General features: G+C 40.4%; 121 protein-coding genes and 2 tRNA genes (2 of these 123 running past the window's edge). 69 read left to right on the forward strand and 54 right to left on the reverse strand.

The annotated features are described in order from the left end of the window. The 4 genes in view from NMS_RS03510 to NMS_RS03525 are tightly spaced (at most 52 nt apart) and all read left to right on the forward strand, a layout consistent with a single transcriptional unit that may run on beyond the window. Positions 1-805 carry the 3' portion of a lysylphosphatidylglycerol synthase transmembrane domain-containing protein gene (locus NMS_RS03510; protein ID WP_041495439.1) on the forward strand. The gene continues 167 nt to the left of window position 1, outside the view, so only the last 805 of its 972 coding nucleotides appear in the window; its start codon lies off the left edge, out of view; it ends in the stop codon at positions 803-805. Between the two features lie 51 nt (positions 806-856). Further along, entirely contained in the window at positions 857-2,230 is a 1,374-nt protein-coding gene (gene radA, locus NMS_RS03515) for a DNA repair protein RadA (RefSeq protein WP_041495440.1), read from the forward strand. Between the two features lie 3 nt (positions 2,231-2,233). Then, positions 2,234-2,749 carry a TlpA family protein disulfide reductase gene (locus NMS_RS03520; protein WP_041495441.1) on the forward strand — a complete coding sequence of 172 codons (516 nt, stop codon included), beginning with the start codon at positions 2,234-2,236 and terminating at the stop codon, positions 2,747-2,749. A gap of 52 nt (positions 2,750-2,801) precedes the next feature. Next, entirely contained in the window at positions 2,802-3,902 is a 1,101-nt protein-coding gene (locus NMS_RS03525; RefSeq protein ID WP_052476681.1) for a M23 family metallopeptidase, read from the forward strand. Positions 3,903-3,970: 68 nt separating this feature from the next. Here NMS_RS03525 and NMS_RS03530 read toward each other — a convergent pair whose 3' ends face one another. From NMS_RS03530 to NMS_RS03540, 3 genes are all read right to left on the reverse strand, one after another. After that, complete coding sequence (locus NMS_RS03530) at positions 3,971-4,732, reverse strand: exodeoxyribonuclease III (RefSeq protein ID WP_041495442.1); 762 nt, start codon at positions 4,730-4,732, stop codon at positions 3,971-3,973. A gap of 54 nt (positions 4,733-4,786) precedes the next feature. Then, positions 4,787-5,365 (reverse strand): hypothetical protein, encoded by a 579-nt coding sequence (locus NMS_RS03535; RefSeq protein ID WP_041495443.1) that lies wholly within the window; start codon positions 5,363-5,365, stop codon positions 4,787-4,789. A gap of 173 nt (positions 5,366-5,538) precedes the next feature. After that, a complete protein-coding gene (locus tag NMS_RS03540; protein ID WP_041495444.1) occupies positions 5,539-6,636 on the reverse strand; it encodes an isoaspartyl peptidase/L-asparaginase family protein in 1,098 nt (365 codons plus the stop codon). A gap of 102 nt (positions 6,637-6,738) precedes the next feature. Here NMS_RS03540 and NMS_RS03545 point away from each other — a divergent pair, with 102 nt between their 5' ends. Then, positions 6,739-7,272 carry a 3-hydroxyanthranilate 3,4-dioxygenase gene (locus tag NMS_RS03545; protein ID WP_041495445.1) on the forward strand — a complete coding sequence of 178 codons (534 nt, stop codon included), beginning with the start codon at positions 6,739-6,741 and terminating at the stop codon, positions 7,270-7,272. 72 nt (positions 7,273-7,344) lie between these two features. On the opposite strand, the gene NMS_RS03550 is transcribed toward NMS_RS03545, so the two are convergent. From NMS_RS03550 to NMS_RS03575, 7 genes are all read right to left on the reverse strand, one after another. After that, positions 7,345-7,875 carry a fasciclin domain-containing protein gene (locus tag NMS_RS03550; protein ID WP_041495446.1) on the reverse strand — a complete coding sequence of 177 codons (531 nt, stop codon included), beginning with the start codon at positions 7,873-7,875 and terminating at the stop codon, positions 7,345-7,347. Between the two features lie 184 nt (positions 7,876-8,059). Further along, positions 8,060-8,635: a fasciclin domain-containing protein gene (locus tag NMS_RS03555; protein ID WP_041495447.1), complete on the reverse strand. Its 576-nt coding sequence runs from the start codon at positions 8,633-8,635 to the stop codon at positions 8,060-8,062. A 122-nt stretch (positions 8,636-8,757) separates the two neighbouring features. Next, the gene (locus NMS_RS03560; protein ID WP_041495448.1) at positions 8,758-9,156 is read right to left on the reverse strand and encodes a hypothetical protein; all 399 of its coding nucleotides are present in this window, start codon (positions 9,154-9,156) and stop codon (positions 8,758-8,760) included. 1 nt (position 9,157) lies between these two features. Continuing rightward, positions 9,158-9,319 carry a hypothetical protein gene (locus tag NMS_RS13870; protein ID WP_158448954.1) on the reverse strand — a complete coding sequence of 54 codons (162 nt, stop codon included), beginning with the start codon at positions 9,317-9,319 and terminating at the stop codon, positions 9,158-9,160. Continuing rightward, the gene (locus NMS_RS03565; protein ID WP_041495449.1) at positions 9,316-9,750 is read right to left on the reverse strand and encodes a hypothetical protein; all 435 of its coding nucleotides are present in this window, start codon (positions 9,748-9,750) and stop codon (positions 9,316-9,318) included. The genes NMS_RS13870 and NMS_RS03565 overlap by 4 nt, the downstream gene beginning before the upstream one ends. Next, positions 9,750-10,769 (reverse strand): phenylalanine--tRNA ligase subunit alpha, encoded by a 1,020-nt coding sequence (locus NMS_RS03570; RefSeq protein ID WP_041495450.1) that lies wholly within the window; start codon positions 10,767-10,769, stop codon positions 9,750-9,752. The genes NMS_RS03565 and NMS_RS03570 overlap by 1 nt, the downstream gene beginning before the upstream one ends. A 29-nt stretch (positions 10,770-10,798) precedes the next feature. After that, positions 10,799-11,503, reverse strand: coding sequence for a membrane protein (locus tag NMS_RS03575; protein WP_041495451.1), 705 nt, complete (start codon positions 11,501-11,503; stop codon positions 10,799-10,801). A 193-nt stretch (positions 11,504-11,696) separates the two neighbouring features. Here NMS_RS03575 and NMS_RS03580 point away from each other — a divergent pair, with 193 nt between their 5' ends. The 4 genes from NMS_RS03580 to NMS_RS03595 all read left to right on the forward strand — a co-directional run bounded on the left by NMS_RS03580 (position 11,697) and on the right by NMS_RS03595 (position 14,314). Further along, positions 11,697-12,641, forward strand: coding sequence for an HU domain-containing protein (locus tag NMS_RS03580; protein ID WP_041495452.1), 945 nt, complete (start codon positions 11,697-11,699; stop codon positions 12,639-12,641). Positions 12,642-12,747: 106 nt separating this feature from the next. Next, positions 12,748-13,146 carry a hypothetical protein gene (locus tag NMS_RS13390; RefSeq protein ID WP_052476683.1) on the forward strand — a complete coding sequence of 133 codons (399 nt, stop codon included), beginning with the start codon at positions 12,748-12,750 and terminating at the stop codon, positions 13,144-13,146. Between the two features lie 30 nt (positions 13,147-13,176). Continuing rightward, positions 13,177-13,737, forward strand: a complete 561-nt coding sequence (locus NMS_RS03590) for a GNAT family N-acetyltransferase (protein ID WP_052476685.1) — start codon at positions 13,177-13,179, stop codon at positions 13,735-13,737. A gap of 67 nt (positions 13,738-13,804) precedes the next feature. Then, positions 13,805-14,314 (forward strand): acyl-CoA thioesterase, encoded by a 510-nt coding sequence (locus NMS_RS03595; RefSeq protein WP_041495453.1) that lies wholly within the window; start codon positions 13,805-13,807, stop codon positions 14,312-14,314. Between the two features lie 2 nt (positions 14,315-14,316). On the opposite strand, the gene NMS_RS03600 is transcribed toward NMS_RS03595, so the two are convergent. From NMS_RS03600 to NMS_RS03640, 9 genes are all read right to left on the reverse strand, one after another. Beyond that, positions 14,317-15,522, reverse strand: coding sequence for a murein hydrolase activator EnvC family protein (locus NMS_RS03600; protein ID WP_041495454.1), 1,206 nt, complete (start codon positions 15,520-15,522; stop codon positions 14,317-14,319). Continuing rightward, positions 15,522-16,274 carry a DUF4292 domain-containing protein gene (locus NMS_RS03605; protein WP_231862356.1) on the reverse strand — a complete coding sequence of 251 codons (753 nt, stop codon included), beginning with the start codon at positions 16,272-16,274 and terminating at the stop codon, positions 15,522-15,524. Before NMS_RS03605 ends, NMS_RS03600 begins: the two co-directional genes overlap by 1 nt. Positions 16,275-16,283: 9 nt before the next feature. Beyond that, entirely contained in the window at positions 16,284-17,642 is a 1,359-nt protein-coding gene (locus tag NMS_RS03610) for a tetratricopeptide repeat protein (protein WP_041495455.1), read from the reverse strand. A 21-nt stretch (positions 17,643-17,663) separates the two neighbouring features. Continuing rightward, positions 17,664-18,680, reverse strand: a complete 1,017-nt coding sequence (locus NMS_RS03615) for a sugar phosphate nucleotidyltransferase (RefSeq protein ID WP_041495456.1) — start codon at positions 18,678-18,680, stop codon at positions 17,664-17,666. A gap of 156 nt (positions 18,681-18,836) precedes the next feature. Continuing rightward, positions 18,837-19,757 (reverse strand): tetratricopeptide repeat protein, encoded by a 921-nt coding sequence (locus NMS_RS03620; protein ID WP_041495457.1) that lies wholly within the window; start codon positions 19,755-19,757, stop codon positions 18,837-18,839. Positions 19,758-19,820: 63 nt separating this feature from the next. Further along, positions 19,821-20,261 carry a hypothetical protein gene (locus NMS_RS03625; protein WP_148311327.1) on the reverse strand — a complete coding sequence of 147 codons (441 nt, stop codon included), beginning with the start codon at positions 20,259-20,261 and terminating at the stop codon, positions 19,821-19,823. Positions 20,262-20,311: 50 nt separating this feature from the next. Then, positions 20,312-20,746: a dUTP diphosphatase gene (gene dut / locus NMS_RS03630; protein ID WP_041495460.1), complete on the reverse strand. Its 435-nt coding sequence runs from the start codon at positions 20,744-20,746 to the stop codon at positions 20,312-20,314. Next, a complete protein-coding gene (locus NMS_RS03635) occupies positions 20,743-22,197 on the reverse strand; it encodes a lipopolysaccharide biosynthesis protein (RefSeq protein ID WP_041495461.1) in 1,455 nt (484 codons plus the stop codon). The genes dut and NMS_RS03635 overlap by 4 nt, the downstream gene beginning before the upstream one ends. A gap of 89 nt (positions 22,198-22,286) precedes the next feature. Next, positions 22,287-22,775, reverse strand: coding sequence for a hypothetical protein (locus NMS_RS03640; RefSeq protein WP_041495462.1), 489 nt, complete (start codon positions 22,773-22,775; stop codon positions 22,287-22,289). Positions 22,776-22,858: 83 nt separating this feature from the next. On the opposite strand from NMS_RS03640, the gene rsmI reads away from it, so the two are divergent. Continuing rightward, positions 22,859-23,533, forward strand: a complete 675-nt coding sequence (gene rsmI / locus NMS_RS03645) for a 16S rRNA (cytidine(1402)-2'-O)-methyltransferase (protein ID WP_041495463.1) — start codon at positions 22,859-22,861, stop codon at positions 23,531-23,533. On the opposite strand, the gene NMS_RS03650 is transcribed toward rsmI, so the two are convergent. Together NMS_RS03650 and trhO are read right to left on the reverse strand one after the other, a co-directional pair. Beyond that, entirely contained in the window at positions 23,526-24,338 is an 813-nt protein-coding gene (locus NMS_RS03650; RefSeq protein ID WP_197539475.1) for a PhzF family phenazine biosynthesis protein, read from the reverse strand. The genes rsmI and NMS_RS03650 overlap by 8 nt on opposite strands. Then, positions 24,331-25,374: an oxygen-dependent tRNA uridine(34) hydroxylase TrhO gene (gene trhO, locus NMS_RS03655; protein WP_041495464.1), complete on the reverse strand. Its 1,044-nt coding sequence runs from the start codon at positions 25,372-25,374 to the stop codon at positions 24,331-24,333. Before trhO ends, NMS_RS03650 begins: the two co-directional genes overlap by 8 nt. A 334-nt stretch (positions 25,375-25,708) precedes the next feature. On the opposite strand from trhO, the gene recA reads away from it, so the two are divergent. The 4 genes from recA (at position 25,709) to NMS_RS03675 (ending at position 29,296) form a co-directional block, all read left to right on the forward strand. After that, positions 25,709-26,722 (forward strand): recombinase RecA, encoded by a 1,014-nt coding sequence (gene recA / locus NMS_RS03660; RefSeq protein ID WP_041497434.1) that lies wholly within the window; start codon positions 25,709-25,711, stop codon positions 26,720-26,722. 115 nt (positions 26,723-26,837) lie between these two features. After that, positions 26,838-27,257, forward strand: a complete 420-nt coding sequence (locus NMS_RS03665; RefSeq protein ID WP_041495465.1) for a hypothetical protein — start codon at positions 26,838-26,840, stop codon at positions 27,255-27,257. A gap of 13 nt (positions 27,258-27,270) precedes the next feature. After that, positions 27,271-27,816: an RNA polymerase sigma factor gene (locus tag NMS_RS03670; protein ID WP_041495466.1), complete on the forward strand. Its 546-nt coding sequence runs from the start codon at positions 27,271-27,273 to the stop codon at positions 27,814-27,816. A gap of 1 nt (position 27,817) precedes the next feature. Beyond that, on the forward strand, positions 27,818-29,296 hold the full coding sequence (locus NMS_RS03675; RefSeq protein ID WP_041495467.1) for an outer membrane beta-barrel protein: 1,479 nt from the start codon (positions 27,818-27,820) through the stop codon (positions 29,294-29,296). A 129-nt stretch (positions 29,297-29,425) separates the two neighbouring features. Here the strand turns inward: NMS_RS03675 and NMS_RS03680 are convergent, their stop codons facing one another. After that, on the reverse strand, positions 29,426-30,166 hold the full coding sequence (locus NMS_RS03680) for a lysophospholipid acyltransferase family protein (protein ID WP_041495468.1): 741 nt from the start codon (positions 30,164-30,166) through the stop codon (positions 29,426-29,428). Between the two features lie 101 nt (positions 30,167-30,267). Here NMS_RS03680 and trpS point away from each other — a divergent pair, with 101 nt between their 5' ends. Continuing rightward, entirely contained in the window at positions 30,268-31,236 is a 969-nt protein-coding gene (gene trpS / locus NMS_RS03685; RefSeq protein ID WP_041495469.1) for a tryptophan--tRNA ligase, read from the forward strand. A gap of 9 nt (positions 31,237-31,245) precedes the next feature. On the opposite strand, the gene NMS_RS03690 is transcribed toward trpS, so the two are convergent. The 6 genes from NMS_RS03690 to NMS_RS03715 all read right to left on the reverse strand — a co-directional run bounded on the left by NMS_RS03690 (position 31,246) and on the right by NMS_RS03715 (position 36,148). Further along, positions 31,246-32,340 carry a DNA-processing protein DprA gene (locus NMS_RS03690; RefSeq protein WP_041495470.1) on the reverse strand — a complete coding sequence of 365 codons (1,095 nt, stop codon included), beginning with the start codon at positions 32,338-32,340 and terminating at the stop codon, positions 31,246-31,248. Then, positions 32,340-32,978 carry a peptidoglycan DD-metalloendopeptidase family protein gene (locus tag NMS_RS03695; protein WP_041495471.1) on the reverse strand — a complete coding sequence of 213 codons (639 nt, stop codon included), beginning with the start codon at positions 32,976-32,978 and terminating at the stop codon, positions 32,340-32,342. The genes NMS_RS03690 and NMS_RS03695 overlap by 1 nt, the downstream gene beginning before the upstream one ends. Next, a complete protein-coding gene (locus NMS_RS03700; protein ID WP_041495472.1) occupies positions 32,978-33,631 on the reverse strand; it encodes a CoA transferase subunit B in 654 nt (217 codons plus the stop codon). The genes NMS_RS03695 and NMS_RS03700 overlap by 1 nt, the downstream gene beginning before the upstream one ends. A 54-nt stretch (positions 33,632-33,685) precedes the next feature. Then, positions 33,686-34,048, reverse strand: coding sequence for a four helix bundle protein (locus NMS_RS03705; RefSeq protein WP_041495473.1), 363 nt, complete (start codon positions 34,046-34,048; stop codon positions 33,686-33,688). A 72-nt stretch (positions 34,049-34,120) separates the two neighbouring features. Further along, positions 34,121-34,822 carry a CoA transferase subunit A gene (locus tag NMS_RS03710; protein WP_041495474.1) on the reverse strand — a complete coding sequence of 234 codons (702 nt, stop codon included), beginning with the start codon at positions 34,820-34,822 and terminating at the stop codon, positions 34,121-34,123. Between the two features lie 285 nt (positions 34,823-35,107). Next, positions 35,108-36,148, reverse strand: coding sequence for a ferredoxin--NADP reductase (locus NMS_RS03715; RefSeq protein WP_041495475.1), 1,041 nt, complete (start codon positions 36,146-36,148; stop codon positions 35,108-35,110). A 95-nt stretch (positions 36,149-36,243) separates the two neighbouring features. Here NMS_RS03715 and NMS_RS03720 point away from each other — a divergent pair, with 95 nt between their 5' ends. From NMS_RS03720 to atpG, 14 genes are all read left to right on the forward strand, one after another. Continuing rightward, positions 36,244-37,722 carry a DUF5687 family protein gene (locus NMS_RS03720; protein WP_041495476.1) on the forward strand — a complete coding sequence of 493 codons (1,479 nt, stop codon included), beginning with the start codon at positions 36,244-36,246 and terminating at the stop codon, positions 37,720-37,722. 69 nt (positions 37,723-37,791) lie between these two features. Beyond that, positions 37,792-38,550: an ABC transporter ATP-binding protein gene (locus NMS_RS03725; protein ID WP_041495477.1), complete on the forward strand. Its 759-nt coding sequence runs from the start codon at positions 37,792-37,794 to the stop codon at positions 38,548-38,550. A gap of 2 nt (positions 38,551-38,552) precedes the next feature. Continuing rightward, complete coding sequence (locus tag NMS_RS03730) at positions 38,553-38,786, forward strand: hypothetical protein (protein WP_041495478.1); 234 nt, start codon at positions 38,553-38,555, stop codon at positions 38,784-38,786. 36 nt (positions 38,787-38,822) lie between these two features. After that, positions 38,823-39,182 carry a DUF2200 domain-containing protein gene (locus tag NMS_RS03735; protein WP_041495480.1) on the forward strand — a complete coding sequence of 120 codons (360 nt, stop codon included), beginning with the start codon at positions 38,823-38,825 and terminating at the stop codon, positions 39,180-39,182. A gap of 197 nt (positions 39,183-39,379) precedes the next feature. Beyond that, the gene (gene porW / locus NMS_RS03740) at positions 39,380-42,001 is read left to right on the forward strand and encodes a type IX secretion system periplasmic lipoprotein PorW/SprE (RefSeq protein WP_231862357.1); all 2,622 of its coding nucleotides are present in this window, start codon (positions 39,380-39,382) and stop codon (positions 41,999-42,001) included. 10 nt (positions 42,002-42,011) lie between these two features. Continuing rightward, a complete protein-coding gene (locus NMS_RS03745; RefSeq protein WP_041497437.1) occupies positions 42,012-42,401 on the forward strand; it encodes a bactofilin family protein in 390 nt (129 codons plus the stop codon). Positions 42,402-42,498: 97 nt separating this feature from the next. Continuing rightward, entirely contained in the window at positions 42,499-42,864 is a 366-nt protein-coding gene (locus NMS_RS03750) for a hypothetical protein (protein WP_041495481.1), read from the forward strand. A 134-nt stretch (positions 42,865-42,998) separates the two neighbouring features. Continuing rightward, entirely contained in the window at positions 42,999-44,192 is a 1,194-nt protein-coding gene (gene atpB / locus NMS_RS03755; RefSeq protein ID WP_041495482.1) for a F0F1 ATP synthase subunit A, read from the forward strand. A gap of 18 nt (positions 44,193-44,210) precedes the next feature. Then, positions 44,211-44,399: an ATP synthase F0 subunit C gene (gene atpE / locus NMS_RS03760; protein ID WP_041495483.1), complete on the forward strand. Its 189-nt coding sequence runs from the start codon at positions 44,211-44,213 to the stop codon at positions 44,397-44,399. Between the two features lie 91 nt (positions 44,400-44,490). After that, a complete protein-coding gene (locus NMS_RS03765; protein WP_041495484.1) occupies positions 44,491-44,985 on the forward strand; it encodes a F0F1 ATP synthase subunit B in 495 nt (164 codons plus the stop codon). A gap of 9 nt (positions 44,986-44,994) precedes the next feature. Next, a complete protein-coding gene (atpH, locus tag NMS_RS03770) occupies positions 44,995-45,543 on the forward strand; it encodes an ATP synthase F1 subunit delta (RefSeq protein ID WP_041495485.1) in 549 nt (182 codons plus the stop codon). Positions 45,544-45,636: 93 nt separating this feature from the next. Further along, positions 45,637-47,211, forward strand: a complete 1,575-nt coding sequence (gene atpA / locus NMS_RS03775) for a F0F1 ATP synthase subunit alpha (RefSeq protein ID WP_041495486.1) — start codon at positions 45,637-45,639, stop codon at positions 47,209-47,211. An 81-nt stretch (positions 47,212-47,292) separates the two neighbouring features. Continuing rightward, positions 47,293-47,628, forward strand: coding sequence for a four helix bundle protein (locus NMS_RS03780; protein WP_041495487.1), 336 nt, complete (start codon positions 47,293-47,295; stop codon positions 47,626-47,628). Positions 47,629-47,671: 43 nt separating this feature from the next. Next, the gene (atpG, locus tag NMS_RS03785) at positions 47,672-48,544 is read left to right on the forward strand and encodes an ATP synthase F1 subunit gamma (protein WP_041495488.1); all 873 of its coding nucleotides are present in this window, start codon (positions 47,672-47,674) and stop codon (positions 48,542-48,544) included. A 166-nt stretch (positions 48,545-48,710) separates the two neighbouring features. Here the strand turns inward: atpG and NMS_RS03790 are convergent, their stop codons facing one another. Both NMS_RS03790 and NMS_RS03795 read right to left on the reverse strand, forming a co-directional pair. Beyond that, positions 48,711-49,064 (reverse strand): DoxX family protein, encoded by a 354-nt coding sequence (locus NMS_RS03790; protein WP_041495489.1) that lies wholly within the window; start codon positions 49,062-49,064, stop codon positions 48,711-48,713. 6 nt (positions 49,065-49,070) lie between these two features. Continuing rightward, positions 49,071-50,030: a hypothetical protein gene (locus NMS_RS03795; protein ID WP_041497438.1), complete on the reverse strand. Its 960-nt coding sequence runs from the start codon at positions 50,028-50,030 to the stop codon at positions 49,071-49,073. An 87-nt stretch (positions 50,031-50,117) separates the two neighbouring features. Between NMS_RS03795 and NMS_RS03800 the strand changes: the two genes are divergently transcribed. The 7 genes from NMS_RS03800 to NMS_RS03830 all read left to right on the forward strand — a co-directional run bounded on the left by NMS_RS03800 (position 50,118) and on the right by NMS_RS03830 (position 58,093). Continuing rightward, on the forward strand, positions 50,118-50,756 hold the full coding sequence (locus NMS_RS03800) for a thymidine kinase (RefSeq protein ID WP_041497440.1): 639 nt from the start codon (positions 50,118-50,120) through the stop codon (positions 50,754-50,756). Next, positions 50,757-51,863: an alanine racemase gene (gene alr / locus NMS_RS03805; protein WP_041495490.1), complete on the forward strand. Its 1,107-nt coding sequence runs from the start codon at positions 50,757-50,759 to the stop codon at positions 51,861-51,863. An 82-nt stretch (positions 51,864-51,945) separates the two neighbouring features. Next, positions 51,946-52,365 (forward strand): large conductance mechanosensitive channel protein MscL, encoded by a 420-nt coding sequence (gene mscL, locus NMS_RS03810; RefSeq protein WP_041495491.1) that lies wholly within the window; start codon positions 51,946-51,948, stop codon positions 52,363-52,365. 126 nt (positions 52,366-52,491) lie between these two features. After that, positions 52,492-53,487, forward strand: a complete 996-nt coding sequence (locus NMS_RS03815; RefSeq protein WP_041495492.1) for an aspartate-semialdehyde dehydrogenase — start codon at positions 52,492-52,494, stop codon at positions 53,485-53,487. A gap of 57 nt (positions 53,488-53,544) precedes the next feature. Next, entirely contained in the window at positions 53,545-54,852 is a 1,308-nt protein-coding gene (locus NMS_RS03820) for a T9SS type A sorting domain-containing protein (protein WP_041495493.1), read from the forward strand. 2 nt (positions 54,853-54,854) lie between these two features. Beyond that, on the forward strand, positions 54,855-57,026 hold the full coding sequence (locus NMS_RS03825) for a prolyl oligopeptidase family serine peptidase (protein ID WP_041495494.1): 2,172 nt from the start codon (positions 54,855-54,857) through the stop codon (positions 57,024-57,026). 92 nt (positions 57,027-57,118) lie between these two features. Continuing rightward, the gene (locus NMS_RS03830; protein WP_084217599.1) at positions 57,119-58,093 is read left to right on the forward strand and encodes an ABC transporter ATP-binding protein; all 975 of its coding nucleotides are present in this window, start codon (positions 57,119-57,121) and stop codon (positions 58,091-58,093) included. A gap of 125 nt (positions 58,094-58,218) precedes the next feature. Here the strand turns inward: NMS_RS03830 and accC are convergent, their stop codons facing one another. The 6 genes from accC to pdxA all read right to left on the reverse strand — a co-directional run bounded on the left by accC (position 58,219) and on the right by pdxA (position 63,154). Next, positions 58,219-59,568: an acetyl-CoA carboxylase biotin carboxylase subunit gene (gene accC / locus NMS_RS03835; protein WP_041495496.1), complete on the reverse strand. Its 1,350-nt coding sequence runs from the start codon at positions 59,566-59,568 to the stop codon at positions 58,219-58,221. Between the two features lie 86 nt (positions 59,569-59,654). Then, complete coding sequence (gene accB, locus NMS_RS03840; RefSeq protein WP_041495497.1) at positions 59,655-60,140, reverse strand: acetyl-CoA carboxylase biotin carboxyl carrier protein; 486 nt, start codon at positions 60,138-60,140, stop codon at positions 59,655-59,657. A gap of 20 nt (positions 60,141-60,160) precedes the next feature. Continuing rightward, on the reverse strand, positions 60,161-61,156 hold the full coding sequence (locus tag NMS_RS03845; protein ID WP_041497443.1) for a beta-ketoacyl-ACP synthase III: 996 nt from the start codon (positions 61,154-61,156) through the stop codon (positions 60,161-60,163). A gap of 143 nt (positions 61,157-61,299) precedes the next feature. Continuing rightward, positions 61,300-61,497, reverse strand: coding sequence for a 50S ribosomal protein L32 (gene rpmF, locus NMS_RS03850; RefSeq protein WP_041495498.1), 198 nt, complete (start codon positions 61,495-61,497; stop codon positions 61,300-61,302). A 2-nt stretch (positions 61,498-61,499) separates the two neighbouring features. Then, positions 61,500-62,042, reverse strand: coding sequence for a YceD family protein (locus NMS_RS03855; RefSeq protein ID WP_041495499.1), 543 nt, complete (start codon positions 62,040-62,042; stop codon positions 61,500-61,502). A gap of 56 nt (positions 62,043-62,098) precedes the next feature. Further along, positions 62,099-63,154, reverse strand: coding sequence for a 4-hydroxythreonine-4-phosphate dehydrogenase PdxA (gene pdxA, locus NMS_RS03860; protein ID WP_041495500.1), 1,056 nt, complete (start codon positions 63,152-63,154; stop codon positions 62,099-62,101). Between the two features lie 60 nt (positions 63,155-63,214). On the opposite strand from pdxA, the gene NMS_RS03865 reads away from it, so the two are divergent. Continuing rightward, positions 63,215-63,799 (forward strand): riboflavin synthase, encoded by a 585-nt coding sequence (locus NMS_RS03865; RefSeq protein WP_041495501.1) that lies wholly within the window; start codon positions 63,215-63,217, stop codon positions 63,797-63,799. Here NMS_RS03865 and NMS_RS03870 read toward each other — a convergent pair. The 3 genes from NMS_RS03870 to NMS_RS03880 form a co-directional block, all read right to left on the reverse strand. Further along, on the reverse strand, positions 63,796-64,002 hold the full coding sequence (locus NMS_RS03870) for a hypothetical protein (RefSeq protein ID WP_148311328.1): 207 nt from the start codon (positions 64,000-64,002) through the stop codon (positions 63,796-63,798). The two genes, NMS_RS03865 and NMS_RS03870, sit on opposite strands and share 4 nt — an antisense overlap. 236 nt (positions 64,003-64,238) lie before the next feature. Further along, positions 64,239-65,891, reverse strand: a complete 1,653-nt coding sequence (locus NMS_RS03875; protein WP_041495503.1) for a S8 family peptidase — start codon at positions 65,889-65,891, stop codon at positions 64,239-64,241. A gap of 12 nt (positions 65,892-65,903) precedes the next feature. Beyond that, on the reverse strand, positions 65,904-66,761 hold the full coding sequence (locus NMS_RS03880) for an MBL fold metallo-hydrolase (RefSeq protein ID WP_041495505.1): 858 nt from the start codon (positions 66,759-66,761) through the stop codon (positions 65,904-65,906). 323 nt (positions 66,762-67,084) lie between these two features. On the opposite strand from NMS_RS03880, the gene NMS_RS03885 reads away from it, so the two are divergent. Continuing rightward, on the forward strand, positions 67,085-68,938 hold the full coding sequence (locus NMS_RS03885) for a cation:proton antiporter (RefSeq protein ID WP_041495507.1): 1,854 nt from the start codon (positions 67,085-67,087) through the stop codon (positions 68,936-68,938). 89 nt (positions 68,939-69,027) lie between these two features. Here the strand turns inward: NMS_RS03885 and lepA are convergent, their stop codons facing one another. After that, entirely contained in the window at positions 69,028-70,827 is a 1,800-nt protein-coding gene (gene lepA, locus NMS_RS03890) for a translation elongation factor 4 (RefSeq protein WP_041495508.1), read from the reverse strand. Positions 70,828-70,919: 92 nt separating this feature from the next. On the opposite strand from lepA, the gene NMS_RS03895 reads away from it, so the two are divergent. Next, positions 70,920-73,334, forward strand: coding sequence for an outer membrane beta-barrel protein (locus NMS_RS03895; RefSeq protein WP_041495509.1), 2,415 nt, complete (start codon positions 70,920-70,922; stop codon positions 73,332-73,334). 5 nt (positions 73,335-73,339) lie between these two features. Here the strand turns inward: NMS_RS03895 and NMS_RS03900 are convergent, their stop codons facing one another. Beyond that, on the reverse strand, positions 73,340-73,645 hold the full coding sequence (locus NMS_RS03900; protein ID WP_041495510.1) for a hypothetical protein: 306 nt from the start codon (positions 73,643-73,645) through the stop codon (positions 73,340-73,342). Positions 73,646-73,703: 58 nt separating this feature from the next. Between NMS_RS03900 and dusB the strand changes: the two genes are divergently transcribed. Further along, positions 73,704-74,696, forward strand: a complete 993-nt coding sequence (gene dusB / locus NMS_RS03905) for a tRNA dihydrouridine synthase DusB (RefSeq protein WP_041495511.1) — start codon at positions 73,704-73,706, stop codon at positions 74,694-74,696. Positions 74,697-74,734: 38 nt separating this feature from the next. Then, positions 74,735-75,106, forward strand: coding sequence for a hypothetical protein (locus tag NMS_RS03910; RefSeq protein WP_041495512.1), 372 nt, complete (start codon positions 74,735-74,737; stop codon positions 75,104-75,106). Between the two features lie 4 nt (positions 75,107-75,110). On the opposite strand, the gene NMS_RS03915 is transcribed toward NMS_RS03910, so the two are convergent. After that, entirely contained in the window at positions 75,111-76,328 is a 1,218-nt protein-coding gene (locus tag NMS_RS03915; protein WP_041495513.1) for an ABC transporter permease, read from the reverse strand. After that, positions 76,329-76,724, reverse strand: a complete 396-nt coding sequence (rbfA, locus tag NMS_RS03920; protein WP_041495514.1) for a 30S ribosome-binding factor RbfA — start codon at positions 76,722-76,724, stop codon at positions 76,329-76,331. 232 nt (positions 76,725-76,956) lie between these two features. Here rbfA and mce point away from each other — a divergent pair, with 232 nt between their 5' ends. The 10 genes from mce (at position 76,957) to arsB (ending at position 85,779) form a co-directional block, all read left to right on the forward strand. Further along, the gene (gene mce / locus NMS_RS03925; protein ID WP_041495515.1) at positions 76,957-77,364 is read left to right on the forward strand and encodes a methylmalonyl-CoA epimerase; all 408 of its coding nucleotides are present in this window, start codon (positions 76,957-76,959) and stop codon (positions 77,362-77,364) included. Between the two features lie 279 nt (positions 77,365-77,643). After that, positions 77,644-77,717: transfer RNA gene (locus NMS_RS03930), tRNA-Ile, on the forward strand. Positions 77,718-78,197: 480 nt separating this feature from the next. After that, positions 78,198-80,057 carry a M1 family metallopeptidase gene (locus NMS_RS03935; RefSeq protein ID WP_041495516.1) on the forward strand — a complete coding sequence of 620 codons (1,860 nt, stop codon included), beginning with the start codon at positions 78,198-78,200 and terminating at the stop codon, positions 80,055-80,057. Positions 80,058-80,151: 94 nt separating this feature from the next. Continuing rightward, on the forward strand, positions 80,152-80,532 hold the full coding sequence (gene rnpA / locus NMS_RS03940; protein WP_041495517.1) for a ribonuclease P protein component: 381 nt from the start codon (positions 80,152-80,154) through the stop codon (positions 80,530-80,532). A gap of 70 nt (positions 80,533-80,602) precedes the next feature. Then, a complete protein-coding gene (locus tag NMS_RS03945) occupies positions 80,603-82,249 on the forward strand; it encodes a S41 family peptidase (RefSeq protein WP_041495519.1) in 1,647 nt (548 codons plus the stop codon). After that, entirely contained in the window at positions 82,249-83,262 is a 1,014-nt protein-coding gene (locus NMS_RS03950; RefSeq protein WP_041495520.1) for an OmpA family protein, read from the forward strand. Before NMS_RS03945 ends, NMS_RS03950 begins: the two co-directional genes overlap by 1 nt. Positions 83,263-83,304: 42 nt before the next feature. Continuing rightward, positions 83,305-83,637, forward strand: coding sequence for an ArsR/SmtB family transcription factor (locus NMS_RS03955; RefSeq protein ID WP_041495521.1), 333 nt, complete (start codon positions 83,305-83,307; stop codon positions 83,635-83,637). 9 nt (positions 83,638-83,646) lie between these two features. Continuing rightward, on the forward strand, positions 83,647-84,114 hold the full coding sequence (locus NMS_RS03960; RefSeq protein WP_041495523.1) for a DUF6428 family protein: 468 nt from the start codon (positions 83,647-83,649) through the stop codon (positions 84,112-84,114). Positions 84,115-84,124: 10 nt separating this feature from the next. Further along, positions 84,125-84,733, forward strand: a complete 609-nt coding sequence (locus tag NMS_RS03965; protein WP_041495524.1) for a low molecular weight phosphatase family protein — start codon at positions 84,125-84,127, stop codon at positions 84,731-84,733. Further along, entirely contained in the window at positions 84,733-85,779 is a 1,047-nt protein-coding gene (gene arsB, locus NMS_RS03970; protein WP_041495525.1) for an ACR3 family arsenite efflux transporter, read from the forward strand. The genes NMS_RS03965 and arsB overlap by 1 nt, the downstream gene beginning before the upstream one ends. 126 nt (positions 85,780-85,905) lie before the next feature. On the opposite strand, the gene NMS_RS03975 is transcribed toward arsB, so the two are convergent. The 3 genes from NMS_RS03975 to rpiB all read right to left on the reverse strand — a co-directional run bounded on the left by NMS_RS03975 (position 85,906) and on the right by rpiB (position 87,359). Continuing rightward, positions 85,906-86,349, reverse strand: coding sequence for a GNAT family N-acetyltransferase (locus tag NMS_RS03975; protein WP_041495526.1), 444 nt, complete (start codon positions 86,347-86,349; stop codon positions 85,906-85,908). 3 nt (positions 86,350-86,352) lie between these two features. Next, entirely contained in the window at positions 86,353-86,613 is a 261-nt protein-coding gene (locus tag NMS_RS03980; RefSeq protein ID WP_041495527.1) for a hypothetical protein, read from the reverse strand. A 314-nt stretch (positions 86,614-86,927) separates the two neighbouring features. Continuing rightward, a complete protein-coding gene (gene rpiB / locus NMS_RS03985) occupies positions 86,928-87,359 on the reverse strand; it encodes a ribose 5-phosphate isomerase B (protein WP_041495529.1) in 432 nt (143 codons plus the stop codon). Between the two features lie 832 nt (positions 87,360-88,191). On the opposite strand from rpiB, the gene rnr reads away from it, so the two are divergent. From rnr to NMS_RS04005, 4 genes are all read left to right on the forward strand, one after another. After that, complete coding sequence (gene rnr / locus NMS_RS03990) at positions 88,192-90,393, forward strand: ribonuclease R (protein ID WP_041495531.1); 2,202 nt, start codon at positions 88,192-88,194, stop codon at positions 90,391-90,393. A 177-nt stretch (positions 90,394-90,570) separates the two neighbouring features. Next, complete coding sequence (locus NMS_RS03995) at positions 90,571-91,008, forward strand: DUF6265 family protein (RefSeq protein ID WP_052476690.1); 438 nt, start codon at positions 90,571-90,573, stop codon at positions 91,006-91,008. A gap of 92 nt (positions 91,009-91,100) precedes the next feature. Next, entirely contained in the window at positions 91,101-91,772 is a 672-nt protein-coding gene (locus NMS_RS04000; protein WP_041495532.1) for a head GIN domain-containing protein, read from the forward strand. A 77-nt stretch (positions 91,773-91,849) separates the two neighbouring features. Next, entirely contained in the window at positions 91,850-92,743 is an 894-nt protein-coding gene (locus tag NMS_RS04005) for a LysE family translocator (RefSeq protein ID WP_084217601.1), read from the forward strand. Between the two features lie 18 nt (positions 92,744-92,761). Here the strand turns inward: NMS_RS04005 and NMS_RS04010 are convergent. Both NMS_RS04010 and folB read right to left on the reverse strand, forming a co-directional pair. Next, positions 92,762-92,832 (reverse strand) — tRNA-Cys (locus NMS_RS04010). Between the two features lie 82 nt (positions 92,833-92,914). Next, a complete protein-coding gene (folB, locus tag NMS_RS04015) occupies positions 92,915-93,271 on the reverse strand; it encodes a dihydroneopterin aldolase (protein ID WP_041495534.1) in 357 nt (118 codons plus the stop codon). 71 nt (positions 93,272-93,342) lie between these two features. Here folB and NMS_RS04020 point away from each other — a divergent pair, with 71 nt between their 5' ends. The 4 genes from NMS_RS04020 (at position 93,343) to NMS_RS13815 (ending at position 96,303) form a co-directional block, all read left to right on the forward strand. Further along, the gene (locus NMS_RS04020) at positions 93,343-95,028 is read left to right on the forward strand and encodes a glutamine--tRNA ligase/YqeY domain fusion protein (protein ID WP_041495535.1); all 1,686 of its coding nucleotides are present in this window, start codon (positions 93,343-93,345) and stop codon (positions 95,026-95,028) included. Between the two features lie 272 nt (positions 95,029-95,300). Further along, a complete protein-coding gene (locus NMS_RS04025; protein WP_041495536.1) occupies positions 95,301-95,678 on the forward strand; it encodes a YtxH domain-containing protein in 378 nt (125 codons plus the stop codon). 9 nt (positions 95,679-95,687) lie between these two features. After that, positions 95,688-96,122 carry a phage holin family protein gene (locus NMS_RS04030; protein WP_070097865.1) on the forward strand — a complete coding sequence of 145 codons (435 nt, stop codon included), beginning with the start codon at positions 95,688-95,690 and terminating at the stop codon, positions 96,120-96,122. Beyond that, positions 96,097-96,303 carry a DUF6327 family protein gene (locus NMS_RS13815; RefSeq protein WP_148311329.1) on the forward strand — a complete coding sequence of 69 codons (207 nt, stop codon included), beginning with the start codon at positions 96,097-96,099 and terminating at the stop codon, positions 96,301-96,303. Before NMS_RS04030 ends, NMS_RS13815 begins: the two co-directional genes overlap by 26 nt. Positions 96,304-96,380: 77 nt before the next feature. Here NMS_RS13815 and NMS_RS04035 read toward each other — a convergent pair whose 3' ends face one another. After that, positions 96,381-97,367 (reverse strand): SPFH domain-containing protein, encoded by a 987-nt coding sequence (locus tag NMS_RS04035; protein WP_041495537.1) that lies wholly within the window; start codon positions 97,365-97,367, stop codon positions 96,381-96,383. Positions 97,368-97,436: 69 nt separating this feature from the next. On the opposite strand from NMS_RS04035, the gene NMS_RS04040 reads away from it, so the two are divergent. Next, complete coding sequence (locus NMS_RS04040; RefSeq protein ID WP_041495538.1) at positions 97,437-98,069, forward strand: hypothetical protein; 633 nt, start codon at positions 97,437-97,439, stop codon at positions 98,067-98,069. On the opposite strand, the gene gltX is transcribed toward NMS_RS04040, so the two are convergent. Together gltX and NMS_RS04050 are read right to left on the reverse strand one after the other, a co-directional pair. Beyond that, positions 98,066-99,580, reverse strand: a complete 1,515-nt coding sequence (gltX, locus tag NMS_RS04045) for a glutamate--tRNA ligase (protein ID WP_041495539.1) — start codon at positions 99,578-99,580, stop codon at positions 98,066-98,068. The two genes, NMS_RS04040 and gltX, sit on opposite strands and share 4 nt — an antisense overlap. A 66-nt stretch (positions 99,581-99,646) precedes the next feature. Further along, on the reverse strand, positions 99,647-100,702 hold the full coding sequence (locus NMS_RS04050) for an alkane 1-monooxygenase (protein WP_041495540.1): 1,056 nt from the start codon (positions 100,700-100,702) through the stop codon (positions 99,647-99,649). 181 nt (positions 100,703-100,883) lie between these two features. Here NMS_RS04050 and NMS_RS04055 point away from each other — a divergent pair, with 181 nt between their 5' ends. Genes NMS_RS04055 through NMS_RS04070 form a run of 4 tightly spaced genes read left to right on the forward strand, consistent with a single transcriptional unit; the run spans position 100,884 to position 107,462 of the window. Next, a complete protein-coding gene (locus NMS_RS04055; protein ID WP_041495541.1) occupies positions 100,884-104,324 on the forward strand; it encodes a DUF4175 family protein in 3,441 nt (1,146 codons plus the stop codon). Next, complete coding sequence (gene ybeY, locus NMS_RS04060) at positions 104,317-104,736, forward strand: rRNA maturation RNase YbeY (RefSeq protein WP_041495542.1); 420 nt, start codon at positions 104,317-104,319, stop codon at positions 104,734-104,736. Before NMS_RS04055 ends, ybeY begins: the two co-directional genes overlap by 8 nt. A gap of 3 nt (positions 104,737-104,739) precedes the next feature. Continuing rightward, positions 104,740-106,611, forward strand: coding sequence for a tRNA uridine-5-carboxymethylaminomethyl(34) synthesis enzyme MnmG (gene mnmG, locus NMS_RS04065; RefSeq protein WP_041495543.1), 1,872 nt, complete (start codon positions 104,740-104,742; stop codon positions 106,609-106,611). Between the two features lie 14 nt (positions 106,612-106,625). Next, entirely contained in the window at positions 106,626-107,462 is an 837-nt protein-coding gene (locus NMS_RS04070) for a class I SAM-dependent methyltransferase (protein WP_041495545.1), read from the forward strand. A 113-nt stretch (positions 107,463-107,575) separates the two neighbouring features. Here the strand turns inward: NMS_RS04070 and NMS_RS04075 are convergent, their stop codons facing one another. After that, positions 107,576-107,986 carry a hypothetical protein gene (locus tag NMS_RS04075; protein ID WP_041495546.1) on the reverse strand — a complete coding sequence of 137 codons (411 nt, stop codon included), beginning with the start codon at positions 107,984-107,986 and terminating at the stop codon, positions 107,576-107,578. An 84-nt stretch (positions 107,987-108,070) separates the two neighbouring features. Further along, on the reverse strand, positions 108,071-109,198 hold the full coding sequence (locus NMS_RS04080; protein ID WP_041495547.1) for a DNA polymerase III subunit: 1,128 nt from the start codon (positions 109,196-109,198) through the stop codon (positions 108,071-108,073). 77 nt (positions 109,199-109,275) lie between these two features. Here NMS_RS04080 and NMS_RS04085 point away from each other — a divergent pair, with 77 nt between their 5' ends. Genes NMS_RS04085 through NMS_RS04095 form a run of 3 tightly spaced genes read left to right on the forward strand, consistent with a single transcriptional unit; the run spans position 109,276 to position 112,964 of the window. Next, positions 109,276-110,460: a phosphoglycerate kinase gene (locus tag NMS_RS04085; protein ID WP_041495548.1), complete on the forward strand. Its 1,185-nt coding sequence runs from the start codon at positions 109,276-109,278 to the stop codon at positions 110,458-110,460. A gap of 31 nt (positions 110,461-110,491) precedes the next feature. Then, complete coding sequence (locus tag NMS_RS04090; protein ID WP_084217735.1) at positions 110,492-111,991, forward strand: LysM peptidoglycan-binding domain-containing protein; 1,500 nt, start codon at positions 110,492-110,494, stop codon at positions 111,989-111,991. A gap of 4 nt (positions 111,992-111,995) precedes the next feature. After that, the gene (locus tag NMS_RS04095; RefSeq protein ID WP_041495550.1) at positions 111,996-112,964 is read left to right on the forward strand and encodes a DUF4837 family protein; all 969 of its coding nucleotides are present in this window, start codon (positions 111,996-111,998) and stop codon (positions 112,962-112,964) included. Between the two features lie 74 nt (positions 112,965-113,038). Here NMS_RS04095 and tatA read toward each other — a convergent pair whose 3' ends face one another. Then, positions 113,039-113,236, reverse strand: coding sequence for a twin-arginine translocase TatA/TatE family subunit (gene tatA, locus NMS_RS04100; protein ID WP_041495551.1), 198 nt, complete (start codon positions 113,234-113,236; stop codon positions 113,039-113,041). A 138-nt stretch (positions 113,237-113,374) separates the two neighbouring features. On the opposite strand from tatA, the gene NMS_RS04105 reads away from it, so the two are divergent. Continuing rightward, positions 113,375-114,235 (forward strand): M23 family metallopeptidase, encoded by an 861-nt coding sequence (locus NMS_RS04105; RefSeq protein ID WP_041495552.1) that lies wholly within the window; start codon positions 113,375-113,377, stop codon positions 114,233-114,235. Further along, positions 114,235-115,343 carry the 5' portion of a GH3 auxin-responsive promoter family protein gene (locus NMS_RS04110; protein ID WP_041495553.1) on the forward strand. 388 nt of this gene lie beyond the right edge of the window, so the window shows 1,109 of its 1,497 coding nt (coding positions 1-1,109); the start codon lies at positions 114,235-114,237; its stop codon lies off the right edge, out of view. Before NMS_RS04105 ends, NMS_RS04110 begins: the two co-directional genes overlap by 1 nt.

Here is a 115,343-nt window from a genome sequence, read left to right on the forward strand (position 1 = left end):
CATGTTGAGCCACCTTTCTAGAGCCTGGCGGTGGAATTATATGCTCGCCGCACTGGACAAAAAACCCACATTTCTAAATAACATTATCGCTATAGGTTCTGGATATGCCATGAACCTCATCATCCCGCGCAGCGGCGAGGTGACGCGAGCAGTCATCGTGAAACGTACAGATGATATTCCTATCGATCAAGGCCTTGGAACCATCATTGCAGAGCGCGTGCTAGATTTTATATTGTTACTGGCCATTACCGCCACCGCGTTGCTCACAGCTAGCAGTGAAATACTAGATTTTTTCAGAGATGGTTTAAATTCCGCTTTCGCGAAAGCGAACCCTATCAAAATTACCGTGTACCTCAGTATCCTTGCTGTTTTAACAGTTGCTGGTATTTTCTTGCTCAAAAAACTGAAGCTCATGAAAAAAGTGCGCAGTTTTCTAGTAGGTATTCAGGATGGATTTACAACCATCTGGACCATGAAACATAAATGGTGGTATCTAGCGCACACGCTATTTATTTGGGGCATGTACCTCGCCATGTTTTATGTGTGCATTTTTGCCATTCCAGATACAGATTCCATGCCGTTAAGTGCAGTGCTTTGTGCGTTTGTAGCAGGAAGTTTTGCAGTAGCCTTTACAAATGGGGGCTTTGGCGCATATCCTTATTTGATCAGTCAGGTGCTGCTCCTTTTCGGGTATGGGGCTACCGTGGGCACTGCATTTGGATGGATCATCTGGTTGTCGCAAACATCTCTGGTCATCGTTTTCGGTTTGTTGTGTTTTCTATTGTTCTCCATCAGGAAAACCTAGAATTTTTAGCAACTGTAGCTGCATCCTTTTTATCTTTCCAAAAAATCACCGATGGCTAAAGTCAAGACTACTTTCTATTGTCAAAATTGTGGTGCACAGCACGCCCGCTGGCAAGGGCAATGTACCACGTGTAAGGAGTGGAATACTTTAGTAGAAGAAGTCGTCGAGAAAAAAACGGTTCCCAGCTGGGAACAAACTGGTGATGGAGAAAGTTCGCTTTCGCGAAAGCGAACTCAAAAACCACAGCAAATTTCCCAAATTGACGCCACAGAAAGTCCAAGAATGGACACCACAAATGCCGAATTCAATCGGGTTCTGGGCGGTGGTTTAGTGCCAGGATCGGTCACCCTTCTAGGTGGAGAACCGGGAATAGGAAAATCCACCTTATTGCTCCAATTGTGCTTGAATTTGCCTTTTAAAACGCTCTACGTCTCCGGCGAAGAAAGTGCTCAACAAATCAAAATGCGGGCCGAGCGCATTAAAAAAGAAGCGGAGAACTGCTACATCCTGACTGAAACAAAGACACAAAATATCTTCCGCCAGATCACAGAGAATCAACCACAAGCGTTGATTATTGATTCCATTCAAACCCTGCAAACGGATCATATTGAAAGTACTGCTGGGAGTGTTTCTCAAATTAGGGAATGCACCAGCGAACTTATAAAGTTTGCTAAAGAAACTAATACACCGGTTATTCTCATAGGTCACATCACTAAAGACGGAAATATTGCAGGTCCTAAAGTGCTGGAACACATGGTCGATACCGTACTTCAATTTGAAGGAGAGCGCAATCATACCTATAGGATTTTACGAGCACTTAAAAACCGATTTGGTTCTACGCACGAGATAGGTATTTACGAAATGCTGGGTCACGGTTTACGAGAGGTCACTAACCCTAGTGAGCTGTTGATTTCACAGCGTGGCACCACCTTAAGCGGTACCGCCATCGCAGCGACCATGGAAGGAATGCGCCCATTGATTATCGAGGTTCAAGCCTTAGTAAGTACTGCAGTGTATGGAACACCGCAACGCAGCGCTACAGGCTATAACTTAAAACGCCTGAACATGATTCTTGCGGTACTGGAAAAACGAGCCGGTTTTAAACTAGGACAAAAAGACGTGTTTTTGAACATCACGGGCGGTATTAATGTAGACGATCCAGCCATTGATCTTGCTGTGGTGGTTGCGGTACTTTCGTCAAATTTTGACATTGAGATTTCCTCGCAACACTGTTTTAGTGCAGAGGTAGGTCTGGGAGGTGAAATACGCCCTGTAAGCCGTATGGAGCAACGTGTCAATGAAGCTGAAAAACTAGGCTTTGAGAAAGTGTTTATCGCGCCTTCCAAATCTGCCCCTAAAAACAAAGGAATCCACGTACATACCGTTTCCAAAATTGAAGAATTAGTCAAATATTTATTCTCTTAACCCATGAAAAACTCCCTTATTCTTGTCTTTTTATTCATTTTACTTTCTTGTAAAGAAGAATCAAAACAGCCGTTGCGATTTGCAGATGTGGATACCTCTTCTAATGAGATCATCCATCTTACGGATGGCGAGGATATCTACTATTCTATGGAAGATTTATTGGCTATGCACGAGGGAAAAGTGGTCTATGTCCACTTTTGGAACAGTTTCACGTCGAAGGATAAAATGCGATCCGTAGAATTATTGGAGAAGAAATATGCAGATAAGGACTTTGTTATTTTAAACATTGGTACAGATACCGCTATGATGCCATTTGAGATGCATCTTGAAATTACCACTTTAGAAAATAATTATTTAGCTCGCAATTTTGAACAAGCAGCATTTTTTAAAGAACGTGAATTTTATGTGATCCCTAGATACATGCTGTATGACAAGCAAGGAAACTTACTGGATGATAACGCCATGAGTCCTGATAATCCTGATCTTGACACAACTCTGCAAACCCTACTTGATCAGTAGTTAGATGTCATTTTTTCGTAAAAATAGTGTTGGTCTTTTGGTAATTATTCTCATGGTAATTGCAGTGCTGACCTATTTTTTGAAACCTGAATATTTTGATTTCATAGTAAAGCCGTCAGCGCGCCAAGTATATGAACGTGAGCTTAAAAAAACTCCACAGGACTTAGAGCAATGGAAGAGTTTGAAACAGCTGGCATTAAAAGACAGCATTACTACAAGTGAATCTTATAGCGAGTTTGTACAAACAAGAATAGAGAGCCCATTTGCTGCCGGATATTGGGTCAATGTCGCTCAAGGCGAAAGCGTGTTCGCCACCATTGCCATCGATACGATCAAGCCTTCTTGGATACTAGAAGCTTATGATATTCAAGGCAAATTGATTCAAACAGCGCGTGTCACTGACAGTTCACTTGCACTTCAAATCATCAACGATAAGCACCAACGCCTACAAATTGTACTGCAGTCCTTCTTAGAAAAACGGGATAGCACACAGCTCAAAATATACAAACAGCCCTTATTAGACTTTCCTCTTCCTGGAAAGAGCAATAATGCTATTAAATCATTTTGGGGAGTAGCTCGAGATGGTGGCCGCAGATCCCATGAAGGAAACGACATTTTTGCAGACCGTGGTCATCCAGTAGTTGCCGCTGCAGATGGTAGGATAAGCGCAGTAAGAGATCGTGGGCTGGGCGGGAAACAAATCTGGCTGCAGGATGCGCTTACCTCATCCAGTCATTATTACGCGCATTTAGATTCTCAACTGGTCACCACCGGTCAACGAGTGAGTCGAGGAGATACGATAGGATTAGTTGGAAATACAGGAAACGCTAGAACCACAGCGTCACACTTGCATTTTGGAATTTACAAATCAGGTGGTGCTGTTGATCCAAAACCCTACATCTGGCAAATACCAATACCTGAAAACAGTACCGAAATGCCATTCAAAAGCCGTGGCGTCGGGTTTGGTCTCAGTGCTTTTATGCACCAGCAACCAAGCGCTAGCTCTGTTTCATTGCGCACTATTTATGAAGACACCCTACAAATTATAGGCAATAGCAATGACTGGTATCACGTACGCACTGCTGATAGTCTAGCAGGTTTTGCGCATAAGTCGGTAGTTAGATTGATTGAAATTAATAGTTCAACTCACTGATAGCCGTTGAGCAATCCTCACATAATTTTCTAAAACGGGCTTGCCGAATATTCTAGAATCAAATTGTATTACTCTACCTCAATCAAAACAGGACAGTGATCACTATGAACTGCACTACTCAAAATAACTGATCTTTTGATACGGTTTTTGAGTGGTGGAGTCACCATATGGTAATCTAATCTCCAGCCTTTATTCCTAGCTCGAGAACCACCTCTATAACTCCACCAAGTGTATTGGTCTGGTTCATCACTGAACATCCTGAAAGAATCCATAAAACCACTTTCCACGAAACGATCAAACCACTCACGCTCTTCTGGCAAAAATCCCGAAGTGTTCTTAAGGCGTACTGGGTCGTGAATGTCAATAGCTTTATGGCAAATGTTATAATCGCCACAAACGATTAGGTTTGGAATCTCCTTTCTTAGGTCTGTGATGTATTCTAAAAACTCATCCATATACTGAAACTTAAAGCTGAGCCTTGCGTCATTAGTACCGCTAGGCAAGTACATGCTCATTACAGATAGGTCATCGAAATCTGCTCTCAAATTGCGGCCTTCATTGTCCATGGTTTCGATTCCCGTGCCGTACTCCACATGGTTGGGTTTGATCTTAGAAATAATCGCTGTACCAGAATAGCCTTTTTTCTGAGCGCTGTAATAATATTGGTATTCGTATCCGGCTTCTTTGAACGCTTCGGTATCAATTTGATCTTCCATGGCTTTTATTTCTTGCAAGCACAACACATCTGGATTTGCTGCGGTAAGCCATTCTATAAAATCCTTTTTCATGGCGGCACGTATGCCGTTGACGTTGTAGGATATGATTTTCATTTACTAATATGTTGATTTGTTAATGTGGTGATGTGATTATATTGTTTTATTAAGCTATGAGATCCAAACAACTTCTCGTTTAACAAATTCCCAAACACCAAATACCTTCTTGAATTGGATAAATCCACCACTAGCACAAAGACTTCCACAAACATTTGAAAAGTAGACGATAGCCTTTTTTTCATCGGAGGTGATTATCGGATAGGAAATTCTGGCTATTGGTAGTTTTCTGTTTCTTTTTAAGTTCTTGTCAGTGTATCGTTCAATTCTTTTATTTTGAGTTTTATTAAGTTGCTGAATATTTACTTCAGAATAAAAATTTAATTTTTGAAATGCAACGGTAACCGTATCACCAAACATTGCAGCCGAAGTTATTTTCCAATAGGCATCAGTATCAATAGAATCGAGATTCTTCCTGTATTTCTTAACTACACTGATGTGTTTCTCTCCGATTAACAAATTTAAATCTTGCAGAATTGTTTTATTGTCGAATCGTTTGAAAATAAGAGTTGAATCTTTACCAAAACTTGTTATCGCTAAATCTATTAATTCTCTATAATCATCGTCTGATTGAGAAAATGACTGCAAAGAAAAAGCAACAAGAAAAACAACGGTCATTATTTTGGAAGTCATGGCTAAGTTTTTTGAACACCAAATCTCGACTTTCTCTCGATTCTAGATACAAAGATTTTCTGAATACAAGCCGCTTCGAGCGGCAGTCGAGAAGGAGCGCGATGGAATTCTAAATCATCTCTCTCCGACGCTCGATACTGACTGCAAATTCTGAAAAAAACTGAGACTAAAAATCACTCCTTATACATCCCAACCACCAGCTCGTCTTTGTCATTCATCATGGCACGATACATTCCTGCGGTGTTGAAATCCATAGAAACGTTACCGTAATGGTCCAGTGCAACAACACCACCAGTACCGCCTAATTTCACGAGTTTATCTTGGATGACTTTATTTGTAGCCTCTTTCAAGGTCAAACCGCTATATTCCATAAGTGCACTGATGTCATATGCTACTTGTGCTCTAATAAAGTACTCGCCGTGTCCGGTGCTGCTTACACCGCAAGTCGCGTTGTTTGCATACGTTCCACTTCCTATAATAGGCGCATCACCTATGCGGCCGTATTTTTTATTAGTCATCCCGCCAGTACTGGTTCCTGCGGCAATGTTTCCGTTTTTATCTAGGGCAACACAACCCACGGTACCGTATTTAGAATCGTTGAAAAAAGGATCTTTTAATTCTAACTTTCTCAAGGCTGTTCTTTGTGGCTCGGTTGCTTTTGATTCGGCTTCCATTTCTGCTTCTCTTTCTAGGACGCGCTGCAAACCCTTGAATCGATTCTCCGTATAGAAATAAGAGTTGGATACAATCTCGATGTTTGGATCTTGTAACGCTTTCGCGAAAGCGTCTGCCCCATCACCACTCAACAGCACGTGCTCTGAGTCGGTCATCACCTTACGCGCCAGCGAAATAGGGTTTTTAACGGTTGTTACTCCAGCAACCGCTCCTGCATTTAATGTGGCACCGTCCATAAAACTGGCGTCAAGCGAATTGATCCCATCGTGCGTAAAAACAGCTCCTTTACCACTATTGAATAACGGAGAGTCCTCCATGACACGAATCGTAGCTTCTACAGCATCCTGACTGCTACCGCCATTTTTGAGGATCTCATGACCTGTTTTGATGGCTTCGGTAAGCTTTGCATTATAGGCGGCCTCCAACTCTGGCGTCATGTTTTTCCTTTCAATGGTTCCTGCTCCACCATGAATAACAATGGCAAATTCACTCGTTTGTTGTGGTTCATCTGCCACCGGTGTTGCAGTAGGTTCGGTCTGTTTCTCTTGACAAGAAAGGAGTAGAGCGAAAGAGGCAAGAAATAGTAGTTTTTTCATGGATAAATTATTTGTCCACAATTTACAATAAATCAACAAAAGCAACCAGCAGTAAATTGTAGGGATTACCCTGAATTTGCTACCTTTAAAATAAAAATTGCCATGCCTATACCAGCTCCTTTTAATCTCAATAAATGGATCGATGAAAACCGGGACAGCCTGAAGCCTCCTGTAGGAAATAAAAACTTATATAAAGATGCTGGTGATTATATTGTGATGGTGGTTGCCGGTCCTAACGCCCGTAAGGACTATCACTACAATGAAACAGAGGAATTGTTCTATCAACTAGAAGGAACGATAGAGATTCATGTGCAAGACAATGGTGAGAAGCGCACTATGAAATTAGGACCGGGCGATATGTATTTGCATCCAGGCAAAACACCGCATTCTCCGGTACGTCATGAGAATTCCATAGGATTAGTCATTGAATTGAAACGGGTAAGTGAAGACGCAGTAGATGGGTTACTGTGGTATTGTGACAATTGCAATAACAAACTGCACGAGACCTACTTTAAACTCGAGGATATTGAAAAGGACTTCTTGCCTCGATTTAAAGAGTTTTATGTAAGTAAAGAATTACGCACTTGTAATGTTTGCAATACTGTTATGGAGGCAGACTCTAGATTTACTGAGTAATCATAAAAATCCCGAAATTCTATTAATAGAATTTCGGGACTAACATTAGGTTTATAGGGGTCACCTTATGTTTTATTTTTTAGGAAGTAGTACGCTGTTGATCACATGTACAGTTCCATTGGAGGTTGCCACATTAGGCATGATGATTTCTGCGCTATTCTCATTTTCATCTTGTACATAAGCTTTACCATCCTTAGTCCAGAAGGTCAATGTACCACCTGCTAATGTTTCCACTGTAGCGTTTCCATTTTCAATCAGCTGCAATACATCTGCTGCTTTTACATCTCCAGATACCACGTGGTAGGTTAATATTCCCGCTAAAGCACTTTTATTTTCCGGCTTTAAAAGTGTTGTTACAGTTCCTTCTGGAAGAGCTTCGAATGCTGTATTAGTGGGTGCAAATACAGTAAATGGTCCCTCACTGGATAAAGCATCTACAAGGTCTGCTGCTTTTACTGCTGCTACAAGGGTAGAAAGGTCTTCCGTCGCGATAGCAGTTTCAACGATTGTTTTCTCTGCTTTGTCGTATTGGGCAAAAGTAGCTTGTCCAATAAATAGTGCTACAGCAGTAAATGCTACGCCTACATAATTTTTAATTTTCATAATAAAGTGTTTAGGTTATTGTTCTGATTCTTAAGTAGAGAAGTTCACCATAACCTGACTTGAGTTAACTACACTTTAACGGTATCAAGAAATTATTGACAACATTTAGCTTTTTAAACTAAAAAATCCCCAAACTCAATGGTCGTAGAGTTTAGGGATAAAAATCAGATCTAGGGAAATCTGATTATTTTTTTGGTGTCAATACGGCATCAATCACATGAATTACTCCATTAGATTGATTCACATCTGCTATGGTTACAGCAGCATTTTTACCTTTTTCATCTTTCAAATATACATCTCCATCTTCCATATAGAAAGTAAGTTTCCCACCTTCAATAGTAGCAATGGACGCTCTTCCATTGTTTTTGTCCATTAGTGCTATTAAATCTGTAGAATTGATTTTTCCAGGAATTACATGGAATGTCAAAAGTTGAATTAGCTGCTCTTTATTCTCTGGCTTTAAAAGCGTTTCAAGGGTACCGTCAGGTAATGCGCTAAATGCGGTATTTGTAGGTGCGAAAACAGTAAACGGACCTGCTCCTGAAAGGGTTTCTACTAACCCTGCTGCTTTAATTGCAGCAACTAAGGTTTTGTGAGCCTTTGATTTTGAGGCATTTTCTATGATGTTTTTAGCAGGATTCATTTCTTCACCGCCTACCATAACAGGTTTTCCAATAGTTTCTACTTGAGCTGAAACTTGGCTTCCTACTAGCAGGAACATCGACATGACTAGAAGGAGAACATTATTTTTTAAGTTCATTTTTTATTGATTTAATTGCTTTATAAGACACCAATCTTATGTCTATAATTTGAAAAATAGAGACCTATATGGCGTAATTAACGCATATTTAACTAGCTTATAATATACTTATTATCAGCTTATTAATCCAACAGAATTCCTGGAACTTCCATCACAGGAAGATCTCCTAAATTACTTTCTTTAATGGTGTGGGGAGCCGCCATAAATGTCTTGTCGTAAAGAGTGGTTCCCTTGAAGTATGTGAGTACAAACTCATTTAAAAAAGGAAACACATTTTCCATGATCAGCTCTACTTTGATAAAGCTTTTTGCCGGCACGACCTTAAAGGCATGACGAAAGGTGGATGTCTTGCGACCATCGCGGTGTTTCCCGCGACTCATAATCATGACAGACTCCATAGGTTCCTTCATGTCATTTATCAAATAGATGATCCAATCGTGTGAGGAAAAATCTGCATTCCACTCTTTTACAACTGCTAGATGTACATCTTTTACAACAGGTATAACGATGTCTTTCTTCATACTACTTTTTTACTTTCACATAAATCCACAACCCTAATAGGGCTAGCAAGCCAATGCCTGTTAGAGCGACACCTGCCACAAATTCCAATAGCTCACCTATGATTGAGATGATTCCTGCAATAATCAGCAGGATAAAAATAACGAAGGCCCAAACGTATTTCATTGCGCATTTAATTTAGTAGTTATTGCTTGTATCAAACGATCTGTAGTAGGTAATTGTTGCAGCTCTTTATCGCTCATAAATAGTTCCAAACCGTTTGATGTGACCTCTAGTATTACCGGATAGTCGTACTTCGGTAACCATTTAGATCGGTATTGTTTTTCAAACTCGTTTTTATGTAAAAAATCCAATTCTTTTACTAGGTAGTTTGAGATTACGCTTTCGTACCGTGTCGAGCACGGCATAAACTTCTCGTTCACAAGACTCTCTCGAAAGCGAACCCATTCTTTATTTTCCTTCAATGTACCATAAGTCAACTCACACAATCTACACTGGTAAGTGGACGGACTTACTATTTTATGGGCGCTGTCTAGGAGAGCATTGACTTTTCCAGAATTTGCATTGTATACAAAAATGAGTTTTTCCACTGGCATTACAGCGCGCTGGAAAACTGTTTTAAGAAACGCACATCGTTCTCAAAAAACATGCGGATGTCGCCTATTTGATACAGCAACATCGCTATACGTTCTATTCCCATCCCAAAGGCAAATCCACTGTATTCTTCTGGATCGATACCACAATTAGTCAAAACTGCTGGGTCTACCATACCACAGCCCATGATTTCTAACCATCCGGTACCTTTGGTTATTCTATAATCGGTTTCTGTTTCCAGACCCCAATAAATGTCCACCTCAGCACTAGGTTCTGTAAATGGGAAATAAGAAGGTCGCAAACGGATTTTACTTTTCCCGAACATCTCTTGAGTAAAGTATAACAACGTTTGTTTCAAGTCTGCAAAACTGACGTCCTTGTCAATGTATAATCCTTCTACCTGGTGAAAAATACAGTGTGCCCGGGCACTGATCGCTTCATTTCTAAAAACACGGCCTGGAGAAATGGTGCGGATAGGCGGCTGGTTATTTTCCATATAACGCACTTGTACACTAGAAGTGTGTGTGCGCAACAATACATCTGGATCTGTTTGAATAAAGAAGGTGTCCTGCATGTCCCGTGCTGGATGGTGTTCTGGCAGGTTCAATGCGGTAAAGTTGTGCCAGTCGTCCTCGATTTCTGGACCTTCACTCACGTTAAAACCTATGCGAGAAAACACTTCTATAATTTGGTTTTTAACAAGTGAAATAGGATGCCTAGACCCTATGGGCATAGGGTACCCTGGACGAGTTAAGTCTCCCAAAGTACCTGCTTCTTCTTGCTGTGATTCTAATAGGTCCTTGAGTTGCTGTACTTTGTCAGTAGCCAGTTGCTTGAGTTGGTTGATCGCCTGACCAAATTCTTTTTTCTGGTCGTTAGGCACTTCTTTAAAAGCTGCAAACAGCTCCTTCAACAATCCTTTAGTTCCTAAATATTCGATACGGAATTTCTCCACCGCTTCTGCAGTTTGTGCTTCAAATCCTTCAACTCTAGCAATATGTTCCTTAACCTTCTCCAGCATGATAGTCAACTTAAAATAAGAGTGCAAATTTAAGATATTCTCGTCATCCTGAGGTGTTGCTGACGCTCGATATCTTCATAGATAAACCTTACCAACCAAAACACTGCTATTGCACCGAAGGTGTGCCACAACCAATGCGTACCCATCCACAGCCATTCCATCTCATACTTTTTGTCTAGGGTTCTAAGAATAACGGCTATTGTAAAAGATCCTACTGCAAGTCCTAAGTATATGGCTCTAGCCCATCCCGTCTGATATAGGTAAACTACAACTGGTAAAATCACCGCAACGGCAGACCCTATATAACCTACCGAAGTACCATAGCCCTTAGGCAGCGGCAAGGTCGCAGGAATAATGTTAAGCCCAACAATGATTGCTATTAACAATAGCCGGTACCTCCAGCTTCTTGCAGATTTGAACACGAAATAAATACTGCAAGCAAAGCATAGCAGAACAATTGGAACCCAGTCCAGCAACAGCCAAAACTCTGCACTGCGAGTCGCGTGATAGACTGTACCGCCTATATAGCCCAAAAAGAAAATAGGCATGATCGCCTTCAAGAAATAATGAGAATGTGTGGACTTCCAGATCTTAATAGAAAAATAAATAATTACAGCGAGAAACACCAGATTACTTGCCGTATTGAAAGGTTCTACAGGAAATCTGCCCATCACCGTTTCCTTATAAATGGGTCCACTGTCGTTGACTGTTTGCAATAGTACTGTTAGAAGCATTTCATTCTTTAGATCATGGCTAAAATAGCATGCATTCTAAATTATGGTTATAAAAAAATGTTAGCCTTTTAAGTTCGCTTTCGCGAAAGCAAACTGCATTGAAAATCAGTACCCCTCCTAGAAATATAGATATTCTTGATAACTATTGGACAACTGGGCTTTGTCGTTTTGCCAAAATATTTAAGTTTGCTGTATGCAAATGTCCAGCTACATATCTGAATTGTTATACCGCCATGAGTGCGTTGTGATACCAGGCTTCGGAGCCTTTATATCTAGACGTGTTCCTGCGCAACATTTCGCCAGTACGCATACATTGTACCCGCCTAAAAAAGGATTGAGCTTTAACGAGCAAATCCAGCAAAACGATGGGTTGCTAGTCAATTATGTATCCACTGTAGAGCAAATTCCTTATGCAGATGCCTTACAAGAAATACGCAATTATGTGCGTTTTCTGGATCATGAAATTGATGAAAAAGGGGAAATTACCATTCATAAAGTAGGACGTTTTACAAGAACTGCAGAAAGTGCACTTTCCTTCACGCCTATGTATCTGGTCAATTACTTGCCAGAAGCCTTCGGTCTTACAAAGCATGAGACTTATGCCATTAACCGCACACCAGTTACCGCTCCAGTTGAGGAGGAAATAGCAGCCGAAACTTCAGTAATTGCCCTTGAAACTCCTAAGTCTGGAAGTGCCGCCTGGGTGCGCGCTGCAGCAGCCGTGGCCATCCTAGTAGCAGGAAGTTATGCTGGATTACACAGCTATCAAATGGAAACGGTGAATGAAGCCATTGCTATTGAAGAAATGGCAAACGAGCAATTCAAGTCTAAAGTTCAAGAAGCAAGTTTCCTCATTTCTACACCACTGCCCAGCGTGACCATGGAAGTAGCTCCTATTGTTAAGGATTTTCATGTAGTTGCCGGAGCCTTCCGCGATCCAGCGAATGCAGACAAAAAGGTTGCTCTTTTAAAAGAACAAGGTTTTGCGGCAGAACGTATAGGTGTGAATAAATATGGGTTGCATAATGTAGCCTTTGGCAGTTTTGTGGAACGCAATGATGCGATCAACGAATTGTACCGTATACGCAAACAAGGCTTTGAAGGTGCCTGGTTGCTGAGTGGGAGCTTCAACAAGTAAGGTTTATTTTTATCTTGGACCCCATATTTTGAACGAGAAATTCAAAATTGGGTGTATTATTACGCAACTCTGACAAACTTTATGCATCTTCATTAAAACGCGTAGTATGAAAAAGTTATTTGTGCTTTCTATTATTTTAGGCTTCTTTCTCTCCTGTGATGAAACAGATGATGTTAATCGTGACACTGAATTAATAGGCACTTGGAAATTAGTTGAACTCTATTCAGATCCAGGAGATGGTAGCGGAAGATTTAATAGAGTGAACAGTGAAAAGGTTATCATTTTCAAGGAAGATGGTGCCTTAACATCTAATGGTTCTATTTGTGAGATAGATAATGTAACTACGAACCCGACTTCAGGAACCTATTCCATTACTGATTCTACCTTTAGATCTGATGATTGTAACAATCCTGATTATGATTATGAATTCATTAAAACTGAAGGAACAATTACCGTCTACTATCCCTGTATTGAAGGCTGTGCAGCTAGATACCGGAAGCAATAATCTATTTGATAACTAAAGACCGGCACATTTATGAAATACTTAATGAACGGTCAAGAAACCGAACGTTTGCGATTTCGTTTACTGGAGCCATCGGACTATGATTCTTGGTTTCCCTTTTTTGCTGATCAAGACATTTACCGTTTTCTGTTTTTAGATTTTAAAAAGTCTGAGGATGAATTGTGCCAATTTTGGATGGATAAAGTCTTTGCTCGCTATGCGGAAGATCGAGGCGGCATGAATGTCATTGAAGATAAGCACACTGGAGACTTCATAGGTCAGTGTGGTTTATTAGTGCAACATATGGATGGTGACGCCAGGTTAGAGGTAGGCTACTCCTTATTGCCCAATCATCGTGGAAAGGGTTATGCCCTTGAAGCTGCACAATTTGCAAGGAATTACGCTTTCGCGAAAGCGTATGACAAAGACTTTGACAACCTCATCGTCTCTATGATACATGTTGATAATGAGCCCTCCATTAAAGTGGCTAAAAACAATCAAATGAAATGGCTCAAAACCTTTGCAGATTTTAATGAAGAGAATTTTCATGTTTATGGGCAAACCCGTGCCTCTTGGGAGGCTAGCGTTAAATAAAACTTAGGATAGCAATAGAAAGGCTTGAGATCGCAGATCTAGGACTACCTTTGCAAAAAAATTACCCATGGAGAATCGCACACCCAGACAATCTTTTACCACAGTAACAGACCTGGTTCTTCCCAGTGAAACAAACCCATTGAATAATCTTTTTGGTGGAGAATTACTGGCGCGTATGGATCGTGCGGCAAGTATAGCTGCAAGGAGACATTGTCGCCGTGTGGTGGTAACAGCATCTGTAAATCATGTGGCATTTAGCCGTATGATTCCGTTAGGAAGCGTGGTAACTATTGAAGCCCAGGTTTCCAGGGCTTTTAAATCGTCCATGGAAGTTTATATGGATGTTTATATTGAAGACCGTGAAAGTGGCGAGCGTACTAAGGCAAATGAGGCTATCTATTCATTTGTTGCGGTAGACGACACTGGCAGACCTGTACAAATACCAGCCATCCATCCAGAAACTGAGGACGAAAAAAATCGTTATGACGCTGCACTGAGACGCAAACAATTGAGTCTGGTTCTCGCTGGCAAAATGAAAGCTGCGGAAGCTACTGAGCTTAAAGCTTTATTTGAGTAGTTCTAATTTCTCAGAATCCATCGCGCGGGATCTTGTGTAGAGGCCTCCTCAAGAATCGCAAATTGTAACTCTGTTACCCCAGCATAATCTGTAAAGATCTCTCCCAGAGTGGTCAAGGTATTTACCTTTTGACCTTTCTGTACGTTCACGCTCCTTAAGTTCCCATAGACCGTTGTATAGTTACCGTGACGCACGTGTACCGCTAGGATTCCATCTCTAGATTTGACAATTTGCACCACCTCACCATCAAAAACAGCTCTGGCACTGGTTCCATTAGGTGCTTGAATACGCAATCCATTAGATGGTATTTCAATCCCTGGCAATACTGGATGCGGCTGATTTCCATAACGCCTGGTGATCACACCTTCGGGTACCGGCCATGGGAGTTTTCCACGGTTATTGGTAAAGTTTCTAGCCAGTTCTTTAGCCTCTGGAGTTAGGAAGAACTTGCCTTTTGTAGCTCCTACTTTTCCTTTATTAGATGCAGCGATATCTGCTTCAATAATCTTGCGTATTTCTCGGTCGATTTTAGCTCGCTCTCTCGCCTTTTGCTGGATTTCAGCCGCGTATTGCTTCTCGTTCTTCTTAACGTCTTCCAGCAGTACTACTTGCTCTGCTTTATCATCCTTCAATGCTGCTCGTTGTTTCTCGTTAGCAGCAAGTATTTCTTTTTTCTGAATTTTTTCTAGTTCCAGCTGTGCGTTCTTCTCTTCTAGCAAATTACTTTTAACAGTGATCTCATCTGCTTGTTTCTTACGGTAATCGGCATAGGCCTGAAGGTATTGTACTCGTTTGTAGGCTTGTAAAAAATCTTCCGAGGAAAGTAAAAACATCAAACGGCTTTGATCATTTTTAGACTTGTAAGCCTTCACGATCATCTCACCGTATTCCTTTTTCAATTCTTTGATCTCTGCATTCAGCTTTTTGATTTCCTCTGCATTTGTATTGATGCTGCGGGTAATCAGGTTGGCTTGCTTGTTGGTAATATTGATAATCTCCTGTGTTTTGGAGATTTTGGAATCAATGGTTTGCACTTGGGACAACACAGATCGTTTGTCCTTCTTAGCGCTGGATAGTAATTTATCGTATTGGTTGATTTCTGCTTGAATCGCGGCACGGCGCTGCTCCAGCTTGGCTCGTTCAGATTGTGCTTGAGCACTGAAGATTCCTGCTAGAAAAAATAAAGAAATGTAAAGAAGTGACTTCATTAAAAGGTCATGCGTTTATAATTGTCTGGCATCTCAAATGGAAAGCTTAGGTCTTGATCAAACTCTACATTATTCATTTGTAGCTCTACTTGCACAAGGTTACCATTACTATTAGCATTGATAGTAATATCTTCTGGCAAAACTTTTCCAGAAACCGTCTGATACTGTAAATACTGAACATCCAGAGTAGTGTTTTCTGATTTCTTACTAATGGATTGTTGTGCCACCTTAAAATCAGAAGGACGTAGCGCAAAAAGTTTCTCTATCACGCCTGATTGACGAAATTCATAACGGTTATTATCCACCCTATAATCCATAGAATTTAGAGGTTCGATGACCTGACCCAGCAGTAAATTTTCCAATTGTTCAAAATTCAATTCTTCACCCAGAAAGTCAGATACTAACTGGAAGTCGCCATCGAAGGATCGCTTTTGTAACTTCTCGTAAAATTGAACACGGTCGGGAGTGATATATACCTTAGCCATGGTGATACCCAACACCCTAACACTCATCCAGATTTGTTTGCCCTTTTCCATCCGCAAATCCACCGTAAGGGAGTGTGATCTATTTGCATCCTGATACTTGACTCCTAGCCGGGATTGTATGGTATTGAAATCAATTACCGCAAGATTGTGAGCCTTTATAATTTTTGTTTTAGCTGCTGTGGTAACTGCTTTTTCAGCTGCTTTTTGAGATCCTCCACAAGAAATTAATACAAGTGCTAATACTAGTCCAAATACTCTTTTTGTCATCATCATATTTTAGTTACCCATGGAATTCATTTTTAATTGCGCCTCTTTTGCTTTGGCAGCATCTCCTAATTTTTCATAAGCCACAACCAGTTGACCGTAGATATCCTTTTCTAGTTGGGGCTCATCTAATAAAAAGGATAAACCAGTTTCCAACTGATTTATTGCCTTTTTAAAATCTCCTAATTTGTTTAAAGCAGCCCCATTGATCAAATATAATAAGGGTTGGGTGGGAAAACTTTCTAGTGCTGCTGTGGATAGAGTTTCCGCTTTCGCGAAAGCGCCTGTATCTAAATACAACAGTGCCGTAGTTTTTATCAATTCAAAATCCTGATTATTCAATTCCATAGCTGTCTCGTAAAATGAAACTGCGGCTTGCAGCTGTTTTTCTTCCTTGTAGTGATCACCTAGAGCGAGATATGCATCAATACTCTCGACATTATCTTTAAAATCTTCAATCGCAGGCTGGATGTAAGCACTTAAAGCAGGATTATTTTTTGCAGTAGCCAGAAAATCCTTTAAAACTTCTACTTTCAGAGACTCCTCTAGTCCCGCAGACTCAAAGATGCGTTTCATACTTTGCAATCCTGTCTCAAGCTCTCCAGATTCTAGATAAATCTTATACAGTGCTACTTGTGCACTATCACTATCTGGTAAGGCATCGCTGAGTTTCTCGGCAAATTCTTGGGTTTTATCCATGTTGTTGATGCGGCTGTAACCGTAAATAAGCTGGATGTACAACTGCTCATTATCAGGGTCTACGGCTAGCTTTTCCTCCAGTTCTTCCAGATTGCCCGTGATGCGTTCTTCCTGTTGCTGGTTGTTTTGCAAAGAGCGTCGCAACACACTGCGGCGTTCATTAAGCCCTAATTTTTGGTCTAAATCTTCAATTACCGCTAGAGCTTTTTCTTTATTGCTGATGCGTAGGTACGCTACCGGCAATAGCTCTTGGTAATTGACATTGTCTTTAGCGAGCTTTTCCAGCACATTCACTGCCTTGGAATATTCCTGCTGCTGATTGTACACTTCAAGCAAATTGTCCAGAAGCCACTCGCGTTCTCCAGAGATGTTGATGGCAGCAAGTAGATGGGTTTCCGCTTTCGCGAAAGCGTTACTCGCCATATAATTCTTTGCAAGCTCAAACTGTACCGCCCCATTGTCAGGCTCTAGGCGCTCACAAATTAAAAGTTTCTCGATGGCGCGATCGTGGTTCTCCCGAGCCTTAAGCGACAGGGCATCAAAAAAATTCTCCTTAAATGCATCTGAAACCACGCCTAAATCGTCCTCACTAACCTCCACAGCCGCAACTTCCTCTTGTGCGTGAGCAGCAAGGAATGTGAAGAATAGAACTGAAAACAAGAGTTTTTTCATAGGAGGCAATTAACTCAACAATTATTCCATGGTGGAATAATCACCGATGCTGATGTACTTAAAATCACCATTGTATTTAACATGGTTCCCTATCATTGCCTCGTCAAGGGTTGCATTTTTTATAACCGAATTGTTTTGTATCAAGCTATTGCTGATTTTGCAATTAGTAATGGTAGTTCCAGCACCTACACTCACGTGAGGTCCTACGGTTGAATTTTTGATCACGACGTCATCTGCAATAACACAAGGTTCAATAATCTTTGAATTTTCTAGAGTTGCCTTAGTTTTTATTTCTTCACTGCCATCCGTGACCATGAATTTCATGATGCGCGTGTTAGTATCGATCGCAACCTCCTTATTCCCACAATCCATCCATTCATCAACGGTTCCGGTCTTGAATATATTTCCTTTAGACATCAATCTTTTGATACCATCATTGATCTGGTACTCACCACCATTGATGATATCGTTATCGATCACGTATTGAAGTTCTTTTTTAAGGTCTGCGATTTCTTTGAAATAATAGATCCCAATTACCGCTTGATTGCTGACAAATTCCTTAGGCTTCTCGACCAATTCTGTAATCTCTTCTTTCTCGTTGAGTTTCACCACACCATAGGCTTCTGGATGGTCGACCTCTTTAGTCCATATCACAGCATCTGCCGCTGGGTCCAGTTCAAAACTCGCACGTATCAGCGTATCTGCATAAGCGACAACCGCTGGGCCAGAAAGAGAAGGCTCTGCACACATGATGGCATGGCCAGTTCCCAATGGTTCGAGCTGACGGTAGATACTCGCTTTAGCACCAAGGCTTTCTGCAAGTTCCTCCAAACTCTTGACAACATCATCACCAAAAAAAGCGGGATCACCCAAGATAAAAGCAATCTCTTCAACTGGTTCGCTCAGGATATTTGCAATATCACGCACCAATCTATGAACGATGGGTTTGTTTGCTATCGGGATTAATGGTTTAGGAACGGTTAATGAATGAGGTCTTAATCTGGAGCCGCGACCGGCCATGGGGACAATTATTTTCATAGGCGTGTGACAATTTCCGCAAAGGCGGAAATCTTTATATGGTTTATTCCAATATTATTTTGAAATCTTTTTGACTTGTTTTCTAATGCGCTAAGGTAAAAACTTTAGTTCTTAAAGGTTTGTTTAAATATGACACAAGCCTAGAGCATGCTATAATTATTCATTCAAGGTAATTTCATGTTTAGCGGCAATTTCTCTGAATCTCTCCAGATTGTCATTTTCTTTCATTCCTTTATAAACGGCGCTTAAGACGGCCTCAGCGTCCTGCTTGTAAGGAGAATTGACTTCCGCGTACATTTTGTAGGCTGGGAAAATATTATTTGCAGCCAATTCATAATTCTTAGTAAGTAAACCGCATTGTGATAGTCCAAAATATCCTTCAGGATCTTCTGGGTAGCGCTCAATATATTCTTCATATGCTTTGATCGCTTTCTTGTAGTCTTTCTCCAGTCTATAGGCGATGGGCAGGTTTTGAAGTGGCATTTTACCATAAGGATCAATCTTCAGTGATTTTCTGTAGGCGTTAATCGCTTCTTTATAATTGTCCAACCTTCTATGAGAAACACCCAACATGTCCCATGCAAAGGCAAAGTATTCGTCTTCTTTTACTGCTTTCCCGTATAGTTCTACGGCTTTTTTGAAATCTCCAGCGTTATAGACTTGATAGCCCTGATTGTAATATTCCATGGCTTTTTCATTATCACTGTAAGAATTTGTGCTTGATGGCTTAGCATTATTGAGTAGGATGTTGAGTGCCTTGCAATTGTCGATTAATTCTCGCTCGATTTTTTCATAACCTTCGCTCGCATTGATGGTAATGTTAATGTCTTTTTCTGTTCTGGTCGTATCCTTTGATTTTTCTAGAGCGCCAAACAACTTAGTAGAGATCTGTTGTGCCATGATGGCGTCTTTGATGCACTCTTCTACCTGTTCATTTTGATCCTTTTTGTTTTCATTGATATCAATCTTCGCAATACACTCACAGGCTTCTTCAGCAGGTGACTTGGTAACCTCATCTTGAGCCTGACAGCAGTAACCAATTAATATCAAAACAATAATCGACAATGTGTTTTTCATAGAAATTTGATTTTAAGAATAGAAAAGATACGAACTACGCTTTCGCTCAAGCGTAGTTCGCTACTAGATCTTTTTCATGGGCATCCACATTCTCTTATCATTTGAAATTGCATGGAATGAGGCCATAAGATAATTATCGGTGATTTTGTATTTGAAGAAGCCGTCGGGTATGTTTTCAGCATGTTCTTGCTCGGTGTCATTGCATCTATGATCTCGAACATGGTAAGAGGAGTACTTTAAAAAAATAGAATCACCTTTTCTCGACCAGTCACCCTCATAAGTTGTCCCACAAGTATCTAAAATAAATTTATTTTCAGGCATTAGATTTAAAGCTGGTCCCATGGCTTGGCCTTGGGGTCTTATCTCTTTTTTCTCCTTTCTCAGCTCCCACTTTTTGATGATGGACGCTTTGTAACACCCTAACAGATTGTCATCTTCTTTCAAAGATGGTGAGCAACTTGCAAGCAAGAGCATAACGCAAATAAAAAAGAATTTTTGTTTCATGAAAAAATTATTGATTCTAATCTAATAGATTTCCACCTGAGCGGTAATCTTTACTTTACTCCCGTACTCCCAAAACCGCCAGAACCGCGATCAGTTTCTCCAAGAACCTCAACTTCTTCCCATTGTGGTTGCTCGTGTTTTGCAATGACCAGTTGGGCGATGCGCTCGCCGTTTTCTATCGTAAAATCTTCATTGGAAAGATTGACTAATATCACGCCTATCTCGCCGCGATAGTCGGCATCAATAGTTCCTGGAGCGTTGAGGACAGTAATTCCTTTTTTTGCAGCTAGACCGCTGCGTGGTCTTACTTGCGCCTCGGTGCCAACGGGCAATTCTATAAATAATCCTGTTTTTACAATGGCTCGTTCCAGCGGTTTTAAAATAACGGATTCTGTTATTGAGGCTCTTATATCCATTCCTGCGCTGCCAACGGTTTCATAAGCTGGTAAATCGTGGGCGGATTTATTAATAATTTTTACGGTCATGTTTTTTTGAGTAATGTTTTAATAAAATTTCTTTCTCGGCCTAGAATGAACAGGGAAACAATCGCAGCAAGCGTGATTCCAGAAAGGTACATTTGCCAAGTATTAGCGCCAAAATACTCTCGTATTCCGTAAAAGAAAAACACAGTGGAACCAATGGAAATCGCCAAATACAACAACATATTCCCAACTTCATACGGGATGTGGTAATGTTTTCTCCCTAACAAATAGGAAACTATCATCATCAAACCGTAAGCCGCGCAGGTCGTCAATGCACTTGCCATGTACCCAATTATCGGAATGAGCCAGATGTTGAGTCCTATCGTTATTGCTGCTCCCAAAACAGAAATCCACGCGCCATAACTCGTGCGATCCGTTACTTTATACCAGACAGATAGCGTTTGGTAAATACCAAAAAACAGATAGGCCACCAATATTACCGGAACAATATTCAACGCCTCCCAATATTCCTCAGCAATTATGGCTCGCTTAATGACATCCACAAAGACCGTATAGGTTATCAATGCTATAGATCCCAGCACCACAAACATCTTGGTAATCATCGCATAGGTGGCGGTGGCATTTTTACTTTTGGACTCGCTAAAAAAGAAAGGTTCGATACCCAATTTAAAGGCTGTGGCAAACAAAGTCATCCCAACAGCAACTCGATAACAAGCTGTGTAAACACCAACTTGTGCTGTCGCATCATCAATAAGCAGCCATTCCAGCAGGATCTTGTCAAAAGTTTCATTGATCGCAAAGGCTATTCCCGCAATCAAAATGGGAAATCCGTAGCGTAGCATTTTCTTCCATAAACGAGCGTCAAATTCCCATTTGCGCAAGTAGATTTTACAAACTACCAGCAAAGTGAATGCACTTGCTGCCATCAATGCAATAAAGTAAAGCTCAACTTTATCGGCTGGAAGGTATTGGGCGAGTGCCGGCAAATCTGGCAGCCAAATTAAAAATATCGCCGTCATACCAACGGATATAATCACATTCACCATCTTGATCACCGCATATTTCATCGCTTTTCCCTGAGCACGCATCCATGCAAACGGGATGACCATCAAAGTATCAAAAGCTAGAATCCCGATCACCCATTTCCAATAATCAGCGGACTTGCCCGACCATTCCGCAATTTGATCCAAGCCTAGAAACGCCAGCACAACAAATGCAATCGTGGTAGCTAGCAGCGAAATAAGTCCTGTACTAATGACTTTGTTGTCGTTCTCGCTTTCGCGAAAGCGGAAAAACGCCGTCTCCATACCATAAGTCAACACCACGTTTGCTAAAATAATCCATGAAAAAATGATGGAAACCTCGCCAAAAGCGGTTTTGCTAGGCAAGTATTCAGTCAACAATAGCGTAAGGAGAACCGTCAGTAATCTGGGCAGGACCGTTGCCAGACCATACACAAAGGTGTGTTTAAAAAGACGGTTGATGGAACTCAAAGACAGTTGGTTTAGAGGCTCAAAGGTACAATTAAGGCTGCATTTCCAAGATGGAAATGCAGCCCGGTATTTTTTATGAAAGATTGTACTTATTGAGGTTTTGACGGCAAGTCCATTGCCGATTTCCTGGCAACACCTATAAATTTAGTATGATACGTTTTGCCGTTCCTAATAAACTTGACCACCATCTCATCATCCTTTAATTTAAAAGGGAAATCCTTTCTTACAGTTGGCGCCTGATTCCCATATTCCTTTTTAGGATCTAGGTTCATGTTGGCATCTGGTGTGCTGTTGAAATCCGTTTTGAATCGGGCCACCAGATCATTCGTCGTTGAGTCAATCACCTCAATATCATCCGTAATCATTCCTTGAAAATAGATCCTATCAATATTGTCGGCTTTGATATCCAGTCCAGGCATAAAAAGATTCACGCCACTACCAGAACCAGGAATACCACCAGTCCATGACTGTGCATATGGCTGTCGGCCATTTTCAAAAGGTCCAACCGTGCTATCGATTTTTTGAGAACAACAACTCGAGGTAAGAACGACAAAAGCAAATAAACTCAAGAATTTCATAGGGCAATTTTTGTGATAGGATTCAACGACTGTGCCGTTCTATAAAGGTAGCGCATTCTCCTATCTTTGTATAAAACGCTCCCATGAAACTTTATCTGGTCCCAACGCCCATTGGTAACCTTGCAGACATGACCTATCGTGCGGTCGAGGTGTTGAACAGCGTAGACCTCATCCTTGCAGAGGATACTAGAACCAGCGGGAAATTACTGAACCACTACGGCATCAAAACACCCATGTTGTCTTACCATATGCACAACGAGCACAAGATATCAGACAGCATAGTTTCTAGAATTCAAGGTGGAGAAACCATGGCACTCATCACAGACGCTGGAACACCTGGAATAAGTGATCCTGGGTTTTTACTTTCGCGAAAGCTGATTGCCGCAAATCTAGAGCTCGAATCCTTGCCTGGTGCGACTGCCTTTGTTCCGGCACTGGTCTGTTCTGGCTTGCCCAGTGATAAATTTGTTTTTGAAGGGTTCCTACCCGTCAAAAAAGGACGTCAGACCAGACTAAAAGAAATCGCCGAAGAAACCAGAACCATCATTTTCTATGAGTCACCGCACAAGCTCCTCAAAACCCTAACCGATTTCCAAACCCATTACGGCGCCGATCGACAGATCTCGGTTTCGAGAGAAATTACCAAAATGTTTGAAGAACACTACCGCGGCAGTGTTGTAGATGCGATTCAATACTTTACCGATAACAAGCCTAGAGGTGAGTTTGTGGTAGTTTTAGGTGGGGCCGATTCTAAATAGTCATCTCACCTTTGAGAACAATTCTTGCATTACCAGTAATCAAAATCTGCTGATCATTCAAAACCTCAACCTCTAAAATCCCAGTTCTAGCCGAGCATTGAAAGGCACGCAATTTTGTTTTGCCGAATTTCTTACTCCAATAACCAGTCAAAAAAGTATGTGTCGCTCCAGTCACTGGATCCTCATCGCCGCCACTCCATGGCCAGAAATACCTGGACTCAAAATCTAAATCGGGTTGATTTGATTTTGCTGTGACAACAACTCCACTTATATCGTCAATGGAGGCTTTCATGACTGCAAAATCTGGTTTGAGATTTCTAAGCTCATTTGCATCTTCAAGCTCAATCATCAATTCCAGATTCTCATGATTGTAGCCGCTGTTGTTGATTTTCTTGATTCCCATAGCGTCCAACAAAGATTTTGGTACTTCTCGATCTATTATGCCGTAGTTTGGGAATTTCAAACTGACTTTTTCTCCATTTCTTAATGCCCGTAGCTCCAAACCAGAACTGGTTTGGAATTTGATCTCGTTCAAATCAGCATCTTGCTGAAATAAGATCTTTGCACTTGCTAATGTCGCATGACCACATAGCGGAATTTCCATAATCGGAGAAAAATACCTAATGCTATAAGAATCGCCTTGATCTTGTACAAACGCCGTTTCTGAAAGATTGACTTCAACCGCGATGGATTGCATCAAATCATTGGACAAACTTTCATCCAACAAACAAACACCTGCTGGGTTTCCTTTAAACGGCTCTCTGGCGAACGAGTCCACCATAAAATAGGGAATTGGCTTAGTCAACTTTATGCTCTTTAAATTTCAACTTCTCAGACCTTCCCTTTTTGAAAATATTGTTGCTGTTGTATTTACCAGCGCGCAATGCCTTTTGCTCTTCGTAGGGCAATTGAATGATCTCATGACATTCTGTGCTGCAGGTGTTCTCGTATCTGGATTTGCAATCTTCGCACTGGATAAATAGCAAATGACAAGCTTCATTGGCACAATTGGTATGCGTGTCACAAGGATTACCGCATTGATGGCAATTTGAAATGACCTCATCACTTATCTTCTCAGAAAGTCTGTGATCAAAAACAAAATTCTTCCCACGGAATTTGTTTTCCAATCCTTGCTCGGTTACCTGACGGTGATACTCAATGATTCCACCTTCCAGCTGATACACGTCTTCAAAACCTCGATGCTTGTAATAAGCACTCGCTTTCTCACAACGTATGCCGCCGGTACAATACATAACCAGCTTCTTATCTTTTTTATGCTCTTTGATTTCTTCCTCGATAATGTCTAGACTATCTCTAAAGGTATCCACATCTGGAGTCCAGGCATTTTCAAAATGCCCTATCTCACTCTCGTAATGATTGCGCATGTCCACCAGAATAGTATCTGGATCTGCGATGAGTTCATTGAATTTTGTAGCGTCGACGTGAACACCTTTATTGGTAACGTCAAAGGTCTCATCTTCCAATCCGTCAGCAACGATCTTGTTGCGCACCTTAACTTTAAGCTTTAAGAAACTCTCATTATCATGCTCGCGGGCAATGTTCAAACGAACATTTTCTAAGAAGTAAATTCCATCGAGGAACTCCTTGAATTCGTCAAATCGGTCGGCAGGAATGGAAAGCTGCGCATTAATACCCTCATGGGCGACGTAAATACGCCCAAGAACTTCTTGCGTATCAAACGCTACAAATAAATGGTTTCTAAATAATTGTGGATTCCCTATGCGGGCATACTGATAGAAAGAAATGGTGAGTCGCTCCTTGCCGGCCTCACGTATCAATTCGCGTCTTTCTTCAGCACTTAATTTGTTATACAGTTGCATGCTATAAACAGTCTTGTGTTGAATGTGCAAAGGTAAAAATAGTATTTAGATCGCTATGCTTTTAGTAGTTAGATCTTAGACGGGAAAGATTTGCGTTAGGGATTGCAGTGTAAATCCTTTTGAAGCTTTTTCTGCTTCAAAAGATTGTAGCGTAAAGCCCGACCACAATCTTGAGCATTAGCGAGAGTTTGTGGGAACGCCCGAATCATTATCATAATCATATTTTTTCTCACTTTCGCGAAAGCTCAACATATTACTTTCAATAGTTAATAACCATTATGTTATGGTATTGGAAAAGGTAGCGTCAACGCCTATTTTTGAGAAAAATTTGAAAATGGCAGACGATAAAGAAAAAGCAGCAAAGGAGAAAGCGCTCAAATTGACGCTGGACAAGCTGGATAAAGCATATGGTAAAGGAACGGTAATGAAGATGGGTGACCGTCAGGTGGTCGATGTAGAGGCAATTTCTACTGGATCGTTGGCACTCAATGCAGCCCTAGGTGTGGGTGGATATCCACGTGGTCGCGTGATTGAAATTTACGGACCAGAATCTTCTGGTAAAACAACACTGACCTTACACGCAATCGCAGAGGCTCAAAAAGCAGGCGGTATCGCCGCGTTTATTGATGCAGAGCATGCCTTTGATCGATTTTATGCAGAGAAACTAGGTGTAGATCTTGAAAACTTGATCATTTCCCAACCGGATCATGGTGAGCAAGCATTGGAAATTACAGAGAACTTAATTCGTTCTGGAGCTATTGACATTATAGTCATTGACTCGGTTGCTGCACTGACGCCTAAGAGTGAAATCGAAGGTGAGATGGGTGATTCTAAAATGGGATTGCACGCTCGTTTGATGTCTCAAGCTTTGAGAAAATTGACAGGAACGATTTCTAAAACGAACTGTACGGTGATTTTCATTAACCAATTGCGTGAAAAAATTGGTGTGATGTTCGGTAATCCAGAGACGACCACAGGTGGTAATGCTCTAAAGTTCTATGCGTCTGTACGTTTAGATATCAGAAGATCTACTCAAATTAAAGGCAGCGCTGGAGATGTTCAAGGAAACAAAACTAGAGTGAAAGTGGTGAAGAACAAAGTGGCACCACCATTCCGCACAGCAGAATTTGACATTTTGTACGGTGAAGGAATTTCTAAAATAGGCGAAGTAATCGATCTAGGTGTGGAATATGAAATCATCAACAAGGCTGGGTCTTGGTTCTCTTATGAAGACACTAAGCTAGGTCAAGGCCGTGATTCCGTAAAAGCTATACTTCAAGACAATCCAGATTTAATGGATGAATTGGAACACAAAATCATGGCTTCTATTAAGGCATTGAATGTCTAATTGAGCTTTTTAATTTTATAGTAAAAACCGTTTGGCGATGCTAGGCGGTTTTTTTGTTTATTGACGCAACCTTTTGGAATTTAATGCATCTTATCATTGTAATAATTGATTGAATATGAAATGGAAATTAATTTTAATGCTGGGATTGGTGGCAGCCTCTTTTTCCTCTTGTGACATTGGAGAAAGCGAATTTGATACGAATATTCAGTATGAAATCGCTGCAGTCACAAATGTTGAAATGCCTGCGACTTTCAAATTTGGGGAGGTAAATGATATTGTGGTTCGATTTAACAACCCTTCCTCATGTCATTTTTTCTCAGGTTTTGATGTGCGACCCAATTTGAATCAGCGTGAAGTAAGGGTGATTTTAGAAAATAGGAATAGTGCAGAATGTGACCGCCTTGCAGTACCACAAGAAGAGACCTTAGCCTTTACAGCTACCAGTAACGGTAGTTATGTTTTTAAGTTTTTCTCTGGTCTGGATGCTAACGGTCAACCTGAGTATCTAGAATATACGGTAGATGTAGTAGAATAGGATACCTTTAAATGTGGTTCAAGAACAACTTATTCAGCAGTGCAAGAAGGGTGATCGTAAAGCTCAAAAAGAGCTTTACGATAGGTATTCTAATGCCTTGTTTGGATGTTGTTTGAAATATGCGCCTAATTACCAAGAAGCACAGGATGTGCTCCAAGATAGTTTTATAACCATCTTTAAAAAAGTAGGGCAGTTTAAAGGAGAAGGTTCTTTTGAAGGATGGTTAAAAAGAATAGCTATTAATACGGCTTTACAGCAATATAGAGGAAAGAAAGTGTATCAGCTAGAAGACCATAGTTTAATTGCTGATGAAGTGATGGAAGTAGAAGATGCAGATGCCCTAGGGATGCAGGATCTTTTAGAAATGATTCATCAACTACCTGACCGGTATAGACTGGTTTTTTCATTATACACTTTAGACGGTTACGGACACAAAGAGATAGCAGAAATGATGGAGATAAGCGAGGGAACTTCTAAGTCTAACCTATCGCGGGCACGGCAGAATTTGCAGCAAATGATTACAGAATGGCGAGAGAAGAACGCTTCAAACGCAGGGTAACATGAAAGAAAAGAAAAACATAGACCGTATTTTCCAGGAGCGTTTCAAAGATTTTGAAGCGCCCGCGCCTTCTGGGGCGTGGGAAAATATTGAGTCTCAACTTGATGAAAACGACGCTCCTGTTGTTCTACCACTATGGTGGAAAATTGCGGGTGTAGCGGCGGTTGTTTTATTTATTTTCTCTGCAGTCCTTTGGAATTCTGATGATACTATTGCTAGTGAGAATTTTGTAGTGGAAGAGCCAAAAGAGGATGATGGTATAAAAGTCAATCCGGTCGATCGAGCAATCCCCAATTCTGATGCTATTGTGGCTGGTGAACCAGATAATACGATTGCTGATCAAGCTGAAAATAAAACTACGGATTCTAAAAAGGGAACTCGCAGCACCCGTACAAAGGCCAATGATAGAAATGACCGCTTGACCACGAATAGAAAAAAATCAGATGTCGAGGATGCAATCTATCCTTCAAGAACTGATTTTACTACAACCAATCCTTCAACAACAAGAGATAAAGAAAATAACGATCCTACTACCAATTCCTCTTCAAACCCATCACTTATTCAAGAAGGTCTAGCCAGCAGCCAAAGCACTAAACCTACAAATGCGGGAAAAGAAACTCATACTCCACAAGATGCCATCGCTGGTGTTTCTGAAAAGAATGACTCGCCCGAGACTATAAACACTTCAGAGACATCCCTAGAAGACATTGCCGCAGCTGGAAAAGAAGCGGCTACAAAGTTACCAGAAGAGGATCTGTTTAAGAAAAACTGGAGTGCCTCCACCATGGTCGCACCCGTCTACGCAAATACAATGGGGGGTTCTTCTATTAATAGCCAAGTATCCGATAATTCTAAAAATGCTGAAGTTAATTTGAGCTATGGTGTCGCAGTCGCTTATGAATTTGCGCCACGATGGAGTGTCAGGACAGGAGTGAATCAGGTGTCGATGAACTATAATACGCAAGACATTAGCTATGGTTTGAATGCCCAAACACTTACCGTAAACAATACCACTGCTGCAGTAATGTATAATCCAGACGCCGTAAATAATCAAAGCACTTCCGCATTTAATGACTCTTTTTCACAAGAACTGGTCAGTGCAGCGACTTTTTCCAGTTTTAAAGGGGAGCTCTCCCAGCAATTAGGGTATTTAGAAGTGCCGCTAGAAATAAAATATAGGTTAGTAGACAGCAAACTAGGCGTTAGTGTCCTGGGTGGTATGAGTGCCCTTTTCCTGACTGACAATGAAGTTGCGGTCACCAATGATGGGCGTAAACTCTCTTTGGGCGAGGATAATAATTTTCAAGAGTTCAATCAAAGCGCCAACTTTGGCTTAGGGATTGACTATAGGTTTACGAATAAACTAGGTATCACAGTGGAGCCTACATTTAAATATCAATTGAATGCATTGCGCAACGATAGCGCAGATTTCAGACCTTATACGGTAGGCGTTTATACGGGTTTGATGTATAGATTTTAACCATAGGATCGCTGTCATTGCAGGCACTTATGGGAATATGAAAAAGAAGGTTGAGGTTGGTTAATCATTGAACTCAATTCATGCAATGATCTAGAAAGCCGCTCTGTTGCTATGCAGGGCGGTTTTTATTTACTTATTTTTTAATAGATCGTTGAGCATGATAGCTCTTACGCTTTCGCGAAAGCGAACTTTATCACCCGATAACTGCATGCCTTTAGTTTCTAGAATTTCATGAGTTTTGACACGCATGATTCCTGGAGATCCATGGAAAAAGGAAAAAGGAAATCGCTTCTTGTTATCATAAAAACTCATGGGTACTACCGGTATCTGGTGCTCAATAGCCAGCCGGAAAGCTCCATCCTTAAAGTTATCCAATACTATCGAGCGATCTACAGGCACACCGCCCTCGGGAAAAATGCAAATACCCACACCAGAGGCTAATCTAGCGCTAGCGCTCTTAAAAACGGCTAGACGGCTATTCGCGTCCTTGCGGTCGACCAGTATACAAGTGCGCTTATAAAAGAAACCAAAAATGGGGATTTTTGCCAGTTCTGCCTTTCCTACAAACACAAAAGGGTTTCTTGCGACCATCAACATTAACATGATATCTGTCATACTCGTATGATTAGCCACCAGCATATAGCTGACACCTTTTTTCATCTGCGCGCCTCTATCAATGACTGGCCACCAAAACATGCCATAGATAACAATTACAGCCCACAATTGCGCCACCCTGAAAAATTGAGCATAGGTCTTTTCTGAAATGGTCAATACAAGAAGGACTGGAAACAAGAGGATAATAGGTGCCCCTAAAAGGAAGTAGAACCAGATCCTGTACAAAGGCATTAAAATAAATCGCATCCATTTCATGAATGCCAAAAATAGCAGAATTAAAACAGCGCACAACACCTAGGGTCAGGTCTTGCGTTTTCAGGTGGTAAGGAATTACCTTTGCAGCTCAATAATTAGTCATGTCTAGAGTACTTACTGGAATACAATCTACTGGAATACCTCACTTAGGAAACTTACTGGGTGCTATCCTGCCTGCCATTGAAATGTCGCAACAATCAGATAATGATTCTTTCCTATTTATAGCAGACCTACACTCCCTTACTCAAATCAAGGATGGTGAAACCTTAAGAGAAAACACCTATGCCACTGCTGCAACCTGGTTAGCTTGTGGTCTGGATACCACTCGTTCCACGTTTTACAGACAAAGCGATGTTCCCCAAGTAACGGAATTGAATTGGTACCTCAACTGTTTTTATCCCTATCAGCGATTGACTTTGGCGCACAGTTTTAAAGATAAGTCTGACCGTTTGAGTGATGTGAATGCCGGATTATTCACCTATCCCATGTTGATGGCAGCAGATATCTTATTGTACGATGCTGAAGTTGTTCCTGTAGGTAAAGATCAGTTACAACACCTTGAAATGGCTCGCGATGTCGCTGGTCGTTTTAATAATCAAATGGGAGATACCTTGATTGAACCTGATGCTAGAATTCAAGAAGAAACCATGTATGTTCCTGGAACTGATGGTGAAAAAATGAGTAAATCAAGAGGGAATCTGATCAACATCTTTCTTCCAGAAAAACAACTGAAAAAGCAAGTCATGGCTATTGAAACAGATAGCACACCATTAGAAGAGCCTAAGGACCCTGATACTTGTAATGTGTTTGCCATATATAAATTACTAGCCACTCCTGAGCAAGTCCTAGAAATGCGAGCCAATTATGAAGGAGGGAACTATGGTTATGGTCATGCAAAGAAAGCTTTGCTAGAAGTAATCCTGGTGAAATTTGCTAGCGCCAGAGAGCGATTCAATCACTTTATGTCTAACAAACATGAGATTGATGCGGCACTGGAAGAAGGTGCTGCTAAAGCCGCTCGCGTTGCGAATGAAGTTTTGAATAGAGTACGAGTGAAATTAGGATACTAAAGTTCACGTTTAAGCCAGCATAAACAATTTGCCAGGTAGTGGTTTTACCACGCCCTTCAATTCCATCGACATAAGGATGGAGGCAAGTTTATGAACAGGCATTTTTAAGTTGAGAGCGATAATGTCCAGCATTTCTTTCTCGTTGTCTTTCAAGAAGGCATAGATCATCTTTTCATCCTCGTTCAGTTCAACAAACAACTGTTTCTGGACGGCTACCTTACTTTCTTGCCAGCCTAGGATGTAAGGGATATCGGCTGTTTTAGTAAGCATGTGCGCTTTAGACTGTTTGATCAGATCGTTGCAGCCAGCGGCATATTTATCATTGAGCCTTCCAGGAACGGCAAAAACTTCCCGATTGTAATCGCCTGCAAGACCTGCAGTTACTAAAGAACCCCCTTTATCCGCACTTTCAATGACCACGGTCGCTTCGCTTAAACCAGCGATGATGCGATTGCGGCCTAAAAAGTTTTTGCGATCAAAAGTGTCTGTACTCCAGAAATCAGTCACAAAACCACCATTGTTTTTAACGTCCTTATTGTGAGCCACATGATTGCGTGGGTAGGTTTGATTGAGCCCATGAGCCATCACAGCAATAGTTTGCAAGCCGTGTTCTATCGCTAGTTTATGTGCAAGAATATCTACCCCATAAGCATAACCGCTAATGATCATAGGTTTCAGCGGTGCGATTTCAGCTATGAATTTTTCTAAGAAAGCGCTCCCTTGACTGGTGATTTGCCGGGTTCCTACAATACTTAAGGTATATGGATTGCTCCAATCGATTTTTCCATTCTCAAAGAAAATGATAGGTCCATCCACGCAGTATTGCAAGCGCTCTGGATAATCATCGTTGTAATAAACACGATACTTAAGATTGTTTTCCTCAATGAATTTGAGCTCTTTCTCTGCTTTAGAGAAAAGATCTTTCACCTTGATAAACTCGGCTTTCTTATCGCCGATTCCTTCAATGGCAGCAATCTGCCGGTATGGTTGCTCAAAAACTGCGGTCGCACTACCAAAAGTGCGGATCAGTTTTTTAGCCATGATATCGCCTATAAGCGGCGCCTTTTTCAAAGCAAGTAATGCTAGTAATTCCTGCTGGTCCATTAACCGAAGATAAACGGATTAGGATCTAAAATAACGCCTGAATAATTTTGTAAATCGTCTTCTGCCAAGACACCTGGGAAATCTCCCTTGTGACCTTGCATATCAGTCATCAGCTGAAAGTGCAAGTGTGGTGAATAACCGCCATTTTCTAGTGGCGTGCCTAGAGTTGCTATTTGTTCGCTTTCGCGAAAGCGAACTCCCACTTCCCAATCCTGCATATTTGATTTGGATAAATGACCATAGAGACTATACAGTTTTTTATCTTGGTAATCATGCTCTAGAATAAGGGTCGGGCCATAATTGCCTGTGTCATCATTGTCTGCAAACGAATGGATGGTACCGTCCATGATGGCGTGAACGCTAGCTCCTGCTGGTGCCCACAAATCGATCCCCATGTGGACATCGCGTACAGCACCGTCTTGAAATCTAGCTGACCTGCGGTACAAAGCCCGTTGTTCCTTGTAGCCTCCATGCGCTACAAATTTGTTGTTTTCAATGCGCTTTTTGGCGAGGTACTCCTCAAAAATCGGGATATCGCTTACGTCGTTTGTATCCCAAAATGGATTATTGATGGATAGGTCGATGTGGAAATAATCAACCGCTGGATATTGCGGGTCGATAAGGTATTTAAACGCCATTAAATACTCATTTCAGGAATTTCTCCCTCTACAATCAGAGTTCCTTCGGTTGCTTTTTGAATTTCTTCCACGCTCACTCCTGGCGCGCGCTCTAGCAACTTGAAACCTTTATCAGTGATCTCTAATACGGCGAGATTTGAAACAACCTTAGTAATGCAATTAACGCCAGTAAGTGGCAAGGAACATTTTTTAAGAAGTTTGGATTCTCCAGCGCGGTTCGTATGCATCATCGCAACAATAATATTCTCTGCACTGGCAACTAGATCCATGGCGCCACCCATTCCTTTCACCATTTTACCTGGTATTTTCCAGTTGGCAATATCACCGTCTTCAGAGACTTCCATGGCGCCTAGTATGGTAAGGTCTACATGCTGCCCGCGTATCATTCCAAAGCTGGTTGCACTATCAAAAAAACTAGCGCCCGGCAACGTGGTAATGGTTTGCTTACCCGCATTAATGATATCTGCATCCTCCTGACCATCAAAAGGAAAAGGCCCCATTCCTAGAACACCATTTTCTGACTGGAATTCTACATCGATTCCATCTGGGACGTAGTTGGCCACTAAGGTTGGTATACCTATTCCCAGATTGACGTAGTAACCGTCTTTTACTTCTTGGGCGATTCTTTTAGCAATGCCTATTTTATCTAACATATATAATTTGATAATTTGATGATGTGTCAATTTGGTGATACCAAATCGATGTCATTATCTGTTCATATTTCTCTTTGTTGTTCCGATGATCTTTGAAAGGACTTTGGAAATAGATTCTCTATCAGTAAAAAGTTTTTCTTCTGGTGTTGGAAGATGTACAGATGCTTTACATAACGCTAACCAATATTCTGTTTCATCACATTCCTTAGCAGATATCTTAAACTTGTGGATAAAGTCCTTTGAACTTTCTGCATTTTGCGCTTCCCATACGTTTGAGCCTATACTAGTTCCAGATCTGAATAATTGTGAGGCGAGATCCCAGTCTTTCTGTTGCTTCAACTGCTGTACAAACTCAATAATATTCAACGAGAAATTGAATGTCATATTTACAATTGGATTATCCTTTATATTTCTCACAGTTATCCATTATAGTTTTAGTGCATTTTCAGTCTAATCATTATCAAATTGACAAATTAAACAATCAACAAATTAGCCTCGCTTTCTCGTAGTTCTCTGCTCAATACGTTTCTCATACTTAGCCCCTTGAAAAATACGCTTGACAAATATTCCAGGAATATGAATCTGGTTAGGGTCTAGTTCACCAGCAGGGACGAGCTCCTCAACCTCAGCAACGGTAATTGTTGCAGCACCACACATGACTGGATTGAAGTTTCTCGCTGTTCCTTTAAAGATTAGATTTCCTGCGGTATCGCCTTTCCAGGCTTTTACTAAAGCAAAGTCAGCCTTGAAAGCATGTTCTAGAATATGAGGTTTACCGTTGAATTCGCGTTCTTCCTTGCCTTCCGCCACCTCAGTACCGTAACCTGCTGGTGTGTAGAATGCTGGTATCCCTGCCTGGGCAGCTCGACAACGTTCGGCTAATGTTCCTTGAGGGATGAGCTCTACTTCTAGCTCACCGCTTAACATCTGGCGTTCAAACTCGTCGTTTTCACCCACATAAGAAGAGATCATTTTTTTGATTTGTTTGCCTTGCAACAACAAGCCTAAACCAAAATCATCCACTCCCGCATTGTTCGAAATACAAGTCAAGTCAGTCACTCCTAACTCTACCAACTGAGCGATACTGTTTTCTGGTATTCCAGAAAGTCCAAAACCGCCAACCATCAACGTCATCCCGCTCTCTACGCCAGCCAGCGCTTCCTTCACGCTTGCCACTGTTCTATTAATCATGTGCTCTTTTCTTTGCCATGAAATTACGGAATTTCGTGAGGTTTATCTAAGAGAAATTTGATTTGATTTGATTTATCTACATCTTGGACGAATCCCTTTTCTCGACATCTCGACAAGCTTAGTGCAGCCCTTTACATGGAACAAAATTCACTTGAACTAAAAGTTCCTGTCAAAATATAATTGATTGACGCAGTACAAATATTCTTTAAATATGCGCTTTGCTTTGAAAACTGTGACTGTGCCTGAGGTGAACGTTGACTTTTCGGAATATAAAGCTGACTATAACTACACTTCATCAAAGTTTACCTGAACCTTTGCACTTGTAGGGCACGCTTGACAAGTAAGCGTTAGACCATCTGCTACTTCTGCATCAGTAAGGATGGCGTTTTTACGCATTTTGACCTCGCCTTCTTCAATTAAACCAACACATGAACTGCATATACCGCCTTGACAAGAATAAGGAGCATCAATGTCATTTTTCAACATCACATCCAGCAAGGTCTCATCGCGACGCATGGTAAAACTGTGCTGCTCATCGTCCAGGATTACGGTAATTTCAGAGAGGTGGCTGTCTTCTGTAATTTCTATATCGCTGTCCGCTGTAGTAAAAAGTTCAAAATTGATGTCTTCCTTAGATAAAATTCCTTTTTCTTCCAGGTTGAGCTGTGTCATTTGTATCATTTCCTCAGGGCCGCATAAGTACGCTTTCGCGAAAGCGAGCCCATCACAATCCTGGTTCAAGAAATAGTTTAAGTTGGCTTTATTCACTCGCCCGAATAACGCATCCTGACGTTCTTCCCGACTGAAGCAGTATTTTAAAACCAATCGATCTTCATAAGCATCTTTCAAATCATTAAGCTGCTCTAGGTAGATGGTCTGGCTCTCAGTTTGATTCCCATAGATCAAGGCTACTTTACCTGCAGCATTTGATGCGAGGGCTGTTTTCAAAATTGACATGATGGGTGTGATTCCACTCCCTGCAGCGACTAGCAAAATGTCTTTGTTATCTTCTTTATCGTAAACAAACATTCCTTCTGGAGGTGCTACTTCTAAGGTGTCTCCAGCTCGCAGTTTCATGGCATAGTTAGAAAAAAGTCCTTTATCTACCGCTTTTACGACCACTTTTAAATCAGCATCTGAGGGTGCGCTGCTTATAGAATAAGCACGTCGTACATCCTGACCATCCACTGTCGCTTTGAGGGTTAAATACTGGCCCGCTTTATATTCAAACTCGTTTTGTAAACTTTGTGGTATATCAAAGATAATTTCCACAGCTCGTGGAGTGACTTTAGTTACTTGTTGGATGCTTAATTCGTGAAAGGTCATGCGTCAATGAATTGGGCTGCAAAAGTAATAAACAGACCTAGACATGTAACATTTTTACATTTATCTTCACTTATGGTTTACCTAACCAAATAACCATGTTCCTACAATTTGCCAGTTTAGAATGGAAAAGCTTCACAAGATCTGCGGCTTTTAAACAAAATCTATTCTTTAAAATATTCATCGGTTTTTTTGCGGTGCTGTTTTTATTAGAATTTGCAGCCCTAGGTGCTGGGAGTTTTTACATTCTTGAAAACTTTATTGAAGATGGAAAGATTCTCGCTAGCGATCCATTTGCGGTAGTGAACAAGTTTTTAATTTATTGGTTTGTGGTGGATCTAATGTTCCGCTATTTTATGCAGAAGATGCCGGTGGCCAATATCAAGCCACTGCTGTATTTGCCTTTTACTAAAGGTAAAATTGTGAAATACGCGCTGGGCAAAACTGTAATTTCCTTTTTCAATATTTTACCAGCTTTCTTTTTTGTACCGTTTTCATTAGTTCTTTTAATTGAAGGTTATAGCCCGCTGGGAGTCATTAGCTGGCACCTTGCCATGCTTTCTATAACATTGCTTCTCAACTTTTTGAATGTTTTCCTTAACAATTTGAACCAGGTGTTTTATCCGGTGCTGGTAATTGTAGTCGCTCTAGGGTTTACGCAATACTATGGGTATTTTGATGTGACAGAGTACACACAGCCTTTCTTTAAGTTTTTCTTTAATCAGTCTTGGAGTTTTATTGTTCCTCTAATTCTTGCAGCACCGGCTGCCAATTATGCTTACACCTATTTTAGACAACAACTGTATCTGGATGCTGGACTAAGCGTAAAAGGAGAAAAGGTCACTACGGAAAACTTAGATTTCTTAAACCGTTTTGGAAAAATGGCGGTGTATCTTAAAAATGATGTGAAACTCATCAAGCGTAACAAGCGGGCCAGAACCACTTTTATTATGGGGTTCTTGTTTATGTTTTACGGCTTGTACTTTATCGCTGTAGGTCAAGGCGAGTGGATGAAGGTCTTTGCCGCATTGTTTTGTACAGGAGGATTCTTATTCAGTTTTGGAGGACTTGTTCCCTCCTGGGACAGCAGCTACTATAAATTAATGATGGCCCAAAATATTCCTTATAGAGAGTTTTTATTGAGCAAATGGTGGCTCATGGTAGCAGTGACGGCTGCAAGTACGGTGTTGAGCTGTTTTTATGTGTATTTCGGGATTGAATGGTTGTGGGCAATTCTTGCGGGTTCGGTGTACAACATAGGTTTGAATGCTTCTGTAACCTTGCTGGGTGGTGCTTTTGTAAAGACACCTATTGATTTGACTAGTAACAAAAAAGCCTTCGGTGATAGTAAGGCCTTTAATTTCAAAACAGTGCTGCTCATCATTCCTAAAATGGTGCTTCCCGTCATTATTTATTATGCCTTCACTTTTATGTTCAACAGCAATGTTGGCTTTATAGCTATTGCAGCCACAGGATTACTAGGATTATTATTCCGAAATAAAATTTTGACGCTCACTGAAAATATTTATAAAAACGAGAAGTACGATACGATTGCCGCATATGCACAAAAGGATTGATAATGGGTTCGCTTTCGCGAAAGCGAACTTCTTTAAAAAACCACCAACAACAACAAATACTCAAGGATTATGATAAACATCAACAACCTTTCTAAAAAATACAACGATACTACTGTTCTCGATATTGAGAGTCTTCAATTGCAAAAAGGTCAGTCTGTAGGGCTGGTAGGAAATAATGGTGCTGGAAAAACGACCCTATTTTCTTTATTGTTGGATTTGATCGAACCTACTACAGGACACATTGTTTCTAACGGTGTACAAGTGAACGAAAGCGAGGACTGGAAGCCTTTTACCAGCGCCTTTGTGGATGAAAGCTTTTTGATAGGTTACTTAACGCCTGAGGAATATTTCTACTTCATAGGAGAACTGCGAGGTCAAAATAAGGCAGACATTGATGCATTGATGATCAAGCATGCCGATTTCTTTAATGGCGAGGCGATAGGTCAGAAAAAATACTTGAGGGATTTGTCTAAAGGAAACCAAAAGAAGGTAGGTATCATTGCGGCCCTTATCGGTGACCCTGAAGTAATCATTTTAGATGAGCCCTTTGCAAATCTGGATCCTTCTACTCAAATACGCTTAAAAGCCATCATCAAGGATTTGTCTGAAAATCCTAATGTCACCATGCTTATCTCTAGCCATGACCTGATTCATGTGACTGAGGTGGCGCAACGTGTTGTTTTATTAGAAAAAGGTAAAGTGGTGATGGATCAGGTGAAGGATGCAGCTACCTTTGGCCAGCTGGAAAAATACTTTATGGGAATTAGTGAACTCCACGCCGTTCCCACGGAAGCGGAATTACAGCCAGTAACAAATGAAGAAGAATAACTATGTCTCCTAAAATAAAAGTATTTGTAATTTATGCGCTTAGCTTCTTCATCGTTTTTGCGGTCACCTGGTTGATCACGGATTATTTTGTAGCCAAGGAATCCATTTGGACAACCTTTATCCCTATTGGAGCTGCCATGATTCTAGCGCCTAAACCTCACATAGAAGAAACACAATCTGGACGCCAATACGGCTTAAAAAGTATTTTTTCAAAGAAGATTTTTCCAGTCAATTAATTTCTTAGTCAAAGAGATAAAAGCATTTTAAAGTAAATGAAGGTCACAGCTGAACATAACGAACGTGTAGCAAAAATGAAGTTTTCATCTGTGTACCCACATTATGTGACAAAAGTGGAGAAGAAAGGAAGATCAATAGCAGAATTGCATCAGGTCATTGAATGGTTGACCGGTTATGGTGAAAATAGATTACAGGATTTTATTGAAGGAGACGCAACTTTTAAAACATTTTTTGAAGAGGCAACCCTCAACCCTAATGCCCATCTTATAAAGGGCGTTATCTGCGGTTACCGAATTGAAGAGATAGACAATCCATTAACCCGACAAGTGCGCTATCTGGATAAGCTAGTGGAAGAACTTGCTCGCGGCCGTAAGATGGAAAAGATATTGCGATAATATAGTATGCGCTGGCAATTCTCTAAAGTCGCTCCCTATTAAATATCTCAAAAGCTTACACAAATATTTCATTATAAAGCCTTATAAAATTAGGCCGGCTTAGCACTTACTGTCTCGTTCCTTTATTCCTTATTTTTGAACGATTCACAATATCATAAGGTCTGTACAGTTATGATAGCTAGAAAAAAGAAGCTCGTTTGAAAAACCTTTTTGCTTTTACTACCATCGTTTTTTGCATGCTGCTCGTGCTGGCCAGCTGCAGCCGCAAGAGTGATTCATTTATTTCCCGTAACCTACACGCCGTAGGAACAGAGTATAACGTACTTTATAACGGCAACCTTGCTTTGGAGGCCGGACTTGAAAATATCGAGGCTAATTACCGTGATAACTATTGGGATATTCTTCCTGTCGAGCGTCTGGCCGTCAAAGATGAAATACGAGTAAGCGAGGACGAACAAACAGACCCCAACTTTCAAAGAGCAGAGGAAAAAGCGGTCAAAGCGGTTCAAAAGCACAGCATGCTCATCGATGGTGAGGAAGTGAATCCACAAATTGACGAGGCCTACATGCTATTAGGAAAAGCACGCTATTATGATCAACGGTTCATTCCTGCGTTAGAAGCTTTCAATTACATTTTGCAGTTCATGCCCGAATCTGATAAAATCAGACAGGCAAAAATATGGCGTGAAAAGACGAATATGCGTCTTGACAACAGTGAAATTGCGATTGAAAACTTGCAATTATTACTTAAGGAAGACATTCTTGAGATCGATAGAGAAGAGCTGATTCTAGCTAACGCCACCCTGGCACAAGCCTACTTGAACGAGAAAAAAACTGATAGTGCTTTGATCTACATGAATCAGGCGGCGCAAAAAACCAAAGATCGAGCTACGGAGGGTCGTTATAAATTCATCGCCGGACAATTGTTTGCTCAACAAGGCCAGCGAGATAGCGCTATCGCCCATTTTGATGAGGTCATTGAGTTGCATAGAAAGATCCCACGCAACTATTATGTCAATGCATTCATTGAAAAAATAAAATTGCGAGATACGATTGAAGATGGAGATGATGAATTGTTACTAATTCTCAATGAGCTAGAGGAAAATCGGGAAAATCGACCTTGGCTGGATTTGATTAACTATAGAAAAGCCATCTATCTAGAAAGCGTGGATAGTGTAGATGGTGCCATTACCTATTACAACCGGTCGTTAAGAGCAGGAAATCGAGATGCTTATTTACAAGGTAACACATACGATGCTCTAGGAAGAATCAGCTTTGACGATGCTCGATTTGAAACGGCTGGGAAATACTTTGACAGTGCAGCCTTGAAATATGTAGACAAATCTAGAGAAAAGCGTGCCGTAGCTAAGAAAAGAGAAAACTTGGCAGATGTGATTCTGTATGAAAATACACGTCGCAGTGCGGATAGTGTATTAGGCATCATAGGCATGACCCCAGCAGAGCGTGAAGCTTATTATAATACGTACATCGAGGAGCTGAAGGAAAAAGAAGCTCAACTAGCAGAACAAGCTGCTATTACTGAGGCAAACCTAGCACAACAAAAAACAGCCCTTTCTACGATCAAAACTAATAACGCACTAGCTGGAAATCGAATGGGGCCACCAGTAGGGCCAGTAGATAATCCAGCAACTGCAACGGGTAACAATACGGGTGACTTTTATTTTTATATTCCAGCTACTGTTGCCCGTGGTAAGTTACAGTTTAGATCAGTCTGGGGTGGTCGTCCATTAGAAGACAATTGGAGACTTTCAAGCACTAGCTCTGGCTTGATCGATCAGGCTACTGAAAACCAAGTTACTGCTTTCGAAGGAATCGCCACAGCTCCAGAATATGTAGCTTCCTATTATATAGAACAATTACCTCAAGGGCAAGCAGCATTAGATAGTATTTCAGACGCCAGAGATTTTGCCTACTATCAATTAGGTGTGCTGTACAAAGAGAAGTTCAAACGGGAAGATTTAGCGATAAACAGGTTTGAGACCTTATTGACTTACGAACCAGAAGAAAAGCTACTCTTACCTACCTTATACAATTTATACCTGATGGGTCGTGATGATTCTGATAGTAATATCGCTTTCGCGAAAGCGGAACAATATAAATCCACCATCATATCAAAATATCCAGATACCCGGTACGCTCAAATTTTACAAAATCCAGAAAGTGCCTTAGATACTACGGGCAGTCCAGAAGGAGTTTACAACCGTATATTTAATGTCTATGAAAAAGGCAACTTTGCTGAAGTTATCGATCTGACAGAACAAGAAATCATAAGGTATAGTGGAGATCCTATCGTTCCAAAACTAGAACTCTTAAAAACCTACGCTTCAGGAAGATTATATGGGTTTAAAGCTTATAAAGATGGATTAGATTTCATAGCGCTCAATTATCCAGGTAGCGAGGTTGGAAAAGAAGCAGCACAATTAGCGGCAGATGCGGATAAACTGCAGATTCCAGAAAAGTTTGTTCCGGAAGATAATCTGAATAGCTTCAAACTATTGTTCGAGACTGCATCCACAGATATAGCACTTCAAGAACGTATTCAAAATGAGTTAAAAGAAAAGTTGCCAAATTATGGATCTCAGCTTTCTTATTCGATTGATGTGTATACTCCTCAAATATCTTTAATTGTGGTACACGGGTTTAATTCTAGAGCTCAAGCTCTTGAGACAGGTGCGCTCTTAACGGCTCCAAATGGAGTAGCCAGCTTGCCTAAAGCAGTATTACCCATAGCCACTGATAATTATAAAATCATTCAAGTTTATAAAAGCCTGGATGCCTATAAAACACAAGTTCAATAAAACCCCCATGATGAAATCAAATAAGAATACAGAAATTGTCGGGAACTCCCAGAATAGAATCGCAGCAGGAACTACCATTACTGGTGATATCGCCAGTGAGGCGGGCTTTAGAATTGATGGAGAAATCATAGGTACTTTAAAAACAAATGCTAAAGTAGTTATAGGTAAAGACGGTAAAATCGAGGGGACATTAGAGTGCAGCAGTGCTGATATAGAAGGTACATTTTCTGGTACCTTAAAAATTAACGGTCTACTATCATTAAAATCTACTGCTATTATAGAAGGTGAGGTCACAACAATGAAATTATCAGTAGAACCTGGTGCTACGTTCAATGCTTCTTGCACGATGGGCGGTGGTGTAAAGTCCATTGAAGCCGAACAGCAAGAAAAATCTGCTTAAGATATATTCCTTATTTGCTGGAATTCCCATTGAATTGTTTGTCATTATTCCAGTTTAAGTGGAATAGCCACATATATTTACAAATCAACAATTACTCGTGAACTTTTACCTCAAGACTTTCCTTTTCGTAGCAATTATGAGCATTGCCGCTTATTTTATACACGGCTGGTGGTCTCCAGATCCAGCCATCTCACTAGTTAGAACTTATGCGTTTTTAGGCACTGCTACATTTATCACTGTTAGTGGTTTGAAAATCGTTCATCGTCTAGTTCCAGATAAATTAGGTTATGGATTCCTAGGCTTGATCTTTGTCAAGTGTGGGGCAGCCATCCTTTTGTTCCCAGAATTAATTGCAGAAGATCCAGCCTTATCTAAAGCAGAACTGCTCAACTTTTTAGCTCCATACTTCCTCTTCCTATTCATTGAAGTAGGCATTGTTATTAAATGGCTCAATGATAATTGATTGAGTTCGCTTTCGCGAAAGGGAACTAACGGGTATTTCAAGAAATTAATCTAAATAAAAGGACTATTTTAAGATTGTTTTTTGTCATACATTTGCACCCGAATTAAAAGACCTAACTTTTTAAGGTGATTTTCATGTTTAGAGGGTATTTAAAAACTGTTTTTGTTGCTTTGCTCATTTCCTTTTCTATAGGAATGCAGGCACAGGAAGATGATCACTTATCAGATCATGATCAACATATCACTGATGCGGAAGATGAGCGAGTGAATACGGATGATGAGATCAAGTCTTATATAGAGCATCACTTGAAAGATGTGCATGATTTTCATTTATTTTCATACACAACAGATTCTGGCGAGCGTGCTCATGTAGGTTTCCCGTTGCCTGTAATAGTCTGGACAAATAGTGGCCTAAAAGCTTTTATGTCCTCAGAGTTTCATCACGATGATGATGGAAATGTATTGGTTCAAAAAGGTGACGTTACCTTAACTAAGTACCATAGTAAAATCTATGAGCTAGAAGAAGGCGCAACGGCTATCACTTTTGATGATGAGCATCACCCAACTAATGCGCATAAAGTTCTTGATTTTTCGATTACCAAATCTGTGTTTGGTCTATTGTTGATTGGAACATTGATGTTGTTCATGTTTGTGGGACTTGCTAAACAATACAAGAATAGAGCGATACCAAAAGGTTTTGGTCGTGTATTAGAACCACTGGTATTATATGTGCGTGATGAGATTGCTCGTCCTAACATTGGAGAAGAGAAACACAAGAAGTTCATGCCTTACCTATTGACGGTATTCTTCTTAATCTGGATTGCTAACCTTTTAGGTTTGACGCCATTTGGTTTTAACATCACAGGACAAATTGCAGTCACTGTTTGTTTGGCTTTATTCACTTTCTTTATTGTTCAATTTAACGGTAACAAGGATTACTGGAAACATATATTCTGGATGCCTGACGTGCCAGTTTTGATGAAGATTGTATTGATCCCTATTGAATTATTAGGGTTGTTTACAAAGCCTTTTTCACTCTTAATACGTTTGTTCGCAAACATCACTGCAGGTCACTTTGTTGTAATGAGTTTGATCGCGTTGATGATTACATTAAAGGCGCAGTTTGGCGCTGTAGGATCTACAGGCTTGTCTGTGTTCCTTACCTTATTTATATCAGTTATAGAAGTATTAGTAGCCTTCCTACAGGCGTTTATCTTCACCATGCTATCTGCCCTATTTATAGGTATGGCGGTAGCAGAGCATGATCATCCAGAGCATGCGCATAGTGAAGAAGACGACATAGATGAGGTTAGAGAACGTTTTGTTTAATTTTTAAAATCGATTGTTATGTACAATTTAATTGGAGCAGGTCTTATCGTTATCGGTGGTGGTATCGGTCTTGGTCAAATAGGTGGAAAAGCGATGGAAGCTATCGCTCGTCAACCTGAAGCAGCTGGAAAAATCCAAACTGCGATGATCATCATCGGTGCACTTCTTGAAGGTCTTGCATTTGGTGCACTTATCTTAGGTAAGTAGTATCAAAACAAAAAAGAAACGCAATTCCTGCAACGGTTGGTTGCAGGACGCGTTTTTTAAAAATTAAAACCCATTACCTTAATCTAGAGAAATGAATTTACTAGAAGATTTTTCACCAGGCTTGTTTTTTATGCAAGCGATCATCCTTGTAATCTTGATCGTATTGCTAGGTAAATTTGCATGGAAACCTATCTTGGGCGCCCTTAATGAGCGTGAAGAAGGTATTGCAGATGCACTTGCCGCTGCCGCGAAAGCGAAAACTGAAATGGCACAACTGCAAGCTTCTAACGAGGCTGCTGCTCAAGAAGCACGCGCACAGCGTGATGCTATCATGAAAGAAGCACGTGAGATCAAAGAAAAAATGATCGTTGACGCTGCTGCAACTGCACAAGAAAAGGCAGACAAAATAATTGCAAGTGCACAAGAAGCTATTCAAGCAGAAAAGAAAGCTGCACTAGCCGATATCAAGTCACAAGTAGCGGATCTATCTGTTGCGATTGCAGAGAAGATCACCCGTAAGGAACTTTCTGAAAAAGAAGCACAGTTTGCCCTAATCGACAAAATGCTTGCTGAAGCAAACATCTAGAAAACAACTATGAAACTTTCAAGAGCAGCATCCCGATATGCCAAAGCCATTCTAGATCTAGCAATAGATAAAAAGGAAGCGGCTGCCGTGAATGAAGATATGAAGTCTGTCCTAACGACAGTTCATTCAAATAAAGAGCTTCAGGATTTCTTGAAAAGTCCTGTCGTAAAAACAGAACAAAAGCGCGGTGCATTGCGTCAAGTGTTTAGCAAGGTTGGCGGGATCACGATAGGAGCATTTGATTTGATCGTTGATAATCAACGTGCAGACATTCTAGGAGATATCGCTACTAAATATATTCTTCTTTATGAAGAAATGAACAAACGTGAGGTAGCCACAGTAACTACAGCGTTAGAAATCTCTCCAGAACTTGAAGCGAAGATTTTAGTCAAGGCAAAGGAATTAGCTGGAACTGAAGTAACGCTTGAAAAGAAAATTGATCCTAGTATCGTTGGTGGATTTATCCTAAGAGTAGGCGATAAGGAAATCAATGCAAGTGTGAATAGTACTTTGGGTGAACTTAAAAGAGAATTTGCGGATAAGTACTCTATTGAGTAAAAAGATTGTAGGTATTCCGCTTTCGCGAAAGCGTAAGTTTTAAAAAAAAATATAGGTCCTAACAGGCCACAGCAATAGTATAAATAGAACAACATGGCAGAAGTAAATCCAGCAGAAGTATCTGCAATACTTAAGCAACAATTATCAGGTTTTGATGCAACTGCATCTCTTGATGAAGTGGGAACCGTTCTTACCGTAGGTGATGGTATCGCACGTGTTTATGGTCTTTCAAACGCACAATATGGAGAACTTGTTTCTTTTGCGAGCGGTATGGAAGGTATCGTATTGAACCTTGAAGAGGACAATGTAGGTGTGGTATTATTAGGCCCGTCTATTGAAATTAAAGAAGGTGATACAGTTAAACGCACAGAGCGTATTGCTTCCCTAAGAGTAGGCGAAGGAATTGTAGGTCGTGTAGTAAACACACTAGGTTTACCTATCGATGGTAAAGGACCTATTGAAGGAGACCTTTACGAGATGCCCCTAGAGCGTAAAGCCCCTGGAGTTATCTATCGTGAGCCGGTAACTGAACCTATGCAAACAGGTATCAAATCTATTGATGCGATGATTCCTGTAGGTCGTGGCCAGCGTGAGTTGGTTATTGGTGACCGTCAGACTGGTAAGTCAACGGTTTGTATCGATACAATCATCAACCAAAAAGAATTTTACGATGCTGGCGAGCCAGTATACTGTATATATGTAGCTATTGGTCAAAAAGCTTCTACTGTTGCATTGATTGCAAAAGTTCTTGAAGAAGCTGGAGCACTTGCTTATACGACTATCGTTGCTGCAAATGCATCTGACCCTGCACCTATGCAAGTATATGCACCGTTTGCTGGAGCAGCGATTGGAGAATACTTCCGTGATACAGGTCGTCCTGCATTGATCATTTATGATGATCTTTCTAAGCAAGCAGTTGCTTACCGTGAGGTGTCCCTATTGTTACGTCGTCCACCAGGACGTGAAGCGTATCCAGGTGACGTTTTCTTCTTGCACTCAAGATTGCTAGAGCGTGCTGCAAAGGTGATCAACGATGACAAGATCGCATCTGAAATGAATGACCTTCCAGAAAGTTTACGCCCTATCGTTAAAGGTGGTGGATCACTTACTGCATTGCCTATCATTGAAACGCAAGCTGGTGACGTATCTGCTTATATCCCAACTAACGTAATCTCGATTACTGATGGTCAGATCTTCCTAGATGGAGACTTGTTCAACTCTGGTGTACGTCCGGCGATTAACGTAGGTATCTCGGTATCTCGTGTAGGTGGTAACGCTCAAATCAAATCGATGAAAAAGGTTGCTGGTACGTTGAAACTGGATCAAGCGGCATTCCGTGAATTGGAAGCTTTCGCGAAATTTGGTTCTGACCTAGATGCTGCAACATTAAGCGTTATTGAAAAAGGTAGAAGAAATGTGGAGATCCTTAAGCAGGCTCAAAACAATCCTTACCCAGTAGAAAACCAAATCGCAATTATCTATGCAGGCTCTAAAAACCTTCTAAGAAACGTTCCGATTGAAAAAGTAAAAGAATTTGAAAGAGATTATCTAGAATTGTTGAATGCCAAGCATAGAGACACTCTAGATACCTTGAAAGCTGGTAAGTTAACCGACGAGGTAATCGATACGTTGACTGCAGTGGCTAAAGATCTTTCATCTAGATATTAATTATTAGTTCAGAGTTCGGAGTTATGAGTTCAGAGTGATTCAAATTCCATCTTTGGATTAAAATATTAAATATTGCAGTAAATGGGTTATCAGAACAGTCCGATTCGTACAAAAAGTTTCGAATTTGCCTGTGAAGTAGTCAGATATTGTGATGAATTAAAACTGAAAAAAGATTACGAGTTAGCATCTCAGTTGCTAAGAAGCGGAACCAGTATTGGAGCAAATACGCGGGAGGCTCAAAGAGGTGTTAGCACAAAGGATTTTAAAAATAAATTTGGGATTGCCCTCAAAGAAGCAGACGAGACTATTTACTGGATAGATATTCTTGAAGCAACTGGAAGAGCGGTACCGCAAGGAATGAGAGACCGGTGTGAGGAGCTAATTAGAATTTTGGTAGCGATTATCAAAAACTCATAACTTCAAACTCTGAACTCATAACTCTGAACTCATAACTTGATTCATGGCTAACTTAAAGGAAATACGTAACAGAATCACCTCAGTATCTTCAACGATGCAGATTACATCTGCTATGAAAATGGTGAGTGCTGCAAAGTTGAAAAAGGCACAAGATGCTATTACTGCAATGCGCCCTTATTCTGATAAGCTAACTGAATTGCTACAGAACCTCAGCGCTTCTATGGAAGGCGATGCAGGTAGCAAATTTGCCGAACAACGCGAAGTGAAAAAAGCACTTGTTGTGGCGATCACGTCCAACCGTGGTCTTGCTGGTGCGTTCAACTCAAACATCATCAAAGAATTGATTCGGTTGAATCAGGAAGATTTGAAGGGTGTAGCCGTTTCTTACATGACTATAGGTAAGAAAGCAAATGATTTTGCTAAGAAAGGCTCTCCCATCCAGTCCAATAAGAGTGATTTGTTTGACGATATTTCTTTTGATAAAGTCTCTGTGATTGCTGAGGAATTGATGGACCTTTTTGTCACGGGTGAATTTGACAAAATCGTCATTGTTTACAACAGCTTTGTAAACGCTGCAACACAAACGGTCATGAGCGAGGAATTTTTACCATTGAAGCCTCTAGCAGGTTTAGATGGAGAAGCTCCAGCTAATGCGACAGAATACATTTATGAGCCTTCTAAAGAAGAGATCATTGAGCAATTGATTCCTAAGTCGTTGAAAATGCAATTGTATAAAGGAGTTCGTGATTCATGGGCTAGTGAACACGGTGCGCGTATGACAGCAATGCATAAAGCAACGGACAATGCAACTGAACTTAGAGACCAATTGAAATTAACTTACAATAAAGCACGTCAAGCAGCCATTACTAATGAGATCCTTGAGATCGTAGGTGGTGCTGAGGCTTTGAATAATTAACTTTAACTCTCTGTCATGCTGAATTCGTTTCAGCATCTCATCAAGAGAACAAACTTCGGCCAATTAATGGCCTACGAAAAAACCTTCTAGCGATCCTAGAAGGTTTTTTTGTGCGATTGGTTTTGGTTTAGTTCGCTTTCGCGAAAGCGAAATACCAAAAACCATCCTAGACCAGTGGACGAGCTTTTTTACCTAAGAAATAAGACGATAAACTCAAAGATAAAGCCACTACTGCACCCCAATGTTCGCCATCTGCAATGGTGATATGTGCAATGATCGCAAGCATGATATTAAAGAAAAATCCGGCGTATGCCCATTCTACAAAGGACCTATTCTTACGCAGTAGAATGGTCACCACACCTGCTAACTTTAGAGCCGCTAAAGGGTGAATAATCCAAGTAGGGAAACCAAGTTTCACTACTTCACTTGATATGTACTCATAGTTAAAGACATACATCACAGCGGAAAATGTCATCATGGCACAAAAGAGTCCTGTGACAATCCAGTAGGCATATTTCATATGGATTTATTGAAATTGACGCTCTACAAAATCCATAAAGCGGCTTTCATAACTCTCCTTGCCTTCCCAATTATTATAATCTGGTTTGATCATGGTGTGAATGAAATTTTGCGCCTCATCATAGGAGTTGATCGTGTTCAATTGCGATAGCACTCGGTTGAAATCTTGATTGCTACCATTGAACAAATGTTTGACAAAACCCATGCGATCGTTCATTCCCATCTTTACTCCTGTGTTCAGCTTTGAGTTCAACGATTTAGGCTTGTCTGGTTCTTGAGCGATGGACTTGCGCTCAAATACCGGCATGGTTTGAAAATCAACCGTTAATTGTTCGAGGTTTGTCTTATCATGCTTCTTAATGGTGTTTGACTCCCCACTAGGTGCATCAGGAACTTCATTTGGCATTTCAACTACCATTTTCTGTATGGTAGACATTCCAGGAAGGTCCATCTCTTCTCGATCATCATCCTCTGAAACTTCTAAATCAGTCAGGCTGTTTGTGGTAGTCGAGTAGGATGTTTTGTGAACTGGAGCATCTTCCTCGTCCTTATCAGAATCTGAGGGGTTTTCAATAGGCGCATCTGGCATTTCAAATACCATTTTTTGGATAGTAGAAATCCCTGGAACGTCTATTTCCTCTTGATATCCATCTTCTGGCACTTCTAGATCAGTTAAGCTATTGGTAGTAGTTGAATAAATGTTATGGTGTTCTGAATCTGCATCCTCTGACAAGTTACTCATCTCCTGCTGATCGTCTTTAAAAGCTTTTTTGAATTTATCTTCTACATCTTTATTACCTGTTGTAGAAGATGAGTCTGGAAGATGCTTTTCAATATATACAAGCACGGTGAGCCTTTCATACAGCTCTCTGGCCGTAGCCTGAAGTTCAGCAACGTCCTCATTCTCTTTCAATTGTAAAATACGGTGGGCGAGACTGGTAAGGTCTGCTACTATTTTCTTTTTCATAATGGGTTTATATGCCGCGCGTTTCTTTGTATTTTTGAGCAATTGCAGGAGCAAAGCGGCTTCCCGCAAGAGCTTCTAAATTACAAAATGTTTCTAGAAAATACAGTGAATCATGAAGAGCAATTCGGCTGGATCGAGGTGATTTGCGGTTCCATGTTTTCTGGTAAAACGGAAGAGCTCATACGCCGATTGAAACGTGCGCAGTTTGCCAATCAAAAAATAGAGATTTTTAAACCAGCGATTGATGTGCGTTATGATGAGGAAAAAGTAGTTTCTCATGATTCTAATGAAATTCAATCCACTCCCGTTCCTGCAGCGGCAAACATCCCCTTACTTGCCAGTGGTTGTCAAGTGGTAGGCATTGATGAGGCGCAGTTCTTTGATGATGAAATTGTGGCTGTCTGCAACACACTAGCCAATAAAGGAATTCGCGTTATTGTAGCAGGTTTAGATATGGATTTTAAAGGCAACCCGTTTGGTCCTATGCCCGCGCTCATGGCGACAGCTGAGTATGTGACTAAAGTTCATGCCGTTTGCACTCGTACCGGCAATCTAGCACAATACAGCTACCGAAAAACCAGTAATGATAATGTAGTCATGCTAGGAGAGCAGCAAGAATACGAACCCCTGAGCCGTGGCGCCTATTATAAAGCTATGCTTGCTAGTAAAGTCAAAGATATTCCTGTCAACGATGCACGGGAAATAACAGATAAAACAGGCTCCTAAATGATCCCAACCGGTACGAGACTGGAAGTAGATCTGGCGGCACTCGCCCATAATTTTCAGTATTTAAAATCTAAGATTTCTGAAAACACCTTGTTCATGAGCGTGATAAAAGCAAATGCGTACGGTCACGGGATGGTGCGGATAGCTGAAAAATTACAAGAGCTAGGTACTGATTATTTTGCAGTCGCTTATGTGGAAGAGGCTATAGAACTAAGAGAAGCTGGGATTACTAAGCCTATTTTAGTCTTGCACCCGCAATTGCATACCTTGGAAGACTGCTTTGAGCACTGTATAGAACCAGTGATTTATAGTGTTAAGGTACTGGAACGTTTTTCCGCTTTCGCAAAAGCGAAATCACTACAAGATTACCCCATACACCTAGAATTCAACACAGGATTGAACCGCATAGGAATTGATCCTGAAGACTTACCTAAGGTAATAGCGTTACTACAACGCAATTCACAGATAAATGTTCGAGGTCTACAGTCACATCTAGCTGCTAGTGAAGACCACGATGAAAAAGAGTTCACTCAATCTCAGATTTCCAAATTTGAAGAGTTGTGTGATATTGTCGAGCAACAGTTGGGTTACAAGTGCCTAAGACATACAGACAATACCAGCGGAATTCTTAACTACAGCGACTCTCATTACAGTATGGTACGCTCTGGAATTGGGCTGTATGGGTATGGTAATGATATTAATTACGATATTCATTTGAGACCTGTAGCGTCTTTGAAATCCAATATTTCCCAAATACGCTCCATTAAAAAAGGAGAAAGCGTGAGCTACAATCGCAGCCATAAAGCTGAAAAAGATTTGAAATATGCTGTGATTGCACTAGGTCATGGCGATGGCATCAACCGTATTTACGGCTATGGTCGTGCAAATATGCTCGTTAATGGAAAATGGGCGCCTACTTTAGGAATCATTTGCATGGATATGTTTATGGTGGACGTAAGTAGTATAGAATGTGCTGTAGGTGATCCGGTCACTATTTTTGATCAAAACTATCCAGCAAGAGATATGGCTGAAAAAGCAGGAACAATCTCATATGAACTACTGACTGGAATTCAAAAAAGAGTACGCAGAGTGTACCTTAATAAATGAGTTAGTTAATGGAATTAGAGGCTTCTGGTTTCATTATCTCAAGTAAATAGCTATTTTTCAATTCAATTAAAACCAAACCATTATGCTTAAAGAATTTAAAAAGTTTATCCTGACGGGTAACGTCATAGACCTAGCCGTTGCAGTAATTTTAGCAGGCGCTGTAAGTCTTGTTGTCAAAGGTTTTGTAACTGACATCATGATGCCTATAGTAGGTTATTTCACAGGAGGTTCTGACTTTTCAGACTTCTTTATCACTCTTGATGGTGGGGAATACGAAACCTTACAAGCAGCAAAAGAGGCTGGTGGATCTGTTATCGCATGGGGTAACTGGGTAAACAGCATCATCAACTTGATCATAGTTGGTTTTGTGTTATTTATGATCGTCAAAGCTTACAATAAAACAAAGAAAAAGAAGGAAGAGGCTCCGGCAGCACCTGCAGGACCTAGTAAAGAAGAGCAACTTTTGATGGAAATCAGAGACGCTATCAAGTCCCAAAAATAATAAATTCCATTTTTTAATTTTATAAGCCGTTTCTATTCTAGAAGCGGCTTTTTCTATGCATAAATTTGATTTTCGCTCTTCAAATTCGCACTTGGCATGTACATTTGTCTATTAAATAAACCCATCATGAAAATAGCTGTTGTAGGTGTAACCGGTATGGTAGGCCAGGTTATGCTTAAAGTCTTAGAAGAAAGAAATCTTGATATTACAGAGTTAATTCCAGTAGCCTCAGAAAAATCTGTTGGAACTGAAATAACTTTCAAAGACAAACAATACAAAGTAGTCAGCATGCAACAGGCGATGGATATGAAGCCAGCAATCGCTCTATTTTCAGCAGGTGGTGGTGTGAGCCTCGATTACGCTCCTAAGTTTGCTGCTGCTGGCACCACGGTTATTGACAATTCCAGCGCATGGCGCATGGAAAAAGGAAAAAAACTAGTCGTTCCAGAAATAAATGCAGTTGATTTAACTACGGAAGATAAAATCATCGCAAACCCTAATTGCTCTACCATACAACTAGTTATGGCGCTGGCGCCGCTTCATAAAAAGTACGGCATCAAGCGACTCGTAATTTCAACCTATCAATCCATCACAGGAACGGGTGTGAAAGCCGTTCAGCAGCTAGAGAACGAATACACCGGAGCGAAAGGCGAAATGGCTTATCCCTACCAGATCCACAGAAATGCCTTACCACACTGTGATGTTTTTGAGGAAAATGGATATACTAAGGAGGAATTAAAGCTCGTGCGCGAGACTCAAAAAATATTAGACGACAAAACGATAGCGGTAACGGCAACTGCAGTAAGAATTCCTGTCGTAGGCGGGCATTCTGAATCAGTTAATGTGGAATTTCACAATGATTTTACGGAATCCGAAGTTCGTGTCTTGCTAGCAGCTACTCCTGGGGTTACAGTGCAGGACAATACTGATGTCAATTTATACCCTATGCCATTGATGGCTCAAGGGAAGGACGACGTGTTTGTAGGACGCATACGCAGGGATCATTCTGCAGCAAATGCATTGAACATGTGGATCGTTGCGGACAACCTTAGAAAAGGGGCTGCTACTAATGCAGTACAGATAGCCGAGTATTTGATCAAAAACAAGCTTGTAAATGCCTAATAATGCGCGGCACAAGGGTAAAATAGCTATTTTTAAGCCCTAGCTTAAATTTTTCCTATGCGCTCACCTCTACCATTTGCTTGCCTTTTGCTTTTTAGCTTCATTAGTCAAGCGCAGTTTTGGCAAGAGTATGCTACAGGTTTCCCTACAGCATCCACAGGGATTTCAAGATTTGATATAGTGGATGAGAATGTAGCCTGGGGAATAGGGTACAATGGAATAAATCCTAGCAATAATATACAGCAGTTCTCTAAAACTGAAGATGGTGGATTCACCTGGACAGATGGATCCTTTACTTTAGGAAATGTAGGTTTAGGAATTGCAGATATTTCTGCACTGGATGCGCAAGTAGCTTTTGTCGCTGCCTATCCTAGAAGTTCTAATCAACAAGGTGGTGTCTGGAAAACTGAAAATGGCGGTTCTTCCTGGAATAAACTTACCTCTACTCAATTTACAGCAACGAATAGCTTCCCGAACACACTACATTTTTATGATAATGGAGCAGGTGTGGTGGCAGGCGACCCCATTGCTGATGGTTGGGAAATTTACTTGACAAGCGATAGTGGAGCTACCTTTACAAGGATTAGTCAAGCGAACATTCCAGCGGCGCAATCTGGAGAAACTGGTTATCTGGCGCAGATGGAAAGCATCGATAATTCGCTGTGGTTCACGACCAGTAAAGGAAGGATTTACCACTCTATAAATCGTGGAGCGAGCTGGAGCGTTTATCAATCTCCCATTAGCGATTTTGGCGGGACTGAAGTCTCTGGCGACATCAGCTTTTCTGATGCAAGCAAAGGTATTCTTCAAACTAATGAGGGTTTAATCTATACTACCATCAATGCTGGCGCTACCTGGACGCGCATTATTATCAGCGGTGGTGCAAACCCTTATGGTGATAATATTGCCTATGCTCCTGGTACTAGTTCTATCATAAGCGTGGGATCAAACCCGGATTTTGCGGGAAGCTCCTACTCGACTGACGATGGGGTTTCCTGGACAAATATTGATACGATTCAACATGTAGATGTCGCGTTCTTTGATGCCGCCACAGGTTTCAGTGGTGGTTTTACCACTAGTTCAGACAGTGGAGGCGTTTACAAATATTCCTCTAATGTATTATCTAGTGGGAATTTCGCTTTCGCGAAAGCGATCTCCATCTACCCCAACCCTGCCCAAGATCTCGTGACGATATCTGGCACTACGCGCGTTTTGAAATTGGAATTGCTTAATTTAAGCGGCCAAGTCATCAAGGTTTTTGAACCTGCCAGAAGCGTATCGCTGCAAGGAATCGCTAGCGGAATGTATTTCTTAAAAATAGGTTCTGACTTAGGAATCGAAACTTTACCACTACTAAAAAAATAACTATGAAAACAAATCCTATTTGTCTTGTCGCCTTGAGTATTCTAGTCTTGACCTCTTGCAAGGATGAAAAAGCAGAAGATGAAACCGTAATGGCACTAACTTATCCTGAAACTAAAAAAGTTGATACAACAGACACCTATTTTGGTAATGAAGTGGCTGATCCTTATCGCTGGTTAGAAGACGATCGCAGTGAAGAAACTGGAGAATGGGTGAAAGCTCAAAACAAAGTGACTCAAGATTATCTGGCAAACATCCCTTACCGTAATGCCATTGAAGATCGATTGACAGAACTGTGGAACTATGAAAAAATAGGAGCTCCATTCATAGAAGGTGATTATACATACTATTATAAAAATGATGGTTTACAAAATCAGTCGGTACTGTACCGTTATGAAAACGATGCTGATCCATCTACCGCAACTGTGTTTTTAGATCCTAATTCTTTTAATGAAGAAGGTACCATATCACTAGGCGGCATGAGCTTTACTGAAGATGGTTCTAAGTTAGCTTATGCCATATCTGAAGGGGGTAGCGACTGGCGTAAATTGATCATACTGGATGCAGAAACTAAGGAGCAATTAGGAGATACATTGGTTGATTTGAAGTTTTCAGGAATTTCTTGGTATAAGGACGAGGGGATTTTCTACTCTAGTTATGACAAGCCTAAGGGTAGCGAGCTGAGTGCGATGACAGATCAACACAAATTGTATTATCACAAACTGGGAACTCCACAAAGTTCAGACAAAGTAGTTTTTGGTGCCACAGCAGATCAGAAATATAGATATGTAGGTGGTAGTGTGACAAATGACCAGCGTTTCCTAGTTATTTCAGCGAGTACAAGTACGAATGGTGGTAAAATATTTATGAAACGATTGGATGAAGCTAACGCGCCATTAGTAACTGTGATTGATAATTTTGACACCAACAGTTATGTAATGCATAATGAAGGTGATAAGCTATGGATTGTAACTGATAAAGATGCGCCTAATAAAAAGATAGTGACTACTAACTTCAAGAATCCGACTCCAGCTAACTGGACTGACTTGATTCCAGAAACTGAAAGTGTTCTTTCACCATCCACAGGTGGAGGTTATATTTTTGCAGAATATATGGTGGATGCGGTTTCACAGATCAAACAGTACAACTATGATGGGACTTTAGTGCGGGATGTAAAACTTCCTGGTGTAGGTAACGTCAGTGGTTTTGGAGCTAAGGAAGACGACAAAACCTTGTACTATTCGTTTACAAATTATGTGACTCCTGGAAGTACTTATATCTATAATATCGCTGAGGGAACCTCAGAATTATATCGTAAACCTGATGTAAAATTTGATCCAAGCTTATACGAGAGCAAACAAGTGTTTTATACTTCTAAGGACGGGACAAAAATACCTATGATTATTTCTTACAAAAAAGGAATGAAACAAGATGGGACAAATCCTACCATACTTTACGGTTATGGCGGTTTCAACATTTCTCTTTATCCTGGATTCTCTGTTTCTAGAGCTGCATGGATGGAAATGGGAGGAGTCTATGCTGTAGCAAACTTGCGAGGTGGTGGTGAGTATGGAACTAAGTGGCACGATGCAGGAACTAAAATGCAAAAGCAAAATGTATTTGACGATTTCATCGCAGCCGCGGAGTACCTAAAAAAGGAAAAATACACTTCTACTGAAAAGCTAGCGCTACAAGGTGGTTCAAACGGTGGACTTCTAGTAGGAGCAACAATGACTCAACGTCCAGATCTAGCTGCCGTTGCTATTCCACAGGTGGGTGTTCTCGATATGCTACGATACAATAAGTTCACCGCAGGTGCTGGTTGGGCTTATGATTATGGAACCGCTGAGGATAATATAGAAATGTTCAATTATCTAAAGGGCTATTCCCCATTACATAACGTCAAAGCAGGAACTAATTATCCAGCAACCCTAATTACCACTGGTGATCATGACGACCGCGTGGTTCCCGCACACTCATTCAAGTTTGCTGCAGAGCTACAATCAAAACAAGCTGGAAATAATCCAACGCTGATACGAATTGAGACAGATGCTGGCCACGGTGCTGGAAAACCTACCAGTAAGATCATTGAAGAGCAAACTGATATTTATGGGTTCATGTTGTATAACATGGGTTACAAAGAGCTGCCTCAAACGGCGAATGATGTGAAAATGTAAGATTACTAATTTCATTTGAAGCCGCTGTGAATGTGTTCCAGCGGCTTTTTTTATTCCTGTTTCGTTTACCTTCTCCTCCCTACCTTTGACATATGTTGCAATTAAATGCTGTTAATTTCGCTTTCAAGGAGCGACGCGACGATGAAGTTCACACTGAACGCAGTCGAAGTGTGAAAGCGAAAACTCTCCTCAATATTTCCTTACAAATAGAGCAAGGAAAGCATGTGGCGATCATGGGTGAAAGTGGTTGTGGAAAAAGCACCTTACTGAACGTTATTTATGGTTTATTGCAAGCTCAAAGCGGAGAAATTACCTGGAACGATCAAGAACTAAAAGGGGCTGATTATCATCTTGTTCTGGGACACCCTATGATGAAATATATTCCACAAGAATTTGATTTAATGCCCTTCACCAGCGTATCTGAAAACATAGGGGAACACCTGTCAATTCAACTCGATGATCGCAAGGAGCGCATAGAAAGCTTGCTGGAGGTAGTTGAAATGACCGGAATGAGACACCGGAAGGTCAAAACACTCTCTGGTGGTCAAAAACAGCGCGTAGCGATCGCTAAAGCCTTAGCGCAAAAACCTGAACTGCTTCTCCTAGACGAGCCTTTTTCTCATGTAGATAATTTTAGAAAGAATAGCTTGAGACGCCGGTTGTTTGATTTTCTAAAATCAGAAAACATCAGTTGCCTTATTGCAACTCACGATCGAAATGATGTACTATCGTTCACAGATCAAACCATTGTAATGCATGAAGGGAATGTGGTAGACCATCGACCTACTAAAATCCTGTATACTGATCCTAAAACTAAATATGTAGCGTCCTTGTTTGACGATGTGAATCAAATACCAAAAGAGTGGTTTAGGACTGATGGCGACTTATTAAAATATCCGCACGAGTTACAAATATCTAAATCTGGATTGTCAGTGGTGGTTCGACAATCTTACTTTAAAGGAGACCATTTTTTACTGGCTTGTCATTTTCAGGGTGAAACCTTGTGGGTCAAGTCAAATTCAGATTACGTTATTGGTAGTCAATTATTTATTGAACTTAATACATAGAGTAGGATGCCCCCTCTTAGGCACTGCAATGTTCTAAATGTGTACTAGGGTTGTGAACTAAAGTTTCTTTTACCAAAAAACACCCGTTGCAATGCAACGGGCGTTTTTATATACTTCTCAAGGCTCTAATCTTCCTGAGGTTTCATTTTGAACGTGTTCATAAAAGCGGTGGTATACTCACCCTTCACATAAGCAGGCTCGTCCATCAACTGTCTGTGGAATGGAATGGTAGTTTTAACACCTTCAATCACAAACTCGTCTAATGCTCGCTTCATTTTATCAATAGCTTCCTGGCGTGTACGAGCGGTAGTAATCAACTTAGCGATCATACTGTCGTAGTTAGGCGGTATTGAATATCCAGCATACACGTGGGTATCAAGGCGTACTCCATGCCCGCCTGGTGCGTGCAGTGTTGTAATCTTACCTGGTGATGGTCTAAAGTCGTGATAAGGATCCTCTGCATTTATACGGCACTCGATGGAGTGCAATGATGGTTCATAGTTTTTTCCAGAAATTTTTGTTCCTGCTGCAACTAGAATCTGCTCACGTATTAAATCAAAATCAATTACTTGTTCCGTAATCGGGTGCTCCACTTGAATACGTGTATTCATTTCCATGAAGTAGAAGTTACGGTGTTTGTCCACAAGAAATTCTACGGTACCAGCACCTTCATAAGCGATAAATTCTGCTGCACGAACGGCGGCTTCTCCCATGTCTTTGCGTAGCTTTTTAGTCATGAAAGGGGAAGGAACTTCCTCAGTTAATTTCTGGTGGCGGCGTTGAACGCTGCAATCCCGTTCACTAAGGTGACAAGCTTTACCGTAGCTGTCTCCTACTACTTGAATTTCAATATGACGTGGCTCTTCAATGAGTTTTTCCATGTACATATCGTCGTTGCCAAAGGCTGCTTTACTTTCTTGACGGGCACTGTCCCAGGCGGCTTTCAACTTATCTTCAGACCATACCGCTCGCATTCCTTTACCACCACCGCCGGCGGTAGCTTTAAGCATTACCGGGTATCCTGTTTCTTTAGCAACTTTTACACAGTCATCAAAATCTTCTATAATCCCATCAGATCCTGGTACACAAGGAACTCCTGCGGCTTTCATGGTAGCTTTGGCGGTAGCCTTATCTCCCATTTTAGCAATCATGTCTGGGCTTGCGCCTATAAACTTGATTTTATGCTCTTCACAAATACGTGAAAAGTCTGCATTCTCAGATAAGAATCCGTATCCTGGGTGGATGGCGTCTGCATTTGTAATTTCTGCAGCGCTAATGATGTTCGACATCTTTAGGTACGACAGGTTGCTGGGTGGCGGTCCTATACAAACGGCCTCGTCTGCAAATTTTACGTGTAGACTTTCGGCATCAGCGGTAGAATATACGGCTACGGTTTTGATACCCATTTCCTTACAGGTGCGTATCACGCGTAGAGCGATCTCGCCACGGTTTGCAATTAATATTTTTTTAAACATGCTATTTATTTTTAGTGGATGATGTGTTGGGGAGTTCGCTTTCGCGAAAGCGAAAAAGCCTCAACTCTAACTACTTCTAACCTTTCTTAAGAAGGGTCTACTAAAAATAACGGCTGATCGAATTCTACCGGAGACATATCGTCAATTAAAACCTTAACGATGGTTCCAGATACTTCACTTTCAATCTCGTTAAATAATTTCATTGCCTCTATAATACACAGGGTATCGCCTACTTTAACGCTATCGCCTACTTCTACAAATGTAGGTTTGTCTGGAGACGGCTTTCTATAGAAGGTTCCAATTATTGGGGACTTTACCGTAATGTACTTATCTGCTGCGGTAGTTGCTGCTGATATTGCGGGTGCAGGTGCCTGGCTTTCTTGTGGAGCTTGCGGTGCTGCCTGTTGCATTTGCGGCTGTGCTTGCTGCATAGGCTGTTGCATGTAGGTCACATTAGGCTCATCAGATCCAGTCTTTATAGTGATCTTGATGTCGTCCATTTCTAGCTTTACCTCACTAGCGCCTGATTTTGCGACAAACTTGATGAGGTTCTGAATTTCTTTAATGTCCATATAGTTAGTTATTTGGGGTGTTAGCTATTGTAAGCCCACTTCAAAAGTATGGATCCCCAAGTAAATCCACCGCCGAAGGCAGCGAATACTAGGTTGTCCCCTCTTTTCAATTGGCTTTCATATTCATTTAGGCACAAAGGTAAGGTTGCGCTGGTCGTATTTCCATATTTATGAATGTTGACCATTACTTTTTCATTAGGTAAATCTACTCTTTTTGCAGTTGCATCTATAATTCTTTTATTAGCCTGGTGTGGTACTAACCAATCAATATCGTTATTGGTAAGATCATTACGTTGAACTATTTGCTCTGCCACGTCTGCCATATTGCTCACTGCATATTTAAAAACGTTTTTACCATCCTGATATACAAAATGCTGTTTTTTCTCTACCGTTTCATGCGATGCTGGAAGTAAAGATCCACCTGCCTCAATACGCAAAAAGTCTCGACCTGAACCATCGGTACGTAAAATTTCATCTTGAAGACCGTTCCCTTCCAGGTTAGGCTCAAAAAGAACTGCGCCACCAGCATCTCCAAAGATAATGCAGGTGGCGCGGTCTGTATAATCTATGATGCTAGACATCTTATCAGCACCTATTAGCAAAACTTTCTTATAGCGCCCAGATTCAATATATGATGCCGCATTACTCATTCCATATAGGAAACCAGAGCAAGCCGCCATTAAGTCGTATGAGAATGCATTAACAGCGCCTATATGGGTAGCTACGTATGCGGCTGTTGATGCCACAGGCATATCTGGTGTTGTTGTAGCGACAATGACTAGATCAATAGTGGCAGGATCTGTACTTGATTTGTTAATAAGGTCTTGAGCCGCCTTTATGGCTAGGAAAGAAGATCCTTTGGTAGGATCTTTTAATATACGACGCTCTTGAATTCCAGTGCGCGTGGTTATCCATTCATCGTTGGTATCCACCATGGATTCCAAAACGGAATTGGTCAATCTGTACTCGGGAACGTAGGCACCTACGGCGGTAATCGCCGCTTTCATGTCAGTCATACCTATAATATCTAGATAAATTACTACAGCCTTGAAAGCTAATAAAAAACAACAAAAAATGACACGTTTTGTATAAAAACGTGTCATTTTTTAGCAATTTTTAAAGGAAAGCAACTTTTAGTGATTAAATCACAATAATTGAATTAAGCTTCAGCTACTTCAGTTTTGTCGATTAAAACATTACCGCGATAGTACAATTTACCTTCATGCCAGTGAGCTCTGTGATACAAGTGAGCTTCACCTGTGGTAGAGTCTGTAGCAATTTGTGGTACAGTTGCTTTGTAATGAGTTCTTCTTTTATCTCTTCTTGTTTTCGAGATTTTTCTCTTAGGATGCGCCATGGCTATTTATTATTATCCGTTTTTAAATTTTTCAATGCCTCCCATCTAGGATCCATTTCTATATCATCTTCAGTTTCATCAGACCCTGAAGGTTTCAATTCTTCTAATTTGTCTAGAACATCAGACTGCAACGTACCGTCTTCAATTCCAGGGTGTGTTTTTTTATAAGGTATGGATAAAACGATCATCTCATAGAGATACTGTGCAACATTCATTTGATAATCCCCATGAGGAAGAATCAAAAGGTCCTCGTTCTCATCATTAAAGCTATCACCAAATTTGACTACAATATCCATAGAAGCATCTATAGGCATATCGAAAGGCTCATCAGTCACATCACAATTGACATTTACTGACCCTGATCCCTCCATGACAAGATCCATCAATGTAGATCTTTTATCCAATTCTACATCAACAATAACGTTTGCCGAATTGAAATCCTCATATCCAAAACTTTCAAAAAACGCATTATCAAGCTCAAATTTGAATTCATGCTTACCTTGCTTTAATCCAGCAAAGGCTATGTTGAATGCCTTGAGTTCCATAATCTTCTCTTTTCAAAGAGTCGGCAAAGATAATAAAAGTTATTAAAAATGCATTGTTAATATTCCCTACGTTTTCTGGATTGGGATTTTAACACATTTGAGGTGAGTTTATCATACATCGTGCGATTGCGAAATATGTTTGCGGCGGTATGTATGGCTGCAATCATTGAGCCAGCGTTCGCTTCATTTTTACCAGCAATATCAAAGCCTGTCCCGTGATCTGGGCTTGTTCTTACATGACTCAAACCAGCAGTAAAATTAACTCCTGACCCAAAACTTAGTGTTTTAAATGGTACCAATCCTTGATCGTGATAACTAGCGAGAATAGCGTCAAAATTTTTATAGTTGGCGCTTCCAAAAAACGCATCTGCAGCGTATGGACCAAAAATGATATTCCCATCTTCTCTCAATTCCTCTAAAGCAGGAATTAATTTGTCCTGATCATCTGTTCCTATCACACCGTTATCTCCAACATGAGGGTTGATGCCCAAAACAGCAATTTTAGGTCTACTGATTGCGAAATCTTTTTTCAGAGATTCCTTAATCGTTCCTATTTTGGTTTTAATCGTTTTTGCGGTTATGTTCTTTGAAACTTCACTTATGGGTAAGTGATCCGTCAATAATCCAACCCTTAAACTTTCGGAAACCATAAACATCAAGCTTTCTCCTTCTAACTCTTGATTTAAGTAATCCGTATGACCTGGGAATTTAAATTCCTCAGACTGGATGGATTCTTTATTTATGGGCGCGGTGACTAGAACATCGATATGTTCTTCTTTCAGAGCTGTGACCGCTGCCCTTAAGCTTAAAACAGCCACTTCTCCTGCTTTCTTATCTACTTGTCCCCATTGAACCTTGAAATCTTCATTCAATAAACGGACAACATTGATTTTTCCTGGCACCACATCATTTAGAGATTTGATACCGTGAATTTTTGCAGAAAGATCTAATTCTTTAAGATAATAAGAGAATAGCCTAGTGCTTGCAAAAATGACTGGGGTATATAACTCCAACATCGTTGGATCTTCAAAAGCCTTAAGGATAATCTCCCCTCCTATCCCATTTGGATCTCCTATGCTTATTCCTACTCTAATGTTCTTTTCCTTAGCCATGAGATGAGCGCTTTTTCGCTGTATTTTTGAATGTCTAAAAATAACAGTTTTCCCACACTTATGTTTACAGGAATCATAGAGTCTACCGCCAAAGTTGTAAATCTTCAGAAAGATTTGTCTAATATTCATATCACCTTGCAGAATACACTGGCCAGTGAATTAAAAATAGATCAAAGCGTTAGTCATAATGGTGTCTGCTTGACCGTTGTAACTATTAAAGGAGACGAATACACTGTCACCGCCATTCAAGAAACATTGGACAAAACCAACTTAAGTGAATGGAAGGTTGGGGATTTGATCAACATGGAGCGCGCCATGAAAATGAATGCCCGGTTAGATGGACATATTGTTCAAGGTCATGTCGACCAGGTGGCTACTTGCGTTGAGGTTATAGAAAAGGAAGGTTCTTGGGAATACACCTTTGAATATGATCCGTCTCTTCAAAATGTAACTATTGAAAAAGGCAGCATCTGTATCAATGGAGTAAGCCTAACTGTAGTGAATTCTAATACCAATTCTTTCTCTGTAGCAATTATCCCTTACACCTTTGAACACACGAACTTTAAAAACCTTAAAAAAGGTCATGTGGTTAATCTAGAATTTGATGTGATAGGGAAATATGTAAAAAGACTTATGAGTCTTTAAGAGGCTTTTCTAGTTTCTTTCCAAACCAGAAAACTGTGATAGACAATGATGCCTAAGGCTGCAATAATCAATACCCAGATGGAGCCATCTATAGGCACTAAATCTCCTACTGGAGGTGCAGGGCCCATTTTAGGCGGTGGCGGCGCGGCGCCAGATCCTTGGGAAAGAATCAGTAAATAGTTCGACGTTATGGTTGTAAGCATCATTAGGGACTGACTGCGAAAATAGAAAGTTATATCTCTTTATACGAATAATACACCATTTTGGTTCTTTAAAACGTAGTTTAACGTCCGTTGACCGACTTTTTAACTTATGTTATCCACTATTTATTAACAGATTGAATGCAGCTGGCAATTTTACAACCTTCTTTTCTCTAAAACAAAAAAAGCCTTGGAATCAAATAATTCCAAGGCTTTTTAAAAATTGAGTTTTTTGATAGTTACATTTTGCTAGCTAGAATCAATGCGTTGTAGAGGTTCACCATTTTTCCAGAGGAAGTGATGTCCATAAAACGCTTTGTACTATCGTCACCTAATACCACATCAATATTAGTTGTCAAACCGCTATCCATAATGATCTGTTTAGTTTGAGCAGCACTAAGGTTTGGAAATTGGGACCTCAACACAGCTGCTACGCCAGCTACTGCAGGAGAGGCCATACTTGTACCACCAGCGTTTCTATACGTGTTCAATGGAGCTGTTGAATAAACGGCAACTCCAGGAGCAAACACGTCTACTGAAGATTTTCCATAGTTTGAAAATCCGGCAATCATATTAGGGCCATAAACCGGTCCTAGTGCTCCTACGGTCAAGAAATTGTCAGAAATATTAGCATTGCTGCCCAATTGATCTTGCGGGTACACCTGGGTGAAATCCGTATCTAAAGATTCATTTCCCGCAGCGTTTACGATTAAAACATCTTTACTAGCGGCGTATTTAATTGCATCCCAAACCCACTCTGGATTAGGAGAGTGATATTTCCCAAAGCTTGTGTTGATCACTTTTGCTCCATTGTCTGCAGCATAGCGGATTGCTCTCGCTACATCCTTATCATACTCATCTGCCTGTGAAACGGCTCTTAATACCATGATGCGAGCATTATTTGCCACGCCATTCACGCCTAGGTCGTTATCACGCTCTGCTGCAACGATACCTGCAACATGAGTACCATGAAAGGCATCTGCTTTTTCTGGATCTGGACCAGAGTATTCATTATTACCATAAACTCCTGTGTCCCATACATAAGGATCATCTCCTAATATGTCTCTACGGTAGTTCGTTTTCAATTTATCACCGTTCATCAAGTTTGTTGCGTCTGTGATCAGCTTAGTAAGCTCTTCCCTAGCTTGGGCAGCATCTTCTAGACCCTGGCTCATGAAAAAGTTCAACGCACTAGCGGCTTGTTGTACCTGCTCGTCTTCAGACTTAGCTGCTCGTTCTATATCCGCTTCAGTGTAATCTGCAGTTCCTGCAAATTTGGTAAGTACCGCGTCAATTTGATTCACCTGCTGCAATATCTGCTCATAACGCATTTTGTTTTGAGAGGCCTCAGCTACTTTTTCATCATATTCTTTTTGTGCTTTAGCAACAACGTTTGCAGGAAGTTTCCCTTTATCACGTACAATACGCTCGTATTCTAAGTTTTCATCTACAATGTCTCCTAGGAAATTCCAGCCATGAATATCATCGATATAACCATTATTATCATCATCAATTCCATTTCCAGGAATCTCATCTTCATTAGTCCATATCACATCATCAAGATCCTCATGCTCGATATCCACACCTGAGTCGATAATGGCAACAATAACAGGTTGACCCTTACGAATCACCTTAGCGCCATTAGCAGTAGTCGTAGTAAGTAATTCTGAATACGCTCTATCCACTGACATTCCTGGAACAGTATCATTAAGTAAGTCAAGGTCTTTCCAATTCTTTGCTTGAATTTCACTTAGTTCTTGAACTTTAAGCGGCCGCTGGTCAATATTCTCTATTGGTGGAGAAGCAATATTCAAAGAGCTACCACCACAACCGGTCAATAAACCAGCTGCCGCAATGCTTAAGAAGCTATATTTTAAAAATGTGTATTTCATATTCTTATGGTTTTAATTAAAAATCTCTTTAAAGGTATAGGTTTGATCGTGTCGCACGCCACGATCTGTATGTTTCACGGTAATAATTTCATGGTGCGGGTCGTGTTCTAAAATTAGATAATAACCGTTAGTAGCTGCAAGCTCCAAAAATCGTTCCTTCTCATCTAGGGTCAGTAAAGGTCTAGTGTCATACCCCATAACGTAAGGCAAAGGCACGTGTCCTGCAGTAGGCAATAAATCTGCCATATAAACGAATGTTTTCCCATCAATTTTAAAATGCGGTATCATCATCTTTTCTGTATGACCATCCACAAATAAAATATCAAAATCCATCTCTTGAGCCGTTCGGTAATAAGAATCTTGAGGGATCAACTCCAGCTGTCCACTTTGCTGAATAGGCAGTATGTTTTCAGATAAAAAACTTGCTTTTTCTCTATCGTTAGGTTCTGTAGCCCATTTCCAGTGGTTAGCATTGGAATGGTATTTCGCTTTCGCGAAAGCGGGCTCTAAGACATCACTAGAATTATTTTTTTGAATCGCACCACCACAATGGTCAAAATGCAGGTGGGTCAAGAATACATCAGTGATATCATCTTTTGAAAATCCTAGATCTTTCAGGGAACTGTCCAAGTCAAACCTGTGATCCATATAATAATAACCGAAGAATTTTTCTGACTGCTTGTTACCCATACCTGTATCAATGAGGGTCAAGCGATCTCCACTTTCCACAAGTAGACAGCGAGCTGCCATATCGATCATGTTGTTTGAATCAGCAGGGTTGGTACGTTGCCAAAGGCTCTTAGGCACCACGCCAAACATGGCACCGCCATCCAATTTAAAATTTCCGGCTTCTACAGGATAAATTTTCATAAGTGTGCAAAATACAAAATCGGCAAGACTGTGCTTTTAAGGCTACTGAAATATTATGAGTTGTTTAATATTCTGTATAGTGTCTTTAATTATTACTCTAAATTAGGACAAGTACACAAACGTTCTTCCTCATAAAGTTTTGCTGTGAAATTAGCAGTGAAAGCCCAAATATGTCCTTAACCTGAAAGTTTACGGATGCCAATAATATTTTGTTAAAGGGCTAAATATGCCATTTATTGTATGTTTATTGCGCTTTCGCGAAAGCGAGCTCTTTTTACAACTTCATCAAAAGGTTGTATTTTCATGATAAAAGAATACATACAATGCTAGAATTAGCTGGAATCATCATCCTGGGAATACTCGCGCAATGGACGGCATGGCGCTTTAAAATTCCCGCAATCTTACCTCTTATATTAATAGGTCTTGCTGTCGGGCCACTCGCCACACTTTATACGGAAGACGCTACCAAATTAATACAACCTAGATTCAATGGAGAGACTGGGCTTTTCCCTGGTGAGAGCCTTTTCTATTTTGTGTCGCTGGCTATTAGCGTCATACTTTTTGAAGGTGGTTTAACTCTCAAACGGGCTGAGATTCTTAATACAGGTCCTGTAATTGGAAAATTAATATCTGTTGCAGTATTGATTACTTTTATAGGTGGTGGTATTGCTGCCCATTTCATTTTTGATTTTAGTTGGGAGGTTTCTCTGCTATTTTCAGCTTTGATTATTGTTACTGGACCGACTGTAATCACTCCTATTTTAAGGAACATCCCGCTTAAAAAGGATGTGAGCTCCATATTAAAATGGGAAGGGATTTTGATCGATCCTATTGGAGCCTTATTTGCGGTATTAGTTTTTGAATTTATAAGTGCTAACGCTGGTGGAGAGTTCACCATGGTGGCTTTAAAGGAGTTTGGAAAAATTGTATTGTTCGGTTTCTCTTTCGGTTTTTCTTTTGCACATGCCCTCGCCTTTCTAATTACTAAGAAAATTATACCTCACTATTTATTGAATGTTTTCACCCTTGCTGCGGTATTAGGTGTGTTTGTATTGAGTGAAGCATTTGCACATGAATCCGGGCTTTTAGCAGTGGTAGTAATGGGAATGGTTATGGGTAACATGAAATTGCCTAACCTTAAAGAGTTGCTTTATTTCAAAGAATCACTGAGCGTTTTATTGATCTCCATTTTATTTATTCTGCTTGCCGCAAATATCAATATGGAGGATTTATACCTTATATATACTTGGAAAACAGCGGCTTTGTTTGCAGTGGTTGTTTTGGTCTTAAGACCGCTGGGTGTATTTGCCAGTACCGCTGGTAGCACTTTAAAACTCAATGAAAAATTGTTTATTTCCTGGGTAGGGCCACGTGGTATTGTAGCTGCAGGTATTGCATCCCTTTTTGGCACTAAGCTCGCTAATGAAGGCGTGCCTGGCGCAGAGTACATTACTCCTCTAGTGTTCATGATCGTACTAGGGACCGTATTGCTTAATGCGACTACAGCGCGCTTATTTGCTAAAATTGTAGGTGTGTTCTTGAAACAATCGGAAGGCATCATGATTGTAGGTGCCTCTAAGTTCTCAAGGCTTATTGCTAAGTATTTGAAAGAGCAAGGTCGCAGCGTCGTGTTGATCGATACGAATAAAAGTAATATACGTACAGCCAAAGATGAAGGGCTCGATGCTAAGGTTGCTGATGTTTACAGCGATGCACTTCTAGATGATATTGAATATAACAACATAGGATACCTGCTTGCTTTAACTGGTAATTCACAGATTAATGATTATGCAATTGATCGTTTTGGAAAGCTTTATGGTGAGAATGGTGCTTTTAGAATTGTACACTCTTCAGAAATTAGTAATCCTAATGAAAATCCCGACGCTGGACTTTTCTCATCAACTGATGACTATGTGAATTTGATGGAAGTGGCAAGGCACCATGGTGAAATTCATGAGATTGAATTGAGCTCTAAAGAGCACTTCCGTGGCCTATTAGAAATTACTAAGACCGATCCTGACATTGTCCCGCTTTTTATCAGAGGCAATAAAAAAATCAATCTTATTCCTTCTACAGCCACTGAAGTGGAAGTGGAGTCTGGAAACCTTTTAGTTTATATGGGTAAAAAAATAGTTGAGCAAAAAAGTGGTGAGGTGACTATGGAAGAGTCGCTTTAATAAAACGTTCAAAATAGCTCATTAGCCTACACGAAAAGCCCCACTCGATTTGAGTGGGGCTTTTTGATGAATTTAATTTTGTAAATGGGTTAATCGTTCAGTTTTAGAACTGCCATAAACGCTTGTTGTGGTATCTCAACATTTCCTACCTGTCGCATACGCTTTTTACCTTTTTTCTGCTTCTCTAGTAATTTACGTTTACGTGAGATATCACCACCGTAACATTTTGCGGTAACATCTTTACGTAAGGCCTTGATCGTTTCACGAGCAATGATCTTAGCCCCAATTGCTGCTTGAACTGGAATATCAAATTGCTGACGCGGTATCAATTCTTTTAGTTTCTCCACCATCTTTTTACCGATGTTGTAGGCATTATCAAAGTGAATCAGGGCGCTCAAGGCATCTACCGTCTGTGCATTTAATAAAATATCTACACGCACTAGTTTAGAAGCACGCAAGCCTATAGGTGTATAATCAAAAGAAGCATAGCCTTTAGATACTGTTTTCAAGCGGTCATAAAAATCAAAAACGATTTCAGCCAGTGGCATATCAAAGGTCATCTCCACCCGCTCTGTGGTCAAATAGGTTTGATTCGTAACTATTCCTCTTTTTTCAATACACAAGGACATTACGTTACCTACAAAGTCTGATTTTGTAATAATGGTTGCCTTGATGTAAGGCTCCTCTACTCTATTGAGTGTGGATGGTTCTGGAAGGTCTGTTGGGTTATTTACTATAATAACCTCATCTGGATTCTTATTAGTAAATGCATGGTATGACACGTTAGGTACCGTTGTGATTACCGTCATATCAAACTCACGCTCCAGACGTTCTTGAATGATTTCTAAGTGCAACATCCCTAAGAATCCACAACGGAAACCAAATCCTAATGCAGCACTACTTTCTGCCTGAAAGACTAGCGATGCATCATTCAATTGAAGCTTCTCCATGCTGGATCTTAAATCTTCATAATCCTCCGTATCCACTGGGTAAATTCCTGCAAAAACCATTGGTTTCACATCTTCAAAACCACCAATTGGATTAGTAGTAGGATGATCATGGTCTGTGATCGTATCCCCTACTTTTACCTCTTTAGCTTCTTTAATACCTGTAATCAAGTACCCTACATCACCCGCTTTTATTTCGTTTTTAGGAACTTGGTTTAGTTTCAAAGTCCCGATTTCATCAGCATAATAACTCTCACCTGTCGCAACAAATTTGATATGTTGCCCTTTTTTAATAGAACCGTTGATGACTCTAAAAATGGTTTCAACACCTCTAAATTGATTGTATTGGGAATCAAAAACTAGGGCTTGTAAAGGCTCGTCTACATTTCCCTTAGGTGCTGGAACTCGCTCAATAATCGCATCTAGTATATCCTGAATACCTAGACCTGTTTTTGCACTGGCTGGTATGACCTCGCTTGGATCACACCCTAAGAGGTCAACGATATCATCTGTTACTTCTTCAACGTTCGCAGACGGTAAGTCTACTTTATTCAAGACCGGAATTATTTCCAAATCGTTTTCTAATGCGAGGTACAAGTTTGAAATCGTCTGTGCCTGTATGCTTTGTGCAGCATCTACAATCAAAAGAGCGCCTTCACAAGCGGCAATAGAACGAGAAACTTCGTAAGAAAAATCTACGTGTCCCGGTGTATCAATAAGATTCAAAATATATTTCTCACCATCTGGGGCAGTATAATCCATTTGAATGGCGTGCGATTTAATGGTAATCCCTCGCTCGCGTTCCAGGTCCATATTATCCAGCAACTGTGCTTTAGACTCACGTTTAGTCACGGTTTGAGTCGCATCCAGCAAGCGATCTGCCAGCGTGCTTTTACCGTGGTCAATATGAGCGATAATACAAAAGTTACGTATGTTTTTCATAGAATTTTAATCGGTTACAAATATAATCTAAATCGATCCGTCTCAATAAAATGGTAGGTTTCATTAATTTAGCTGTTGCAACAATTCTGTGTATGAAAATTATTACATTACTACTACTCCTGTTTACTATAGGTCTCCAAGCTCAAAATTCCTTGCAAGGAAGCGTTGTGGATGACGCTGATAAACCTGTTGCTTATGCGACTGCATTGCTATTCAAAATGCCAGACAGTACCTATTACAAGGGAACAACCACTAGTGAGAATGGGAGTTTTTCGATAAACGGTATAGCTTCAGGAGATTACACCCTTGCTATAAGTTCTGTTGGATATGTTCCGCTTTCGCGAAAGCTGACCATCGACAAATCCATTACACTAAACGAGCTTCAACTAACCACAGCAACGGAATCGCTCCAAGGCGTAACAGTTACCGCTAGGCGTCCTACCATAGAAAAACGTCCAGACAGACTTATTTTCAACGTGGAGAACAGCTCCTTGAGTACAGGAAATACAGCTGATATTTTAAAAAGAACTCCTGGCGTTTTTGAAATGAACGGGAGTTATATGGTTCAAAATTCGCCTGCTGTAGTTTATATCAACAACAAACGGGTTTATATAACTGCTGACGAACTTAATGCTCTATTAACAGGCTACAGCGCAGATAACGTCAAAAGCGTCGAGGTAATTACAAATCCATCTGCTAACTATGATGCAGAAGGTGCTGCAGTAATCAACATCAACACCAGCAAAGGAATCTCCCTAGGTTACAAAGGTTCTATTAATGGTAGTTATGCCATTGATGAACTAGCTAAATATCAAATAGGAACTTCCCAATTTTATAAAAACAATTGGGTAAATATCTATGCCAACTATAATTACAACCCTCGTAAAGACTTAAAAGTCGATGAAGCCCAAGTTGGATTTTTTAATCCTGATGGCACACGCGAATCACGATGGTTCACAGATTTTGAAAAGGTTACGGAAAGTGATGCACACAATTTGAATACAGCCATAGATTTTACGCTGGATTCTAACAACTCGATCAGTTTGTCTGGGAATTACTCTGCAAACAATAATCAAGAAGAGAATACGACGGTGGAGACCTTTATTTTACCCACCGGCTCGCTGAATTTTGACGGTTTTGATACGGAGTCAAACTTAGGAGTGGATATTACAACTGGTTTTGTAAATTCAAGCTATACTAACTTGTTTAATGAAGGATCTGGTAGCTTTTCACTAGAAGGAAATTACATCTTTACAGATCGTAATAAGACTCAAGATTTAGCCAGTAGATTTTTTGATAGTACTGGAGCCACTACAAGAACCAACAGCTTTTTCACAGATGCGGACCAAGAGATTGATATCTACGTGACCAAAATGGACTACGAGAACCTCTTAGGTAATTACATTTTTAAGGCGGGTGCAAAGTTCTCAGGCGTTTCCTCTACCAGCTCCCTAGACTTTTTTGATACAGATGGAGGATCGCCTCAATTTAATGCTGCATTGTCCGATGAATTTCTCTACGATGAGAATATTTATGCGGCCTATGTACAGCTAGATCGTGATTGGGAAAAATGGGCATTAGCCATAGGTTTGCGTGCAGAACAAACAGATGTAGAAGGCGACAGCCGTTCCTTAGGTCAAGTCAACACTCAAAATTATTTTGAATTATTTCCAAATATTGCAGTTACAAATCAAGTCAATGACGACAACGCCTTGACTTTAAGTTACAGACGATCTATCGACCGACCACGTTATGAGAGTTTGAATCCGTTTTCCTATTTCATCAACGACAATAACGTTAATACTGGAAATCCAAACTTGCGCCCATCGTTCACTAATAGAATTGACTTGAATTGGACTATAAAAAACACCTACTCTTTTGATCTTTATTATATAAATACGGAAGGCGCCTTGGCAATCTTACCTTTTCAGGATAACCAAACCAATTTTGTCAACTCGCAAAATGTAAACATGAATTACGAGAGGCAATACAGCTTTGACTTTTCCACTTATAAATATTTAAATCAAAGCATTTTTGCTCAAGTTCAGACCAGCCTCTATTACATGGAAAACGAATTTAGAGCGGTGCAATCAGATACAGAGTTTCAAAAGCTAGATGTGACCGGGTTCTATGCTAATATTTTCAGCAGAATAACTTTGTCTGAAGACCGTACTTTTAGCTTAGACGTATCAGCCAGTTATATTTCAAATATTCTTTTCGGTTCTTACGAACTTAAAGGCAGGTTTGATTCCAGTATAGGTTTTTATAAAAGTTTATGGAACAATAGAGCATTCATGACACTAGATTATAGCGACATTTTCTTGAGTCAGAATCAGACTTTGAAATCAAGGTATCAAAATCAAGATAACCAATACCTTGCCTTACCAGAAACCAACTTGATCAAGCTAGGCTTTACTTACAAATTCGGAAACTTCCGTTTACGAAATAACGAGGTGGCAACTCCAGAAGATCAAGAACGAACTAAGGCCAAAGGAGTTGGTTTGTAGGAGTCTCAAAATAATTTATTGAACAAATTTCTTTCAATATTACAGTAGGCTCCTTTATACTGATTATTCGGAAATCTTTTTTTAAGCGTTTTTATCAACGTGCCGTTTTTGATGTTTTCAAGAATCATCTTAGTATCGAATCCCTTTTCAGGGATTACTAAAGCAATTTCAATCGGTTCCTCATTAAATTCAGTTTCGATTAAATGCTTTATGGAAGATTTTAGCTCATCATAGTTTTGCCTAACTAGGATTTCAGCGTTTGGATTTTTTCTTTTATTACCGATTCGAACCGTATTAAATTTAACTCCCATTTGTTACATCCTTTTTCCAAAAACTTAAGATAATGCATTTAACCCATATCTTTGCACCATGGTTAAGATAGGAGACATAGAACTTCCCGATTTCCCGCTGTTGCTTGCGCCTATGGAAGATGTGAGTGATCCACCTTTCCGTACGTTGTGTAAGGAAAACGGTGCTGACGTTGTTTTTACTGAATTTATTTCTAGCGAAGGCCTCATACGGGATGCAGCAAAAAGCACCATGAAACTGGATATTTACGAGACGGAGCGTCCTGTGGGTATACAGATTTTTGGGGCTAATATGGAATCCATGCTACAGTCTGTAGAGATTGTAGAACGCACCAAACCGGATATGATCGATATCAACTTTGGTTGCCCGGTGAAGAAAGTAGTTTCTAAAGGTGCTGGTGCTGGAATCTTGAAAGATATTGATCTAATGGTGCAGCTTTCTGCTGCGATGGTCAAGCACACAGACCTTCCTATTACCGTGAAAACCCGTCTAGGCTGGGATCACGATTCTATTAAAATTGTCGAGGTAGCAGAGCGCTTACAAGATGTAGGTATCAAAGCTATAAGTATTCACGGTCGCACCAGAGCCCAGATGTATAAAGGCGATGCCGACTGGAAACCTATTGCTGCCGTAAAAAATAATCCGCGCATGCACATTCCTGTATTTGGAAATGGTGATGTGAATACTCCAGAGCGTGCTGTCGAAATGCGTGATGAGTATGGACTGGATGGCGCCATGATAGGTCGAGCAAGTATAGGTTATCCGTGGTTTTTCAGAGAGGTGAAGCACTTTTTCAACACAGGAGAACATTTAGATCCTCCCACTATGCAAGAGCGAGTTGAAGTGGCTAGACGTCATTTAGAAATGGCTATTGCTTGGAAAGGTGAAAAACTAGGCGTTTTTGAAACTCGCAGACATTATACCAATTACTTTAAAGGCATTCCTAACTTCAAAGAGCACCGCATGAAAATGGTGACCAGTGACGATAGCGCCGCAGTCTTTGCAGCTTTTGAAGAGGTATTGCAAGAGTTTGGGGATTATAGCTTTGCTTGATTTGCCAAAACTAGAATATCAAACTACAGTTGATCTAAATGCTTTTCTGGAAAACGAAAAATAAAATTGCTCCTAGACAAGATTTTCAATCCAAAATTGAAGAGTATTATTTTGAATTAGCTGAAGGTCAAGTTCCAAATGAACTGCTAAATCAAATTATTTCAAAAGTAACAGACCAAGTTTACAGCGATTATAAACGATTTTGGAAACAGTATCCAAAATCAAGGAAGAGATATTCAGCTCTGAAAATGGATGATATTGAACATCTGTTTATATTATATATGATAACTGATTTTTTGCATGAAGACAACTTCTCGGATTCTCGCAGATATTCAAAGATTTTGTTCAAAATGAACAATGATGAATATGATAAATATTTAGATAATAAAGATTGCTTCGAAACGAAATAAGGAGCTACAACTTCGCCTGAGAAAGTAATCTATCATTGATACGGCGACTGCCTATATAGCTTGCCATGACTCCTAACACCACAATAGTAGAAAGAGCAATGATTACATTTAAGAGTTCCATGGCAAAAGGATAGGGAATTTCTGGGGCAATATATACCCACTTATAGGTGAGTTGGCCATAAACAAATCCAACGCCTATCAGCAGGCCTAGAATCCCACCTGAAATGGTCATTAACGATCCTTGAAAAAAGAAAATGCGCCGCAGTTGGCCTACCTCAGCTCCTAAATCAAGCAAAGTTTTTAAATTTTTCTTCTTATCCAGAATCATCATGATGATGGATCCCACCACATTGAAAAGCGCAATAATTAACACCAGCGTAAAAATCAAATACACCGCAAGATTTTCAGAATTCAGCATCTTGTAAAGTGCCCCATTGAGCTGCAGCTTATTCTTAATCTCAATATCAACATCAAAAAGAGCTTCAATTTCTTGACGGACGTCATTCTCCAGTTCTGGATCCGTAAGTTTTATTTCTAATGCAGATGCGGTGCTGTCGCTATAATTAAGCAGTGTACGTGCCGCACTCAATCGCATAAAAATGTATTTATTGTCTAAATCCTCGTTTACCGAAAACAAGCCAGAGGCAATCGCATCCAAGGTGCTGAAAGAGCGGCTCAAATTCATGGCATTGATCGCATTTTTTCCAGGTCTTGGTACCATAATTTGCATAAACGAACTGTAATCGTTAGCTGATATGGAGAGATCTCTAGAGATACCATAACCTACAACCACTTGTGGGTCATTGTCAGTCAACCAGCTGCCGGAGACTATAATCGAATCTATCTCAATAATCTGATCGTAATTATCTGGAACACCCTTAATAAAAGCGATATCATTTTTTTCGGAATAACTTAAAAATGCTTTCTCCTCGATGACCTCTGATACTGCTGCAATTCCTGTAATGTTCTCGAGAGCACGCTTTCGCGAAAGCGGAATTTCCAACGTCTTTCCCTGCACTGCAGTCACCTGCAAATCTGGATCGAAGTAACTGCTAAAACTGGTACTAAATTCCTTCAACCCGCTGAATCCAGAAAGCACGATAAAAAGCGCCGCCGTTCCCACGATGGTAATGATAAAACTAAGAATGTTGATGATGTTAATGGCGTTCTTACCATTTTTCGAGACCAGATAACGTCGCGCTATGTAAAATGAAAAGTTCACTTAGGACTTCTTACGTCTGGGTAATATGTCTGGATTGTCAATAGGATTGTTGTGCCCTTTCAGCTCCTTGTCGATCTGGTCCATGTACTCCAGACTGTCGTCATTATAAAACTGAAGCTCAGGCATGCGACGGAACTGGTGACGCACCTTGGCCGCCACATCATAACGTATATCGCCAGTCATTTCAACAATTTCCTTAACTACAGAAACCGCTTTCTCAGGTGGAAAAACCGATACGTATACCTTGGCATAACCTAAATCTGGCGTGACCGTGACCCGGGTGACAGAAACAATGAGGTTCTTGACCGCATTCTCTCGCATCTTATCCTGCAATACCTTTGAAATATCCTCTTGAAGGATTCCGGCAATTTTCTTCTGGCGTTGACTTTCTTCCATGCTACAAAGGTAATGTAAGTAATGACATTATGATGATAATATGGGCGTTACCTCGGCTTGGGCCGCGGTCGGGCTATCCGCTACAATCTTTTTCTAACTATCGCTTTGAAGCGACAGCTAGAAAAAGGATTTGCGCTGCTATCCCTAACGCAATCAGATTAAAGTGAAGCTCACAAGACGTTGGCTCTGTTCTTAATTCTATAAAACTGTATTTTTGATAAAAATCAGGATCATGCTTGGAAAAATTGAACATCTAGGGATCGCCGTCAAAGACCTTGATGCAGCAAATCAGGTGTATGAAAAGTTGCTAGGTAGCGCTGCCTACAAACAAGAAGCTGTTGAATCTGAACATGTAACCACCAGTTTTTTCAAAGCTGGTGAAAACAAAATAGAACTGCTCGCAGCTTCAAACCCAGAAAGTGCCATCGCAAAATTTATTGAGAAGCGCGGCGAGGGCATTCATCACGTTGCTTTTGCCGTCGAAGACATTGTAGCAGAATTGCAACGTTTGGAGGAAGAAGGCTTTACCATCCTTAATAAAGAACCCAAACGTGGCGCCGATAATAAATGGGTAGCATTTGTACATCCTAAGGGTACAAACGGAGTCTTAGTAGAACTGTGTCAGGAAATTAAAGAATAGTTTGTTGAAACGCACTTATAGTATAAAGTAGTAGACTTTTTAATCGGTACATCACAATGCGATATTTTGAGGACCTTTAAATTAGCTAGTTAGAATATCTGACTCTCTCGATAGCTATCGGAACAGAAAGTCCCTAAATCCAGACATTCAATTCCATATTAAACACTCGTTTTAATGCTTACCAAAATTTGTCGTGTCAGCAGTTTTTACTTTGAGGTATTGAGGATTTCGATTACATTTGCACTCTTTTAATCAGTATATCGCACTGCGATATTTTGAGGGCCTATAACTCAGCTGGTTAGAGTATCTGACTCATAATCAGAAAGTCCCTGGTTCGAGCCCAGGTGGGCCCACTACAAAACCTCAGCTTTTTGGCTGGGGTTTTTTTGTGTCTATAAATGATAAAAAAAGAGTATCCAACTCTCCGGATAGCTATCGGGACAGAAAGTCCCTGGTTTGAGCCCAAGCGATGCGCTCAGCTTGCCAAAGTGTGGGTCAACTACAAAACCTCAGTTTTTAAGCTGGGTTTTTTTGTTTTCCGCATTTCTTAGTTTATTAATATTGGGTCTACTTGTACCTAAGGCTGTAATTCAGGTAGTTTCTTATCAAGCCTCTGTAGCTAGGCGAGTTCATATATTAAATTGCTGTCAATAAACTCGCGTTAAGGATTGAGGTGGAAATCCTTTTTATAGCAATCGTGTTTTTGCGTTGCTATAAAAAGATTGCAGCCGAAAGCCTGACCACGCCTAAGCGTGGGAACGCCCAAAAAATAATTATCATAATATTTGGGTCTCTTTCAAATCCTTATCTTTATCCAGATCTAAAATTTTCTCATGAAAAAACTTTTTTTGATGATTACCGCTGGTGTATTTATTGCCAGTTGTAGTTCTACTCAAGACACTAAAAAATTTCAAGCCAACTCTGATGCTCCGTATTACTGGCAACAACAGGTCAAATATGACATGGATGTCCAGATGGATGTGGATCGTTATCAATATGATGGCAAGCAGAAGTTAGTTTACACTAACAACTCTCCTGAAACACTCGATCGCGTTTATTACCATTTGTTTTTCAACGCATTTCAGCCAGGCAGTCAAATGGACGTTCGTTCTAGAACAATTCAGGATCCAGACCGCCGTGTAGGTTCACGTATTGAAGCTTTACTGCCTAATGAGCAGGGCTATTTACATGTCAACAATATGACTCAAGACGGCAAGCGTTTGAGCCCTATTGAAGAAGGAACTATTCTAATTGTGCCATTATCTCAACCGTTGAAGCCAGGACAGTCCACATCGTTTGAATTGGATTTTAACGGTCAGGTACCAGTACAAATACGCCGCAGTGGACGTAATAACGCTGAAGGTGTTGCTTTATCCATGACACAATGGTATCCTAAAATAGCCGAGTTTGATAAAGATGGGTGGAATGCAAGTCCTTACATAGGTCGTGAATTTCATGGTGTTTGGGGTGATTTTGATGTCAAGCTAACCCTAGACAAAGAGTACACGGTTGGTGGAACCGGATATCTTCAGAATCCTAACGAAATAGGTCATGGATATGACAAACCAAATTCTGGTCCTGGTAAAGGAGAAAATGGCATGTTGACCTGGCACTTCAAAGCGCCAATGGTGCATGATTTCGCTTGGGGAGCTGATCCAGACTTCATCCACGACATCTACAAAGGAGTCAACAATGTAGACCTTCACTTTTTCTACAAAGACAACGCGGCAATCAAGGACAACTGGAAAAAATTACAGCCAGCGACCAATCAAATGCTGGAGTTCTATAATAAGAACGTTGGATTGTATCCTTACAAACAATACTCTGTCATCCAAGGTGGTGACGGTGGTATGGAATACGCGATGTGTACTTTGATTACAGGAGAGCGCAGCTTTGGAAGTCTTGCAGGAGTAACCGCACATGAATTTGCGCACTCTTGGTTCAACCACATTCTAGCTACTAATGAAGCAAAACACGAATGGATGGATGAAGGGTTTACTTCCTACATTTCAGACGAGGCGATGAATTCCATCTTCAATGAAAACAAGGAAAATCCATCAGCGGGATCCTACAGTGGTTATATCAGGCTGGCAACTTCAGGAATAGAGCAACCACAAACTACTCATGCAGATCGCTATGCACTCAACGCTGCTTATGGAACCAGTGCGTATTCAAAAGGTGCCGTCTTCCTTGCTCAATTGGGTTATATCGTCGGTGATGATGTACGCGATCAGATCATCAAGGAGTATTACAACACTTGGAAATTCAAACATCCAGCGCCTAATGACTTCAAACGAGTAGCAGAACGAGTGAGTGGTTTTGAGTTGGACTGGTATCTTACTGACTGGACCATGACAACAAATACCATTGATTATGCTATTGATGATTTGAATATGGAAAATGGAATGGCTGTGGTATCGCTTTCGCGAAAGGGGTTAATGCCTATGCCGCTGGACATTCAAGTAACCATGAAAGATGGGTCTACAAAAATGTACTACGTACCGTTGGAATTGATGTATAACCAGAAGAAAGTACCTGCATCCTGGACCGTGGCGCAAGACTGGCCTTGGGCTTTTCCAACCTATGATTTAGCATTAAAAGGGTTTGACGCAAATGATGTCGATAGCATCACTATAGATCCAAAAAATAGAATGGCAGATGTTAATAAGGAAAACAACTTATTTACCCCATAAAAAGATTATTTTAAAGTTTCAAAGCCAGCTCCATAGAGCTGGCTTTGTTGTTTAGGAGCCCTTGATAAACAGTTAACTCCAGTATCTTTGCCTTATGGAGTTCACACTGGGCAAAGACAAAAAATTAAAGAGTAAGAAAGCTATTGATCAGCTTTTTGTAAGTGGCTTGTCCATACGCAAGGGTGCACTGCGACTCAAGTATACAGCAGTGGAAGGTGAAGAGAATCACAAAGTGGGTTTCAGTGTTCCTAAGCGATTTTTTAAGCGCGCGGTAGACCGCAACCATGTAAAAAGATTAATGCGCGAAGCCTATAGATTGCATCAAAATGAAATAATTCCCCTAGAAAATCAGTTCTATCATTTCATGTGGATCTATCAATCGAATAAGATGCCGGATTACGACCACGCGGAACGATTAATGAACGCGGTAATTCAGCAGTTGCAAAAGTCAACTCCCAATCTACAAGAGGAATAATAACCCTATGAAAACCAGTGTTTCATAGACTTCGTTATATTTATATTAACATTTCAGAAAGCAGTGCCGCATGACACCTTCTAACGTAAACTTCAAACGACAAATTCTAGTACCTATTCTGGGTGCGGTATTCTTCTTTTCACTTGCCAGTTTCAAAAATGATTTTTTTGAAATCGCTAAGCAAATTGAGATTTTTACAGAGATGTATAAGCAGCTGAACATGAACTATGTGGATGAAACCAATCCGGCACACCTTATGGACAATGCCATTGAGGGCATGTTGTCCGATCTTGATCCCTATACCACTTTCTGGACAGAGCAAGAAGTAGAGCGTGCCAAAATTAATTCTCGTGGCGAGTTCACAGGTATAGGAGCTAACGTCAGCACCAGAGCAGATAAGCTCATCATTCTTGAACCCTGGAAAGATTATCCAGCAGATAAAGCAGGACTCAAAGCAGGGGATGAAATCATCCAGATCGATGGAACCAACATTTCTGACTACAATGAAAATGCTGGAGAATTGCTGCAAGGATCTGCAGGGACTGAAGTTACCGTGACCTACATGCGTCAAGGAAAGCAAAATAAAGCCACCTTAAAACGTGCTGCAGTAGAAATACAAGCAGTCCCGTTCTTTGATATGGCAACGCCTGATATAGGTTACGTTATTCTTTCAAAATTCAACGAGAAAGCCTCTCGAGAAACTAAGGAAGCCATCAAACAGTTAAAGGAGCGAGGAGCCAAAAAGATAATCCTAGACCTGCGTGGCAATCCTGGAGGATTGCTTAGTGAGGCGGTAAATGTTTCCAACCTTTTTATAGAAAAAGATAAGCTGATCACCAGCACTCAATCTACCGTTGAAAAGTTCAACAAGACTTATTTGACACCACGAAATGCATATGATGCAGACATCCCACTAGCGGTTTTGATCAATGGTCGCAGCGCTAGTGCCAGCGAGATTGTGAGCGGTAGTATTCAAGATTATGATCGTGGTGTGGTTATTGGCGCTAGGAGTTTTGGGAAAGGCCTGGTACAGCGCCCTAGAGAGCTGAGTTATGGAACTCAAGTGAAGATTACCATATCTAGATATTACACGCCTAGCGGGCGTTGTATACAGGCTTTGGATTATTGGAACCGGGATGAAGATGGAAATGCCGTACGTACTCGCAAGGAGGACTATAAAGCATTTAAAACAATCAACAGTGCGCGCACCGTGTTTGATGGCGGTGGGGTAGATCCAGACATAAAACTAGCCAGTGCAGCCTACTCTCCTATTACCACTTCATTGTTACGGGAGAATGCGATTTTTGATTATGCCACACAGTATTATTACAAGCACCAGTATGCAGATTTAGATAAAATTCAATTGACTGATGCAGACTTCAATGCATTTGTAGCGTGGATTGAATCTCGTGGATTTGATTTTGATACGGTTACGGAATCCGCTTTCGCGAAAGCGTACCTATCTGCCGTGAATGAAGAGCTCGACGATGATATTGCAACCAGCTATAAGGGCATGATGCAGGCCATCCAAAATGCTAAGAAGAAAGATATGCGCGACAAAAAAGCGGAAATCATGAGTCTGCTTACTGATGAAATTGTAAAACGTTATTTCTATCGTGAAGGTTTGTATAAGTACCAACTTAAATACAATCCTGAAATTCAGGCCGCTATCAAAGTACTCAACAATCCCGCAGAATATCGCAAAATCCTAAGCTGATGAAGTCTTTTGCCACACTTGTATTCACTATTTGCTTTGTGGCAATCAGCTCGGCTCAATTGACGGTCGAGCATAGTATTTACTTTGACCTGGATAAATACAGTTTAAAGCAAAGTGAATTAGACGCTTTTGATGCTTTTTTTAAGGATTTGCTTTATTTACCCATTTTAGATGTAGAAATACTAGGCTATTGTGACGATCGTGGAACCATTGAATACAATCAAAAACTATCTGAAAACCGAGTGGAAACTGTGGCCATGTGGCTGCTGGATCATGACATCAACCTTATGAATATTTATAAGGAAGTAGCTGGTAAGGGTGAGGTTGCTCTTGATAAAAACAGTGCACAATACAATCTCATCCAGGCAAGAGCTCAAAATAGAAGAGTGGATGTACGCTTTAGACTGGAAGAACCTGCGGCAAGCCGGCTGGCCATTCCTACCTTACTCAAAAAAGACTTGACTGCTGAACAACGCAAGGTCATTCCAGAATATGAGGAAAAAGTCATTTACCAAGTGCGTAAAAAATCTAATAGTGATGAACTGATCCCAATTGAGGATTTAGATGAATACATTTATGTACCAACAAGTATCAGCCCTCCTGTAAATAACCTAGAAGAACCTTTTAAATCATTATTGCGCAAGAATATTTCTTCAGGAGAGACGATCATTTTAGAAGATATACATTTCTTGAGAGGGCGTTCGACCTTGAATCCGGAGTCCATTCCCTTAGTTAAAAGAGTCATTGAAATATTACAAGCGAGACCTAATGTTCACTTTGAAATTCATGGCCATGTATGTTGTATCGATCCTAGATTTGAAGATGCGTTAGATCGCAATACTATGAGATCGGACCTTTCCTATGCCAGAGCTAAATTGATTTATAGGATTTTATTAGAGTATCAAATTGAGCCTCAACGTATGGCTTACCGCGGTTTTGGGAGGACAAAGCCTTTGGGCGGCACTGACCAAGAAGATCGAAGGGTAGAATTGTACATCACAAAAGTAGAATAAAAGTTTTTATTTGTTCTTATTCATCGTAATATTGCGATGAATATGGGACTGACTAAAAATGAAATTTTTACGGATGAGATCAATGCGGTTTCCGCTTTCGCGAAAGCGATAGGCCACCCAGCTCGATTGATCATCATCAAATACTTACTACAACGAGAAACTTGCGTTTGTGGCGATCTGGTAAAAGAAATTGGACTGGCACAACCTACCATTTCACAGCACCTAAAGGCCTTGAAAGAAGCAGGTATCGTGCAAGGAACGGTAGAAGGAACCAGTACTTGTTATTGTATCAATACCGCACACTGGAACGCTATGAATACCAAATTGCAAAGTCACCTAAAACCTGTTCCAAACGATTCTAAAAACTGCTGTTAAACAACACTTATGAAACTATCTGAATTTATAGACCAACTTGCCACCATGGACAAAATCTCCTTCCAACTGGAAGATGGATCAGCCGTTCCCTCACATTTTCACGTGACTGAAGTGGGTAAAGTGCACCGCCATTTTATCGATTGCGGTGGTAAGGAAAGAGAAGAAACTGTAGTGAATTTTCAACTTTGGAATGCAGATGATTACGATCACCGCCTGCACCCTGAAAAATTACAGCACATCATTGAGTTGTCTCAAGAAAAACTACAGCTTCCAGATTCCGAAATTGAGGTGGAGTACCAAACTGAAACCATCGGTAAATTTGGAATTACTTATAAAGATGATGCTTTTGTTTTAACCACAAAGCAAACCGCTTGTCTTGCCGAAGATGCTTGTGGCATTCCAGAGAAAAAACCGCGTCTCAAAATTTCTTCCCTATCATCTACCAACTCGTGCGCACCAGGATCTGGTTGTTGCTAATTTTCTTCTCATGCATAAAAAATTAAACGATTATATAGACGCTCTAGACGTTTCTCAAGTAACCGAATCTAGGAAGCAGGTTTTAAAAGTCCTGACTGATTTTATTCAATCTAAAGTAGGAGCAGAACAACCCATTCACCTCAATTTTATTTGTACCCATAACTCCAGACGTAGTCATTTAGGCCAAGTCTGGTCAACGGCGATGGCCAGTTATTTCAACATTCCAGAGGTACTCACATATTCAGGAGGTACTGAAACCACTGCGGTTTTCCCGATGATCATTGATACTCTAGAATACCAAGGTTTTGAGGTAGAATCTCTGGACGATACAGATAACCCTATTTACAGCGTTGGTTATGCAGAAGAAGAAGCTTTGTACCTCTTTTCTAAAAAATACGATGATGAAAGCAATCCAGAAAGCGACTTTGCCGCCATCATGACCTGCTCTCAAGCTGATGAAAATTGTCCATTTATTGCTGGAGCTGAGAAACGCATTGCAATTACCTATGAAGATCCTAAAATCGCTGATGGTAGGGATGACCAACAAAAAGTCTATCTGGAACGCAGTGCCCAAATCGCAACTGAAATGAAGTATGTGTTCTCAAAAGTAACTGTCTAATGGCTATCAAAAAACTTGGCTTTCTCAACCAATACTTGACGCTTTGGATTTTTATAGCGATGGCATTGGGAGTCGCTATAGGTTATTTTAATCCTAACATAGGAACCACTATCAATAGTATGAGTAGCGGTTCTACAAACATTCCTATAGCAATTGGATTGATTCTTATGATGTACCCGCCTCTCGCCAAAGCAGATTACAAACTCCTCCCTAAGGTTTTTAAAAACACCAAGGTTCTAAGTATTTCCCTATTACTCAATTGGGTCATTGGACCTGTCCTGATGTTTGCGCTGGCCTTGATTTTCCTTCAAGATCATCCAGAATATATGGTAGGACTGATTCTCATAGGTCTTGCTCGTTGTATTGCCATGGTTCTGGTATGGAACGATCTCGCTGATGGCTCTCCTGAATACGGTGCTGGACTCGTAGCCCTCAACAGTGTCTTTCAAGTTTTTGCCTATTCCTTCTACGCCTGGCTATTCATAACAGTATTGCCTCCCTACTTTGGGTTTGACGGTGCTATTGTTGATATTTCAATCAGTACCATTGCTGAAAGTGTCGCTATTTATTTAGGTATCCCGTTTATCATGGGGATTATGAGTCGTTACTTTCTAGTGAAGTCCCAAGGGAAAAACTGGTATGAAAATGTTTTCTTACCCGCTATTTCTCCCATCACATTAGTGGCGTTGTTATTAACGATTGTGTTGATGTTTTCTTTGAAAGGGGAACTCATAGTAGAGATCCCACAAGATGTTTTATTGATTGCGATACCATTATTGATCTACTTTTTTGTGATGTTTTTAATTGGTTTCTTCATCAGCAAGGCGCGCGGAGCCAGTTATAGCGAGAATGCTGCTATTGCCTTTACAGCTGCTGGGAATAATTTTGAATTGGCTATCGCGGTCGCAATTGCGGTATTCGGTCTCAATTCTGGTCAAGCGTTTACAGGAGTGATAGGACCATTAGTAGAAGTTCCAGCGCTGATTTTATTGGTGAGAGTTTCTTTTTGGCTTAAAAAAAGATACTATCCAGCTGCAAACACTTAAATTTTTCAGGAGCCAAATTCAATTACCTTCGAGTCTTGTTTACCTTCGATCAGCATAATAGTACGTACGTTATAGCTTTTGAAATAAACAAGACTTTTGTGTCTGATTGTCTTCTGGCAATTAATGCTAGCGGCACTCAGCAATCATTTCCATGTGGGGAATTCCGTCTTCTAGGTATTCTTTTCCGGTTTCTACAAAGCCCAAGTCATTGTAGAATTTCTTGAGGTAACATTGTGCAGATATTTTTATGGGTCGTTTCGCTTTCGCGAAAGCGAACTTCATACTAGCTTCCATAATCTGTTTGCCGTAGTCCTTTCTACGTGATTTTGGACTTACTACAACGCGACCTATACTGGACATATCAAAATAATCTCCAGCTTTAAACACACGGGTATATGCGGCAAGATGATCGCCTTCATAACCTAAAACATGCATTGCTTTTTGATCTTTTCCATCAATATCCTGATATACACAATCTTGTTCCACAACGAAAACTTCACTGCGCAACTGGAGTAGAAAATACAATTGAGAAGTGGTAAGCTCGTCAAATTTTTTAAGAATTATATCCATAGATTAGAAGCGTTTTGGAACGTTTTTAGGCTGTGGTGGTTTGATGCCTATACGTATATCAGTGATGATTTTCTCTAGCATATTACCAAAATCTTCTTCTCCCTTGGCCATCAATTCTTGACGCACACGATCTAGATCTTCTAGAGTTTCTTCTTTCTCATCCTCATCATACAACTCCAACTCCCGCCAGATTTCCATGAGTTTTTTCTCAGGATGCACTGCAGTACGCAGCTGGTGAATGATAATAGAAGCTTCTTTTTTCATAATAGTTCTTATCGAGAATCAGTCGGTAGTGGGTGTTACCGCTTACGATACTCTAGGGATTTCAAATTGTCCTGTAAAAGGGTTTCCTTTTCACTCTTATAGCAAGTTAACCTAGTAACGACTCCGTCAAGCTGAGTCAAACTCAAATTTTTATACGCTGGCGACTTTATTTTCTTATTCCATTTGTCACCCACAATGGTATCTAGAGAAATCCTCCAATAACAATGGTTATCAAATGATAATTTGGGGTAGATTTTTGGAAGCTCATTACCTAATTCAAAGTAACGACGTTCTAAATCATCCCGTTCCACAGGTTATGAACAGCTTATTTTTTTCACTCGTCCCTCATGTCTACCGCCTTCAAATGGAGTTTGAATGAAAGTTTCTACCATAGCCACTGCCTGCGGTATAGATGTGAATCGTGCAGGTATACATAGAATGTTAGCATCATTATGTTGACGCGCTAGTCCTGCAATTTCTTTAGTCCAGCAAACTGCACCGCGTACCTGTTCGTACTTATTAACAGTCATGGAAACACCTTGTGCACTGCCGCAAATAACTATAGCTAGGTCTGCTTTGCCTTTCACTATATCTTGCGCTACAGGATGTGCGAAATCTGGATAATCCACACTGTTTTCTGTATCTGTACCGTGATTAGTGATTTGGTGTCCTTGATCTTCTAAAAATTTGACAATAGCAAACTTATAATCTGGACCTGCGTGATCATTACCTATAGATATGTTCATTTCTCTGGTTTTGTTTACAAAAATACACTTAGTAAAGCGATCCTCTAGTTATTAACAACATCACTTTTTGAAGTTAGGATAAGCGTGTTATAGTTTGTTAAGAACATCTTAAAGAAAGTTCTAGGAATATTCGATTTAAAAAGCATATGGAAATTAAGAACTAAAGAACCTAAATATAACTCAGCGATTTTCTAGCGAGTTTTCAGAAGCCAAGTGACAGTAATTAACAATGAAATTGATACCCACTTTTAAACATTATCCTGTGAAGACTGTTTATTGACAATTGTGTCTAGAATATCTTAAGTATTTATAAATGAATATTCTAAGTATAATATAAGATGTGTATAACCTATAATAAGTTGAGATAAGTGACAATAACTAACTCTGGTTTGTTTTAATATACCGCTATGCACACTACATCATCATCATCATTATTTTTTTAATTAATTAGAAAAAGAACATATGATATATATAACTGTTGATAACAGAAATAAAATTTAAAAGATTCGAATAGAAAAATCATCCAGTGTTTGCTGGATAAAGCTAAGCTTTAAAAAAGATAGGATTATTAAAGGAGTCTAAGGCTCCAATAGTAGAAAGCGCATACACCTAAGAGAAGTATCCCCACAAAACATAGTATCACTACATTCGAGACGGTAAAAGGATTTTTGACTCTCATAAGTTCTATGACTTCCTTTATAAGGAAAGGTTTAACAAATATATTGAATTTTCTAAATGAATTGTTAATTTAAGGTAAAGCCTATATCATTTAAAAGGGCTTTAAGAACTTGTTGCAACTGTGGCAATTTGAATATGTTAACTTTACTGCCGTATGAATAACAAGAAGAACAAAGAGGGTAAGACGAAGCATCAAAACCTTACTCAAGCCATTATCAACGTTTTTAAGGCAGAACAAGACACCGCTCTCAACTATAAACAGATATGTGCCAAGCTAAATATAAGAGATACCAGTGGTCGCAATCAAGTGATTAAAAAACTACACCAACTCAAGGCTAAGGCTAAAATTGAAGAGGTCGATCGCGGTAAATTCAAGTTGATTAAAGCTATTGATCACTATACAGGTAAGATCGATATCAGTTCTAGAGGTACAGGCTACGTGATTACTAATGAGCTCCAAGAAGATATTATGGTGCCTCGCAAATCCTTAGGTCAAGCGCTTAATGGTGATGAAGTAGAGGTGTATGTATACCATCGCCGTCGCGGACAGCAGCCAGAAGGTGAGATTACTAAAGTGATCAAGCGCAACAAGACAGAGTTTGTAGGAACCATTCAAGTTCATGAGAAATTTGCCTTTGTAAACGTCACAGATCATAAAGTACAGACTGATTTTTTCATTCCTAGAAAAATGATCAATGGAGCTAAAGATGGTCAAGTTGTGCTCGTTGAATTTATTGATTGGAATGACAAGCAAGATTCTCCAACGGGTTCGATTAAGGCAATCTTGGGTGAACCAGGCGAGCACGACACTGAAATCCATGCCATTCTTGCTCAATATGGTTTACCATATGAATTTCCAGCAGCAGTAGAAAAACATGCAGAAAGTCTAGATACAAGTATCACAGATAAAGACATCTCTTCCAGGCGCGACATGCGTGATACACTTACGTATACCATTGACCCTGCAGATGCTAAGGATTTTGATGATGCCTTATCCTTCAAAAAGTTAGAAAACGGGAAATATGAAATAGGAATTCATATTGCAGACGTTTCGCATTACGTCAAACCTAATACTGTTTTAGAAAGCGAGGCTTACGAGCGGGCAACTTCCGTTTATTTGGTGGATCGCGTGGTGCCTATGCTGCCAGAGGTACTTTCAAATGGAGTGTGTTCTTTGAATCCGCATGAGGATAAGTTGACATTTTCAGCAATTTTTGAGATGGATGCTTCAGGAAAAGTGTACAAAGAATGGTTCGGTCGTACGATTATTCATTCTGATCAGCGATTTGCTTATGAAGAAGCGCAACACATCATTGAAACTGGTGAAGGTGTGATACCTGAGGATATTTCGCTTTCGCGAAAGCGAACCACCATCAATCCTGAAATAGTTGAAGCGACCTTGACTTTAGATAAGATTGCAAAAAAAATGCGTGCCGATCGTATGAAAGCGGGTGCGTTGAGTTTTGATAAAACGGAAGTCAAATTTGACCTGAATGAAGACAGTGAGCCGGTAGGTGTATTCTTTAAAACTTCAAAAGATGCCAACAAACTCATTGAAGAATTTATGTTGCTGGCAAACCGTAAAGTAGCCGCCTTTATAGGAAAACGCAATCCTAAACAAACTTTTGTCTACCGTATCCATGCGGAACCTAATGATGAAAAACTAACAGCACTTGCTCAATTTGTTACGAGATTTGGTCGTCGTTTAGACCTACGTGATCGCAATACCATCACTCAATCTTTGAATAAATTATTAGAAGATGTCAAAGGCTCTAAGGAGCAAAATATGATTGATACTCTTGCAATTAGAACCATGTCTAAAGCGGAATATTCTACTGAAAACATAGGTCATTACGGTCTTGCTTTTGATTATTATTCCCACTTTACGAGTCCTATACGACGTTATCCAGATGTCATGGTTCATCGTTTGTTGCAGCATTATCTTGATGGAGGAAAATCTGTAAACGAAGAAGAATACATGGAAAAATGTGTACACTCGACAGATATGGAAATTCTTGCTACAAGAGCAGAGCGGGATTCTATCAAATATATGCAGGTTAAATACATGAAAGACCATGCAGATGAACAGTTCCTTGGTGTAATATCAGGAGCTACAGATTGGGGTATTTATGTAGAAATCATCGCAAACAAGTGTGAAGGAATGATACGTTTAGGTGATCTAGATGATGATTCTTACGAGTATGTAGAGGAAGAATTTGCCGTGGTGGGCCGTAAAACGAAAAACACGTATCGCTTAGGAGATGAGGTATACGTCAAAGTAAAAAATGCAGATTTAGTGAAAAAACATCTGGATTTCTGGATGGTGGGAGCTAAAGAAAAAGTAGAAAATAGCTAGATAATTTTTGAAAACGAAAGTTTGCAACACCTGTCAGCAGGAGCATACCACGCTTTATAGAATTCAAATAATAAAGGGTGGTGAGTGGATATTTTGCTGTAAAAACTGTACTGAGCTGCATCAAAAGTTACCAGATTATCGCTACGGTGGTAGCTGGAAAGGGTCTAGGCATTGATTATGAAATATATTTTCTTTCTTTTATTGCTTTTGGTTTCCTGCAAACCTACATCATCAATCGATGAAGGTTCTTTAGATTGGATTTTAGGAGACTGGAAACGGGTAGATGATAAAGTTGGTCAGCAAACTTTTGAAAATTGGCAGAAAAGTACGGACGACTCTTACCAGGGTTTTGGTTACACCTTGAAAGCTGGAGATACCGTTTTCAAGGAATACATGCGATTGTATAAGGATAGTACATGGATTCTAGAGGTAAGTGGAGTCAATGATTCATCTGTGTCATTTCAAATGACTGATATAACGCCTAACAGTTTTACAGTGGAGAACTCTCAACATGATTTTCCTACGAAGATCAAATACTGGATAAATGATGATTCTCTTAAGGCTTATGTTAGTAATGTTGAGATGCGATTAGATTTCAGCTTTGTCAAGCAATAATTCTAATTATACCTTGTTTTCCTATCGATTCTAAGAGTGTTACTGTAACAATCTGTTATAAAATGCATCCTTAGAAAAATAAACCCGTTCCCATGAAACAAATTAGCCTTCTAGTAACACTTTTATTTGTATTAATGCTTTCTGCCCAGGAAGACAGAGAAGTTACCATTGATAGATTCCATACCATAAAAACATTTGATTTAATCAAGGTTAAGATGATCAAGTCTGATGTCAATAAATTAGAAATTAAGGGTAGAGATAGTGATGAAGTGGAATATGTTTTCAAGGATGGTTTACTCAAACTGCGCATGGAAACAGATAAGATTTTTGATGGAGCCAGTACGTATATCACAGTCTATCATACAGATGTTAAAACCATTGATGCAAATGAAGGATCAGTCATTTATGCAGATGATGTTTCAGGACAAGACTCTATCGAATTCAGGGTACAAGAAGGAGCAAAAATCATTGCAGGACTTGATATGAATCGTGTAGAAGTACGTGCTGTTACTGGTGGTATTATAGAGTTAGCAGGTAAGGTTATTTATCAAGAAGTAACTGTAAATACTGGCGGTATTGTAGAAAACGGAGACTTAAGAAGTGAAAATACGGATGTGACTGTTCAGGCTGGAGGTGAAGTCGTAGTTTATGCGTCAAAATCTGTAGATGTCACGGTACGTGCTGGTGGAGAAGTCCTTGTGTTAGGAAATCCTAAAAATATACAGAAGAAAACCACATTAGGTGGTGATATCACCATTCGCTAGTACGCGTTACAGCTTACTTGTAAGAAAGTTTAGACGCTATTGCATACCTTTGGAATTCTAGCCCCATTGATTATTGCATGGTAGAAGACATCATTAGCGCCATACCCTTAGGGTTTGTTATAGCATTCCTAATAGGTCCCGTATTTTTTGCTTTGTTGGAAACCAGTGCCATTAAAGGCTTCCGGGCAGCAATAGCATTTGATATGGGTGTTATCATCGCAGACGTTATCTTTTTAATGGTGGCGTATTTTATGACTTCCGCAATTTTAGTGAAGTTAAAAGATGATCCAGGACTTTTCATTTTTGGTGGAGGTATTCTAGCAGCTTATGGTGTTATCTCTTTCGTACAAACTCGTAAATCCTATCTCAAAGAAGTAGATCCTAACGTTTTAATTGTACAAAACAACAACTACTTCAAGCTGTTCATTAAAGGTTTCTTACTCAATTTCATTAACGTTGGAGTTTTGGGTTTTTGGCTAGGATTGATCGTAGTTTTTAGCCCGCAGATGGAGAACAATGGAAACCGAATATTGATTTTCTTTTCCGCCACCTTACTGACCTATTTTATTGTAGATATTTTTAAAATTATTCTTGCAAAAAGCCTGAACAGATACCTAACTCCTAAACGTATTTTCTGGCTTAAGAGATTGATTGCAGTCATTATGATGGTGTGTGGTGGAGTACTTATTTTTAAAGGATTATTTCCTAAAACAACCGAACGTTTTGAGAATCGAATACACATCATGCCTGAGCTAGTCGACCCTAATGAACTAGAAGGAGTAGAGAAGATGATCATCGATGAGATGAATAAGGACAATCAGTCAGATCAAGAGAGGCAGCCGAAGCCTGTCAAAAGGAGTGTTCCTAAAATAGTTCCTACAGACCAAGGGAATAAACCTGAAATTGATCTGGAAGAGGAAGACGAGATTCTAAAACTGATAGATACAACAAAACAAAATCCCTTGCCATAGACAAGGGATTTTTTAAAGAGGCGTCAAGCGGATTCGAACCGCTGTACAAGGTTTTGCAGACCTTTGCCTAGCCACTCGGCCATGACGCCCTAATTATTAGGAATGCAAAAGTAGTAAATTATAAAGCTTTACCACGATAGCAACCACTAGATATTTTTGATGCAAGAGTCTTTATCTAGACTGAGACATTTGAATGGTCACTTTTTCAACGTCACCGCCCAGTGGTGGATTCAGTTTAGAAACCTTTACGGTAGCTTCTAGTACCATTTCCTCTTCTTTAAATATGCGATCTAGAATACGTTGAGCGACTTGTTCCAACAATTTTGAACGTATAGCCATTTCTTCCTTGATCACCTTGTTCAAATAAACGTAGTCCACGGTATCCTTTAGATCATCTGTTTTGGAACTCTTGGTCAAGTCGGTTGTTACTTCTAGATCCACACGATATTCACTACCTATAAGAGCTTCTTCATCCAGACAGCCGTGATTGGTATACACCCTAACGTTTTCAAGTAAAATTCTATGCATGCTGTAAAGATAGGTAGCACAAGGTTAGGAGTGAAATTAGCTTTAAATTTGATCCTTTAAATCAAGCTACCATGAGCGATAGTGTCAAGCGCAATAATTTTATAGAAGATATCATCGATGAAGATCTGGCAAATGGGCTGGATAAAAACAAACTTCGCTTTAGATTCCCACCAGAGCCTAATGGTTTTCTACACATAGGGCACGCAAGTGCTATTTGTTTGAATTTTGGTTTAGGTGAAAAGTATCAAAGACCAGTCAATTTAAGGTTTGATGATACAAACCCAGCTAAGGAAGAATCAAAATTTGTGGAGGCAATTCAGAATGATGTGGAATGGCTAGGTTACAAATGGGACAACTTATGCTATGCTTCAGATTATTTTCAACAGCTTTATGATTGGGCAGTTGAATTGATTAAGGATGGAAAGGCTTACGTGGACTCTCAATCCAGTGCTGAGATCGCAGAACAAAAAGGAACTCCAACGGAACCAGGCGTGGACAGCCCTTTTAGAAACAGAAATCAAGCAGAGAATCTAGCGATTTTTGAGGCGATGAAAAATGGCGAATTTGGTGAGTCAGAACATGTGTTGCGAGCTAAAATCGATATGAAATCAACGAATATGTTGATGCGTGACCCAATTATCTATAGAGTAGTAGATCGAGCACACCACCGTACAGGAACTGACTGGAAAATATACCCTATGTACGATTGGACCCATGGCGAAAGCGATTACATAGAGCAAATCACACATTCTTTTTGTACCCTAGAATTTTTACCACACCGGGAATTGTACAACTGGTTTCTAGATCAGATTGTAGATCCTGATAAAATCAGACCTAAGCAACGCGAGTTTGCTAGACGTAATGTATCACACACCGTGACTAGCAAGCGTAAACTGCAGCAATTAGTGGAAACAGGAGCTGTAAATGGTTGGGATGATCCTAGAATGACTACCATTTCAGGATTGAGGCGTCGAGGATACACAGCAGATGCCATAAAGAATTTTGCAGAGTCTGTTGGAATCGCGAGACGAGAAAACCTTGTAGACATGAATCACCTAGAGTTTCATTTGCGCGAGGACCTTAACAAAAAAGCAGACCGAGTCATGTGTGTACTTGACCCAGTTAAATTGGTTATCACAAATTATCCTGATGATGAGACAGAAATGCTGGAAGCAGAGAATAGTCAAGAGGATGAATCTCGCGGTTACAGAGAAGTACCATTCTCAAAAGAACTCTATATAGAACGAGAAGATTTCAAGGAAAGCGCTAACAAGAAATACTTCAGACTTTCCATAGGTAAAGAAGTTCGTCTTAAAAACGCCTATATCATAAAAGGTGAAGCTTGTATCAAGGATGCAGACGGGAACATTACAGAAATCCACGCCACTTACGATCCAGATTCCAAGAGTGGAAGTGGAACAGAAGCCAGCATGCGTCGTGTTAAAGGTACTTTACACTGGGTAAGTAAACCACATGCTCTTCCAGTTGAAGTGCGCTTGTATGATCGTTTATTTACAGTTCCCTCACCAGATACCGATAAGGAAAAAGAGTTTATGGAATTTGTGAACCCAGATTCTTTGACTACCATTACCGCTATGGCTGAGCCAGCAATGAAAAATTTGCAAATAGGAGAGACCGTTCAGTTTCAACGTTTAGGCTATTTCTGCGTGGATCCAGACACGACTGGCGATCACATGATCTTTAATCGTACGGTGACCTTGCGAGATACTTGGGCTAAAGTAGAGAATGCAGATTGATGCTTTGATAAGTTCGCTTTCGCGAAAGCGAACTAAACATCCATCCTCAAGGTAAGGCTAGAGGCATTCTGCTGCTAACCGCATCCTGCAAATTTATATATGGTGACAACCTGTTGTAAAATCAGTCAGGAATTAACATGTATTTATAAAAAATCTCAAAATTGGGAATGATTTAATAATAATCACTTGTAAGGTTAACGACGCATTAACGATAGCCGCTGGAGCTTCCTTTATCTTTGTTCTACAATTAATCAATAATTATTACATATAAAATGGCAAAGTCAGGAAACGCATTAGTAGCATTAGTAGCAGGAGCAGCAGTAGGTGCTGTAGCTGCATTGTTGTACGCCCCAGATAGTGGTGAAAAAACAAGAAAGAAATTAACAAAGCAAGCAAAGAAAACGCAAGCAGACATCGAGAAATCAACTCGTGAAACTTACAATAACCTGACCCACAAAGCGACGGAATTGAAAGGAACTGTAAGCGAGCGCATCGACAAAGCATTGTCAAGCGCATCTTACAAAGCAGACGATGCTATCGTAGCTTTAGAAGCAAAATTAGAGCAATTGCGTAACAAGAATTCTAAATTACAAAAACCAGAATCTGTAAGCGAGGCTGCAAAGACAGGGTCTGCTAAGGTTAACGTATAAATTTAAGATTTGAGCAAAAGCATCAAAGAAAACTTTGAAGACTTATCATTGACGGCTCAAAATTACATTGAGTCGTCAATTGCGTATTACCGTCTGGACTTTTTTAAGAAAAGTATGAAGGTAGCGATTGATAGTTCACACAAACTGATTCTTGCTTTTTTCCTTTTAATAGCGCTACTTTTTTTAAGTGTTGCTTTAAGTATCTACTTAGGTGACCTTGTAGGAAACCTTGCTTTAGGTTATATTATAGTTGGTCTTTTTTACATTGTAATTACGCTCTTATGTGCAGCTTTTTTAAAGCCTGTACTTAGAAAAATAATTTTAAGAAGAGCGAGTATATCTTATTTTAATGATGATAGCAAAAGATCTGTAGAAGAAGTGGTTAATACGGCACCAACTACAAAAACTGATACTAAAGATGAAGAGTTTGAAAGTTTACACTGATTTCGATCAAATAGATAGAGACCTCCAAATAATGAAATTGGAACGTCAGATTGACTTTGAGAAAATGAAGCTAGACGTAGCTGACGTGAAGAGAAGTTTATCTCCCTCACGTATGGTATCTAAAGCCTGGAACAGCGCAACAGATAGCGTATTGCGATCTGCTCAAAAGATATTAGGATAATACCTAGGAAATTATATGATACTAAAAAACGCCGATCTGGATGGATCGGCGTTTTTGTTTACCATAAGTGATGAGAATTAGACCTCATTGTCATCATAACCAGATGGAGGATCACCTCTTTGAGATCTTGGTTTAGGTTCAATACCTCTATCCTTATTCTCTTTCTTCATTTCTTCTCCTATACGTGCACTAGCGGTAAAGCTGGCGATCATGTTGTTCAACATATCACTACCTGCCTGTGGCGAGTTAGGCAATAAGATCAGGTTAGAATTTGTGTGTTCACCTATTGATTGTAAAGTATCGTAGTGTTGAGTAACGACAATAAGCGCGCTGGCCTCCTGAGAGTTGATACCTACATTGTTCAATACGTCTACAGATTCCTCGAGACCACGAGCGATCTCACGTCGCTGGTCTGCGATACCTTGTCCCTGTAAGCGCTTTGATTCGGCTTCTGCACGTGCTTTTGCGACAATCTTGATACGCTCTGCTTCTGCCTCGTATTCTGCAGCGGTTTTCTCGCGTTCTGAGGCATTAATACGGTTCATAGCTGCCTTAACCTGTACATCAGGATCAATGTCTGTTACAAGTGTTTTAATGATGTCATAACCGTAATCCATCATCGCTTCATTCAATTCACGCTTCACAGCGATTGCGATATCATCTTTTTTCTCAAAAACAAAGTCTAACTTCATTTTAGGAACCTCCGCACGTACCACGTCAAAAACGTAAGCGGTAATCTGATCGTGTGGATTTTGCAATCTGTAAAAAGCGTCGTAAACTTTCTCGCGACGCACCTGAAACTGAACAGAGATTTTAAGTCTTACGAATACGTCATCTTTTGTTTTAGTTTCTACAATGACGTCCAATTGCTGAATCTTCAAGTTGATCCGGCCAGCAACTTTATCAATTAAAGGAACTTTCAATTGAAGTCCAGAACTGCGGATGCTGGTAAATTTTCCAAAACGCTCTATAATAGCAGAGGTTTGTTGTTTCACGGTGAAGAATACACTAAAAAGAAGTACAAGCCCGATCAAAATTATGATCGGTATAATGAATAAGTCCATATTGAGTTATTTGAATTTAGGTTAAGATACGATGGATTAGTCTTAAGTTTACGAACTAAGTTACATTTCATGAAGTCCTACCTGCCCTTTATCTTCCTTGTTTTTGCCTTATTACAAACAAGTGCACAACGGTTTTCTGCAAACATCAATCGTTTAGGAATTGGTGCAGATGCCACGTTTTTACAATTGGAAAGCGATGCCATTCTCAGTCAAACCAGCACGGGTTTTGCCGCATATTTAGAAAGTAGGGGAGAGATGAGCCGCAGCTTTGATGTGATCTATTCCATTGGAATTTTCAACCACAATCTAGAACTGCAAGAGTTTGCTACAGACGAGACCATCGAAACAAATTTGCTAGGGGCTGAGGTCAAATTCCTATTTGCCTTCCGACCGCTAGGTAATGAATACTTGACTATAGAAGCAGGACCCGCATTGATGATCAATGGAGAGTTCAAGATCGATGAAGTAGATCAAAATAAATTTATAGGAAGCGATACGCCAATCGCTATCACAGAATTTGAAAAAACAACACTTATCAATCTCAATGGTGTTGCAGGATTATCTGCTGGAACAAATAACATTCGCCTGACGGCACACTATCATTACGCATTTTTTGATGCGCTCGATGGAATGGATACCACGGATAATGAACTAGAAGGGAAGTTGAGCTATTTAAGCGCTGGTGTTAGAGTCTATTTCTAACCTAATTTTTCAATAGCAAACTGGATACGACGTACCGTTTCTTGTTTACCTATTAAGCTAGCAATTTCAAATACATCAGGACCCATCAAGCTTCCTACTAAGGATAAACGCAATGGCATCATCACTTTACCAAAGCCCATTTCTTGTTCTTTAATCCAGCCTTTTACTGCATCGCTTAAACCTACAGCGCTGTCGTCTTCTGTTTTTTGGATCACTGCGATCATATTATTCATGATATCTGCTGTGTCCTCTTTCCAAGATTTAGAAGCTGCCTTTTCATCAAATTCTATCGGTGCAGTAAAGAAAAAGCCGGCGAGTTCGAACAAATCTTCTACGAACACAGCGCGTTCTTTTACGAGGCCTACGACAATGTTGACAAACTCTTCAGAGCCGTACTCAATGCCTTTGGCTTGTAACGCTTTCGCGAAAGCGGTACCCACCACAGCATCATCCTGTTGCACAAACCATTGCTGTTGGAACCATTTGGTTTTCTCCGGATCAAACTTAGCTCCTGAATTATTCACATGATCCAGTGAAAAAGACTGAACCAATTCATCCAAAGTGAAAATTTCTTGCTCGGTGCCAGGATTCCAACCCAGAAAGGCGAGCATGTTGACAACCGCTTCAGGCAAGTAGCCATCCTCGCGGTAACCGCTGCTTTTCTCACCATTTTCTGGATTCCATTCTAGAGGGAAAACAGGAAAACCCATTTTATCGCCATCACGTTTGCTCAATTTTCCTTTACCGGTAGGCTTTAGAATCAGTGGCAAGTGGGCAAATTTGGGCGCGTCCCAATTCAAACTTTCATACAAAAGAACGTGCAAAGCCATACTAGGCAACCATTCTTCACCGCGTATCACATGGGATATTTTCATCTCATGATCATCCACAATATTAGCCAGGTGATAGGTAGGCATCCCGTCACTTTTGAACAATACTTTGTCGTCTAATAAAGAAGTATCAATCTCAATCCCTTTACGGATTTCATCAAAAATGAAAAGAGTCTTGATCTCAGGTTTGAAACGAATGACATAATCATCCCCACGATCCATGCGTTCTTGAACTTCGCTCTCTGTCAAGGTCAAGGAGTTGGTGAAGTTCAACCGGTTGTGATGGTTGTAGATAAATGTTTCTTTATTGGCTTCTGCGTTCTCTCTTGCGGTAGCAAGCTCTTCAGGCGTATCAAAAGCATAATATGCAGCGCCATTTTCAATAAGTTGGAGTGCGTATTTTTTGTATCGGTTTTTACGCTCGCTTTGACGGTAGGGTCCGTAAACGCCATCTTTCCCTGGTCCTTCATCATAAGGGATGTTGCACCAGTTGAGAGACTCTACGATATAATCTTCTGCACCTTCTACATACCTGTTCTGATCCGTATCCTCTATACGAAGGATGAAGGTTCCGTTGTGCTTCTTGGCAAATAAATAATTAAATAAGGCAGTGCGTACACCACCTATATGTAATGGTCCCGTAGGACTAGGAGCAAATCTTACACGTACATCAGCACTCATATCTTGGTAATTTTTTGAGAGTGCAAAGATAGAATTTGAAATGTGAATAGGCTAAGAAGTTCTGTACTATACCGCCGTCTGTAATTCTACCATTTCTTGTGGAACATGCTTGTTGACAATGGAAAACCACAAAGGCGGTATGGTAGCGATAACCATCATGGTAGGATACCCATATGGCAGTTGCGGGCTTACGTCATGATAATCCAACACTTGGTATTTTTTACTTGCTCTAAAATGGTGATCGCTGTGCCGGGTCAATTCATAAAGTAAAATACGGCCTAAGGCATGATTGGAATTCCAACTGTGGACTTCTCGAACGACTTCATAACGACCAGATTTCTTCTGTTGACGTCTCAAGCCATAGTGCTCTAAATAGTTGATGATCTCTAAAAGAGAGAAACCAACTACAGCCACTGCAAGGGCGAGGCCTGCTGTTGCCCAAGAGAAGTAAAAACCTATTGCGAGTATATACGATAGTTGGATGACGGTGTACCAGAACATATCACTTTTTATGGCAAACCAAGAGCGACCAGCGGCCTTGTTCAACCGTTGCTGTATCGACCAGGCGCTGGTGTATTGTGTGCTCACAGATCGAGCCCAAAACGCATATAAATTCTCATTATAGCGGGCAGATGCAGGGTCGTCAGGAGTAGCAGCCTTCAAATGGTGACCATAATTATGCTCGATATAGAAATGCATATACAGGGAAGGTAACAAAAGCAATTTGCCCAAAAAGCGTTCCCAGGTTTCTTGACGGTGTCCTAATTCGTGTGCGACATTAATCCCATTACTTCCTGCTACGATTCCCAAAGAAAAGATCAGACCAATCACCTCATAGGTTTGAAAAGCAGAATTAGTGTAGGTGTAAAAACCATATATCAAAACTCCAAAAACAATAGGTACGTTGAGCCACAGCAGCACATCAAAAAATTTATTTTTCAATTTGCTTTCTCGTTGCTCTTCGTCCAGATTGGTTTTTAAAGAAGGCATCCAAAGCTCTAGTAAAGGCACTAATCCAAAAACGACCAAAGGAGTCAAGTAAAGCCATACGCCAGCATTGTAAATTCCTAAAAAACAAATGATAGGGACGAGATAAGCGGTAAGGTATTTGAGGTCTTTCATTATCAGAGGTTGTTATGCGTGAATATAGCAAATATCAAATTTTGATTAATCAAGCTTGTTCATCTAAATTATGAGATCTAATCGTTTCAATTTCAATATTTAAACATACTCCTTGTCAGTTGATTATGTCTTATTTAAAACTTATACTTGTTTGATGCTTCTGTCGTGCTAAACCCATTGGATGACCAACTTTCAAATCATACAATCTAAACTCAACAAATTCATCCGTAAATATTACGTGAATGAGTTGATACGTGGCGTGATTTTGTTTTTAGCCATGGGGTTGCTGTATTTTATTTTAGTTGCAGCTATCGAGTATTTCTTCTGGCTCAATAAAGTAGGTCGCACAATTCTGTTTTGGTCCTTTATAGCCGTCGAAGCAGCGCTTCTCATCAAGTTCATCGCAATTCCCATTGCCCGATTGGTAAAGCTATTTTCTGGTATTGACTTTAGGGATGCGAGTGAGATGATAGGAACACACTTTCCAGAAGTTTCTGATAAGTTAGTGAACGTACTTCAGCTTCAGGCAAACGGTGGCGATGATGAGCTGACCTGGGCGAGTATCAATCAAAAGAGCGAAGAGCTCAAACCTATTCCTTTCAGCCTTGCTATAGATTTTAACAAGAACAGACATTATTTGAAATACTTGGCGCTACCTGTGGTGATCATCGCAGCCTTGCTATTTACAGGTAATAACGATGTCATTACTTCCAGTGCGTCGCGCGTTGCAGATTATCAAAATGAATACCTACCACCAGCGCCTTTCAATTTTGAAGTTACAAATGCTCATCTGAACGCCCTCCAAAATCAAAGTTTTGAACTTCAAGTTAAGGTAACAGGAACGAAGCTGCCTGAAAATGCATCCATTCATTACAACGGCCAGCAGTACTTCCTAACACAGCTTAATCCTGGGAATTACACCTTCAAATTTGACCGTCCAACGGAGAACACCTCATTCTATCTAGCAGCAAACGACGTGCGCAGTATCGATTACACCCTGCAGATAGATGCTGTACCAGTGATGCGCAGTTTTGAGTTGGCGCTGGATTATCCTGCTTACACAGGAAAAAAAGATGAAGTTTTGAAAAGTACGGGAAACGCTCTAGTTCCACAGGGGACAAAAATTACTTGGAACGTGGATGCGGCGCAGACGGATTTAGTCCAATTCCGTACAGAGCAACAAAATTATAATTTTAATGAGCTGGATGGTAAGTTCGCTTTCGCGAAAGCGTTTACCCAGAAAACACCTTACACGATAACTACTTCCAATCAAAACGTTAGAGATTATGAAAAGCTAGACTTTACGATTGACGTTATTGTTGATGAGTATCCAGAATTATCATTAGAAATGAAACGCGATTCGCTAGATGAGCGAACCATGTATTTCAAAGGGCAGGCCGCTGATGATTATGGATTAAAACGACTTCAAATGGTGTATTACAAGGATGCTGACCCACTAAAAGTTACTAGTGTTGCTATACCAATAAGCGGAGGTACTTTCGAACAGTTTTTGCAGCAATTTCCAGGCAACCTACAGTTAGAAGCCGGCAATACCTATAGCTTGTATTTTGAAGCCACAGACAATGATGTAATTCACAATTTCAAATCGGTCAAGTCTGAAGTATTTACTTACAACAAACCCACAGCGGACAAGGAACAAGAACTGAAATTGCAACAGCAAAAAGAATCCCTATCTAATCTTGAAAAAGCATTGAAGGAACAAAAGGAACAGCAGAGCGAGATTAAGGAGCTTTCCCGGGATCAAATGGAAAAGGATTCTAGAAGTTTCAACGACAAGAAGAAATTAGACCAAGCTTTAAAGAATCAGCAAAAGCAAGAGCAGCAAATCCGTAAAGAGATTAATAAACTCGAAAATCAGTTAGATAAATCGAATCAGCAGCAGGACGAGCAACAAAAGAAATTACAAGAGCGGTTAAAGGAAACTGCAGAGCAGTCTAAGAAAAACGAAGAGTTGCTTAAGAAGTTAGAAGAGTACCAAGACAAGATTTCTAAAGAAGAGCTGCAAGAGCAACTAGAGAAGACTCAAAAGAACACAAAACAGCAACAGCGTAGCTTGGAGCAATTACTTGAATTAACAAAGCGTTATTATGTCAGCCAAAAGTTTGAGCAACTATCAAAGAAGCTGACAGAACTTGCAGAAAAACAAGAGCAGCAATCGAAAAAAGAAGGTGCAGCAAATCAAGAGCAGGATCAAAAAACCTTGAATGAGGAATACAAAAAATGGGAGCAAGAGCTGAGAGAATTGGAAAAGGAGAATAATGCATTGAAGGACGCGATGGATCTTGAGTTTGACCCGCAAGAATCAGACGAGATCAAGTCAGAACAGCAAAAGGCCAGTGAGAACCTAAAAAAACAAGCTGCTAAAGCGGCACAAGTTCAGCAAAAGAATGCAGCTCAAAAAATGAAACAGCAAGCAGCGAGTATGCAACAAGACATGGCCGCGATGGAGGGTGAGGCAATGGAAGAAGATTTGGAAATGTTACGCCAGATACTGGATAACCTAGTTCTTTTTTCAGAACGCCAGGAGGAGGTTTTGGGAACGGTGAAAAGCATGAACCGCAACAGTCCTAATTTGAGTAAAAGCCTTAAGGTTCAAAAAGATCTGGAATCTGCTTTCAAACACGTGGATGACAGTTTATTTGCCTTGTCTTCAAGAAATGTAGAGATAGGAAAAGACGTCAACGAACAGGTGTTAGAGGTTTATTACAACATGGAGAAATCCCTGGAACAGATTGCAGAGTTGGATTTAAACCGCGGACAGATATCCCAGCAATTTGCATTGAATGGAGCAAACCAATTGGCAGTAATACTTAGTGATTTGCTCGATGCCGCCAACAACCCAAGTGCTTCAGGCAAACCAAATAAGTCAGGACAAGGTGCAGGCTTCCAATTGCCTAATATTATTAAACAGCAAGAAAGCCTCAAAGAGGGCAAAGGTAAGGACGGCAAAGGAGATGACGGTGAAGGTAAGGATGGTCAAAAAGGAAATAAACCAGGACAGTCTGGCCAGCAGGGTTCGCAAGGAGAGAATGGAAAATCTGGTGAAAATGGTCGAGAAGGGCAAGGAGATAAGCCTGCTAGCAAAGGATCATCTTCTAGTGGTGATGGAAATAACAACTCGAAATCTGAAAACGGTAACGGCACAGGTGAAGGGAAGGATGGTGAAAAACAGTCCTATCGCGAAAGCGAAGAAGAGAGCAAACGCATCTATGTTATCTATAAGGAACAACAACAGTTGAGGGATAAACTGGAGAACATGATAATCAAGGAAGGTTTGCAGCAAAAGGTAGACAAGATCACAGATGAAATGAAAGGCGTCGAGCGCAAGCTTTTAGATGAAGGTTTCAATAGGGAAGTCCGAAATCAAATGACAGAAATCATCCATGACTTGATGCAGCTTAAAGACGCCAATTTAGAGCAAGGGGAAGCGGAGCAACGTCAGTCGATATCAAATGAAAAACTGTTTGTAAATCCCTTAGGCTACGATCCTAAGGTGCTGGAACGTTATTTCAACAATAAGGAGATTCTCAATCGACAAGTATTACCTTTGCAGCCGCAATACCGCAGCAAGGTAAAGGAATACTTTAAGACTAATGATTGATTTTGCATACCAGACAAATTTTGAGTTACAGGACCATGTAAACTACATATCTTGGTTGAGGTCTGTAGCAGATTCTCATGATGCCACGATCGTAAATGTAGGGTTCGTCTTTTGTGATGATGAATATGTACTAGAGATGAATCAAAAACACCTGAGTCATGATACTTACACTGATATTATCACCTTTGACTACGGCTCTCAAGATTTGTTGGAGGGTGAAATTTACATCAGTGTTGATAGGGTGAAAGCCAATGCAGATGAATATCAAATTAGTTTTGTAGAAGAGTTAAAACGGGTAATGGCTCATGGGGTATTACACATGATTGGATTTGGCGATCACGATGCGGAAGAAAAATCAGTGATGCGAACGATGGAGGATAAAGCCATTGAATTGTTTCACGTGAAACATTAAGTTATGTTTTTAGAAGAGTACGATGTTATAGTAGTTGGAGCAGGTCATGCGGGCAGCGAGGCATCAGCCTCCGCCGCACAAATGGGTGCGTCTACGCTATTGGTAACAATGAATCTAGCTACGATCGGGCAAATGTCTTGTAATCCTGCCATGGGAGGAATTGCAAAGGGGCAAATTGTTAGAGAGATAGATGCATTAGGCGGCTTGAGTGGAATCGTAAGTGATAAAAGCGCGATCCAATTCAAGATGCTGAATAAATCTAAAGGTCCTGCGATGTGGTCCCCAAGAACTCAAAACGATCGCATGCGATTTGCAGAAGAGTGGAGGTTGCAATTGGAAGCCATCCCAACCCTTGATTTTTATCAAGAAATGGTTTCTGGACTTGTCGTAGAAAACGGAAAAGTCACGGGTGTCAAAACATCTTTAGGACTTACGATTAGAGCAAAATCTGTTGTCCTCACTAACGGTACTTTCTTAAATGGATTGATTCATATAGGAGAGAAGCAATTTGGAGGCGGTAGAGCAGGGGAACGAAATAGCACAGGCATTACAGAACAACTCATCGATTTAGGTTTTGAAGCCGGCCGAATGAAAACAGGAACACCTCCACGCGTCGACGGCCGATCCTTAGATTATTCTAAAATGTCAGTTCAACCTGGAGATATCGAGGTCTCTAAATTTAGCTATACAGATCGTTCTAGCAAGCTTTCGCGACAGCGAGATTGTCATATGACTTATACGAGTCCTTTGGTTCACGATTTATTAAGAGAAGGCTTTGATCGCAGCCCAATGTTCAATGGCAGGATTCAATCTATTGGTCCTAGATATTGCCCGTCGATTGAGGATAAGATCGACCGTTTTGCTGACAAAGACCGTCACCAAATGTTTATTGAGCCAGAAGGCTGGGATACGGTCGAGGTTTATGTAAATGGGTTTAGCACAAGTTTGCCTGAAGATGTTCAATTCAAAGCGCTACGTTCTGTAGTTGGTTTCGAAAAAGTGAAGTTCTTTAGGCCGGGTTATGCGATAGAATATGATTATTTCCCACCTACTCAACTTAAACACACTTTGGAGACTAAATTGGTTGAAAATTTATATTTCGCAGGACAGATTAACGGGACTACCGGTTATGAAGAAGCTGCTTCCCAAGGATTGATGGCAGGTATCAATGCAGTTCGTAAAATTAGAGAAGCGGAGGCCTTTATATTGCGTAGGGATGATGCCTATATTGGGGTGCTGATTGATGATTTGATTACTAAAGGAACTGAGGAGCCTTATCGCATGTTTACCTCTAGAGCAGAGTATCGAACCTTACTTCGTCAAGATAATGCCGATTTAAGACTTACTTCGGTAGCGTATGATCTGGGGATGGTTGGCGAGGATCGTCTAAAAAAAGTAGAACGCAAACAAGAAGAGACGGACAAGATGCTCCAGTTTTTGAGAAATACTAGTTTTGACTATAAGGAAATGAATGTTTTACTGGAGGAAAAGAAATCTGCCGCAGTAATTCAAAATGACAAATTCTTTAAGGTTTTTTCTCGCCCTCAATTAGATCTTGAAGATATTAGACGCTTTGATGAAGTGGAAAAATACATCCATAAACAGAATCTAGATGAAGATATTCTAGAACAAGTAGAGGTTCAAGTGAAGTATTCTGGGTATATAGAAAAAGAAAAAGACAATGCCGATAAATTAAATAGGTTAGAGGATATAAAGATCCCGCCCAACTTTGATTTCAGTCACATTCAATCTATTTCTATTGAAGCTCGACAAAAACTAAAGGCGGTACAGCCGGTTACAATTTCTCAGGCGAGTCGTATTTCTGGTGTTAACCCTAGCGATATTTCTGTTCTATTAGTACATATGGGCCGATAGTTTCACGTGGAACAATGATAAAAGAATCTGATTTATTTATTGAAACTAAAGACTTTTTCCTAACTCAGGAAAACTTTACAATTCATAAAACTTCTGTTCCTGGTGTCTTAAAAACAATACCTCAACCTGAGGATTTGTCACCGTATTATGAAACGACAGATTACCTATCTCATGATGATTCCGACCCATCAATTTTTGCTCGACTGTATCGCTTAGCGCGAAAGTGGAACATCAAGTCAAAATACAAACTCATATCTACTTATGCAGACGATGGAAGTATTTTGGATGTAGGTGCTGGAAATGGAGAGTTAGTTCGATATTTAAAAGAACATCATTTAGACGCTCAAGGTTATGAACCTAGTAAACTTGCAAGAGATGTAGCCTATCGCAAAGGAGTGAATTTATTGGATCACCTTCCTACTAGTAAATCGAATTATTATCAGGTCATTCAAATGTTTCATGTACTGGAACATATTCCAAATCCTGAAAGCATTCTACAAGACTTACACAAAATGTTAGTAGAAGATGGAGTCTTGATAATTGCGTTACCTAATTACAAATCTTGGGACGCGCAATTCTTTAAAAGGTTCTGGGCTGGATACGATGTGCCAAGACACCTATTTCATTTTGAAGAGCAAGGAGTTCGCAATCTAGTTAAAGATCACTTCGAACTTATAAAAACGAGGCCTATGTGGCTGGACAGTTTTTATGTATCCATTTTATCGTGTCGCTACAAAAAATGGCCGATTCCTACTGTTTTAGGTATGGGGCTTGGTTTGGTCTCTAATATCTATGCCATTTTCACTTCACAACCTTCTTCACGCATTTATATTCTCAAAAAACACAATTAAAAGCGATTTGAGACCATTTTGTCATTATCAATAGGTAATCCTTGGGTAAACTCTGTTTACGCCTGAAATAAGCTCTAACAAACTAGAAAACTATAGCGAAATATTATTGATTTTTAATATTCGATAGGAATGCCTGATTGTGTCCAGAATAAGCCCAATACAGACACTAAAAAGTAAACTGCAATTCTAGCAGAGCCAGGATAATCTTTTGCGATGCGTAGACCAAAGAGTAAAATAGCAAATAAAACACTGGAGGAGATAAAGGCATAAACGGCGAGCTCATAATCTTGATTCATCACAATATCCCATATACTCAATCCGGCCAAAGTGCTAACCACAATTTCCAACCCTGAGATTAAAATAATAGCGGGTGTAATTCCTATCGCTAAAAAGGTGCCTTCATACATTTTCCGATAAAATGTCAACGATCCTTTCCAGTCATTGATTTTCTCATATGCAGAAATGAGATAAGTAATCAATAAAAAGGATAAGATAATTACTGGACCAGCATCAGTAAGACTCATGAATTTGAATTTAGAATGGCAAGTATAGGAAGCTTTAATGGAATAGACTGAATTAAAGCTGATTGCAGAGCATTTTATCGATATCTAAGGGTTTTTATGCAAAATCTTGGTCATGCTGATGCTTAGATCGGTAAAAACGATCTTAGAGTTGGCATTACGGTCGATATGCATCAGTGCGGTTTCCAGAATCGTAGTGATATCAAACAACCGGTGTCCATCCACAAATGGTGCAAATTTAGAAATATCAAAATCAGAGCTGGTTTTAAAATAAACAGCGCTGTCTGCTTTATAATTGGTCAACATAGCTTGTCTAAAAAACTCTAGCGCGTACAAAAGAAATCGCTTTTGAACCTCTCGATTCGTTCCCGCTATGGTTTCCGCCCACTGAAGTAACATATTTATGGCACTTGGCTTTCCCTTTGCACTAAAAGCAGCTCTTACCCAGCTTACAAACCATTCTTCAAACTGTTGATCTTCCGTTTGATCTTTTAATAACTTCAATGCTTTTCCATAACTCCCATTGGACTGTCGAGCAGCAAACTGAGCCTCTTGATTACTTACCTGCTCTTGCTTTATAAGAGAGTGTGCGATGTCGCTTGTGGACAATTTAGGAATATGCAAGACTTGGCACCTAGAACGAATGGTATTTATAATCTGATTTTCATCCTCGGTAATTAAAATGAGCACGGTGCCAGTCGGCGGCTCTTCAATGAGTTTCAGCAATTTATTTGACGCTGCAGTATTCATAAACTCTGCACCCCAGATAATACAGACCTTAGCGCCTCCTTCGTAGGACTTTAAACTAAGCTTTCTAGAAATATCAGCTGCTTCGTGCACGCGTATTTCGCAGGACTTCTTTTCAATATCTGCAGCTTGGTACCAGTCTTCCATCGCACCATAAGGTTGTGATTGCATAAAACGACGCCATTCTGCAATAAAATCATCTGATACTGGTTTAGTAGAGGATTGTGGAGTGGAGGCTACAGGGAATGCAAAATGAAGATCTGGATGGGAAAGCTCCGCAACCCTTTTCATATCTTGATTTCCATCCCCATGAGCTAAAATTAATGCAGCATAGTAATGTGCAAGAGCAAGAGCACCACTTCCAGACGGCGCCACAAATAACTGTGCATGGGCAATACGATTATTGGAAACGGTGGTTTGAAGATGTTTCTTCAAATGGTTTAAACCTACAATTTGATCCTCTAGCATAATGCAAATATATGGGCTTGCTTAAGAGGTTGTACCATAACGGTTATATTTGTGTGATTCAATAAAAAAGGAACTTTATGAACATCGATCAAATATCATTTGAAAAGAAAAGAGCACTTATACGAGTGGACTTCAACGTGCCGCTGGATGAAAATAGAAAAGTAACAGACGACACTAGAATTCGCGCTGCAAAAGATACGATCATCCATGTTTTAGAGCATGGAGGTTCTGTAGTATTGATGTCACATTTGGGACGTCCAGATGGCGAAAAAGAACAGAAATACTCTTTAAAGCATGTAGTCGATACCGCTTCAGAAATTTTAGGTGTTCAAATTCAGTTTATTGATGACTGTGTAGGAGAGTCTGTGGAGCAAAAATCCAACAATTTGCAGCCTGGAGAAGTTTTACTTTTAGAAAATTTACGATTTTACAAAGAAGAAACTGCTGGCGACGAGGGTTTTGCAAAACAACTGGCTGCCCTAGGCGATGTGTATATCAATGACGCATTTGGTACGGCACATAGAGCACACGCCTCTACAACAGTGGTTGCTCAATATTTTGAAAAGAAAGCTTTTGGAAAATTAATGCTGCGTGAAATCGAGAGTCTGAACAAAGTGTTAGAAACACCTAAAAAGCCTGTCGTTGCTATCTTAGGAGGTGCTAAAGTATCCTCAAAGATCACCGTGATTGAAAATATTCTTGATAAAGTAGACCACCTTATCCTCGCTGGTGGTATGGCTTACACCTTTATCAAAGCGCAAGGAGGAAATATAGGAGATTCTTTAGTGGAAGATGACAAGCAAGAATTAGCCTTAGAACTGATTGAAAAAGCCCAATCCTTAGGTACTCAAATACATTTACCAGTAGATTCCGTAACAGCAGACTCATTTTCTGAAAATGCGACACGAGACATAGCACCTATTGACAACATTCCTGACGGCTGGATGGGTCTCGACATAGGAGAAGAATCTAGAAAAAAGTTTGCAGAGGTGATTCTTAAATGTAAGACCATATTGTGGAATGGACCTGCAGGAGTTTTTGAGATGGAACCCTTTGCCCATGGAACGATTGCACTAGGCGATGCAGTGGCAGAAGCTACATCAACAGGAGCATTTTCCTTAGTTGGTGGTGGAGATTCTGTAAGTGCTGTGAAGCAATTCGGTTTTGAGGATAAAGTAAGCTATGTGTCCACAGGTGGTGGAGCTATGCTTGAAATGCTAGAAGGAAAAACATTACCAGGAATTAAAGCCATTGCCAGTTAAGAGTGGCAGGAAACTTGATCAAACAGCAGCCATGAGAAAACTAAAATTAGGCATTTCGCTTATTATTATTTGTTTCACTTTCACGAGTCAAGCACAAGTAAAAGCACCTTTAGAGTCTTTAAAAAAAGACACTTTGCAAGTAAAAATGCTGGAAGGAGAATTAATCATTGCTCCAGCAACTGCAAGTGATAGTTTAGGGTTGATCAGTTATCCAGAAGTGGATGCATACGATCAGTCCTTTTTAGACCAACTATACAATCACGATGGTTTCGACTACATGTTTGATGACCATGACCTGGATGATGAGGACTTAATGTTAGATCAAACTCTGTCTACAGATACCCTGAAAGCCAGATTGAAACGCATCAATGAAAGCACACCTTTCCAGATTGACTACAACCCTATCTTAGAGCAACTTATAAAGAAAAAGCTAGGATACAAACGGGTAAATTTAGAGCGCATCATGACCTTGAGCGATTACTATTTCCCAATGTTTGAGGAGCAGTTGGACAGATTTGACATCCCATTAGAGATGAAGTATCTAGCCGTTATAGAAAGCGCATTAGATCCTAGAATTAAAAGTAGGGTAGGTGCTACAGGACTGTGGCAATTCATGTTGCCCACAGGTAGATCCATGGGGCTTGAGATTGATTCCTATGTGGATGAGCGCATGGACCCCATAAAAGCGACCATTGCTGCCTGTAAATACCTCAACAAGTTGTATGACATGTATGACGATTGGGACCTGGCGCTAGCAGCCTATAACTCAGGAGCAGGAAATGTGAACAAAGCGATACGTCGCAGTGGTGGTAGCAAGAACTATTGGAACTTGAGGCCATATCTCCCTAGAGAAACGGCAGATTATTTACCACAATTTCAGTCTATTCTGTATTTATACACCTATGCTAAGGAGCATGGCTTCAAGCCGCAACGCACGCCACGCCTTATGATAGCAACAGATACCGTACAGGTTAAGAACAAAATTAGCTTCACTCATATAGCCAAAGCTCTAGATCTGGATGAAGAAACTATTAAGTTCCACAATCCCAGCTATAAGTTAGATATTATTCCGTTGATGAAGGATAAACCCCAGTATTTGAGGCTTCCTTATAAGGAATTGATGGATTTTGTTAGTAATGAGGAAAAGATTTACGCTTTCGCGAAAGCGGAACAAGACGAAATAGAAAAACCTAATCCAGAGCTGTTGAAGCCGCAAACCAGCATTACCTACAGGGTACGCAGCGGTGACTTTTTAGGAAGAATTGCTGAAAAATATGGGGTAACCGTAAGCCAAATCAAGCGATGGAACGGCTTGCGCAGCAGCAACATAAAAATAGGTCAGCGACTAAAAATCATGACTCGAGGGGAAGCTATCGTATCTAGTTCAAAAGCCAAAAGCTATAAAGTGCGCGCAGGCGATAGCCTTTGGGAAATTTCTAAAAAACATGGACTTACCATTAATGAATTGAAAAAATTGAATCCTAATAAGTCTAAGGCCTTGCAACCAGGCATGACTCTTGTATTACAATAACTCTATGAAACATCTTTTCTACCTTCTATTATTTTCTATACTTCTCGTTTCTTGTAATGAGAAATCTGTTGTCATTAATGATAGCGCGGGACGCCTGAATGACATTCTCGTAGTCATCGATAATGAGAGTTGGGACTCTCAAATAGGCGACAGCATTAGAGCTGTGCTAGCGAGACCTATCGATGGTATTGTGCGAGAGGAGCCTATGTTTAGTTTGAACCAGGTGAAGCCACAATCCTTTGAGGGAATGCTCAAAAAATCGCGTAACTATTTATTTATTCAAAGATCGGATAGTGCAGGTGTTTCCATTAGAAAAGACAAATATGCAAGACCACAGCTAGGGGTAATTGTCAGAGGCGCTAATGCAGCTGATATTTCTAGAGTACTAAGCGAGAATGCAGATGAGATCATTACGGTCTTCAACGATAGCGAAGTTGCAGAGAAGCAGCGATTGATAAGCAAAGTAAAACTGAACACAGATCAGATCACAGAGAGATTTGGTATTAAAATCAACGTTCCAACCGCTTATAGATATGCTAAGGTGGAAGATCCAGACTTTACCTGGTTGCGACGCGATATTGTAGAGGGAACGATGGATATCATGATCTATGAAGTTCCTTTAAAAGAAATTACTCGTGATAGCGCCGTTGTCAACGATATTGTGCGCGTAAGAGACTCCGTAGGTGGAATGAAAATCCCTGTTGACGATGGAATCTTTCAAACGGAACCAGCGTTTTCTCCTTTTGTAAATGAGACAGAGATTGATGGAAAATTTGCATTTGAAACTAAGGGAACCTGGGAGGCTAAAAATAAATTCATGGCAGGACCATTTGTCAACTATGCGGTATATAACAAAGAGAAAAACAACTGGCTGATCATAGAAGGTTTTGTATCTGCACCTAATGCGGAGCAGCGCAATTATCTTTTTGAGCTAGAAGCAATACTCAAGAGCATTGAGTTTGCCAAGCCCTAATTGATTGTAGAAATTTAAAAAAGCCCTTAGAAACACAGTTTCTAAGGGCTTTTTCAATGATATCATTCCGCAAATTATTTGCTGGAATCGATGCCTTTATTTGATTTCTCGTCTGCATCTTCTTTAGTGGCGTCCTTAAACTCCTTGATACCACCACCTAGGCCACGCATCAATTCAGGTATCTTTTTACCACCGAAGAGTAAAACTAGCACTAAAACAATGAGGACGACTTGCCACACACCGAACATTCCTAAAATAAAACCAGTTATCATAATGTGATTATTTATTAGATGGCACAAAGATACAATAAGACAATCAACCTCAATACCGCAGCATCATAATGTTTAGATACATCAAACTGGACAATGCGATAGCTTCCATGACGTTTATTTTATATTTGTAGGGAACCCATGGAAAAACCTAAGAAGAAATACAAAAGTAAGTGGAGGCATCAATACCGTATGGTGGTGCTCAACGATGATACTTTTGAAGAGCGTTTTAGCTTAAAGCTCAACCGCATCAACGTTTTTGTGGTCACTGTTGTAAGTGCCGTAATCCTAATCGCTTTAACCACGATATTTATCGCATACACACCAGTACGCGAACTCATTCCTGGTTATTCCAGTAGTGAATTGCGCAATCAGACGGCGGTTCTCATGCAGGAAACCGACTCCTTAAAGCAAAAACTCGCTTTAAACGAGCAGCAGTACCAGCGCATCAAGATGGTGTTAAGTGGAGACATAACTACAGAAGAGTATGCGCGTATAGACAGCGTTGCACAAGTAGAAACATCGCTTTCAATGGATGATTTTGCCCCAAGTAGGGAAGATAGTTTGTTAAGAGAAGAGGTGGCTCGTGAAGACAAATACAATTTTATTGAAGGCGCCAAAGCACGAACTAACTTTGTATTCTTCAAGCCGCTAAAAGGGAGTATTTCAAACGGGTTTAGTGTAAAAGAAAAGCATTTTGCAGTTGATGTCACTGCTGCAACAAATACACCTGTAAAAGCTGCTGCCGCTGGCACCGTAGTTTTTTCAGGCTGGACGGCAGAGACTGGTTACACGATCTTGCTAGAACACGCCTATGGTCTTATAACTGTTTACAAACATTGTGGGACGCTCACAAAAAATCAAAACGATCAAGTACTTGCCGGAGAAGTCATCGCAAGCGTTGGTAATACCGGTGAGTTAACTAACGGTCCACATTTGCATTTTGAACTTTGGAGCGATGGCTATCCTTTGGACCCTACCAATTTTATAAACTTCGAGTAATGTCCATTAAATCTACTGCAGCCCGGGCGTTTGCGGCTTATGTCGACCGTCAGACTAAAAGGTGGTCGCGCCGCCCCATCAAATCGCAACATAAAGTATTTCAAAATTTGCTCAAGGTTGCTGGGAATACCGCTTTCGCGAAAGCGCACTCCTTCAACACCATCAAAACCCATAAAGATTTTGTCAATCAAGTGCCCGTTCGGGACTATGAAGATCTAAAACCTTACATTGATCGAGTAGTGGCGGGCGAAAGTGATATTTTGTGGCCAGGAAAGCCATTATACTTCGCCAAAACATCAGGAACCACAAGCGGTGCGAAGTACATCCCACTCACTAAAGATTCCATGCCAGAGCACATTAAGGCGGCAAGGAATGCCATTCTCAGCTACATATACGAGACTGGCAACTCAAACTTTGTGGATGGTAAAATGATATTCCTACAGGGCAGCCCAGTGTTGGAGGAGCAAAACGGTATACAATTAGGAAGACTTAGTGGTATCGTGGCACATTACGTTCCCGATTATTTGCAGCGCAACCGCATGCCCAGCTGGGAGACCAATTGCATTGAAGACTGGGAGACCAAGGTAGAAGCAGTGATTGATGAAACCCTCCCAGAGAATATGAGCGTGATTTCTGGAATCCCCAGCTGGTTGCAAATGTATTTTGAGCGCATTGTGGCTCGTACTGGCAAGAAAGTAGGCGAGGTATTCCCAGACTTGAGTCTACTCATTTATGGAGGTGTCAACTTTGAACCTTATAAAGCCAAATTTGATGCATTAATAGGCCGTAAAATTGATAGCATCGAGCTTTTTCCTGCCAGTGAAGGATTCTTTGCTTATCAAGACAAACAGTCCGAAAAAGGAATGTTACTTCTTTTAGACGCAGGTATCTTTTATGAATTTATTCCAGCAGATCAATTTCATGAAGAAAACCCACCTAGGCTGACCATAGGCGATGTAGAAATAGGCGTGAATTATGTGATGATTATTTCCACTACCGCAGGACTTTGGGCTTACAACATAGGTGATACGATCGCATTTACCAGCACAAAGCCCTATCGGGTTGTGGTTACTGGACGCATCAAACACTACATCAGCGCCAGCGGCGA

This window comes from Nonlabens marinus S1-08 (assembly GCF_000831385.1).
GTDB classification, from domain to species: Bacteria; Bacteroidota; Bacteroidia; order Flavobacteriales; family Flavobacteriaceae; genus Nonlabens; species Nonlabens marinus.

Coding starts and splice junctions, on each gene's coding strand:
- radA (WP_041495440.1), top strand. CDS start 857: ATGGCTAAAGTCAAGACTACTTTCTATTGTCAAAATTGTGGTGCACAG.
- NMS_RS03520 (WP_041495441.1), top strand. CDS start 2,234: ATGAAAAACTCCCTTATTCTTGTCTTTTTATTCATTTTACTTTCTTGT.
- NMS_RS03525 (WP_052476681.1), top strand. CDS start 2,802: ATGGTAATTGCAGTGCTGACCTATTTTTTGAAACCTGAATATTTTGAT.
- NMS_RS03530 (WP_041495442.1), bottom strand. CDS start 4,732: ATGAAAATCATATCCTACAACGTCAACGGCATACGTGCCGCCATGAAA.
- NMS_RS03535 (WP_041495443.1), bottom strand. CDS start 5,365: ATGACTTCCAAAATAATGACCGTTGTTTTTCTTGTTGCTTTTTCTTTG.
- NMS_RS03540 (WP_041495444.1), bottom strand. CDS start 6,636: ATGAAAAAACTACTATTTCTTGCCTCTTTCGCTCTACTCCTTTCTTGT.
- NMS_RS03545 (WP_041495445.1), top strand. CDS start 6,739: ATGCCTATACCAGCTCCTTTTAATCTCAATAAATGGATCGATGAAAAC.
- NMS_RS03550 (WP_041495446.1), bottom strand. CDS start 7,875: ATGAAAATTAAAAATTATGTAGGCGTAGCATTTACTGCTGTAGCACTA.
- NMS_RS03555 (WP_041495447.1), bottom strand. CDS start 8,635: ATGAACTTAAAAAATAATGTTCTCCTTCTAGTCATGTCGATGTTCCTG.
- NMS_RS03560 (WP_041495448.1), bottom strand. CDS start 9,156: ATGAAGAAAGACATCGTTATACCTGTTGTAAAAGATGTACATCTAGCA.
- NMS_RS13870 (WP_158448954.1), bottom strand. CDS start 9,319: ATGAAATACGTTTGGGCCTTCGTTATTTTTATCCTGCTGATTATTGCA.
- NMS_RS03565 (WP_041495449.1), bottom strand. CDS start 9,750: ATGCCAGTGGAAAAACTCATTTTTGTATACAATGCAAATTCTGGAAAA.
- NMS_RS03570 (WP_041495450.1), bottom strand. CDS start 10,769: ATGCTGGAGAAGGTTAAGGAACATATTGCTAGAGTTGAAGGATTTGAA.
- NMS_RS03575 (WP_041495451.1), bottom strand. CDS start 11,503: ATGCTTCTAACAGTACTATTGCAAACAGTCAACGACAGTGGACCCATT.
- NMS_RS03580 (WP_041495452.1), top strand. CDS start 11,697: ATGCAAATGTCCAGCTACATATCTGAATTGTTATACCGCCATGAGTGC.
- NMS_RS13390 (WP_052476683.1), top strand. CDS start 12,748: ATGAAAAAGTTATTTGTGCTTTCTATTATTTTAGGCTTCTTTCTCTCC.
- NMS_RS03590 (WP_052476685.1), top strand. CDS start 13,177: ATGAAATACTTAATGAACGGTCAAGAAACCGAACGTTTGCGATTTCGT.
- NMS_RS03595 (WP_041495453.1), top strand. CDS start 13,805: ATGGAGAATCGCACACCCAGACAATCTTTTACCACAGTAACAGACCTG.
- NMS_RS03600 (WP_041495454.1), bottom strand. CDS start 15,522: ATGAAGTCACTTCTTTACATTTCTTTATTTTTTCTAGCAGGAATCTTC.
- NMS_RS03605 (WP_231862356.1), bottom strand. CDS start 16,274: ATGACAAAAAGAGTATTTGGACTAGTATTAGCACTTGTATTAATTTCT.
- NMS_RS03610 (WP_041495455.1), bottom strand. CDS start 17,642: ATGAAAAAACTCTTGTTTTCAGTTCTATTCTTCACATTCCTTGCTGCT.
- NMS_RS03615 (WP_041495456.1), bottom strand. CDS start 18,680: ATGAAAATAATTGTCCCCATGGCCGGTCGCGGCTCCAGATTAAGACCT.
- NMS_RS03620 (WP_041495457.1), bottom strand. CDS start 19,757: ATGAAAAACACATTGTCGATTATTGTTTTGATATTAATTGGTTACTGC.
- NMS_RS03625 (WP_148311327.1), bottom strand. CDS start 20,261: ATGAAACAAAAATTCTTTTTTATTTGCGTTATGCTCTTGCTTGCAAGT.
- dut (WP_041495460.1), bottom strand. CDS start 20,746: ATGACCGTAAAAATTATTAATAAATCCGCCCACGATTTACCAGCTTAT.
- NMS_RS03640 (WP_041495462.1), bottom strand. CDS start 22,775: ATGAAATTCTTGAGTTTATTTGCTTTTGTCGTTCTTACCTCGAGTTGT.
- rsmI (WP_041495463.1), top strand. CDS start 22,859: ATGAAACTTTATCTGGTCCCAACGCCCATTGGTAACCTTGCAGACATG.
- trhO (WP_041495464.1), bottom strand. CDS start 25,374: ATGCAACTGTATAACAAATTAAGTGCTGAAGAAAGACGCGAATTGATA.
- recA (WP_041497434.1), top strand. CDS start 25,709: ATGGCAGACGATAAAGAAAAAGCAGCAAAGGAGAAAGCGCTCAAATTG.
- NMS_RS03665 (WP_041495465.1), top strand. CDS start 26,838: ATGAAATGGAAATTAATTTTAATGCTGGGATTGGTGGCAGCCTCTTTT.
- NMS_RS03675 (WP_041495467.1), top strand. CDS start 27,818: ATGAAAGAAAAGAAAAACATAGACCGTATTTTCCAGGAGCGTTTCAAA.
- NMS_RS03680 (WP_041495468.1), bottom strand. CDS start 30,166: ATGAAATGGATGCGATTTATTTTAATGCCTTTGTACAGGATCTGGTTC.
- trpS (WP_041495469.1), top strand. CDS start 30,268: ATGTCTAGAGTACTTACTGGAATACAATCTACTGGAATACCTCACTTA.
- NMS_RS03690 (WP_041495470.1), bottom strand. CDS start 32,340: ATGGACCAGCAGGAATTACTAGCATTACTTGCTTTGAAAAAGGCGCCG.
- NMS_RS03695 (WP_041495471.1), bottom strand. CDS start 32,978: ATGGCGTTTAAATACCTTATCGACCCGCAATATCCAGCGGTTGATTAT.
- NMS_RS03700 (WP_041495472.1), bottom strand. CDS start 33,631: ATGTTAGATAAAATAGGCATTGCTAAAAGAATCGCCCAAGAAGTAAAA.
- NMS_RS03710 (WP_041495474.1), bottom strand. CDS start 34,822: ATGATTAATAGAACAGTGGCAAGCGTGAAGGAAGCGCTGGCTGGCGTA.
- NMS_RS03715 (WP_041495475.1), bottom strand. CDS start 36,148: ATGACCTTTCACGAATTAAGCATCCAACAAGTAACTAAAGTCACTCCA.
- NMS_RS03720 (WP_041495476.1), top strand. CDS start 36,244: ATGTTCCTACAATTTGCCAGTTTAGAATGGAAAAGCTTCACAAGATCT.
- NMS_RS03725 (WP_041495477.1), top strand. CDS start 37,792: ATGATAAACATCAACAACCTTTCTAAAAAATACAACGATACTACTGTT.
- NMS_RS03730 (WP_041495478.1), top strand. CDS start 38,553: ATGTCTCCTAAAATAAAAGTATTTGTAATTTATGCGCTTAGCTTCTTC.
- NMS_RS03735 (WP_041495480.1), top strand. CDS start 38,823: ATGAAGGTCACAGCTGAACATAACGAACGTGTAGCAAAAATGAAGTTT.
- NMS_RS03745 (WP_041497437.1), top strand. CDS start 42,012: ATGAAATCAAATAAGAATACAGAAATTGTCGGGAACTCCCAGAATAGA.
- atpB (WP_041495482.1), top strand. CDS start 42,999: ATGTTTAGAGGGTATTTAAAAACTGTTTTTGTTGCTTTGCTCATTTCC.
- atpE (WP_041495483.1), top strand. CDS start 44,211: ATGTACAATTTAATTGGAGCAGGTCTTATCGTTATCGGTGGTGGTATC.
- NMS_RS03765 (WP_041495484.1), top strand. CDS start 44,491: ATGAATTTACTAGAAGATTTTTCACCAGGCTTGTTTTTTATGCAAGCG.
- atpH (WP_041495485.1), top strand. CDS start 44,995: ATGAAACTTTCAAGAGCAGCATCCCGATATGCCAAAGCCATTCTAGAT.
- atpA (WP_041495486.1), top strand. CDS start 45,637: ATGGCAGAAGTAAATCCAGCAGAAGTATCTGCAATACTTAAGCAACAA.
- NMS_RS03780 (WP_041495487.1), top strand. CDS start 47,293: ATGGGTTATCAGAACAGTCCGATTCGTACAAAAAGTTTCGAATTTGCC.
- atpG (WP_041495488.1), top strand. CDS start 47,672: ATGGCTAACTTAAAGGAAATACGTAACAGAATCACCTCAGTATCTTCA.
- NMS_RS03790 (WP_041495489.1), bottom strand. CDS start 49,064: ATGAAATATGCCTACTGGATTGTCACAGGACTCTTTTGTGCCATGATG.
- NMS_RS03795 (WP_041497438.1), bottom strand. CDS start 50,030: ATGAAAAAGAAAATAGTAGCAGACCTTACCAGTCTCGCCCACCGTATT.
- NMS_RS03800 (WP_041497440.1), top strand. CDS start 50,118: ATGTTTCTAGAAAATACAGTGAATCATGAAGAGCAATTCGGCTGGATC.
- alr (WP_041495490.1), top strand. CDS start 50,757: ATGATCCCAACCGGTACGAGACTGGAAGTAGATCTGGCGGCACTCGCC.
- mscL (WP_041495491.1), top strand. CDS start 51,946: ATGCTTAAAGAATTTAAAAAGTTTATCCTGACGGGTAACGTCATAGAC.
- NMS_RS03815 (WP_041495492.1), top strand. CDS start 52,492: ATGAAAATAGCTGTTGTAGGTGTAACCGGTATGGTAGGCCAGGTTATG.
- NMS_RS03820 (WP_041495493.1), top strand. CDS start 53,545: ATGCGCTCACCTCTACCATTTGCTTGCCTTTTGCTTTTTAGCTTCATT.
- NMS_RS03825 (WP_041495494.1), top strand. CDS start 54,855: ATGAAAACAAATCCTATTTGTCTTGTCGCCTTGAGTATTCTAGTCTTG.
- NMS_RS03830 (WP_084217599.1), top strand. CDS start 57,119: ATGTTGCAATTAAATGCTGTTAATTTCGCTTTCAAGGAGCGACGCGAC.
- accC (WP_041495496.1), bottom strand. CDS start 59,568: ATGTTTAAAAAAATATTAATTGCAAACCGTGGCGAGATCGCTCTACGC.
- accB (WP_041495497.1), bottom strand. CDS start 60,140: ATGGACATTAAAGAAATTCAGAACCTCATCAAGTTTGTCGCAAAATCA.
- NMS_RS03845 (WP_041497443.1), bottom strand. CDS start 61,156: ATGACTGACATGAAAGCGGCGATTACCGCCGTAGGTGCCTACGTTCCC.
- rpmF (WP_041495498.1), bottom strand. CDS start 61,497: ATGGCGCATCCTAAGAGAAAAATCTCGAAAACAAGAAGAGATAAAAGA.
- NMS_RS03855 (WP_041495499.1), bottom strand. CDS start 62,042: ATGGAACTCAAGGCATTCAACATAGCCTTTGCTGGATTAAAGCAAGGT.
- pdxA (WP_041495500.1), bottom strand. CDS start 63,154: ATGGCTAAGGAAAAGAACATTAGAGTAGGAATAAGCATAGGAGATCCA.
- NMS_RS03865 (WP_041495501.1), top strand. CDS start 63,215: ATGTTTACAGGAATCATAGAGTCTACCGCCAAAGTTGTAAATCTTCAG.
- NMS_RS03870 (WP_148311328.1), bottom strand. CDS start 64,002: ATGCTTACAACCATAACGTCGAACTATTTACTGATTCTTTCCCAAGGA.
- NMS_RS03875 (WP_041495503.1), bottom strand. CDS start 65,891: ATGAAATACACATTTTTAAAATATAGCTTCTTAAGCATTGCGGCAGCT.
- NMS_RS03880 (WP_041495505.1), bottom strand. CDS start 66,761: ATGAAAATTTATCCTGTAGAAGCCGGAAATTTTAAATTGGATGGCGGT.
- NMS_RS03885 (WP_041495507.1), top strand. CDS start 67,085: ATGCTAGAATTAGCTGGAATCATCATCCTGGGAATACTCGCGCAATGG.
- lepA (WP_041495508.1), bottom strand. CDS start 70,827: ATGAAAAACATACGTAACTTTTGTATTATCGCTCATATTGACCACGGT.
- NMS_RS03895 (WP_041495509.1), top strand. CDS start 70,920: ATGAAAATTATTACATTACTACTACTCCTGTTTACTATAGGTCTCCAA.
- NMS_RS03900 (WP_041495510.1), bottom strand. CDS start 73,645: ATGGGAGTTAAATTTAATACGGTTCGAATCGGTAATAAAAGAAAAAAT.
- dusB (WP_041495511.1), top strand. CDS start 73,704: ATGGTTAAGATAGGAGACATAGAACTTCCCGATTTCCCGCTGTTGCTT.
- NMS_RS03910 (WP_041495512.1), top strand. CDS start 74,735: ATGCTTTTCTGGAAAACGAAAAATAAAATTGCTCCTAGACAAGATTTT.
- rbfA (WP_041495514.1), bottom strand. CDS start 76,724: ATGGAAGAAAGTCAACGCCAGAAGAAAATTGCCGGAATCCTTCAAGAG.
- mce (WP_041495515.1), top strand. CDS start 76,957: ATGCTTGGAAAAATTGAACATCTAGGGATCGCCGTCAAAGACCTTGAT.
- NMS_RS03935 (WP_041495516.1), top strand. CDS start 78,198: ATGAAAAAACTTTTTTTGATGATTACCGCTGGTGTATTTATTGCCAGT.
- rnpA (WP_041495517.1), top strand. CDS start 80,152: ATGGAGTTCACACTGGGCAAAGACAAAAAATTAAAGAGTAAGAAAGCT.
- NMS_RS03945 (WP_041495519.1), top strand. CDS start 80,603: ATGACACCTTCTAACGTAAACTTCAAACGACAAATTCTAGTACCTATT.
- NMS_RS03950 (WP_041495520.1), top strand. CDS start 82,249: ATGAAGTCTTTTGCCACACTTGTATTCACTATTTGCTTTGTGGCAATC.
- NMS_RS03955 (WP_041495521.1), top strand. CDS start 83,305: ATGGGACTGACTAAAAATGAAATTTTTACGGATGAGATCAATGCGGTT.
- NMS_RS03960 (WP_041495523.1), top strand. CDS start 83,647: ATGAAACTATCTGAATTTATAGACCAACTTGCCACCATGGACAAAATC.
- NMS_RS03965 (WP_041495524.1), top strand. CDS start 84,125: ATGCATAAAAAATTAAACGATTATATAGACGCTCTAGACGTTTCTCAA.
- arsB (WP_041495525.1), top strand. CDS start 84,733: ATGGCTATCAAAAAACTTGGCTTTCTCAACCAATACTTGACGCTTTGG.
- NMS_RS03975 (WP_041495526.1), bottom strand. CDS start 86,349: ATGGATATAATTCTTAAAAAATTTGACGAGCTTACCACTTCTCAATTG.
- NMS_RS03980 (WP_041495527.1), bottom strand. CDS start 86,613: ATGAAAAAAGAAGCTTCTATTATCATTCACCAGCTGCGTACTGCAGTG.
- rpiB (WP_041495529.1), bottom strand. CDS start 87,359: ATGAACATATCTATAGGTAATGATCACGCAGGTCCAGATTATAAGTTT.
- rnr (WP_041495531.1), top strand. CDS start 88,192: ATGAATAACAAGAAGAACAAAGAGGGTAAGACGAAGCATCAAAACCTT.
- NMS_RS03995 (WP_052476690.1), top strand. CDS start 90,571: ATGAAATATATTTTCTTTCTTTTATTGCTTTTGGTTTCCTGCAAACCT.
- NMS_RS04000 (WP_041495532.1), top strand. CDS start 91,101: ATGAAACAAATTAGCCTTCTAGTAACACTTTTATTTGTATTAATGCTT.
- NMS_RS04005 (WP_084217601.1), top strand. CDS start 91,850: ATGGTAGAAGACATCATTAGCGCCATACCCTTAGGGTTTGTTATAGCA.
- folB (WP_041495534.1), bottom strand. CDS start 93,271: ATGCATAGAATTTTACTTGAAAACGTTAGGGTGTATACCAATCACGGC.
- NMS_RS04020 (WP_041495535.1), top strand. CDS start 93,343: ATGAGCGATAGTGTCAAGCGCAATAATTTTATAGAAGATATCATCGAT.
- NMS_RS04025 (WP_041495536.1), top strand. CDS start 95,301: ATGGCAAAGTCAGGAAACGCATTAGTAGCATTAGTAGCAGGAGCAGCA.
- NMS_RS13815 (WP_148311329.1), top strand. CDS start 96,097: ATGAAGAGTTTGAAAGTTTACACTGATTTCGATCAAATAGATAGAGAC.
- NMS_RS04035 (WP_041495537.1), bottom strand. CDS start 97,367: ATGGACTTATTCATTATACCGATCATAATTTTGATCGGGCTTGTACTT.
- NMS_RS04040 (WP_041495538.1), top strand. CDS start 97,437: ATGAAGTCCTACCTGCCCTTTATCTTCCTTGTTTTTGCCTTATTACAA.
- gltX (WP_041495539.1), bottom strand. CDS start 99,580: ATGAGTGCTGATGTACGTGTAAGATTTGCTCCTAGTCCTACGGGACCA.
- NMS_RS04050 (WP_041495540.1), bottom strand. CDS start 100,702: ATGAAAGACCTCAAATACCTTACCGCTTATCTCGTCCCTATCATTTGT.
- NMS_RS04055 (WP_041495541.1), top strand. CDS start 100,884: ATGACCAACTTTCAAATCATACAATCTAAACTCAACAAATTCATCCGT.
- ybeY (WP_041495542.1), top strand. CDS start 104,317: ATGATTGATTTTGCATACCAGACAAATTTTGAGTTACAGGACCATGTA.
- mnmG (WP_041495543.1), top strand. CDS start 104,740: ATGTTTTTAGAAGAGTACGATGTTATAGTAGTTGGAGCAGGTCATGCG.
- NMS_RS04070 (WP_041495545.1), top strand. CDS start 106,626: ATGATAAAAGAATCTGATTTATTTATTGAAACTAAAGACTTTTTCCTA.
- NMS_RS04075 (WP_041495546.1), bottom strand. CDS start 107,986: ATGAGTCTTACTGATGCTGGTCCAGTAATTATCTTATCCTTTTTATTG.
- NMS_RS04080 (WP_041495547.1), bottom strand. CDS start 109,198: ATGCTAGAGGATCAAATTGTAGGTTTAAACCATTTGAAGAAACATCTT.
- NMS_RS04085 (WP_041495548.1), top strand. CDS start 109,276: ATGAACATCGATCAAATATCATTTGAAAAGAAAAGAGCACTTATACGA.
- NMS_RS04090 (WP_084217735.1), top strand. CDS start 110,492: ATGAGAAAACTAAAATTAGGCATTTCGCTTATTATTATTTGTTTCACT.
- NMS_RS04095 (WP_041495550.1), top strand. CDS start 111,996: ATGAAACATCTTTTCTACCTTCTATTATTTTCTATACTTCTCGTTTCT.
- tatA (WP_041495551.1), bottom strand. CDS start 113,236: ATGATAACTGGTTTTATTTTAGGAATGTTCGGTGTGTGGCAAGTCGTC.
- NMS_RS04105 (WP_041495552.1), top strand. CDS start 113,375: ATGGAAAAACCTAAGAAGAAATACAAAAGTAAGTGGAGGCATCAATAC.